Here is a 111012-nt window from a genome sequence, read left to right as displayed (position 1 = left end):
TCTCGCCGACGCGGAGTTGGCAGCGGGCGACATCGACGTGGTGTTCGCCGACGCGGCGGCGGTCCCGGAGCTGGACCGGGCGGAGGCGGAGGCGCTGAACGCCGTCTTCGGGAAGCGCGGAGTGCCGGTGACCGCGCCGAAGACGATGACCGGGCGGCTGTACTCGGGGGCCGCGCCGCTCGACGTGGCGACCGCCTTCCTCGCCATGCGCGAGGGCCTCGTCCCGGCCACGGTCAACGTCGACCCGGACCCCGCATACGAACTGGACCTCGTCACCGGCCGGCCCCGGGCCATCCCGGTCCGCCACGCCCTGGTCCTCGCCCGAGGCCACGGCGGCTTCAACTCGGCGGTCGTGGCGAGCGCGCTCTGAACCCCTGATCCCAGCAGCTGACAGAGAGACAAGGCGGAAGCAGACATGGACAACCAGACCTTCACCCTGGAGAGCCTCAAGCGCATCCTCCGCGAGGGCGCCGGTGCCGACGAGAGCATCGACTTCGACGGCGACATCCTGGACGCGGACTTCGAGGAGCTGGGGTACGAGTCCCTGGCGATCCTGGAGACCTGCGGCCGGATCGAGCGCGAGTACGGCATCACGCTCGACGACTCGGTGGTCAGCGACGTGCGGACGCCGCGCCGCATGGTCGAGGTCGTGAACGAGCACCTGGGCCAGACGGCCCCCGCGTGACCGTCCTCTGAGACCCGCACGGCACCCGCACCCGCACTCCCGCACCCGTACCCCCTGAACACCTTTCTCTCTCCCGAGGAGCAGTCATGCCCGGAAACGACCGTCCCGTCGCCCTCATCTCCGGCGCCACCAGCGGCATCGGCCTCGCCGTGGCCCGGCTGCTGGCCACGCAGGGGCACCGCGTCTTCATCGGCGCGCGTGACGCCGAGAACGTCGCCGCCACCGTCAAGACCCTGCGCGAGGAGGGTCTGGAGGCCGACGGTGCGGTGCTCGACGTCCGCTCGCCGGACTCCGTCGACACCTTCGTGACGACGGCGGTGGAAAGGTTCGGCACGGTCGACGTGCTCGTCAACAACGCGGGCCGCAGCGGTGGCGGCGTCACCGCCGACCTGGACGACGAGCTGTGGAACGACGTCATGGAGACCAACCTCACCAGCGTCTTCCGTCTCACCCGTGCCGTACTCAACACCGGCGGTATGCGCCACAAGGACCGCGGCCGGATCATCAACATCGCCTCCACCGCCGGGAAGCAGGGCGTGGTGCTCGGCGCGCCCTACTCCGCCTCCAAGCACGGCGTCGTCGGCTTCACCAAGGCGCTCGGCAACGAACTCGCGCCCACCGGCATCACCGTGAACGCGGTCTGCCCCGGGTACGTAGAGACGCCGATGGCCCAGCGCGTACGGGCCGGTTACGCGGCCGCGTACGACACGTCCGAGGACGCGATCATGCAGAAGTTCACCGCCAAGATCCCGCTCGGCCGCTACTCCACGCCCGAGGAGGTGGCCGGCCTGGTGGGCTACCTCGCCTCCGACACGGCGGCCTCGATCACCGCGCAGGCGCTGAACGTCTGCGGCGGTCTCGGCAACTTCTGAGCCGCGCCTGCCCCGAGAGCTTCAGGACCTGGCTTCCAGACTTCCCGACTTCCCGTGTTCGACGACCCGAGGAGATGAACAGCATGACCGACCCCCGACCGCGCGAGGTGGAGCACGAGATCACGGTCTCGGCTCCCGCCGCGGAGGTGTACCGGCTGATCGCCGAGGTCGAGAACTGGCCGCGGATCTTCCCGCCCACCATCTACGTCGACCACATCGAGCGCTCCGCCGACGAGGAGCTCATCCGGATCTGGGCGACCGCCAACGGCGAGGCGAAGAACTGGACTTCGCGCCGCCACCTGGACCGCGAGGCGATGCGCATCACCTTCCGCCAGCAGGTGTCCACGCCGCCGGTCGCCACGATGGGCGGTACGTGGATCATCGAGCCGCTCTCCGCCACCGAGTCGCGGATCCGGCTCCAGCACGACTACACCGCCGTCGACGACGACCCGGCCGGGCTCGCCTGGATCGAGGAGGCCGTCGACCGCAACTCACGCTCGGAACTGGCCGCACTGAAGACGAACGTCGAACTGGCGACCGCGAGCGAGGAGTTGACCTTCTCCTTCGAGGACACCGTCGAGATCGCCGGCTCCGCCAAGGACGCGTACGACTTCATCAACGAGGCCGGTCTCTGGTCGGAGCGGCTGCCGCACGTGGCGGTCGTCCGGCTCACCGAGGACAGCCCGGGCCTGCAGACCCTGGAGATGGACACCCGGGCCAAGGACGGCTCGGTGCACACGACGAAGTCGTACCGGGTCTGCCTGAACGGCGAGAAGATCGCGTACAAGCAGACCACCCTGCCGGCCCTGATGAACCTGCACACCGGCCTCTGGACCTTCCGGGAGACCGGTACGGGCGTGGCCGCCACCTCGCAGCACACCGTGGTGATCCGGGCCGAGAACATCGAGAAGATCCTCGGTCCCGAGTCGGACGTAGCGCAGGCCCGGGAGTACGTGCGGGCGGCGCTCAGCACCAACAGCCGCGCGACCCTCGGCCACGCCAAGGACTACGCCGAAGCCCGGCGCTGACGCCGTGCGGGCCCTCGTCACGGAAACGGAAGCCGGGGACACGGCCGTTCCCGACACGGATGTCGTCGTCGTGGGCGCGGGTCCCGTCGGGCTGATGCTCGCCGGTGAGCTGCGCCTCGGCGGCGCCGACGTGGTGGTGCTGGACCGGCTCGACGCGCCGACGACCGAGTCCCGCGCCTCCACCCTGCACGCCCGCACCATGGAGATCCTCGACCAGCGCGGCCTGCTGGACGAGATCGGGACTCCGCCGGACGAGCCCATGGGCCACTTCGGCGGGCTCCCGCTGGACCTGCGGCTGCCCGGTCCCTACCCGGGGCAGTGGAAGGTTCCGCAGACCCGCGCCGAGCAGGTCCTCGGCGCCTGGGCCGTCCGGCTCGGCGCCGAGGTGCGGCGCGGCCACCGGGTGACCGGTCTCGACCACCACCCGGACCGGGTGGTGGTCGAGGCGGTGCGGCCGGGAGGTGATGCGCCGGTGCGGATCACGGCTCCGTACGTCGTCGGATGCGACGGCGAGGAGTCCACCGTGCGCCGGCTCACCTCCATCGCCTTTCCCGGCACCGACGCCGAACGGGAGCTGATCCGCGCCGACATCGCCGGTATCGACATCCGGGGCCGGCGGTTCGAACGGCTGGAGCGCGGGCTCGCCATCGCGGCCCGCAGGCCGGACGGCGTGACGCGCGTGATGGTCCACGAGTCCGGCCGGACGCCGCGCGCCGCCGAGGCGTCCTTCGCCGACATCGTGGACGCCTGGCGCAACGTCACCGGTGAGGATCTGTCGGCCGGAACTCCCTTGTGGGTCAACGCGTTCGGCGATGTCTCCCGGCAGGCCGAGCGTTACCGGCACGGCCGGGTCCTGCTCGCCGGAGACGCGGCCCACGCGCAGATGCCGATCGGCGGCCAGGCCCTCAACCTGGGCCTCCAGGACGCGGTCAACCTCGGCTGGAAGCTGGCGGCGGCGGCCCGCGGCCGGGCACCGGCCCGCCTGCTGGACACGTACCACGCGGAGCGCCACGAGGTGGGCCGCCAGGTCCTCTCCAACATCCGCGCCCAGGCCCGGCTGCTGCTCGGCGGCCCCGAGGTGACGGGCCTGCGCGCGGTGCTCGGCGAGCTGCTCCCGTACGAGGAGGTACGGAGCCGGCTGGCGGGGATGGTCAGCGGCCTGGACATCCGGTACGGCGGTGCGCTCCCGGACGCGGGCCGGCCGGGCTCCCGGCCGCACCCGTCGGCGGGGAGCAGGCTGCCGCCGATGACCGTACGGCTCGCCGGGTCCGGCGGTTCGTCCGTGCGCACGGCGGACCTGCTACGGGGCGCGCGGGGCGTGCTGCTGGTGACGGCGGACGAGGAGGCGCGGCGGGAGCTGCTGACCGGGGTCGCCGGGCCGTTCGGCGGGAGCGTGGACGTCGTTCCGGTGCTCCGGCCGGAGCTGCCGGAAGGCGAGGACGGGCCACTGGACGGGGCCGATGCCGTTCTGGTCCGGCCGGACGGGTACGTCGCCTGGGCCGGTACGTCGGCGGCGGGCCTCGAAGCCGCGCTCACCACGTGGTTCGCGCGGAACGCACAGCACCTGCGGGCCTCCCGGCCGCCCTCGAAGACCGGGACCACCACCACCATCACCACCACACATCACGCACCACTCACCGTCAGGAGAGAGACCATGGGCAAGCTCACCGGAAAGACGGCGCTGGTCACCGGCGCGAGCCGGGGCATGGGCCGGGCCACCGCCGAGCGGCTGGCACGGGAGGGGGCGCTCGTCGCCGTCCACTACGCGACCGGCGCTGACGCGGCGGCCGAGGTCGTGGAGCGCATCGAGAAGGACGGCGGGCGCGCGTTCGCGGTCCAGGCCGAGCTGGGCGCGCCCGGCGGCGTCCACGAACTCTTCCTCGGGCTCGAAGAGGGCCTCAAGGAGCGCACCGGCGCCACGGAGCTGAACATCCTGGTCAACAACGCCGGCGTGATGGGCGGGGTCAAGGCCGAGGACACGACGCCCGAGCAGTTCGACCGGATCTTCGCCGTGAACGCGAAGGCACCGTTCTTCATCATCCAGCGGGCCCTCACCAACATCCCCGACGGCGGCCGGATCGTGAACATCTCCTCCGGCCTCACCCGGTTCGCCAACCCGGACGAGATCGCCTACGCGATGAGCAAGGGCGCCGTCGAGATGCTCGCGCTGCACTTCGCCAAGCTCCTCGGCCCGCGCAACATCACCATCAACTCCGTCGCCCCCGGCATCACCCGCAACAGCGACCCGGTCTTCGACATTCCGGAAGCCGTCACGGCCATGGCCGGGCTCTCCACCTTCAACCGGGTCGGCGAACCCGAGGACGTCGCCGACGTCATCGCGTTCCTGGTCTCCGACGACGCCCGCTGGGTCACCGGTTCGTTCGTCGACGCGAGCGGCGGCACGCTGCTCGGCTGACCGACCTCTCCCCGAGACCTCTCCCTACAGCCCTCTCCCTACAGTCCTCTTCCTGAAGCCCCCCTTCCGACCCGCTGGAGCGCGCCGGACCATGACCACGTACCCCTCCGTCCCTCCGTCCACCGCCCACGCTCCGGCGCACGCCCGGTGGAGCCCCCGGATGTGGGGGCTGCTGGTCGTGCTCGCCGGCAACATGCTCATCGACGCGCTCGAAGTGTCCGTGGCGCTCGTGGCGCTGCCCGCGATCGGCACGGACCTCGGCGCCTCGCTCACCACGGTGCAGTGGACCGTCACCGGCTTCGCCGCCGGCTTCGGCGGCCTGATGCTGTTCGGCGCCCGTGCGGTGGAGCTGCTGGGCCGGCGCCGCGTCTACCTCGCCGCCGTCCTCGGCTTCGCCGCCGCCTCGCTGATCGGCGCGTTCGCCGGGGACCCCGTGCTCCTCACCGCCACCCGGGTGGTGAAGGGTTTCTGCGCGGCGCTGACCGCGCCCACCGGCCTCGCGATCATCGCCACCGCCTTCCCCGAGGGCCCGCCCCGGAACCGGGCCCTCTCCGTCTACACCCTCTTCGGCGCCGGCGGCTTCACCGCAGGCCTCCTGCTCTCGGGCTGGCTGACCGCCTACAGCTGGCGGCTGACGTTCGCGTTCCCGGCACCGGTGGTGCTGGTGCTGTTCGTGCTGGGGCTGCGGCTGATCCCGGGAGCGGGGCCGGAGCCCATGGCGGAGGGCCGGCCACCGCGCACGGCCTGGGGCCGGGCGGGGCAGCCACCGCGCACGGCCAGGGATCGGGCGGGCCGGCCACCGCGCACGGCTCCTCGGCGTTACGGTTTCGCGAGCGCGGCCGCGTTTCTGCTCGCGCTCCTCGCCCTGGCCCACGGGATCACCTCCCTGCCCGCCCACGGCTGGACCGACCTCCGCTCCACCGGTTCGCTGACTCTCGCCGCAGCCCTGCTCGCCCTCTTCGCCACCCTCGAACGCGCCTCGGCGCAACCGCTCCTCCGCCCCGACGTCCTCCGCAGCGGCGCGATGGTCCGCTCGGCGCTCGGCGCGGCCTGCCTCAACGGCTCGTACCTGGGGCTGCTGTTCGTCCTCACGCACCAGCTCCAGACCCTGGCGGGCTGGTCCCCGCTGCGGACCGCGGCCGCCTTCCTGCCGGCCGCGGCACCGCTGGTGGTCACCGCGCTGTTCTCCGGCCGGATCGTCGCCCGCTTCGGTGCGCCGCGCCTGATCGCGGCCGGTGCGCTGCTGCCGTTCGCCGGATACCTGCTGCTTCTGCGAGCGCCGTGGCCACCGGCGTACGTCACCGGGATCCTGCCGACGATGCTGCTGGTGGGGGCCGGGTTCGTGCTGTCCTTCGCCGCGCTGAACAGCCAGGCGACCTCTCAACTGCCGCCTGAGGACAGGGGCGTGGGCAGTGGGATCTACCAGACCGCCGTCCAGGCGGGCGCCGTGCTCGCGGTGGCGCTGGTGGCCGCGCTGCTCACCGGGTTCGTACCGCCGGCGGGCGCGCCCCCGGCGGAGACCGCCGCCGCCTGCCGTCCGGCACTGACGCTGGTCGCGGCGGTCGGCGGCCTCGGCCTGCTCACGGCCCTCACAGGCCTGCGCTCCCGGCGCACGGGCCCGGCCTGACCCGCCGGTGCGGAGCGCGGTGCGCACCACCACCCGCACGCCTCCGACGTACGAGACGGGCCTGACCCGCCGGTGCGGAGCGCGGGTGCACCACCCACCCGTACGCCCTCGGCATACGGCCCCGAGCTGACCCGCCGGTGCGAAACGCGGGCGCGCCACCACCCGTACGCCCCCGGACCTCAGGAGCCCGCCCCTCATGGACACCGCACATGCCCCCGCTCCGGCGCACGCCCTCACCCGCCCCGCCTCCGGCCACGTGGACGTCTGGTTCGTCCGCCCGCCTCCGCCCGGAGGGCCGGTCCAGGCGCCCAGCGCCCCCGCCCTCAGCCCCGCCGAGCTCCGGCGCGCGGCTTCCTTCGTGCGCCCGGCGGACCGGGCCGCGTACGCGACCGCGCACACCGCGCTCCGGTGGCTGCTGGGCGGCTACCTCGACCGGCCGCCCGCCGCGCTCACCTTCGTACGGGAGCTCTGTCCCGGCTGCGCGGGCCCGCACGGCCGGCCCGCCGTGGTCCAGGCCGAGGGCGCGCCGCCGCTGCACTTCTCGCTGGCACACAGCCGTGGCCTGGTCGCCGTCGCGATCGCCGCGCGTCCGGTCGGCGTGGACGTGGAGCGGCTGCCGTCGCCGGAGACCGTCGGGGCGTGCGCCCGCGCACTGCACCCCGGGGAGCAGGCGGAGCTGGCGGCGGCGGCGCCCGACGAGCGCCGGGCGCACTTCGGCCGGTTGTGGACCCGTAAGGAGGCGTACCTCAAGGCGCTGGGCACCGGCCTGTCCCGCCACCCGCGCACCGACTACCTGGGATCCGACCTCCGCCGCAGACCCGCCCGCTGGGCGGTGCTCGACCTGCCCGCCGGGCCGGAGCACGCGGCGGCGATCGCGGTGCCCGGCGACCGCCCGGATCACGTCACCCTCCGCCGGCTGCCCGCCCGGTCCCTGTACGGCGACGGCACCCCGGCACCGGACCCCGGCAGCACGATCACCCGAAGCTCACGTTGAGGAGCGTGCACCCATGTCGACCGACGAGACGACCACCGCCCCGACCACGGCCACCCCGACCGCCACCGCTCAGACCGCCACCTCCCACACCGCAACCTCCCAGGCCACCGCCGCCCGTCCGGCAGCGCGCGGCCACTGGACGGCCATGGAACGCCTGGAGGAGCTCGGCCTGATCAAGGAGGAGGTCGAGAAGGGCCCCGACCCGCGGGCCACCGAACGCCAGCACGCCAAGGGCAAGCTCACCGCCCGAGAACGGATCGACCTGCTCCTCGACGAGGGCACGTTCACCGAGGTCGAGCCGTTGCGCAGACACCGCGCCACCGGCTTCGGCCTGGAGGCCAAGCGGCCCTACACGGACGGGGTCATCACCGGCTGGGGCACGGTCCACGGGCGGACCGTCTTCCTGTACGCCCATGACTTCCGGATCTTCGGAGGCGCGCTGGGCGAGGCGCACGCGGCCAAGATCCACAAGATCATGGACATGGCCCTGGCCGCCGGCGCGCCCCTGGTCTCCCTCAACGACGGCGCGGGCGCCCGGATCCAGGAAGGGGTTTCCGCGCTCGCCGGATACGGCGGCATCTTCCTCCGCAACACCAAGGCGTCCGGAGTGATCCCGCAGATATCGGTCATGCTCGGCCCGTGCGCCGGCGGCGCCGCCTACTCGCCGGCGCTGACCGACTTCGTCTTCATGGTCCGCGGGATCTCGCAGATGTTCATCACGGGACCGGACGTCGTCAAGGCGGTCACGGGCGAGGAGATCACGCAGAACGGGCTGGGCGGCGCCGATGTCCACGCGTCCGCGTCGGGCGTGGCGCACGTCGCGTACGACGATGTGCGCGCCTGCATGGAGGACGTCCGCCACCTGCTGTCGCTGCTGCCGTCCAACAACCGGGACCTGCCGCCGGGCGGGCCGGTCACCGATCCGGTGGACCGGTCCACGGACCGGCTGCTGGAGCTGGTGCCCGACGATCCGCAGCGGGTCTACGACATCCGGACCGTGATCGAGGAGATCGTCGACGACGGCGACTCCTTCGAGGTGCATCCGGCCTGGGCCACCAACATCGTCTGCGCGCTGGCCCGGATGGGCGGTGAGGTGGTGGGCATCGTCGCCAACCAGCCGGCCTCATCGGCCGGTGTGCTCGACATCGACGCCTCGGAGAAGGCGGCGCGGTTCGTGCAGTTCTGCGACGCGTTCAACATCCCGCTGGTCACGCTGATCGACGTGCCGGGCTTCCTGCCGGGCGTGGACCAGGAGCACAACGGGATCATCCGGCGGGGCGCGAAGCTGCTCTACGCGTACTGCAACGCCACCGTGCCCCGGATCTCGCTCGTGCTGCGCAAGGCGTACGGCGGCGCGTACATCGTCATGGACTCCCGCTCCATCGGCACCGACCTCGCGCTCGCCTGGCCCTCGAACGAGATCGCCGTCATGGGCGCGGAGGGCGCGGCCAACGTCATCTTCCGCCGCGAGATCAACGCCGCCGACGATCCGGACGCGGTGCGGCAGCAGAAGATCAAGGAGTACCAGGTCGAGCTGATGCACCCGTACTACGCGGCCGAACGCGGCCTCGTCGACGACGTGATCGACCCGCGCCGGACCCGGCGGATCATCATCCGGTCGCTGGCGATGCTGCGGAACAAACACGCCGACCTGCCGTCGCGCAAGCACGGCAACCCGCCGCAGTGAGCGCGGAGCGCGGCGAGTCGGCCGCCACCACGTTCCGGATCGTCCGGGGCCGGCCCACCGCGGCGGACCTCGCCGCGCTGACGGCCGTCCTGCTGAGCCGGCTCGCGACGACAAAACCGTACGGTGCCGAGGCCGCGGGCCCTCCGCGCACGGCCGGCTGGCGCCGCCTGGAACGAGCGGCCCCGCACCGGGACCCGCGCGGCTGGCGGTCGTCGGGAAGCGGACCGGGCTGAGCGGTGGCGTGGCCCGCTCTCCCCTCTCCCTTACCCCCAACAACCTTGCGTGCGAGAGGAGTTCCGATGCTTCAGCCGACGTCCGGCACCGCTGTCCCGGCACCGCGGATCCGGCCGGTCATCCTGCACGCCGGCGGCCTCACCCTGTCCGCCCTGCTCGCCGAGCCGGTGGACGCGGCGCCCCGGGCGGTCATCGTCGCCCTGCACGGCGGCGGCATGCGCGCCGGCTACTTCGACAGCCGGGCCCGCCCCGGCCTCTCGCTCCTCACGCTGGGCGCACAGCTCGGCTACACCGTGCTCGCCGTCGACCGCCCGGGTTACGGACTCTCCGCCGCACGGCTGCCCCGGGGCCTGGCCCTGGAGGACGCGGCCCCGGTGCTGCGGGCGGCGCTGGCGGACTTCTCGACGCGGTACGCGACCGGGGCCGGGCTGTTTCTCGTGGCCCACAGCTACGGAGGCAAGCTGGCCCTGGCGGCCGCCGGCGGAGTGCCAGGAGCCGACGTGTTCGGCTCCGACGCTCCCGGTGCTGACGCGTTCGGTGCTGATGCGTTCGGTTCCGACGCTCTCGGTGCTGACGCGTTCGGTGCGGACGCGTTCGGTGCGGACGCTTTCGGGGGTGTGCTCATCGGCCTGGACATCTCCGGGCTCGGCAGCCGCCTGGCCGTCGCGCCGCACCAACTCCCGGGCCCCGGCGGGCAGGGCGACTGGCGCAAGCACTGGGGCGCTCTGCGCCTCTACCCGCCGGACGCCTTCCGGCTGGGGCAGGCGCTGATCTCGCCGGTCCCGGAGACCGAGGCGGCACAAGGGCCGTCGTGGCCGGAGCGGTATCCGGAGCTGGCGGCACGGGTACGGGTCCCCGTCCGTTTCACGTTCGCCGAGCAGGAGCAGTGGTGGCGGTACGACGAGGAGGCGGTGGCGGACCTGACCCGGCCGCTCCTGTCCGCCCCGGTACGCGTCGACCACCAGCCCGACGCGGGCCACAACATCAGCCTCGGCTGGGCAGCCCGCACGTACCACCTGCGGGTCTGCGGATTCCTGGAGGAGTGCCTCCTCGCGCGCGACGCGGCGGTGCCGCGGCGTCGGCCTGTGGGGGCGGCCGTATGAACACGGGAGGAACCATGCAGCACGCCCTGCTCGACCGAGACCGCGAACTCCTTGTGCTAAGGCCCCCGTTGCCGCCGAACCGGCCGCAGGCGTCCGGCGCCACGGCCCCCGAACCCCCTCCCGCCCGCGCCATCCGCCCCGCCCTCCTGGCCGGCGAGGACCTGGACGCGCCCGACCAGCACATATTCCGGGGAACGGACTGACGGCCACCCCCTCACACCGCCGAGGCGATCCGCACCCGCCGGCTCTCCCCGTCCGACAGGAATCCGGCCAACTCCCCTCCCTCCTGCTCGACTTCCGACCGCTCACTCCGGGAGAGCGGCCGCAGCGGTGCGACGGTCACCGTGCCGTCCTCCGCCGCCACGTCCCAGGTCGCCGAGACCCGGCCGTCGACCAGGACGACCCGGGAACCGGCGACCGACAGGCCCCGGTCGGCGTCGTCGATGATCCGGGTGCGGTCGTCGTAGCCGAGGATTGCGTTGTCGAAGGCGGGCAGGAACCGTACGGGCGCCGGGGTTTCGGGGTCCGGACGCGGCGCGTCGGGAAGGTCCAGCAACTCCCGTCCGCGCTCGTCGCGGAAGGTGACCAGTTCCGGCCGGAGGGCGGCCACCGCGCGCGGCAGCCCGGCCAGGCCGGACCAGGCGCGTACGTCGGCGGTGGCGGCGGGCCCGTACGCGGCGAGGTAACGCCGTACGAGTTCCTGTCCCACCGGATCCGAACCGTCGTCCTCCGCGGGCAGCGGATCGACCTCGCGCCCCAGCCAGGACGAGACCAGCGCGTTGCGCACGCCCGCCTTCGTCCGCCACACCCCGCGCGGTGGCAGCTGCACCATCGGCAGCACGCCGGCGACGAGCATCTCGCCGAGCGGCCGCGTGCCCGGCTCCGGCCACCGGTCGGCGACCGCGCGGGCCAGCTCGGCCATGGAGCGCGGTTCGCCGTCGGCCAGCACCGCCCGCCCGGCCGCCGCGAGTTCGCCGAGGTCGACCCCGGCGAGCTCGCGGCGGTAGACGCCGAGCACGCGCTGCCGCAGCATGGCGTTGTGGCGGGACCGCCAGGCGAGGACGTCCTCGGCGGTGACGAGGTGCACGGTGCGGCGCATGAGGTGTGTGCGTACGACCTGTCGATCGATCAACAACTGTGAAAGATCGCCCGGTTGGAACGAACGCAGCCGCGACCAGAGTCCGGTGAACGGCTCCTGCGGTTCCTGTGCCTGCAACCCGCAGAGATGAGCGACGGCGTCGCGGGCCGGCAGGTCCGTCCGGTCGAGCAGCAACTGCCGTGCCAGCGTTGCCCGGTTGAGCGCACGGGTGCCGAGCACCGGTGCCTGCGCACGGCTCACGTCGCCGTGTGCCCGTCGATCGCCTCACGCAGGATGTCCGCGTGCCCGGCGTGCTGGGTGGTCTCGGCGATGACGTGGATCAGGACGCGGCGGGCGCTGCGTACGGCTCCGGGTTCGTTCCACGGCACGTCGGGCAGCGGGTGCGTGACGGAGAGGTCGGGGAGGCCGGCGACGAGCTTCTCGGTGCGGGCGGCGACCTCCTCGTACCGCGCGAGAATGCCGGCCAGCGTCTCGCCGGGCAGCACCTGGAAGTCGGCCTGACGATCGATGGCCCACTGCGGATAGGTGTGGGCGGTCCCGGCGGCGAAGTCCTCCCAGGTCACGCCCTCGGGCAGGTCGAAGGACATGGCGGAGGGGCCGTCGACCACGAAGTTCAGCCAGCCCTCCTCGGTCGAGGTGACGTGCTTGATCAGCCCGCCGAGGCAGAGTGCGCTGACGGTCGGCCGCTCGGCGACCTGCTCGTCGCTGAGCCCGTCCACGGTACGGATCAGAGCGCCGCGCGCCTCGGCCAGCTCGGCGATGAGGTCGGCGCGCTCGCCGTCGAGTGCGGGGGAGGAGGTCATGGTCATCGGACCTTTCGCTTCGTATCGCTTCGTGCGCGTGATCCCGTTCTCGGGCACGGATTCACCATCCCAGGAGAAGAGGACAGGTTGTGTCCGCTACTCCGGACATCATGGATCTCATGCAGAAAACCTCAGCGCGGCTGCTGTCGCTGCTCTCCCTGCTCCAGACGCGCCGGGACTGGCCGGGAGCGCTGCTGGCCGAGCGGCTGGACGTCACTCCGCGTACCGTACGCCGCGATGTGGACCGGCTCCGGGAGCTCGGCTACCCGGTCGCGGCGATGAAGGGCCCGGACGGCGGCTACCGCCTCGACGCCGGTACGGAGCTGCCGCCGCTCCTCTTCGACGACGAGCAGGCCGTGGCCTTGGCGGTGGCCCTCCAGATCGCGACCGCGTCCGGCGCGGGCATCGAGGAGGCGGCGGCCCGCGCGCTGAACACGGTCCGCCAGGTCCTGCCCGCCCGGCTCCGCCACCGCGTCGACACCCTTCAGGTCACCGCCGTGGACCGCCCGACGGCCCACCCGGAACCGCAGGTGGACGGCGGTGTGCTGATGGCGCTGGGGGCGGCGGTGCACGCGCGGGAGGTGCTGCGCTTCGACTACAGCCCGGTGTCGAGGCCTAGCCCGGTGCCGGGGCCGGGGCCGGTGTCGGTGTCGGGGCTGAGCGTCGCGACCGGGCCGCTGCCGAGCCCGGGTCCGGGTCCGGCGGCCGGACCTCCGCCGAGCCCCGGTCCGGGTCCGACGGCCGGACCTCCGCCGAGCTCGGGTCCGGCGACGGATCCGCCCCCTCTGCCTCCGCCCCGCCGTGTGGAGCCGCACCACCTCGTCACCTGGGGCCGGCGCTGGTACCTCGTGGCCTGGGACCTCGAACGCGCCGACTGGCGGACGTTCCGCGCCGACCGGATCGTCCCGCGCACGCCCACCGGCCCGCGCTTCACACCGCGTGAGCTGCCCGGCGGGAGCGTGGCGGCCTTCATCACCGCCCGGTTCCGCGGCTCGGCCGCCGCCACCGAGGACGGCGTCGGCGGATGGCCCTGCCGAGGCGAGGTGATCCTCGCCCTCCCCGCCGCCGAAGTCGTCCGCCACGCCCGTGAGGGGATCGTCGAGGAACTCGGCCCGGACCGCTGCCGCCTCGTCCTCGGCTCCTGGTCGTGGCCCGGCCTGGCCACCGCGATCGGCAGGTTCGACGCCGATATCGAGGTGATCGGCCCACCCGAACTCCGCTCAGCCTTCGCTCAGTTGGCGACCCGGTACGCGTCGGCGGCAGGGCTGCCGACCCGTGACGGGTGACGTCTCAGCCGGCCGGCTCCCCGGCCAACTCCCCGAGCAGCGCCCAGGTACGGCGCCGATCCGCCTCCCCGGCGACCTCCGTCCCGGCGAAGACCACCTCGGTGGCTCCGGCGTCCCGGTAGCGCCGGACCTCCGCGGCGACCGTCTTCTCGTCGCCGATGACCGCGACATCGGACGCCTGCCTGCCGCCGGAGAGCTCGATGACCCGTGCGTAGGACGGGATCTTCTCGTAGAACGCCAGCTGCTCGGTGACCTGTTCGCGTACGGAGTCGACGTCGTCGGTCACGACGCCGTTCACCAGCGCGACGATCCGCGGTGCGGGCCGCCCGGCCGCCTCGGCCGCCGCGGTGACGGCCGGGACGATGTGTTCGGCCAGGGCGCGGGGCCCGGCGAGGTAGGGCAGGATCCCGTCGGCCAGCTCGCCGCTGACCCGGAGCGCCTGGGGCCCCATCGCGGCGACGAGCAGCGGCACTCCGGCCTCGGCGCCCGGGACGCGCGCGGGGATCGGGGTGGTGGCGGTGAGCAGCTCGCCGTGGAAGTCGGCGGTGCCGGTCTCGGTCAACTGCCTTAGGGCGGTGAGGAATTCCCGCAGCCGGGCGATGGGCCGCTCGAAGGGGATCCCGAAGCCGCCCTCGACGAGGTGCCGGGCACCGAGGGCGAGCCCGAGGTGGTAGCGGCCGTGGGTGGCGGCCTGCGCGGTCTGGGCCTGGCTGGACACGAGGAGGGGGTGGCGGCCGAAGATGGGGATGGCGGAGGTCCCCACCTGGAGTCCGGGCACCTCCCGCCCGACGATCCCGGCGAGCGCGGGCGAGTCCACGCCGAACCGCTGCCCGAACCACGCCGACCGCAGCCCGGCGGCCGCCGCCTCGCGGGCGAGCGCCACGGTGGCGTCGATCTCGTTGTCGGCGTCGAGCGCGTTGAGTGCTACTCCGATACTCATAGGAATGCCAACGGGCCACACACGTAAGGGAATTCCGTACGCGTGTGAAGGCTGTTTGTCATTCGTATGAACGGAACGACGGCACCACCGCAGTCACGCCCCCTACGGGTGCAAGCTCACCGGCCCCGCACCACCCCTTACGGGTACGGATCCACCGCCCCCCGCCCCGACGGGTACGAGTTCAGCCGCGTCGCCCCAGCAGCTCGACGACCCGGTGGCCCCCCTCCGTCCCATGGTCGAGCCCGATGGCCTGCTGGGCGAGGTTACGGCGGCGCGCATGACGCCGGCGTCGATGCCGTCGATGCCGTGGGGCTCGGAGGTGTGGATGGCGTGGGCCATGGTGGACGCCGTGGAGGTGAGCGGGTCCGAGGGATGTGGTCCAGGAACAGCGCGAGGCTCGTGGAGGACCGCTGGAGTGCCTCGATCCGACGCCGCACCTCCGGGCCGCCTCCCCTCCTGCGGGCCACGACCCGCTCCACGTCCGTCAGCGGCACCCCCGCACCCGTGGCGCGCGACACTTTTGCAAGCACGCGCTTGCAATAGTTAGCGCGGGTGTTGCAGTATCGAGTCATGGCATCACTCAACGTCGGCAATCTCGGTGAGTACCTCCGGGAGCAGCGCAATGCCGCGCAGCTCTCGTTGCGGCAGCTCGCCGATGCCGCCGGGGTGTCGAACCCCTACCTCAGCCAGATCGAGCGCGGCCTGCGCAAGCCCAGTGCGGACGTGCTGCAGCAGGTCGCCAAGGCGCTGCGGATCTCGGCCGAGACCCTCTACGTACGGGCGGGAATCCTCGACGAGCGGGAGCGGGAGGAGCTGGAGACGCGAGCGGTGATTCTGGCCGACCCGTCGATCAACGAGCGGCAGAAGAACGTCCTGCTGCAGATCTACGACTCCTTCCGCCGCGAGAACGGGTTCGTACCCGAAGAGGAAGGGACGCCCGGGCCGGACGAGGCGCTCAAGGCCGATGCCAGAAAAGACGACAACCCTCACAGCTAGTAGCAGCTGGTTCTGATGATCCGGGAGGACCACAGTCATGGCCATCACCGATGACCTGCGCAAGACCCTCACCGACCGCACCCCCCTCTACTTCGCCGCCGGTACGGCCGACCTCGCCGTGCAGCAGGCGCTCAAGGTTCCGGCGCTGATCGAGCAGCTGCGGGCCGAGGCGCCCGAGCGGTTCGAGGCGGTACGCAACACCGACCCCAAGGTCGTGCAGGAGAAGGTGACCGCGCAGGCCAAGGAGGCCCAGGCCACCGTGCAGGCGAAGGTCACCGAGGTGTTCGGGGCGCTCGACGCCGCCGACCTGAAGAAGCTGGGCGAGAACGCTCAGGATCTGGCCCTGCGCAGTGTCGGCATCGCCGCCGAGTACGCGGTGCGCGCTCGTGAGACGTACGAGAAGGTCGCCGTCCACGGTGAGCAGGCCGTGCGGACCTGGCGGGGCGAGACGGCCGACGAGATCGTCGAGATCGCCGCCATCGTGGAGGCCGAGCCGAAGCCCGCGGCCAAGAGCGCGCCCAAGCCCGCCGCCACGACCAAGAGCACGCCCAAGCCGGCCCCGGTGAAGCCCGCCGTCGTGAAGCCCGCGCCCGGCGCCGAGGCCAAGGCCGCGCCCGCCAAGAAGGCGCCCGCTCCGCGCAAGCCCGCCGCCAAGAAGACCACGCCGCCCGCCGGCAAGTGACCCGGCGGCTCCGTCCCGTACGGAGGAAGCGTGACCGGGGTCTCGACGGCGGGTACGTACGAAGAGTGACCGGGGCGCCGGGCGGGCACCTTTACCGGTGGCCGGTTCGTTGTCCCGGTACCTTGGCCTTCTCGGCCGCAGGGCGCTCATCCACTCACTAGGCGGTTCACACCATGTTGCTCTCAGGATTCGGCACCCTCCTCCAGCTGCTCTACCTGGGCATGCTGGTGCTGGCCGTGGTCGCCTTCGTCTTCGCGGCGACCGCCCGGGAGGACGCCTACCGGGCCGCCGACAAGAAGAAGAAGTCCTTCTGGCTGATCATCCTCGGCGTCGCCGTCGCCGTGAACCTGCTCATCCCGTTCCTCTTCCTCCAGCTCGCGGGCGTGGTCGCGTCGATCGTGTTCATGGTCGACGTACGGCCCGCGCTCAAGGAGGTCTCGGGCGGTGGCGGCGGTGGCCGGCGGGGCGGTTCCAGCAGTGACGGTCCCTACGGGCCGTACAACGGCGGGCGCTGAGCGCCCGCCGCAGCGGCGGAAGAAGCAGCGGCAGGAGGTACGGGGCCGGAGCGCGAGGCGCTCGGGCCCCGTCGCCGTATCCGCTCCGGGTCGCGGCCCAGCAGCAGCACCGCCACGTCGTCCGTCAGCTCGCCGCCGTTCAGCGCGCGCACCTCGGCGACCGCGGCCTCCAGCAGGTCCTCGCCCGTCAGCCCCTGCTCCAGCCGGCTGTTGACCATCGCGACCATGCCGTCCTGGCCGAGCCGCTGCCGGGAGCCCGCTCCGACGCGGCCCTCGATCAGCCCGTCCGTGTACATCATCAGGCTCCACTCCCCGCCCAGCTCCACCTGGCGGCGCGGCCACCGGGCGCGCGGCAGCAGCCCGAGCGCCGGGCCGCCGTCCTCGTACGGGAGCAGCCGCGCCGGCCGGCCGTGGCGGGCCAGCAGCGGTGCCGGGTGGCCGGCCAGACAGAGCCCGGCGCGGCGGCCGTCGGGCGCGATGTCGACGGTGCAGAGCGTCGCGAAGATCTCCTCGCTCTGCCGCTCGTGTTCCAGCACCTGCTGGAGCGTGGAGAGCAGCTGGTCCCCGCAGAGCCCGGCCAGCGTCAGCGCGCGCCAGGCGATCCGCAGCTCGACGCCGAGCGCCGCCTCGTCCGGGCCGTGGCCGCAGACGTCGCCGATCATCGCGTGGACCGTGCCGTCCGGCGTGCGCACGGTGTCGTAGAAGTCGCCGCCGAGGAGTGCGCGGCTGCGGCCGGGCCGGTAGCGGGCGGCGAAGCTCAGGTCGGAGCCCTCCAGGAGCGGGGTCGGCAGGAGGCCGCGTTCCAGGCGGGCGTTCTCCTGGGCGCGCAGCCCGGACTCCGTCAGCTGGTGCTGCGCGATGTCGGCGCGCTTCCGCTCGACGGCGTACCGGATGGCGCGGCTCAGCACCCGCGCGTCCAGTTCGCCGCGGAAGAGGTAGTCCTGCGCCCCGACCCGTACCGCCTCGGCCGCCAGCTCCGTGTCGTCCTGCGCGGTCAGCACGAGGACCGCGTGGAGCGGGGCGATCCGCAGGACATGGGTGAGGACCGCCAGCTCGTCGGCCCGGCCGGGCGCGGGTTCGGGCCGGTGATCGGGGGCGGCGGTGGTCGCTGTGGTCGTTGTGGTGGTGGCCGGTACGGGCAGTGCGAGGTCCAGCAGGATGCAGTCGACGTCGTCGGTCAGCAGCCGGCCGGCCTCGGTGAGGTTGCGGGCGGTACGGATACGGACCCGGGTGCCGGCCGCCGCCGAGAGCTCCGGTCCCGTGATGCCGCCCGCCGGGTCGTCCTCGATCACCAGGACGGTGAGGGCGGCTCCGTGGTCGGCGCCATGGCTGGTCTCCGCAGCGGGAACGTGACGTTGCTGCGGTACGGGTACGGGCATCGGTTCGGGTCCTCCCCTCCCCCCGAGGGCGCGGCGGGACGCCGATCGACGAACCGCCAGTCGGGGACGATAGCGGTCCCCGGCGGGGGAACGGAATGGCGCACGGGGACCGGCCCCTGTCATATGCGCCGTCATAAGCCGCTTCCCGGCACGGATCCGGCGGGATGGGGCGCGAGAGGGGCGCGGGAGAGGCCATGACAAACATCACCCGCGCACGCCCGCGCCGGTGTCCGTGACGTGGCGCCGCTCACGTAGGCCCTGGGGGGCCTGTCGTCCTAACGGTCCGGCCGGACCACGCCCAGGATCTTCATCGAGCCCGCACCCGCCAGCGTGACGTGGCGGCCGGGGCGCGGGGAGTGGACGATCGCGCCGTCGCCGACGTACATCCCGACGTGGCTGGCGTCGGCGTGGTAGATGATCAGGTCGCCGGGGCGCATGTCCTGGATGTCGATGCGCGGCAGCAGCCGCCACTGCTCCTGCGAGGTGCGCGGGATCGGCCGGCCCGCCGCGGCCCAGGCCTGCGAGGTCAGCCCCGAGCAGTCGTACGAGCCCGGGCCCGTGGCCCCCCATACGTACGGCTTGCCTATCTGCGCGGTCGCGAAGGCCACCGCCGCCTCGCCGGCCGCGGTCGTCGCGCCGCTGACCGCGACGTTCGGCGCGGGACGGGTGGCGAGCCAGGCCGACTGGGCCCTGTTCGCGGCGTCCTGCTCCAGCTGGCGGAGCCGGGCCCGCTCCTCCTTCTCCAGTTGCGATTCGAGCTTCTCCGCCGCGGCTATCTGCGCGTTGATCTTCTTCTTGGCCTTGGCCTGCCGGACCCGGTTCGTCTCCAGCTTCTGCCAGTTGGTGCTGGCGTCCTGGGTGTACGTCTCCAGATCCTCCTGGGTCCGGTTCAGCTCGGCCAGGACCGTCTTGGCCGCCTGCTGGCTGGTGCGGACCTTGTTGACGCCGTCCAGGAAGAGCTGCGGGTCGTCGCTGAGGACCAGCTGCGCGCCGGGCGGCAGGCCGCCCGTGCGGTACTGCTCGCGCGCCTGGGCGCCGGCACGGTCCTTCAGCTCGGCTATCCGGGCCTGGCCGTCGACGATGGCCTTGGCCAGCTTCACGATCTCGCCGGACTGCTTCTCGGCCTGCTCCTCGGCCAGGTTGTACGCGTCCGTCGCCGCTCCGGCCTTCCGGTAGAGCGTCTCGATCTGCTCGCGGATCTTCTCCAGATCCTGCTCGGAGGAGCCGGGCGCGGTGGGCGTCGCGGGCGCCGAGGCGGAAGGAGACGGCGACGAGTCCGGCGTCGGTGCGGCCATCGCCTGGACCGGAACGGTCAGCAGGCCCAGCGCGCAGACCAGCGTGATGGCCGCGGCGGCGCAGTGGCGTCGGTTCACAAGCTCCCCCAGCAAGAAACACAAGCAAGAAATACCAAGCACGAACACAAAGGCAAGACGACAAAGCAAGGCGGAAGCGACAGAAGCCGGATAGCTTGCATCTGACTTACCATCAGTAACATCCAGGCGACGTCGCGATCGTGCCATGTCGTCCCGTAAAGCAACAGAGGCAGTCGCCGTCCGGCGACAGCTGCGGCCGGTGTCCCGCGCCTCTTGATCCCCACCTTCAGGACGAACAACAAGCAGACGCCGTTCCCGTCGTTCCCCGGAAGAGCATACTTTCGCCCGATCGGGTGACCTTTCAGTGGTCGGTCCCGGGCCGCAACGCGTCCCATCCGACCGTCACCTCGCCCTGTCGCCAGCGCCGTACGCCGTCCGTCACCGGCCAGTCCGCCGACAGCGCCCGCACCGCCGCGATCCAGCGCTGCCGGGCGCCGAGCGACGCGTACGGCGAGGCCGCAGCCCAGGCCCGGTCGAAGTCGCGCAGGAACGCGTGGACCGGCTCGCCCGGCACGTTCCGGTGGATCAGCGCCTTCGGCAGCCGCTCGGCGAGGTCGGACGGGCGCTCCAGCGAACCGAGCCGGGTCGCGAAGGTCACCGTCCGCGGCCCCTCCGGTCCCAGCGCCACCCACACGTGCCGGCGCCCGATCTCGTCGCAGGTCCCCTCCACCAGCAGCCCGTCCGGTGTGAGCCGGGAGCGGAGCCGCGCCCAGACCTCGGCGACCTGGTCCTCCTCGTACTGGCGCAGCACGTTCGCCGCCCGGATGAGCGTGGGCCGCACCGCCAGCGGGACCTCGAAGCCGCCGTGGACGAAGGTGAGCCCGTCCCGTTCGTACGGCTTCGCCGCCGCGACCCGCTCCGGGTCGATCTCGACGCCCGCCACGGCGGTGCGGGGCTCGGCGGTACGCAGCCGGGCCAGCAGCTCGACGGCGGTCCAGGGCGCGGCCCCGTACCCGAGATCGACGGCCACCGGGGTCTCCGCGCGGCGCAGGGCCGGACCGTGCGCGGCGGCGATCCAACGGTCCATCCGGCGCAGCCGGTTCGGGTTGGTGGTCCCGCGGGTGGCGGTGCCGATGGGGCGCTGGCGCATGCGGCGAGGGTATGCGACGGGGTGGCGGCGGGTACCCGCAGGCTGAAGCGGCCGGTGCCGACCCGGCGGAGGCGGCCGGTGTCGACCGGGGGCGGACGCGGCCTGGGGCTGGGGCGGACGCGGCCCGCCCCAGCCCCAGCCCCAGCCCCGCCCCCGCCTCCGTAATGATTTGGCAAAGCGGGAAATGAAAGGCGGCATTCCGCTGTTCTCGCCCTTCGGAGGGCCCCGCGCCCCTCCGTGGCATGCCCTGAGACCCTGAGAAGGGCCGGAGTAGTGAGGAGGACCGACGACGTGAGCCAGTACGTTTCCCGGCTCGGGTCCACCCGGACCGGCTCCCGCATCAGGTTTCCCGGCAGCTTCCCCGGCTCCTCCCGCAAGCCGCGCCGCATCGCGATGCTCTCCGTCCACACCTCACCGCTGCACCAGCCCGGCACGGGCGACGCGGGCGGGATGAACGTGTACATCGTCGAGCTGGCCAAGCGCCTGGCCGCGATCGACATCGAGGTCGAGATCTTCACCCGGGCCACCACCGGCTCGCTGCCGCCCGAGGTCGAGCTGGCGCCGGGCGTCCTGGTCCGGCACGTCGACGCCGGGCCGTACGAGGGGCTCGCCAAGGAGGACCTGCCCGCCCAGCTCTGCGCCTTCACGCACGGCGTGATGCAGGCGTGGGCCGGCCAGCGCCCCGGCTACTACGACTTGGTCCACTCGCACTACTGGCTCTCCGGCCAGGTCGGCTGGCTCGCCGCCCAGCGCTGGGGCGTCCCGCTCGTGCACGCCATGCACACCATGGCCAAGGTCAAGAACGCCGCGCTCGCCCACGGCGACACCCCCGAACCGGCCGCCCGCGTCATCGGCGAGACCCAGATCGTCCACGCCTCCGACCGGCTGATCGCCAACACCGCCGAGGAGGCCGACGACCTGGTCCGCTTCTACGACGCCGACCCGTCCGCCGTCGCCGTCGTGCACCCGGGCGTCAACCTGGACCGCTTCCGCACGGCCGACGGACGCGCCGCCGCCCGGGCCCGGCTCGGTCTGCCGCAGGACGCGCTGATCCCGCTCTTCGCCGGCCGCATCCAGCCGCTGAAGGCCCCGGACGTGCTGCTGCGCGCGGTCGCCGTGCTGCTGGACCGGGACCCGTCCCTGCGCTCGCGGATCGTGGTGCCGGTGGTCGGCGGGCCGAGCGGCAGCGGTCTCGCCAAGCCGGAGGGGCTGCAGAAGCTGGCCGCGCGGCTCGGCATCGCCGATGTCGTACGGTTCCATCCGCCGGTGGGCCAGGACCGTCTCGCGGACTGGTTCCGGGCCGCGTCGGTGCTGGTCATGCCGTCGTACAGCGAGTCCTTCGGCCTGGTCGCCATCGAGGCCCAGGCGGCCGGTACGCCGGTGGTCGCGGCGGCGGTGGGCGGGCTGCCGGTGGCGGTACGGGACGGGGTCAGCGGCTTTCTGATACCGGGCCACGACCCGGAGGCGTACGCCCGCGCACTGACGCGGTTCGCGGACGCGCCGGATCTCGTGGAGCGGATGGGAGCGGCGGCCGCGGCGCACGCGCAGTCCTTCGGCTGGGACACGGCGGCCTCGGCCACGGCCGACGTGTACACAGCGGCGGTGGCCGACCACCGCCGCCGGGCGCGTACCCACCACGGCTGAGCCGCTCCTGCCCGCCACCCCGGGCTGACGTACGCTCGCGGCATGGCTGACGTACCCGAGGAAACAGCAGCGGCCCAGGTCATCGAGGCGACGCTGAACGACGCCGAGCTGGTCTGGGAGAGCCCCTCACCGGGCACGTACGTGGTGACCCTGCCCGGCACCCGCAAGCTCTCGACGACCTGTTCGCTCATCGTCGGCAAGCACTCCCTCTCCCTCAACGCCTTCGTCATCCGCCACCCGGACGAGAACGAGGCCGGAGTGCACCGCTGGCTCCTGGAGCGCAACCTCCGCCTCTTCGGAGTGGGTTACGCGATCGATCCGCTCGGCGACATCTACCTGGCCGGCCGGCTGCCGCTCTCCGTGGTCACGCCGGAGGAGCTGGACCGGCTGCTCGGCGTGGTCCTGGACGCGGCCGACGACTCGTTCAACACCCTTCTCGAACTCGGCTTCGCCAGCTCGATCCGCAAGGAGCACGCATGGCGCGTCTCACGAGGGGAGTCGACGCGCAACCTCGACGCGTTCAGCCACCTGATCGAGCGTTCGCCGCGCGACTGACGGCGTCCAGCGCGGCGACGAGGTGCGGCGCCACCAACCGCCTTGTCTCCTCCGCCGCTTCGGGTCCGACGTCTCGCGGCACGGTCTCGACGAGCATGATGAGGTTGAGGTAACTCCGGTACAGGGCAAGCCGAAGCCGCACGGAATCGCTGAACTCCACGGCCAGCCCGCTCCCTTCGGCGTACCCGGCGAGGAACTCCCGGTCCTCCTCCAGCTCTCCGAAGAGCGCGAGCGAGACGAAGTCGGCCACCGGATCACCCCAGAACATCCGCTCCCCGTCGATGATCCCGCCGACCGCCCGCGCCCCCGGCTCCCCGGTGACCAGCAGGTTTCCCTGCCACAGGTCGAAGTGGACGAGCGCGGGCCGGGTGACGTCGCCCAGGACCGGGGCGGCCTGCGCCAGCACCGTACGGATGTGGTCGACGGGGTACGGGAGCGGGGCCCGGTACGTCACGGCGTCGGCGAGCACGGCCTCGGTCATCGCGGTGAAGGCGGTACGCCAGGCGGCGGCGGGCGGCCCGAACGGCGCGGCGGGATAGCCGAAGCCGCCGGATCCGGTGATGGCGTGCAACCGCCCTACCAGGCAGCCGAGTTCGGTACGCAGCCGGGCCTCGTCGCCCGCGTCCTCGCTCGCGTCCAGCTCGTGCCAGGGGCGGCCGGGGCAGGCGGTCATGACGAGGTACGCGCCGGTCGGAGCCGTCGGATCCGGCTCGCTGCGGACGACGCGGGGGATCACGGGGCCGCGGATGCCGGCCTGCGCGGCGGCGGTGTAGAAGGTGGCCTCGTTGACGAGGAGGTTCCGCTCGTACCGCAGGCCGCCGGAGTGCGGCGGAGGCGTCTTCACCACCCAGTCACGGCCGTCGGTGAGCGTGACGCGGGTGACGGTGTTGTACGTGCCGCCGGTGAGGGGCGTGGCGGAGGCGAGGTCGCGGTCGCCGACGCCGAGGGACCGGAGTATGCGGGGGAGCGGCTGGTCGGACATGAGGGTGACGCCCTTTCCGGCTGCGGTGCGGCGGGTGGGTTGTGCGGCGGTGCCGCACAGTGCGTTCACAGGATGATCACAGCCGAATCACGATCACGGGAGAGGCCCGTCGGCCGGATCATCGCTCACAGGTTCGATCGTAAAGTGTGGATCACCGCGACGGTCCGTCCCGGGCGGCGTCGAAGTGCCGTACGGACGAAGGGCGGTTGCTCCCCGACCCCCGACCCGGAGATGAAGAACCATGCGCGCCACCGCCGTACGCCGTACCGCCCTCGCCGCCTGTGCGGTCTCGCTGACCCTGCTGGCCACGGCCTGCGGCGACTCGTCCGACGCCGACACCGGCACGGGCGGCGGGAAGAACGACAAGGGCGCCGCCACGAGCGGGAGCGGCTCGGCCCCGAAGGACTCCGGGACCCAGGCGCTCAGCGCCGCCGAGCTGGAGGCCGCGTCGCTGAAGCAGGGCGACGTCCAGGGCCACAGGATCGCCGAGGCGGGCCCGGACGACGAGGTCCCGGCGGACCGGCTGAAGGCCGACAAGGCGGCCTGCCTGCCGGTCGTCCACGCCATGTACGGCGCGGCGGAGGCCGGTTCGCAGGCCACCAGCAAGCGCAAGGTGATCACGGACCCGAAGCCGGGCGCCAAGAAGTCGCTGGAGGACATGACGGGCGGCGAGGCCGAGGGCGCCCTGAAGGCGGCCTTCGACCTGACGTCCACCCTGGTCGCGTTGAACGCGTACGACGGTACGGCGGGTCAGGACACGTTCGCCGCGCTGAAGGAGGCCGCGGCGGAGTGCGCGGGCGGCTTCACCGCGACGGTCGCGGGCGCCCCGCAGAAGATCGTCTCGATCACCGAGGAGAAGGTCACCGGCGGCGACGAGGCGGCGGCCTGGACGCTCATCCAGGACGACGATGGCGCGAAGGCGCCGTTCAAGCTGGTGGCGCTCCGCAAGGAGGGCACCGTGGCGACGCTCCTCTCCTTCAACCTGGCGGCGGGCAGCGACGGCGGCGCGAAGTTCACCGTGCCGACGGAGGTCGTGGCGGCGCAGGCGAAGAAGCTCGGCTGATCCCCCCTCTGCGCCTCCTCTGCCCCGGCGCCCTGGTGTCAGGGCAGAGGAACGAGCCGTACGACGGTGACGGTCAGCACGGACCGGGAGACGTAGTAGAGGACGATGGCCCCGGAGACGGTCGCCTCGCGCCGGTCGCGCTCGCTCTTGACGGCGGAGGAGGCGTGCCCGTACGGCTCCCTGCCCAGGGTGCGGGCCATCTCGTCCCGGAAGGACTGCCCGTCGCGCATCTTGGCCAGGGTGTCATCGGCGGGCGGGGCGTAGGAGATGCGGAAGCTCAAGCGACGCTCCGCCTCTCGGCCTCGTCCTGCGCCAGCCGGTCCAGGATCTTCTCGGCCTCGGGATCGGGAACGGCCTCCAGCATCCAGTGCCGCATGACGGCCGAGATCTCGTGGACGCCTGCCTCGTTGATGGCGAGGTCGAACTCCTCGCGTCTCTCCTCGGGCAGGGCCGCCCGGATGTCCGGGATGCTGTTGGGCACCTCGACCTCGGTACCCCCGACGAAGGTCTTCAGAGACTCGCCCATGATCGCTCTCCCCGATCTCCTTGCCGTTGACCGCTACCTGTTGGAGTCACCGTAGTGCGTGCGGCCGGGAGTTCGGCCTCCGGGCGCACGACCGGTCCTGTCCGGCGCGCACCGGGTTCGACGCGATGGGTACGCCCACCGGCGGCGGGCCCGCCCACTAGGGTGAGCCCACCGACGGGCAGAGGGGGGCAGATGGGTCCGGAGCGCAAGGGGCCGGCCAGCGTCGTATCCGAACGCGGCTGGCGGGGGCGGCTGGTACCCGTCCCGCCACAGGGCGGGGAACCGGCCTTCCTCACGATCAGGGCCGGGGGGCCGTTCAGCTGGTTCAGCGTCACCGGAGTGATCGACACCCCCGAACTCAGCTCCCAGGACGCCGCGATCGGGCTCTCCACCCACGGGTCGAAGAGCCTGCCGTTCATCGTCCCCGCCGAGTTCACCCATGTCCTGGTGAAGCGGAGCGGCTCAGGCTCCTCGGGCCTGGCCCGCTGGTATCTGGACACGCTGCCGCAGAACCGGATCGGCACCCTCGCCTCCACCGGGGAGACCCGGGGCACGGGGCCCGCGCTCCTGCGCTGGGAGGGACCGCGCCGCGCTTTCGCCTTCACCCTGAACGGGCCCGAGAACTGGTCCTGGATCCATGTCACGGACCGGCGGGGGAGGCCCGCGGCGGCGGAGCGGGAGGGCGATCTGCGCGGGCGCATCACCCTGTCGGCCCCCGGCCACGTCATGGTCCGCTCGGACGGACCCTGGAGCCTGCGTTCGCTCTGACACCGGGAGGGGCCGGGAGGCGCCGGTCGCCGGCTCCCCCTCCCGAGCGGAGGGGCGGACGTCGACGCCCCGGCCGGCCGCCGGGGTGGCCAGGACGTCGCGGCCGGCTCCGGCCGACGGCGAACGGCCGGGGACGACGAAGAGCCCCTGCCCGCCGGGTGGACCGGCGGGCAGGGGCTCGGAACGCGCTTCGGCTACTTCTTCTTGCCCTGGTTCTTCACGGCCTCGATGGCCGCCTTCGCCGCGTCCGGGTCCAGGTACGTGCCGCCCGGCTTCAACGGCTTGAAGTCGGCGTCCAGTTCGTACGAGAGCGGGATGCCCGTCGGGATGTTGAGGCCCGAGATGTCCTCGTCCGAGATGCCGTCCAGGTGCTTCACCAGACCGCGGAGGCTGTTGCCGTGCGCGGCGACCAGGACCGTGCGGCCGGTCAGGAGGTCGGGGACGATGCTGTCGAACCAGTACGGGAGCATCCGGACCACGACGTCCTTCAGGCACTCCGTGTCCGGGCGCAGCTCCGGCGGGAGGTCCGCGTAGCGCGCGTCGTCGAACTGGCTGTACTCGTCGTCGCGGGCCAGCGGCGGCGGCGGGGTGTCGTACGAGCGGCGCCAGAGCATGAACTGCTCCTCGCCGAACTCCGCCAGCGTCTGGGCCTTGTCCTTGCCCTGGAGTGCGCCGTAGTGGCGCTCGTTCAGGCGCCAGGAGCGGCGGACCGGGATCCAGAGGCGGTCGGCGGACTCCAGGGCCAGCTGCGCGGTGCGGATCGCGCGGCGCTGGAGGGAGGTGTGCAGGACGTCGGGGAGCAGACCGGCGTCCTTGAGCAGCTCACCGCCGCGGACTGCTTCCTTCTCACCCTTCTCGGTGAGGTTGACGTCCACCCAACCGGTGAACAGGTTCTTCGCGTTCCATTCGCTCTCGCCGTGGCGGAGGAGGATCAGCTTGTACGGTGCGTCGGCCATGAGCCCGAGCGTAATCGAACCCGCGCGCCCTCCGCGCGCCCGCCCGCGTGGCGGACAGGCCGCCCGCGCGGGTGACGGGCGCCGTTGACGATTGACGGCGGGCGTCAATCCGGTGGCGGGTGAGCCGCCGGAGTTCGTAACGTTCGGATGGCCGTCGGGAGCCTTACCCGAGGCGACCGTTCCGTACGTCCCGTGGGGGGAACCGCATGTCCGTCGCCGGTCTCAGAACAGCCGCCCGCGAGACCGTCTCCGGCCTGCCCCGCGCGTTCTGGTGGCTCTGGCTCAGCACGCTCGTCAACCGGCTCGGCGGCTTCGTCGCCACCTTCATGGCCCTGTACCTGACCCTGGACCGGGGCTACTCCGCCTCGTACGCCGGTCTCGTCGCCGCGCTCCACGGCCTCGGCGGGGTCATCTCCTCGCTCGGCGCCGGCGTGATGACCGACCGGCTCGGGCGGCGGCCCACCATGCTGATCGCGCAGCTGTCGATGGCCGGGTCCGTGGCGCTGCTCGGGTTCATGGAGCACCCGGTCGCCATCGCCGCCGTCGCGTTCCTCGTCGGCATGGCGAGCAGCGCCTCGCGCCCCGCCGTCCAGGCGATGATGGCCGACATCGTGCCGCCGAAGGACCGTGTACGGGCCTTTTCGCTCAACTACTGGGCCATCAACCTCGGGTTCGCCATCTCCTCCGCCGGGGCCGGGTTCATCGCCGAGTACAGCTATCTCGCCGGCTTCCTCGGCGAAGCCCTGATGATGCTCGCCTGCGCCGTCGTCGTCTTCCTGAAGGTGCCGGAGTCGCGGCCGGCGCAGGCCGCCCCGGTGAAGACGGCCGGCGGCAAGCGGGCCAAGGACGAGGTGCGGATCATCACCGTCCTGCGTGACGGGCGCTTCATGGGGACCGTGGGGCTGTCGTTCCTGGTGTCACTGATCTTCCAGCAGGGGTACGTGGGGCTGCCGGTGGCGATGGGGGCCGACGGGCTCTCCAGCTCCGACTTCGGCACCGCGATCGCCGTCAACGGCGTGCTGATCGTGGCCCTCCAGATCCCCGTCACCCGCTTCATCCAGCACCGCGACCCGCGCCGGCTGCTGATCCTCTCCTCGCTGCTCGCCGGGTACGGCTTCGGGCTGACCGCCTTCGCCGGGTCCGTCGCCGTGTACGCGCTGACGGTCTGCGTCTGGACCCTCGCCGAGATCGTCAACGCGCCCACCCAGACGGGCCTCGTCGTCCAGCTGTCGCCGGCGCAGGGCCGGGGCCGCTACCAGGGCATGTACACGATGTCCTGGTCGGTGGCGGCCCTCGTCGCGCCCCTGATGTCCGGCTTCGTGATCGACCACTACGGCGCCGCCTGGCTCTGGGGCGCCTGCGCGGTGATCGGTACGGTCGCCGGCCTCGGCTACTGGCTGCTGATGCGCAACCTGCCCCGCGAGGAGCCCCTCGCCGGTGAGCCGGAGATCGAGCCCGCCCCCGTACCCGCCCAGGCCCGGCCGGACCAGGCCGAGCCCGACCCGGCGGCCGCGGTGGAGCGCGCGGGCTGACCTCCGTACGGAGAGGGAGACGGGAGGCGGCGCCGGCGCCCGCCCGGCGCGATCCACCGGGCGGGCGCCGGGCGCGAGGACGCGCGGGCGCGCCGCGTCAGCCCGAGCAGCCGCCGCACTGGCACGGAGCACCGGACTGGCAGCCGCACCCGCAGCCCGAGCCGCAGCCGCAGGCGCCGAGCACGGTCAGGTGCACCACTTCGGTCGGGGTCTCCAGCTGGGGTTCGGTCGTGGGGGATTCGGCCATGGTCCCTCCTCAGGGCGTACGGCTGGGCGGCCGACGCCGCTGCGCCGCCGCCGGGGACGAGACGGCATGGCCCGTACGTACCGTGCACGGCCATGGCGCCGTCCCCGCCCCATTGCATGCCCATCCCGCCCGGCGCATCAACGGCGCACACATGCAAGAACGCATGTGCGACTCGCGTGCGCCGGGAGCGCGCGAACCTCTGGACCGTGTCCGGAGAGGCCGTGTCCGGCGCGGCGGCGTCCGGCGCGCGGCGTCCGGAGAGGTTACGAGCCCTCCACCGGCGTCGCCGCCTGGATCTCGTCCGCGTGCTCACCCGTCACCAGGTAGACGACGCGCTTGGCCACCGACACCGCGTGGTCGGCGAACCGCTCGTAGTAGCGGCCCAGCAGCGTCACGTCGACGGCCGTCTCGATGCCGTGCTTCCAGCGGTCGTCCATCAGGTGCTGGAAGAGCGTGCGGTGCAGCAGGTCCATCTCGTCGTCGTCCTGCTCCAGCTGGAGCGCCAGATCGACGTCCTTGGTGATGATGACCTCGGCCGCCTTGGCCATCAGCCGCTGGGCGAGCTGGCCCATCTCCAGGATCGTGGCGTGCAGGTCGTGCGGGACCGCCGACTGCGGGAAGCGCAGCCGCGCCAGCTTCGCCACGTGCTGGGCGAGGTCGCCGGAGCGCTCCAGGTCGGCGCTCATCCGCAGCGAGGTCACCACGATCCGCAGATCGGTCGCCACCGGCTGCTGACGGGCGAGGAGGGCGATCGCACGCGCCTCCAGGTCGTGCTGGAGGTCGTCGACCTTCTGGTCGCCGGCGATCACGCTCTCCGCGAGCTTCAGGTCGGCGTCGAGCATGGACGTGGTCGCCCGGCCGATCGCCGAACCGACCAGCCGGGCCATCTCGACCAGGCCTTCTCCGATCGAGTCGAGTTCCTCGTGGTAAGCGTCGCGCATGGGAAGTCCCTCTCCAGTTCCAACTGAGGCCGGGGTCTCGGACCGACCCCCACGGTGCCACGGTGGGGCCGCAACGCGTCCGGATCCGGCCCCCTAAGTGAACCGGCTCCTACCCCTCGGTGAACTCTGGGCGACGAGTGTTCGAGATGGCACTCGGACGGCTGGGAGAGTGTCGGCGCACCCGCATAACCTTGAAGCATGGACGTGAACGCGGCGGTCGCCGCAGCTGCAGCGATCGCCGGGCTGTTGACCGGCGTGATCGCCATGCTGGCGTTCCGCTGGAGCGAGCGCGACCTGAAACGGCCCACGCGTACGTCGCTGCGGCCGGACGGCAACGCCGCCCTGCCGCCCGGGGTGGACACCGTCCTCTCCGTGCTCAGCTCCTCCGCCGTCGTGCTCGACGAGAGCGACAGCGTGGTCAAGGCCAGCTCCGCCGCGTATGCGCTGGGCCTGGTCAGAGGCGGCCGGCTGGCCGTCGAGCCGATGCTCAACATGGCCAGGGACACCCGCCGGGACGGCGAGATACGGCAGGGCGAGCTGGACCTGCCCCGGCGCGGCACCGGCCGCGGGGACACCCTCGCGGTCTCCGCCCGGGTCGCCCCGCTGGGCTCGCGGCTGGTGCTGCTGCTGGTCGAGGACCTCACAGAGGCCCGCCGGATCGAAGCGGTCCGGCGCGACTTCGTCGCCAACGTCAGCCATGAGCTCAAGACCCCCACGGGAGCGCTCTCGCTGCTCTCCGAGGCGGTCATGGACGCCTCCGACGACCCGGAGGCGGTCGAGCGGTTCGCCGGACGGATGCAGATCGAGGCGACCCGGCTCACCAACCTCGTACAGGAGCTCATCGACCTCTCCCGGGTGCAGAACGACGATCCTCTGGAGGACGCCGAGCCGGTCAAGGTGGAGGTGCTCGTCGCCGAGGCGATCGACCGCTGCCGCCAGCAGGCCGGCTCCAAGCAGATCACCATGGCCTCCGGCGGCACCGAAGGCCTCACGGTCTGGGGCAACCGGGGCCAGCTCGTCGGCGCCCTCGGCAACCTCGTCGAGAACGCCGTCAACTACAGTCCCGCCCGCACCCGGGTCGGAATCGCGGCCCGCCGCACCGCCGGACCGGGTGGGGAGCTGATCGAGATCGCCGTGACCGACCAGGGCATCGGCATCTCCGAGAAGGACCGCGAACGGGTCTTCGAACGGTTCTACCGCGTCGACCCCGCCCGCTCACGGGCCACCGGTGGCACCGGTCTCGGCCTCGCCATCGTCAAACACGTGGCCGCCTCGCACGGCGGGGAGGTCACCGTCTGGAGCTCCGAGGGACAGGGCTCCACCTTCACCCTCCGGCTGCCCGAATCGGGCGCCGTGAGGGAGCGCACCACCGGCGGACTCCTTATCGTCAACGACGTCAACGGCGTCGGCGACGCCGACGAGAAGGACAAGCCCCCGTTCGAGACCGACTCCTTTGACCCCTTCCCTGCCCCGGAGGCTCTTCCGTGACCCGAGTGCTTGTCGTCGAGGATGAGGAATCCTTCAGCGACGCCCTGTCCTACATGCTGCGCAAGGAGGGTTTCGAGGTCGCGATCGCCGCGACCGGCCCCGACGGCCTGGACGAGTTCGAGCGCAACGGCGCCGATCTGGTCCTGCTCGACCTGATGCTGCCCGGCCTGCCCGGCACCGAGGTGTGCCGCCAGCTCCGCAGCCGCTCCAACGTTCCGGTGATCATGGTCACCGCCAAGGACAGCGAGATCGACAAGGTCGTCGGCCTCGAAATAGGAGCCGACGACTACGTCACCAAGCCGTTCTCCTCGCGCGAGCTCGTCGCCCGCATCCGCGCCGTCCTGCGCCGCCGCGGCGAGCCGGAGGAGGTCACTCCGGCCGCCCTGGAGGCCGGCCCGGTCCGGATGGACGTGGACCGGCACGTGGTCACCGTCTCCGGCGGCAAGGTCGACCTCCCGCTCAAGGAGTTCGACCTCCTGGAGATGCTCCTGCGCAACGCGGGCCGCGTGCTGACCCGGATGCAGCTCATCGACCGGGTCTGGGGCGCGGACTACGTCGGCGACACCAAGACCCTCGACGTCCACGTCAAGCGCCTGCGCGCCAAGATCGAGCCCGACCCAGGCGCGCCGCGCTACCTCGTCACGGTGCGCGGCCTGGGGTACAAGTTCGAGCCGTAGACCGCGCGGCGACTGACACGTGAAGGGGCGCTTCCCGGCCGGGAAGCGCCCCTTCACGTGTCTCCGTACACCAGCCGTACGTAGGCGGGTGGCGTCAGCCGGTCGTCCCGGCCGTCGCGGTCTCCGGCGTGTCCTACTGCTCCGTACCGGCCGCGGGGGACTCCCCGGTGCCCGGCGTCTGCGAGGTCTCGCCGGCCGGGGCCTCCGGGGTCTCGGAGCCGGCCGCGTCCGGGGTGGCGCTCGGCGTGGCGGCCGGGGCCTCGGGCTGCGCGCTGGGGCCGAAGCCCTCGTAGTAGCCGGTCGCCGGGACGACGCCGGCGCCGAGGCCGACGTCGCCGGTGCGGCTCAGCTTGAAGACGATCTGCTGGACGTTGCCGTCCTGGGCGGCCTCGCGGCCCTTGTCGATCACGGCGGAGGCGTTGCCCTCGCCGCCGAGGACGACCCGGCCGCCGGCCGGGATCTCGACGGGTCCGCTGCCCTTCGCGGCCTGGAGCTTCACCTGGACGTCGGTGCCGGGCAGCGTGATGCTCTCCAGGACCTCGTCCTCGGTGCCGTCGTTGAACAGCGTCGCGGCGACCACGGCGGGGCCCTCGGCCTCCGGCTCGGCCTGCGTGATCACGTTCACGTTCTGGACCTTGATGGTGCCCACGGAGGTGGCCGCGTTGTCCGGCCTGACCTTGAGCGTCTCGGCGTTGTTGCCCGCCGCGCACGCGGACAGGGAGACGATCGAGAACGCGATGGCAGTGGCGGCGAGGGCGCCGTGTCGAAGGCTGCGGCTCACGGCGGCGGCAACTCCTTGAACGATCGGACTGCGGACTTCGGACGTCGGGCGTGGGGCTGAGGCCCCGTGGACGGCCGGGAAGGGGTGACGTAAAGCCGTCCTAAGGGCGTGTCAGCGGCCTTAGGCTACCGAGCCACCACTCCCGCCCCGCACCCGACCCGCCTCTAGAGACCGTGGCTCTTCCGGGGGAGCGCTTCCCGGCGGCCGGTGCGAGCGGGAGGGGCCGGCGCGGACCGTGGGTAGGGGCGGATGTGTCACGTGCCGTTCACATAATCGCGGTGATCAATTCTTCCGGCCGCGGCGCATTCTCCGTGAAAGGCCTAGTGAGAGGCGTCGCGAGAGGTCTCTTGAGGCGCGGGCCTTGATCAATTTCATGGGGCACGCGCACTTACCTCCGTACGGGTGATCGACGGCCGAACGGAGTACGTAAAGTTCACCATCCGGAACCCGACAAAACGGGACTTTCGCCCTCTTCTGTGAGGCTTCCGGGCCGTGTGACGCGAACGTTTCGTCCCGGTCGCACAGCCGCTCCGACCTGCGAATACCGTCTTCCGGAAGCCTTCCGCAGCACGTCCGTGTCGCTGTTGTCAAGCCCTGAGATATGCCCTGACCTGCGAAAACGCCATTCAGGAGAGGCGATTCTCGTGTTACTCTGGATAGCCACGGAAGGGGTACCTGTCACATGACGTTCAAGGTTGGCGACACCGTGGTCTATCCCCATCACGGGGCCGCGCTGATCGAGGCTATCGAAACTCGCCAGATCAAAGGCGTGGACAAGACCTACTTGGTGCTCAAGGTCGCCCAGGGCGACTTGACGGTTCGTGTGCCGGCGGACAATGCGGAGTTCGTAGGCGTGCGCGACGTGGTCGGGCAGGAGGGGCTGGACCGGGTCTTCGAGGTGCTTCGCGCACCGTATGCCGAAGAGCCGACCAACTGGTCCCGGCGTTACAAGGCAAATCTGGAAAAGCTCGCCTCGGGCGATGTCATCAAGGTCGCTGAAGTCGTGCGTGACCTGTGGCGTCGTGAGCGCGAGCGCGGTCTCTCCGCCGGAGAGAAGCGCATGCTCGCCAAGGCCCGCCAGATCCTGGTGAGCGAGCTCGCTCTCGCGGAGAACACGAACGAGGACAAGGCCGAAGCCCTCCTCGACGAGGTCCTCGCGTCCTGAACCGGATCGCACCGGTTGTGAGAATGTGCCGCGGTGCCCGCTGACCAGCCGTTTGTACGGTGTGTCGTCGGGCGCTGCGGCATGTCCGGACCCGGAACGAGATCCTGACGTCGCTGGAGCTGGACGAGAACCTGACGTCACGAGAGCCGGACGTCACTCGTGACACCCGACACCCGCTGATCGCCGCCGCGACCCCGCTCCACGCTCCACCGGGTGTCACGGAAGGGGCCCGGTCAAGCTTGAGGGCGTCGCGCCCGGCTTGCTGGGCCCCTACCCACGTCGCCCGTGGAAACAAACCTGCCGAACCTTCGGACCTTCGGAGCGCAATCGATGACATCGACGCCACCCCCGCCCGGTCGGCCGCGCCCGCCGCGCACCGCAGCGGTCATCCCGGCGGCCGGGCGGGGCATACGGCTCGGACCGGGCGCCCCCAAGGCCCTCCGGTCGCTCGGCGGCACGCCCATGCTCATCCACGCCGTACGCGCCTTGGCGGCCTCCCGGACCGTCTCCCTCGTCGTGGTCGTCGCCCCGCCGGACGGCGCGGCCGAGGTCAAGCACCTCCTCGACGAGCACGCCCTGCCCGAGCGCACCGACTACCTGGTCGTGCCCGGCGGCGACACCCGCCAGGAGTCCGTGGGCCTCGGACTCGACGCGCTGCCCGAGGACATCTCCGTCGTCCTGGTCCACGACGCCGCCCGCCCGCTGGTGCCGGTCGACACGGTGGACGCGGTCGTCGAGGCCGTACGGAACGGGGCGCCGGCCGTCGTTCCCGCGCTGCCGCTCACCGACACCGTCAAGGAGGTCGGGCCCGCCGAGGTGGCCGGCGAGCCGGAACCGGTGCTCTCCACCCCCGTACGGGCCAGGCTGCGCGCGGTCCAGACCCCGCAGGGCTTCGACCGGGACACGCTCGTACGGGCCCACGCCGAGGTCGCACTCGACGGCGAGGGCGCCACCGACGACGCGGGCATGGTCGAACGCCTCGGCAAGCCGGTCGTCGTCGTACCCGGCCACGAGGAGGCGTTCAAGGTGACCCGGCCGCTCGACCTGGTGCTGGCCGAAGCGGTACTCGCCCGCAGGAGGGCCAACGATGGCTTCTGAGACCCCCGGCGCACCCCCCGCCGCGGCCCCCGGCGCCCCCGTCATCCCGCTCGTCGGGATCGGCACCGACATCCACGCCTTCGAGGAGGGCCGCGAGCTCTGGTGCGCGGGCCTGAAGTGGGAGGGCGAGGGCCCCGGCCTGGCCGGCCACTCCGACGCCGACGTCGTCGCGCACGCCGCCTGCAACGCGCTCTTCTCCGCCGCCGGCCTCGGCGACCTCGGGCAGCACTTCGGCACCGGCCGCCCCGAGTGGTCCGGCGCCGCCGGCGTGACCCTGCTCACCGAGGCCGCCCGGATCGTCCGCGCCGAGGGGTACGAGATCGGGAACGTCGCCGTCCAGGTCGTCGGCGTACGCCCGAAGATCGGCAAGCGGCGCGACGAGGCGCAGAAGGTGCTGTCCGCCGCGGTGGGCGCCCCGGTCTCGCTCTCCGCCGCCACCTCGGACGGCCTCGGCTTCACCGGCCGCGGCGAGGGGCTCGCGGGGATCGCGACAGCGCTGGTGTACCGGGCGCGCTGACGCACGCCGGCGCCGCCACACCGCCGCCGTCAGGCCGTACGGGACGCTTTGTCACCCGTACGGCCCAACGGCGTCGACAAGTAGGGCGACGCGGGAAGGAAACAGAGAGTCCGCGAGGTTGGGGGGTAGGAGAACTTGAACCACGCCGGCCACCAGGAGGACGTACGTCATGACCGCCGCACTCTCCACCGAGCTCAAGAACCTTCTCGACACCCCGGTCTTCGTCAACATCGCCACCATCCAGCCGGACGGCAGTCCGCAGGTCTCCCCGGTCTGGGTGAAGCGCGACGGCGACGACGTCCTGATCTCCACCACGGTCGGCCGCCGCAAGGAGAAGAACCTCCGCCGCGACCCGCGCGTCACCGTCGTCGTCCAGCCGGCCGACAACCCCTACTCCTACGCCGAGATCCGGGGGCAGGCGGAGCTGACCACGGAGGGCGGCCAGGAGCTGATCGACGAGCTGTCGGTGAAGTACACCGGCAAGCCGTACGGGGAGTTCAACCCGAACTCCGGCCAGGACGACCCCCGGGTCGTGGTCCGGATCACGCCGCGCAAGGTCGTCGGCAGCATCTGAGCGCATCCGCCGGCCCGAAAGGGCCGGCGAAAGCCCCGGGCGCGCCCCGGAACAAGCTCCCAACGCCCCCGGAGCGCCCCGAAAGAGCCGCCCCGCGCCCCTTGCCGAGCCGCTCGGACCAGCCGGTATCAGAAAGTTGTCCCCGCGATCGTCCAAGGGTCGCGGGGCACTGGTGTCGGCCTACTACCCTTGAGTCGTGACTATTCGCCTGCACGACACCAGCGCCCGGCAGATCCGTGACTTCGTCCCGCTCACGCCGGGCTGCGTCTCGATCTACCTCTGCGGCGCTACCGTCCAGGCGGCACCGCACATCGGGCACATCCGTTCCGGGCTGAACTTCGACATCATGCGCCGCTGGTTCGCCTACCGCGGCTACGACGTGACGTTCATCCGGAACGTCACCGACATCGACGACAAGATCATCAGGAAGTCGGCCGAGCAGGGCCGCCCCTGGTGGTCGATCGGGTACGAGAACGAGCGCGCGTTCAACGACGGCTACGACGCGCTGGGCTGCCTGCCGCCCACCTACGAGCCCCGTGCCACCGGCCACATCACCGAGATGATCGAGATGATGCGCGGCCTCATCGAGCGCGGCCACGCCTACGAGGCCGACGGCAACGTCTACTTCGACGTCCGGTCCCTCCCCGGCTACCTCTCCCTCTCCAACCAGGAGCTGGACGATCTGCGCCAGCCCTCCGGCGAGGGCGAGACCGGCAAGCGCGACCAGCGGGACTTCGCCATGTGGAAGGCGGCCAAGGAGGGCGAGCCCAGTTGGGAGACCCCCTGGGGCCGCGGCCGCCCCGGCTGGCACCTGGAGTGCTCGGCCATGGCCCACAAGTACCTGGGCTCGGCCTTCGACATCCACGGCGGCGGCATCGACCTGATCTTCCCGCACCACGAGAACGAGATCGCCCAGGCCAAGGCGTACGGCGACGAGTTCGCCGACTACTGGGTGCACAACGCCTGGGTCACCATGGCCGGCGAGAAGATGTCCAAGTCGCTCGGCAACTCCGTCCTCGTCAGCGAGATGGTCAAGCACTGGCGCCCCATCGTCCTGCGCTACTACCTGGGCACTCCGCACTACCGCTCGATGATCGAGTACAGCGAGGAGTCCCTGCGCGAGGCCGAGTCCGCGTTCGCGCGGATCGAGGGCTTCGTCCAGCGCGTCACCGAGAAGGCCGGGGAGACCGTCGCCCCCGCCGCCGAGGTGCCGCCCGCCTTCGCCGAGGCGATGGACGAGGACCTGGGCGTGCCGCAGGCCCTCGCGATCGTCCACACCACGGTCCGCCAGGGCAACAGCGCGCTCGCCGCCGACGACAAGGAAGCCGCCGTCGCCCGTCTCGCCGAGGTCCGGGCCATGCTCGGCGTCCTCGGACTCGACCCGCTGGACGAGCACTGGGCGGGCGAGGGCGACCGGGGCGAGGATCTGCACGGCGTCGTCGACACCCTCGTACGCCTGGTCCTCGACCAGCGGCAGTCGGCCCGCGCCCGCAAGGACTGGGCCGCCGCCGACGCCATCCGCGACCAGCTCAACCAGTCCGGACTCGTCATCGAGGACAGCGCCAGCGGTCCCCGGTGGACACTGGGACCGCGCTGAGCCGCACCCTTGTGAACAGCACAGTTGTGCCGCCCGGCGATCCGGGCGGCACACTTGTCCTCATACGTACGCACGTCTGAAAGCAACGAAACAGGTAGGTCATGGCCGGGAACAGCCAGCGCAGGAACCGCCGCACGTCCAACAAGAAGGGCATGCAGGTCGGCAGCGGTGGTCAGCGACGCCGTGGTCTCGAAGGCAAGGGACCGACGCCGCCCGCCTCCGCCCGCAAGGGACACAAGAAGAACCGGGTCGCCAACGCCCAGGCCAAGCAGGCAGCCGCCCGCCGCCCCGCGCCCCGGCGCGGCGGTGTGAAGGGCACCTCGGAGATGGTCGTCGGCCGCAACCCGGTCTACGAGGCCCTGCGCGACGGTGTGCCCGCCGTCACCCTGTACGTCCAGCAGTACATCGACAACGACGAGCGCGTCCGCGACGTGCTCAAGCTCGCGGGCGACCGCGGCACCATCAACCTGATGGAGGCCCCGCGCCCCGAGCTGGACCGGATGACGAACGGCCTGAACCACCAGGGCCTCGTCCTCCAGGTCCCGCCGTACGAGTACGCGCACCCGGACGACCTGCTCGTCGCCGCGCAGGACAACCACGAGGACCCGCTGATCGTCGCCCTCGACGGCGTCACCGACCCGCGCAACCTCGGCGCGATCGTCCGCTCGGTCTCCGCGTTCGGCGGCCACGGCGTCGTCGTCCCCGAGCGCCGCGCGGCCGGCATGACCGCCGGCGCGTGGAAGTCCTCGGCCGGCACCGCGGCCCGCACCCCGGTCTCCCGGGTCACCAACCTGACCCGCGCCCTGGAGGGCTACCAGAAGGCGGGCCTCACGGTCGTCGGCCTCGCCGCCGACGGCGAGCACACGGTCGAGGACCTTCAGGAGCTGGCCGGCCCGGTCGTCATCGTCATCGGCAGCGAGGGCAAGGGCCTCGGCCGCCTCGTCGGCGAGACCTGCGACTACCGCGTCCGGATCTCCATGCCGGGCGGCGCCGAATCGCTCAACGCCGGTGTCGCGGCGGGCATCGTGCTGTACGAGGTGGCGCGCCGCCGCGGCTAGCGGAACCGGACGTCCGTACGGCGTTCGCGCGAAGACCACCTCGGCAACGGGCCCGCCCGCTCACCGAGTTGACGCGCGAACGCCGAACAGATTTCCAGGATGCCCGAGTTTGGCCGGATCTTGACGGGTCTCGGACACATCGGGCCTGTCAAGGCAGTGTCCTAACCACCCGTCACTCGGTTAGATGAGTGTGGACACCAGAACGCCTCGGTTCGACGAGCAACCCGCCCTGAGCATGACCAAGGTGGACAGCGACCCCGCGCAGGTCATCGTCAACCACGCCAGCTTCCGGGTGCAGCTCGCCCCGGGTCAGCGCGCACGGCTGCGCGGTCTCGCGGACACCGCCCGCATCCCCGCCATGAGCGGTGCCGGAGCCGGCGGCGGCCGCAGGCGGGCACCGGTCGTCTGGAGCGGCAGATCGGCCCCGGGCGACCCCGGCGCCACCGGCCTCCTCCAGGCCGTACGCAACTCCACCGCGGGCCACCTCGACACCGCGCTCACCGCCGGAGCCGCGGACGGCCTCGCGGCGGGCGCGACCCAGGTCATCCCGCTCCTGGAGGAGACCCAGCCCAACCCCGTACTGACCGCCCCGCAGCAGCCCGGACGCACCGGCCCGCTCCTGCCGCCCATGCGCCAGGCCGTCGGCGCGTACGACTCCTTCGACGACGCGCCGGCCCCCACCGTCACCGGAGCCGGCCCCGACGGTGACGACGACGGCTACGAGGAGAGCACCGAGGCCCGCGCCCGCCGCCACGGCAACGACCCCGTCCGCCACGCCTACTACCCCGGCCACCGGATGAACCTCGGCGTCGTCCTGCTCCCCATGCGGGTCCTCCTCGGCTTCATCTCCATCTACGCCGGCATGGGCAAGCTCTGCGACCCCGTCTACTTCGACGGCGGCGAGCGCGGCTCCATGGTCAAGTGGCTCACCTCGCTGCACCCCTGGGCGCTCGCCGAACCGCTCCGCGACTTCGCGCTCTCCCACCCGGTCGGCGCCGGACTGACCGTCGCCTTCCTCCAGGTCGTCGTCGGCGTCCTGACCGTCCTCGGCCTCTGGCAGCGCGTCGCCGCCTCCGTCGGCGCCCTGCTCTCCGCCGCCCTCCTGGTGACCGTCAGCTGGCGCACGGTCGCCGTGTACGACGCGCCCGACATCATCCTGCTGGCCGCCTGGAGCCCGCTGATCATCGCGGGCGCCCCCGTCTACTCCGTCGACGGACGGCTCGCCGGAGAGGCCTGGCGCACGCTCGGACCGCGCTCCGAGATCTGGGACCTGCGCCGCCGCGTCCTGCGCCGCGGAGGCGTCGTCGCCTCCGTCGTCATCGGCCTCACCCTCCTCATCGGCTCCATCCTCGGCGGCGCCGTCCGCTCGGCCGAGGTCGTCACCGTCCCCGGCCGCAATGACTACCCCACCAACCAGCTCCCCGGCCAGCCGCTCCCCCAGGAGTCCACCGGCGAACGCCAGGCCTCCCGTACGCCCGAGGGCCAGGAGCGCACCCCCGAGCCCACCAGCTCCGGCGCCCCCACCACCCCCGCCACCGGCGGCCAGGCCACCACCCCCGACGCCACCCGCGAATCCGGCGGCGGCCAGAGCGCCGGCACCGGCAACGACACCCAGCCCAGCCAGACCCAGGGCACCGGCCAGGAACCCCCGCCCCAGACCACCCCCCAGCAGCCCCCCGCGGCCACCAGCGCCGGACCCACCTCCTCCGGCTCCACCGGCGGTGACGGCTCCACCGGCGGCGGCGCCGAACCCGAGGCCCCGCCCGCCACCGGCGGCGAAGGCGCCGACCCGGGCGGCTCCACCGGCGGCGGTCGCAACCCCATCGGCGGCCTCCTCGGCTGACCGCAGCGGCACACGGCGAAAGGGGCGGCCCCCACCCGGGCATCGGGTGGGGGCTGCCCCTCTTCGACGTGCGCAGGCGTCAGCCGCCGCCCTGCGCGCCCAGCTCGCGCGCCGCCTCTGTCAGGTCCTTCGCCGTGTCGATCGCCCGCCAGTACGCCCCATGAGGCAGCGGATACCCCGCCAGCCGCCGCTCCCGGGCCAGCCGCGGGAAGGTCGTCCGCTCATGGTCACCCTGGTCCGGCAGCATCCCCGTGAAGGCCGGCGAGAACACGTACACACCCGCGTTGATCAGATACGGCGAAGGCGGCGACTCGATGAAGTCCGTGATGTGCCCGAACGCGTCCGTCTCCACCGCACCCCACGGAATCCGGGGCCGGGCGAGAGCCAGCGTGGCGGTGGCGTCGCGCTCCGCGTGGAACGCGGCCATCTCGCGCAACGAGAAGCGCGTCCAGATGTCGCCGTTCGTCGCGTACCAGGGCTGCTCCGGATAGGGCAGCCGCTGCGCCGCGTACTTCAGCCCACCGCCACGGCCCAGCGGCTCCTTCTCCACCACCGTCGTGACCCGCAGCGGCAGCACGGCGGACTCCAGCCACTGCTGGAGCACCTCGGCGAGGTGGCCGCAGGAGACCACGGCATCGGTCACGCCCTCGGCGGCCAGCCAGGACAGCTGATGGCCGATGATCGGAGTCCCGGTCCCCGGGATCTCCACCATCGGCTTGGGACGGTCATCGGTGTACGGCCGCAGCCGCGATCCCTGGCCACCGGCGAGGATCACGGCCTGCGTCGGATACGTATGCATGGCACGCACGATATGCGGTGCGGGCGCGCAGAAGCCGCCGTTGCCCGACTACGGCCGGGCGACGGCAGCTCCTGTACGGGGGAGTGGCTCAGCTGAACTGAGCGACCCCGGAGGCGAACGAGGTGTCGCAGACGGGACGGGAGAAGCGCTGCGCGCGCGACGGGCCGTACTGCTCGACCGCGGCCTTGCCGAGTGCCTTCGCGATCGACATGCAGTGGCGTGCGAGCGAGGGGCGCTGCTCGACGGCGCGCTGGAGGCCCGTCAGCGCGGTGCCCGGGTCCTTCTCCTGGAGCTCGACGAGCAGCTTGTCGCGCAGGATGTCCTGGGCGGCGCGGGGCTTCGCGGGCTTGGACACGGTCTCCGAGGAGGCGGCCAGCAGCGTGGAGTCTTTGTCCGATCCCGCCCACGGAACACTGCTGACCGCGAGGGTCCCGGAGAGCACCATGACGACGGGCAGGACGAGGGCGAAGGATCGGCCGATGCGCCGAGCGGTGTGGGTCACGCAGCGAGCGTAGCGGTCGGTGGTGGTGTGATGACATTTCGTCACCCCTCCGGGGGATGGTTCGACGCGTCCTTTCGAATGCCAAGTTGACGAAGCAGGGGGAAATGCCCTGTGTGCCGGGGTATTTGATGCGGCTCGGCACTGAAACCTCAACACGCTCCCGAGCACGCAAACGGCCCCGCGCCCCCGGGAAGGGGAGGCGGGGCCGACAAGCCTGACGGGGTCAGTTGGTGAGGCGTTCACCGGTCGAGGTGGCGAAGACGTGCAGCTCGTCCGGGCGCGGCACGACGTGCAGCTCGGTGCCCTTCTCCGGCACGGCACGGCCGCCGACACGGACGACCAGGTCCTTGTGCTCGCCGCCGACCTGCGCGGCACCGTAGACGAACCCGTCGGCGCCGAGCTCCTCGACGACGTTCACGGAGACCGCGAGACCGGCCGGCGCGTCCGAGGAGTCCTTGGTCAGGGCCTTCGCGGCGGCGCCGCCGTGCTCGACGATGTCGAAGTGCTCGGGGCGGATGCCGACCGTGACGGTCGTGTCACCGCGGTCCGCGGCGGCGGACAGCGCCTCACGGGAGACCGGGACGACGCTGTTGCCGAACTTCACGCCACCGTCGGTGATCGGGACCTCGACCAGGTTCATCGCGGGGGAGCCGATGAAGCCGGCGACGAAGAGGTTGGCCGGCCGGTCGTACATGTTGCGCGGCGAGTCGACCTGCTGGAGCAGCCCGTCCTTCAGCACCGCGACCCGGTCGCCCATGGTGAGGGCCTCGACCTGGTCGTGGGTGACGTACACGGTGGTGATGCCGAGGCGGCGCTGGAGCGAGGCGATCTGCGTACGGGTGGAGACACGGAGCTTGGCGTCGAGGTTCGACAGCGGCTCGTCCATGAGGAAGACCTGCGGCTCCCGCACGATGGCCCGGCCCATCGCCACACGCTGCCGCTGACCACCGGAGAGCGCCTTCGGCTTGCGGTCCAGGTAGTCGGTGAGGTCCAGCATCTTGGCGGCCTCTTCGACCTTCGCCCGGATGTCGGTCTTGTTCACACCGGCGATCTTCAGCGCAAAGCCCATGTTGTCCGCGACGGACATGTGCGGGTAGAGCGCGTAGTTCTGGAACACCATGGCGATGTCCCGGTCCTTCGGCGGCAGGTGCGTGACATCGCGGTCACCGATGCGGATGGCACCGCCGTTGACGTCCTCAAGACCCGCGAGCATGCGAAGGGAGGTCGACTTGCCACAACCGGAAGGACCGACGAGGACGAGGAACTCACCGTCCGCGATGTCGATCTCGAGCTGGTCCACAGCCGGCTTCGTGGAGCCGGGGTAGACGCGGGACGCCTTGTCGAACGTGACACTGGCCATGCTGAATCTTCTCCTCCACCGGCAGGAACGTGCCGGACGATCCGAGTAGGGAGTGGTCTGGTCCACTTGAGTGGACCTGCCGTGACGCTACCTGGCGTTTCCCGATCTGTCAGTAGCTCACGGCACAGGGAAATCACGGACGGGCCGGGTGCGCGGTTGGATACACTGCTCCGGCACGCCTCCTTAGCTCAGCTGGCCAGAGCAACGCACTTGTAATGCGTAGGTCGTCGGTTCGAATCCGACAGGGGGCCCGGTGGGAAGCCCAGGTCAGATCCATTCTGACCTGGGCTTTCTTGCTTCTTCCCGACGGTGCTCGATGGTTCTAGGCCGAGCTCTTGGCGCCGATCGTCAGCTCGACCTCGCCTGATGCCGTTGCCGTGAACTCGCGGACGGTCCAGGTGTGGGCCGCGATGGCTGTGCCCGCGCCTGTTGTGTACGCCGGGACGTTGAGCACAGGGGGTTCCGTGTGCAGTTCCGCGTCCGTGGCCGCTCCGTCGGGGAAGCGGAGGTAGAGATCGAGCCGGTGCGGGGCCGTGGCGAAGGCGGTGGGGTCGGGGAGGTCCTGGAGGTGGCAGCGGGCGCCTGGGAAGAGGTGGGTGTGGCTGCAGATCGCCAGGAATGTGGTGGCGTCGTTCGGGTCCATGCGGGGGCTCCCGGAGTGGGTGGTGGGGTGGCGGTACGGCAGTGTCCGGTTCTGCCTACAGGGTCCGGTCAGCCGGGGCCGGCCGCACGCCGTGTCGTGCGGCCGCTCTCCGTGGACTCCGCGACCTCCCACAGGGTCAGGCAGTGGCCGGGCGTTCGTCGGCCGGGCGGCAGAGGTCCTCCACCACCCGGCGCGGTGGCAGCGTCGTACCCGTGAGGCAGCGGTACCAGGAGGGCCTGCTGTAGGTGGTCCGCTCCGCCAGGCCGGCCAGGCTCAGGCCGGTGCGGTCCTGCGGTTCGCGCGGGGCCGCCGCGAGGCAGGTGCGTTCCGGGGGCGGTGTTCCGGGTGCGGGTGCGGGTGCGGATGCGCGTGTGCATGTGCGACGCCGTTGCCGGACCGCGGCGGCGATCTCGTGCGGTGCGGGCAGCCGCGCCGGATCCTCTCCGGCGATCGGGGCCATGGCGTCCACGGCGTCGTGCGGCGGCAGGGTCCTGCCGCCGAGATACCGCTCCCGCGACGTCGTGCTGTACCCCGTCTTCGCGTCCGGGGTCCCGGTCGGGGGCCCCGGGCATCTGCCGGAGCGAACACGTTCTTCGGGAGGAGGCGGTTCCCGTTCGTGAACTCTTTTGCTCAAGCCCCCTGATGGGCCCGTGTCGGTGCGGTGGCGGGCGCGGGCGGTTCGAGCGGCGGCCTCGCCGTTCGTACGGGGATGAGCGCGGCCACCGCCGCCGCTGCCAGGCCCACACCGCAGCCGATCAGCATCGCCGCGCGGAAGCCGTTCTCCGAGGCGAGCGGGAAGCCGCCGAAGTCGGTCGTCATGCGGGCCAGGACCACGCCGATGACGGCCGCGGCGAACGATGTGCCGATGGAGCGCATCAGGGCGTTGAAGCTGTTGGCGGAGGCGGTCTCTGACGGGGGGACCGCGCTCATGATGAGGGCCGGCATGGCTCCGTACGCGAAGCCGACGCCCGAGTTGCAGACGAGGGTGACCAGCAGCAGGCTCCACGGGGAGCCGGAGCCGATCAGGGGGACGGAGAGGCCGTAGCCGGCGGCGATGAGGAGGCTGCCGACGGTCAGGGTGACCTTGGGGCCCTTGGCGGCGGAGAGCTTCGCGCCGAGCGGGGACATCGCCATCATCATCAGTCCGGCCGGGGCCATCCACAGGCCCATCGCCAGCATCGACCGGCCCAGGCCGTAGCCCGTCGCCTCGGGGAGCTGGAGCAGCTGGGGGACGACGAGGGACTGCGCGTACATCGCGAAGCCGACCAGGACCGAGGCCGTGTTCGTCATCAGGACCTGCGGGCGGGCGGTCACGCGGAGGTCGACGAGCGGGTCGCGCAGACGGAGTTCCCACCAGCCCCAGGCGGGCAGGAGGACGAGCGCGGTGGCGAAGAGGGTGAGCGTCGTGGCGCTGCCCCAGCCCCAGTCGGCGCCCTTGGAGACGGCGAGGAGGAGGGCGATCAGTGCGGCGCCGAGGCCGATGGCGCCGGGCAGGTCGAAGCCGCCGCGCCCGGCGGCGGGGCGGTCCGCCGGGACCAGGGCGGCGATCAGTGCGCCGACCGCGAGGGCCAGTACGGCGACGACCCAGAACAGCACCCGCCAGCTGGTGTTCTCCGCGATCGCGGCGGCGAACGGCAGGCCCAGCGCGCCGCCCACGCCCATCGACGCGCTCATGACCGCGATGGACGGGCCGAGCTTCTCCGCCGGGACGACGTCCCGCAGCAGGCTGATGCCGAGCGGCACCACGCCCATGCCGAGGCCCTGGAGGCCGCGTCCGGCGATCATCGGGATGACGGAGGAGGACAGTGCGCAGACCGCCGAGCCGAGGACCAGCGGTACGAGGGAGACGAGCAGCATCCGCCGCTTGCCGTACATGTCGCCGAGCCGTCCGGCGACGGGCGTGGAGACGGCCGCGGCCAGCAGGGTGGCGGTGATGACCCAGGAGGCGTTGGACGCGGAGGTGTCGAGCAGGGTCGGCAGCTGCGCGATCAGCGGCACCACCAGCGTCTGTGTGAGCGCCGCCACGATGCCGGCGAAGGCCAGGATGCCGACGATGGAGCCGGGGTGGGCGGTGGGTGCCCCCGGGGAGGCTGGTGCGTGCGGTGGACTCTCCACGGGGTGTCTCCGTTCTCGGCCCTCGCGCGTTTCGGTCGGGCTGTTCGGTTATGCAAGATACATGGAATGTGCATCATGCACAGCTTGTGTAGCGTGCATATTCATCGTGATATACCTGTACGCGTGGACATGCACCTCGACCGGATCGAACGCGAGACCATGCTGCTCGGCCGGTACATGCACCTGCTCACCCCGCGTGTGGAGTGGCGGCTCGACCGCAGCGCCTACATCCTGCTCAGCCGGATCGAGGTGGAAGGCCCCATGTCCATCAGCCAGCTCGGCGAGGCCTTCGGTCTGGACGCCTCCACCCTCAACCGGCAGACCGCCGCGATGCTCCGCGCCGGTGTCGTCGAGCGCATCCCGGATCCCGACGGGGGCATCGCCCGTAAGTTCGCCATCACCGACGAGGGTGCGCGCCGGCTCGACAGCGACCGTGAGCGGAACGTGGCGGGGCTGGCGAAGGTCATGGCCGACTGGACGCCCGAGGAGGCCGAGCAGCTCGCCGCCTCGCTCAGCCGGCTGAACCTCTCCATCGAGCGTCTCGACGGGCGGCCCTGGCCGCGCGACTGAGCCTGCGCTGGTGTACTGGACGTACCGGACCCGGACAGGGATGGGGATGGATGCCCATGAGCCGCCGCCACCGTCGTCTTCGTACGCTGCCCAGGGTGCTGACCTGTGCCGGGGCCGCCGCCTTGCTGACCACCGGCTTCGTCGCCGCCGCGCCCGCCGACCGCACCGGACCCCGTACCGAAACCGCCGTCCTCGCGATTCCCGCCATCGGTGTCGCGGACCTGGACGTCGTGCCGTACGAGGGGACCACCGACGACGTGCCCGGCAGCCGGATCCAGGACCGGGGCGTGGCCTCCAGTCCGTACGGGGAGGAGGGCGGGGTCGGGCCGGGAGATGTCGGCAACTACCTCGTCACCGCGCACCGGCTGAGCGCCGGGGGTGTGCTGCGGGAGCTGCCGGATCTCGGCAAGGGCGATCCCGTGTACGTGGTGGAGGACGGCACCCGGTACACGTACGAGATCACCGCGACCCGGCAGACCTCCTTCCGCAGTGAGCGTTCGCTGGCCGAGCAGCGGGCCGAGGTGCCGGGGCGGACCGGTGCCGAGCCGTCCCGGGCCATGATCACGATCTCGACCTGTGCGACGCCCGAGGACGACGCGGCCGGGAACTTCTGGCGGGACGGTCTCGGCAATCCGGAGCACCGGATCGACAAGGTGGGGGTGCTGGTGGCCGAGAGCCCTGAGCCGTAGGCCGGTCTCAGTGGCGGCCCGAGATGCGGTCCGCCGCCTTCGCGACCGGGTCGGTGCCGGGGCGCGGTGAGGTGCTCTCGCGGCGGTCGGCGCCTCGGTAGGCCGCGTACAGGCCGTGGACGCCGAGCCAGCGGAAGGGTTCCGGTTCCCAGCGGCGGACCTTGTGGTTGACCCAGGGGAGCGTGGTCAGGTCGGTGGGGCCGGCCTGGCCGGAGTCCTGCTGGATGAGGTCGCGCAGGGTGCGGGCGGCGAGGTTGGCGGTGGCGACGCCGGAGCCGACGTACCCGCCCGCCCAGCCGAGCCCGGTGGAGCGGTCCAGGGTGACGGTGGCGCACCAGTCGCGGGGGACGCCGAGGACGCCGGACCAGGCGTGGTCGATGCGGACGCCCGCCGTGGTCGGGAAGAGGCGGACCAGCAGGTCGCGCAGGGCGGCGATGGTGGCGGGCTGGGTGCGGCCGTCGTTGTCGGTGGCGGAGCCGTAGCGGTAGGGGTAGCCGCGGCCGCCGATGGCGATGCGGTCGTCGGCGGTGCGCTGGGCGTAGAGGTAGGCGTGGGCCATGTCGCCGAGGGTCTCGCGGCCTTCCCAGCCGATGGTGTCCCAGATGCGGGCGGGGAGCGGTTCGGTGGCGATCATGGAGGAGTTCATCGGCAGCCAGGTCCGCTTGAGCCCCTTGAGGCCGGCCGTGAAGCCCTCGGTGCAGCGCAGGATGTAGGGGGCGCGGACCGTGCCGTACGGGGTGAGCGCGTGCTTGGGCTTGATCTCGGTGACCGGGGTCGACTCGTGGATCGTGACGCCGAGCGCCTCGACGGCGTCCGCGAGCCCCTTGACCAGCTTGGCCGGGTGCAGCCGGGCGCCGTGCGGGGTCCAGGTGGAGCCGACGGCTCCGGTGACGTGGACGCGTTCGGCGGTCTCGCGGGCGCCGCGCAGGACCCGGTCGGTCTCCCCGAAGGCGATCTCGACGCTGTGGAAGTCCTTGAGGCGGGCCAGCTGCGCCGGGGTGTGGGCCACCTCCAGGACGCCGCCCTGGTGGATGTCGGCCTCGATCTTCTCCTCTGCGGCGGTCCGGACGACCTCGCCGACGGTCTCGTTCATCGCCTTCTGGAGCCGTACGGCGGCGTCGTGGCCGTGGAGTTTCGCGTACCGCTCCCGGCCCGCGATCCCGTTGTACAGCCAGCCGCCGTTGCGGCCGGAGGCCCCGTAACCGCAGAACTTGGCCTCCAGCACGGTGATGTTGAGGAAGGGGACGGCCTTCTTCAGGTAGTACGCCGTCCAGAGCCCCGTGTAGCCGCCGCCGACGATGCAGACGTCGGCGCTCGTGTCGCCGGGCAGGGGTTCACGGGGGGCGGGTGTGCCCTCCTGCGCGTACCAGAACGATATGCCGCCGTTGACGGTACTGACGGTGCTCATGATGCCCCTGGGTCCCTGTCGGGTGTGACGGTGGTGCTCGGTGTGCCGCCGCGCCGGTTCTCCGTTGACGCCGAGCGTATGTGTGGCGGGACGTTACTGCGCGGCGGGGTGTTTCGTCTTCCGCGTCTTCCGGCGGGTGCGGGTGAGGGGGTAGCAGGCCAGGCCGGTCAGTACGGCGGTGAAGTGGCCCACGTCGGTGAAGGTGCGGCCGTCGGCGACCAGCGGGACGCCGTAGAAGACGAGGACGGCGAAGACGTAGACGTACGGCCAGGGGCGCGGGACGCGGTAGGTGAGGACGGCGATCACCCCGGCGAGGGCGTAGCTCACGCCGACGTCGAGGGTGGTGGTGGCCGACTGCGGGGCGTGCCCGTACCGGATGGCCCAGGCGAGGACGCCCTCGCTGACCAGCGTGGCCACGACGTGCGCGGCGACGGCGACCGCGAGCCAGCGCAGGGTGCCGAGCCAGTGTTCGGCGGTGGCGTGGAAGACGGTGAACAGGAGGGCGTACGGGAGCCAGCGGCCGCCGTCGATCCAGAAGGCGCTGGAGATCAGGACGCGGACGGGGTTCTGCGCGAGCTCGTGGAGGTTGGTGGAGCGGTCCCGCAGGAACTCGTCCTCGAAGGCGGGGGACATCCGGTGCAGGACGACGGTGGTGACGAAGAGGACCGCCAGCCAGATGTAGGTGCCGGGTGCGGTGGCGATCCAGCGGCGTACGGCGGTGGCGCGGAGGCCGGCGGGTTTCCCGTTGCCCTGGGTGGTGGGGGCCGGCCGTTTTCGGGGCATGGTCCGATTGACGCACGCCCCTAGGATCCTTGGCGTGATTGACATCCCGGACGAGCTGATCGCCTCTCAGTACGCATTCAACGGCCCGGCCGGACGGGCCTTCGTCGCCGCGTTGCCGGGCCTCGCCGGACGGTTCCTGGAGGAGTGGGGGCTGCGGCGGGACGGGGCCGTGATGTACGGCATGTGTGCGCTGGTCCTGCCGGTGGTGCGGGAGGCGGACGGGGTGCCGGCCGCGCTGAAGCTCCAGTTGGTGGACGAGGAGACGGCGGGCGAGCCGGTCGCGCTGCGGGCGTGGGGTGCGGCGGGAGCCGGGGCGGTGGAGGTGCTCGGCCATGATCCGGAGACCGGGGCGCTGTTGCTGGAGCGGCTGGACGAGGGGCGGCCGTTGTCGGGGGTGGCTGCCGGTGCCGGTGCCGGTGCCGGTGCTGGTGTGAGTGGTGTGGTTGACGTGGCCGGGGTGCGTGCGGCGGTGACGGTGCTCGGTGCGGTGCTGGCCCGGCTGGCGGCGGTGCCCGCGCCGGCGGGGCTGCGGACGCTGGGCGATGCGGTGGAGCGGATGCTGGCGGCGGCTCCGGGGGTGGTGGAGCGGCTGGCGGACGAGGAGGAGCGGCGGCTGCTCGCGGACTGCGTGGCGGCGGTGCGGGAGGTGGCGGGTGAGCCGGGGGACCGGCTGCTCCACTGGGACCTGCACTACGACAACATCCTGGCCGGGCGCGCGGACTCGGGGCGGGCGGGGGAGTGGGTGGCGCTGGACCCGAAGCCGCTGGCGGGGGACCCGGGGTTCGAGCTGTTCCCGGCGCTGGACAACCTGTTCGACCCCGGTGAGGTGGTGTGGCGGTTCGACGCGTTGACGGAGGCGCTGGGCCTGGAGCGGGACCGGGAGCGCGCGCGGGCCTGGACGCTGGGGCGGGTGCTCCAGAACGCGGTGTGGGCGGTCGGGGGCGGGGAGCGGCGGATCGCGCCGGATCATGCGGAGATCGCGCGTAGATTGCTGCGGATGCGGTGACGGGTGTTGCGGGTGCGCCACCCGGAGGACCTGTACGTCCGTCCGGACCGGCGCGGCGGCGGCCACGGCAAGGCGCTGCTGACCGAGCTGGCGCGGATCTGCGTGGAGCGCGGGTACGAGCGGCTGGAGTGGTCGGTGCTGAACTGGAACGCCCCGTCCATCGCGTTCTACGAGTCCCCGGGCGCGCGGCCGCAGGACGAGTGGACGGTGTACCGGCTGACGGACGGGGCGCTGGCGCGGCTGGGAGCCTGAGAAGGCTGATTCCTGATGGCTTACGGCTCCGGCACCACCTTGCCGATCGTGCCGCGCGTCTCCAGGGTGCGGAGGCCGCCACCGCGTCCGGTCAGCTGAGGGCCGAGGACGGAGGCGGAGGTGATGGCGCGTTCGGCCAGTTCCTCCGCGGTGAAATCGACGGTTCCGGCGACCTCGCGGCCGGGGGTGGTGGGAGCGTGGCGGGGCGGCGGGCTGGGCCTGGTGGGGCCCGGCGGGCTTGTGCCCTCGCCCTCGTGCCTCAGGTTTGGTTGAGGTCAACCCCGGATCCGGAGCGGCGGCCGGATGACCCTCCGGCGTCCTTCACGGCGAGCAGCGCGGCTTCGAGGCCGCTGGTGAAGGAGACCTCGCTGAGGAGTCCCGGGGCGGCGACCTGGTCGCCCGCCAGGAAGATCCCGTCGCCGCGGACGATCGCGGGCCGGTCCCGCCAGGTGGTGCCGGGGCGGTCGACGGCGCCGGTGCGGCCGTCGGCGAGGGCCTCGGAGCGCCAGGTGGTGCGTTCGCGCCAGCCGGGGAAGCCGAGGTCGAGGAGGTGCTCGGCGCGGGCGGTGCCTTCGGCCCTGGCCACGCCCGGGCCGACCGGGAACTGGCCCTGGATCAGCTGCTCCCCGGCCGGAGCGAGTCCGGGGTCCTGGGCGGTGAACCGTTCCAGCCAGCCCGGCGCGTCCAGGTCCGACACGATGAACGGGTCGCCGCGCCGGGTCCGTACGGCCAGGTCCACCAGGACGGTGCGGCCGCTCTCCCAGGTCAGCGACGCGTCGTCGAGGAGCACGCGGGCGGCGTCGAGGGAGGTGGCGACGGTGACCGGTCCGGTGCGGGCCAGCTCGCCGAGCGTACGGGTGTCGATGCGGGCGCCCGTCTCGACGGCCACGCCGAGGCTGCGGGCGTGGCCGGCCATCCGCTCGACGAGCCGCCCCCAGCCGCCGACCGGGTAGCGGGCCTCGGGCGGCAGCGAGGTGAGGCGGCTGAAGCGCTCCTGGACGAACCGGGCGGAGAGCGCGCCGGGGTCGTGGTGGAAGAGCGCGGCGGCGACGAAGCGGGCGGCGGCCCGGGCCCCCTCGTCCCCGGCCTGGCCGGCGGCCCACTCCTGGAAGGTGGCGTCCACCGGGGCCGTACGCGGGTCGCGGCGGGAGAGCCGCAGCAGGGCGGCGGGCGGCAGCGCGCGCAGCGCTCCGGCCCGCCGGAAGCGGAAGCGGAACCCTTCGAGGAGCGATACGGAGGCGACCGGGCCGAGCAGGCCGCGCCGGGCCAGCCAGGTGCAGAGCGGCCCGCGGTGGTAGAGGGCGTGCGGTCCCTCGTTCGTGCGGTACGGCCCGTCGGCGGTCCTGGCCCGCCCGCCGAGCGTCCGGTGGCTCTCGTACAGGGTGACCCGCGCGCCGGATTCGGCCGCGGTGATCGCGGCGGCGAGCCCGGCGAGGCCGCCGCCGATGACGTGGACGGGGGTGCGGGTGCTGCTCTGGGTGTGCTCCATGGCTGGAACTCCTTCGCCTCTTTGATGATGCGACGGATCGGAGGCGGCGGCGCGTGACATGTGGCCCGAGGCGTTGTCAGTGGTGTGCGTCACGATGGGGGCATGGCGACGAGTGCGGGCAGGACGACCAGGACGGCCAAGGCCAAGGGGGACACCATCGCGGCGGCGCGGCGCCCGGAGGTGCGGCTGCCGCCGCTCGTTCCGTACGACGGCGAGGGCCTGGAGCCGGACGGCGACTACGACGGGGTGCGGTTCGACGGCGTGGACCTGGCGGACGCGTCGGGGCGGGGCGCGCGGTTCATGGACTGCGCGCTGGAGGGCTGCGCCCTGGACCGTACGGAGCTGGCGCGGGCCCGCTTCATGGACTCGGTGCTGACCGGCGTACGGGGCGTGGGCACGGACCTCGCGGAGGCGTCGCTGCGGGATGTGGAGGTGGTGGACGCACGGCTGGGCGGGGTGCAGCTGCACGGGGCGGTGCTGGAGCGGGTGGTGGTGCGCGGCGGGAAGATCGACTACCTGAACCTGCGCAAGGCCCGGCTGAAGGACGTGGTCTTCGAGGGCTGTGTGCTCTCGGAGCCCGATTTCGGGGACGCGCACCTGGTGCGGGTGGAGTTCCGGGACTGCGTGCTGAAGCGGGCGGACTTCAGCGCGGTGCGGATGGAGTCGGTGGACCTGCGGTCGGTGGCGGAGCTGGACATCGCCCGGGGCGTGGACCGGCTGGCGGGCGCGGTGATCAGCCCGGCGCAGCTGATGGAGCTGGCCCCGGCGTTCGCGGCGCAGATCGGGGTGCGGGTGGAGGGGTGAGGGGCGGCGGGTCCGGGGTGAGGCGGTGCGCCCGGGTGCGCGGGTGAAGAGCGGGCCGCGCGGTCAGAGGCGGGGGAAGCGGGCCTGGAGGTCCCAGATCACGGGGTTGTCGGCGAGGCCGTCGTGCAGGTCGGCCAGGTCGGCGATCAGGTCGTGCAGGAAGTCACGGGCCTCGCGGCGCAGGAGCGAGTGGCCGAAGGTCAGCGGCGGCTCGTCGCCGGGCATCCAGTCCGCCTCGACGTCGACCCAGCCGAACCGCCGCTCGAAGATCATGACGTCCGACGACTCGGTGAAGTCCAGTTCCGCGTACTGCCGCCGGTGCGAGCGGTTGCCACGCGGGTCCTGGTCGATCTGCTCGACGATGTCGCACAGCGCCCACGCGAAGTCGAGCACCGGCACCCATCCCCAGGCTGTGGACACTTCGCGGTCCGCCTTGGTGTCCGCGAGGTAGACGTCACCGGAGAACAGATCGTGCCGCAGCGCGCGGACGTCCGCGCGGCGGTAGTCGGTCTGCGGGGGATCGGGGAAGCGGCGGGAGAGGGAGTAGCCGATGTCGAGCACGGATCGATGGTGTCATGCCGGGTCGGGCCGGGCTGACACGATCGATCCGTGCTCGAAGAGAGCTGACCGCGAGGTCTTGCCTTCGTGCGCGCTCCAACTTCTAGCGTGCCTCGGCATGGAGACCAACACACACCACAGGACACTGGGCCGCAGCGGTATCACCGTGAGCGCCCTCGGATTCGGCTGCTGGGCCGTCGGCGGGGAGTGGCACACCGCCGACGGTGAGCCGCTCGGCTGGGGCGCGGTGGACGACGACGAGTCGGTGCGGGCCGTGCGGCGCGCCGTCGATCTCGGGGTCACCTTCTTCGACACCGCCGACGCGTACGGCGCCGGTCACAGCGAACGGCTGCTCGGGAGGGCCCTCGGCAAGCGCCGCGACGACGTCGTCGTGGCCACGAAGTGGGGCAACACCTTCGACGAGAGCAGCCGCACCGCCCTCGGGCCGGACGACTCCCTCGCGTACGCCCGCCGGGCCCTCACCGCTTCCCTGCGCCGGCTGGACACCGACCACATCGACCTCTACCAGCTGCACATCTCCGAGGCCGACCCCGAGCAGGCCGCCCACCTCCGTGACCTGTGCGAGGAGTTCGTACGTGAAGGGCTCGTCCGCGCGTACGCCTGGAGCACCGACGACCCCGGCCGCGCCGCCGTCTTCGCGGACGGCCCGCACTGCGCGGCCGTCCAGCACCGGCTGAACGTGCTCCAGGACGCCCCCGAACTCCTCGCCCTCTGCGAGGCCGCGGACCTGGCGAGCATCAACCGCAGCCCGTTGGCGATGGGTCTGCTGACCGGCAAGCACCGCGCCGGGCGCGTTCTGGAGGCCGGGGACATCCGCAGCACGCCGCCCGCGTGGCTGCCGGGCTTCACCGCCGGCGGCGGGCCCGACCCGGAGTGGCTGCGGCGCGTCGAGGCCCTGCGGGACGTGCTGACGAGCGACGGCCGCACGCTCACGCAGGGCGCGCTCGGCTGGCTCTGGGCCCGCAGTCCGCGCACGATCCCCATCCCCGGGTTCCGTATGGTCGCGCAGGCCGAGGAGAACGCGGGGGCGATCGCGAAGGGGCCGCTCACCGCCGGGCAGCTGGCGGAGATCGACACGATCCTCGGACGCTGACCCCGGGGGGTGTCTCACGGCAGCAGCCGCTGCTCCTTCGCCACCGACACCGCGCCCGCCCGCGTGTCGACGCCGAGCTTGTCGTAGATCCTGCCCAGGTGGGTCTTGACCGTGGCCTCGCTGATGAACAGCGCGCGGGCGATGTCGCGGTTGCCGAGGCCCTGGGAGAGCTGGGCCAGGATGTCGCGTTCGCGGTCGGTGAGGGTGGGGCGGGGGCTGCGCATGCGGGCCATGACGCGGCTGGCGACCGGGGCCGAGAGCGTGGTGCGGCCTTCGGCGGCGGAGCGGATGGCGGCGAAGAGCTCCTCCGGGCGCTCCGCCTTCAGCAGATAGCCGGTGGCGCCCGCCTCGATGGCCCGGGTGATGTCGGCGTCGGTGTCGTACGTGGTCAGCACCAGGACGTGGACCGGGCCGGCGGCGGCGATGCGGCGGGTCGCCTCCACGCCGTCGATGCCGTCGCCGAGCTGGAGGTCCATGAGGACGACGTCCGGGGTGAGGCGGGCGGCGAGGACCACGGCCTCCTCGCCGCTGCCCGCCTCGCCGACGACCTCGATGTCCGGCTCGCTGCCGAGGAGGGCCAGCAGGCCGGCGCGGACGACCGCGTGGTCGTCGCAGAGGAGGATGCGTACGGGGGGCGTCTGCTGGCCTTGGCCGGTCATGCGAGGTCCTCCGTGGGGTGGCGCGGGGGGTTCTCCGTCGGGGTGAGCGGGATCTCGGCCGAGAGCACCGTGCCCTCGCCCGGCGCCGACTCGATCGTGAGCGTGCCGCCGAGCTGCCGCACGCGGGCCCGGATCGCCGGGAGGCCGTGGCCGCGTACGGTGCTCGCGGTGCCGCCCGTGCCGCCCGTGCCGCCCGTGGCGGTCGCGCGCGGGGCGCCGGGCTCCGGTGTGAAGCCGCGGCCGTTGTCGCCGATGTCCAGGACCACCCGGTCGTCCAGGTGGGTCAGGGTCAGCCCGGCGGCGGTGGCGCCGGAGTGCTCCGTTACGTTGGCCAGTGCCCCTTGCGCGATCCGCAGCAGCGCGGACTGCACCCGGTCCGGGAGCGGAGCGTGCGGGGCGCCCTCCACATGGCAGCGCACGGTGAGCGTTCCCTGTGCCTGGGCCGATTCGCGGGCCGCCAGTGCGTGCAGGGCCGCCTCCAGGCCGCCGCCCTCCGCCAGGTCGGCCGGGGCCAGGTCGTGGACGAAGCGGCGGGCCTCGGCGAGGTTGCGTTCCGCGATGCCCGTGGCCGTACGGACATGGCGGCGGGCCGCGTCCGGGTCGGCGGCCCACGTGCGGTCGGCTGCCTGGAGCAGCATCTGCTGGCTGGACAGGCCCTGTGCCAGCGTGTCGTGGATCTCCATGGAGAGCCGCTGGCGCTCGGCGAGGGTCCCTTCGCGCCGCTCGGTGGCGGCCAGTTCGCGCCGGGTGCGCAGCAGGTCGTCGATCAGCTCGCGCTGACGGGCCGCCAGTTCCCGTTGGCGTACGGCCTGCCGTTGCATATGCACGAACACGGCGGTGGCGACGGCCGCCACGGCCGGTGGGGCCAGCACCAGGTTCGGGTCGAAGCCGGTGGCCAGGCGCAGTTGCGCGGCCACCACGAAGGCGGTGAGCAGCGCCACCAGCGCGAGCGCCGCGCGCGGCGGCAGGATGCGCAGCCCGGTGTAGAACAACGGCACCGCGCACCAGGCGAAGCTCGGCGCGAGCACGACCAGCACCATCCAGACGGCGACCAGGACCCCGAGCCAGGTGAGCCGGCGCGGAGTGGGGCGCGAGCCGAGGACGGGGCCGAGCAGGTACAGCACCGCCAGCGTGATCGACAGGGCGATGATCCACGGCGTACGGGCCTCGCCCGGGTGCCGCATCAGGAACCGGGTCAGCGAGGCCCCGAGCAGCAGGAAGAACGCCGCGTGCATGAGGAGCGCGAGCCAGCGGGCGTCGGGGTCGGGGCCGGAGGCCGTACCGTCCGCCTCCGCTTCCCGTACACCCCTCCGGCGCTCCACCCTGTACCTCACGTCCCTACGTTCCCTCGTTGACCTGCACGGATCCCTCCATGGTGGCCCCATCCGACCACCCGCGCATCAACCGATCGGCCGACAGGGGCGTCAGCCGTCCCGCGCGCCGCTCGCAGCCGGTACGCCGACCGTACGGGGCCGGATCCGGCCGGAGGATCGATGGCAGAGAGCGAAACGCCGGGACCGTCATCGGGACGGGCCCGAAACCACCAAGGAGCCACCATGAAGAAGCTGTCGCTGCGGGCCCGCGTCCTCACCGGTACCGTCGCCGTCGCCGCCCTCGGGGCCGGGACCTTCGGCGCCGTCTCCGCGAACGCCTCCGCCCCGGCCGCCGCTCCCGCCGCCGCGGTCAAGGCCGACACGGGCAACCGGAACCTCCAGCAGAGCACGCACCTCACCGTGGCCGCCGCCACCAAGGCCGCCCAGGCCACGCTCGACGCCGCGAAGAAGGAGAACCAGCGCGTCTCGGTCGCCGTCGTCGACCGCAACGGCAACACCATCGTGACGCTCCGCGGCGACGGCGCCGGTCCGCAGTCGCCGGAGTCGGCGGTCAAGAAGGCGTTCACCGCCGTCTCCTGGAACGCCCCGACCTCCGAGCTGGTCAAGCGCCTGGAGCAGGCTCCCAACCTGAAGGACATCCCCGGCACCCTGTTCCTGGGCGGCGGCGCACCGGTCCAGGTCAAGGGCGCCCCGGTCGCGGGCATCGGCGTGGCGGGCGCGCCCAGCGGCGACCTGGACGAGAAGTTCGCCAAGGCGGGCGTCGCCGCCCTCGCCCGGTAATCACCTCAGCACCACGTACGGAACGGAGAGGCCCATGAACGCCCTCGATCACGCCCTGCTCACCGCCGCACGCACCGGCGACACCGACGGTGTGCGCACCGCGATCGAGGGCGGCGCGCGCGTCGACGTCCGCGACGAGGAGCTGCGCACCCCGCTCCTCCTCGCCGCGCTCGGCGACCATGTGGAGGCGGCCCGGCTGCTCGTGGCCGCCGGGGCCGACCCGGACGCGCAGGACCGGCGCGAGGACAGCCCGTGGCTGGTCACCGGGGTCACCGGCAGCGTCGCGATGCTGGACGTGCTGCTGCCGGCCGGGCCGGATCTGACCCTGCGCAACCGGTTCGGCGGCATCTCACTGATCCCCGCAGCCGAGCGCGGCCATGTCGCGTACGTACGGGAGGTCCTGCGCCGCACCGAAACCGACGTGGACCACGTCAACCGGCTCGGCTGGACGGCCTTGCTGGAGGCGGTGATCCTCGGTGACGGCGGCCGGGCGCACCAGGAGATCGTGGAGCTGCTGCTCGCGGCCGGCGCGTCTCCCGGGCTGCCGGACGGGGACGGCGTCACGGCGCTGAGCCACGCGGAGCGGCGCGGGTTCGCGGAGATCGCCGCGCTGCTGCGGGCCGCCGCGTGACCGGGCCCGTGACCGGCGCACGCGGGGCGCGGGCTGTCTCCGCCGCGGCCCCTTCCCGTACGCCGAGTACGCCGAGTACGCCCGGTACATCCCGCGGCTCCCGCGCGCGCCGGTTCACGCTGGCGCTCATCGCCGCCGCCGCGCTCGCCGGGTGCACGTCCGGCACGACGGAGGCCGCCCCCGATCCGACGGGAACGACCGCACCCACAACCACCGCTACCGCCACCCCGGCCTCCCCCGGCGCCACCGGCCGCACCCCCCGAGGCACCCTGCTCGTAGCCGACTTCGGCAGCGACACCGTCACCTTCGTCGACCCCGGCCGGGACGGGTCCGGGAAGGGCGGCGCCCCCATCGCCTCCCTCAAGGTCGGCACCGCCCCCTACGGCCTCGTCGTCGGTGCGGACGGGCGCGCCTGGGTCGCCACCGCCGAAGGCGTCGCCGTCGTGGACACGCAGCGGCGGATCCTGATCGGGACCGTCCCGTACGAGACGGAGAGCGGGCCCGTCACCACCGGCGAGTACCGGGGCGGCGGCATGGGCATCGCCCTGGCCCCCGACGGCCGGCACGTCTACGTCGGCGTCAACGTGCCGGACGGCAACGGCACGCTGGAGGTCATCGACACAGCGACCCGCGAGGTCACCGGCACCGCCCCGGTCGGCCGCCGGCCCTTCGACGTGGACGTCTCACCGGACGGCCGCGAGGTGTACGCCACCAACCACGACTCCTTCGACGTCACGGCGGTCGACGCCCGCACGCTCAAGACCCGGCGCATGGAGGTCGCCCCCTACGGCACCGAAGGCGGGCTCGGCTCCTGGCTGAAGCCGCACTACGCCGTCGTACGCCCCCAGGACGGCACCCTGCTGCTGCCGTTCGAAGGCGAGCGGCTCGCCGTTCTCGACCCGCGCACCGGCGAGGTGGCGATCGAGCGCATGACCGCCGACACCCACCAGCACGGCGCCGCCCTCGCTCCCGACGGCACCCTCCTCGTCGTCGGCACCGGCCCGATCGGCTCGGACGACGAGGACCCCTCGCTCACCGTCCGCGCACCCGACGGCACGGAGCGGATCGTTCCGCTGGAGGGGCCGCACGAGGACGTGGCGGTGTCGGCGGACGGCCGTACGGCGTACGTCACCGGCGGCTTCACCCGCGACGGCTACTGGAACGGGATCACCGTCGTCGACCTCGACAACGAGAAGAACGAGCCAGTACGGCTGGAAGCAGGCAACCGACCCCTCGGTATCGCCATCCTCTGAGGCAGAGCCGTCCGCCCGTCCCCCGGGGCGGGCGGCTCCTTGCCGTCCACAGCCGCACCGCTTCCGACGCCTGGAGGCGCCTAGGATCGACCGGTGAACCACCGCCTCCCGGCCGCCGCCACCCCCGCCTTCCTCCTCGCCCTCGTCCTCCTCGCCGCGGGCTGCTCCGGCGGCGTCGAGGGCACTCCGGGGGCCGCCGGACTGCGCGACCCGTACTTCCCGGGGCTCGGCAACGGCGGCTACGACGTCACCCACTACGGCCTGGAGCTCGACGTCGACCCGGCCGCGAACCGGCTGCGCGGCACGGCCACGATCACGGCCCGCGCCACGCAGGACCTGAGCGCCTTCCACCTCGACCTGGCCGGGCTCGACGTGGAGAGCGCCACCGTGGAGGGGCGTCCGGCGGCCGTGAACCGGGCGGGCCGTGAGCTGACGATCCGGCCGGGCGCCGCGGTGGAGGAACGGCTGCGCAAGGGGCGCACGTTCACCACTGTCGTGCGCTACTCCGGCTCTCCGCAGGCCATCACGGACGCCGACGGCGGCGAGGAGGGCTGGCTGCGGACGGCGGACGGCGCGGTCGCCCTCGGAGAGCCGGCCGGCTCCATGGCCTGGTTCCCCGGCAACCACCACCCGAGCGACAAGGCCGCCTACGACATCGAGGTCACCGTCCCCGATCCGCTGAAGGCCGTCTCCAACGGAGAGCTGGTCGCCCGCCGTACGGAGAACGGCCGTACCGCCTACCGCTGGCGCACCACCGAACCGATGGCGAGCTATCTCGCGACCGTCGCCGTCGGCAGGTTCACCACCGAGCAGTCGCGCACGCCCGACGGGATCCGGCTGTTCACCGCCGTGGACCCGGAGTCGGCGGCCGCGAGCCGGGACGTGCTGGACGAGATCCCGGCCGTACTGGCTTGGTCGGCCGAGAAGTTCGGCCCGTACCCGTTCACCTCCGCCGGCGCGATCGTGGAGCGCGAAGGCGACTCGGCGTACGCGCTGGAGACGCAGAACCGGCCCGTCTTCCCCGGCCCGCCCGACACCGCGCTCCTCGTCCACGAGCTGGCCCACCAGTGGTTCGGCAACTCCGTCACCCCGGCGACCTGGCGCGACCTCTGGCTCAACGAGGGCTTCGCCACGTACGCGGAGTGGCTCTGGGCCGCCGACCACGACGGCGTACCGGTCCGGGAGAGTTTCGACGAGGCGTACGCGGACGACGCCAACTGGGCCTTCCCGCCCGCCGATCCGCCGGGCGCCGCCGATCTGTTCGAGCCGCCGGTGTACGGGCGCGGCGCGATGGTCGTCCACCGGATCCGGCTCGCCATCGACGACGACGCGGCGTTCTTCGCGCTGGTCAAAGGGTGGACGCAGGCGCACCGGCACGGCAACGCCGCGACCGGCGACTTCACCGCGTACGTGGAGAAGGGGACCGGCCAGGACCTCACCGCGCTGTGGGACGCCTGGCTGCACGGCGAAAGCCGGCCGCCCGTGGAGGACTGACCGGCTTCCGTGTGCCGTACGGCCGGGGTTACTTGACGTTGACGCCGGTCCAGGTGGCCGAGACCGCCTTCAGCTCCTCGCTGTCCGCGCCGAACAGGTCGGTCGCCGCCTTCTCGGTCGCGACGCGTGCGCCCGCGTAGTCGGTGGTGGAGGTCATGTAGACGGAGAGCGCCTTGTACCAGATCTGGTACGCCTTCTCCCGGCCGATGCCCGTCAGCGTCGAGCCGTCGGAGGTCGGCGAGTCGTACTCGACGCCGTTGACCGTCTTCTTCCCGCTGCCCTCGGCGAGCAGGTAGAAGAAGTGGTTGGCGACGCCGGAGGAGTGGTGGACGTCCAGGTTGCCGAGGTTCTCGTCCCAGTAGTCGGCCGAGCTGCCGTCCTTGGACGGCTTGTCCATGTAGCGCAGCGGGGTGCCGTCGCCGTTGATGTCGATCTTCTCGCCGATGAGGTAGTCGCCGGCGTCCGAGGCGTTGTCGGCGAAGAACTCCACCGAGGTGCCGAGGATGTCGCTGGTCGCCTCGTTGAGGCCGCCGGACTCGCCCGCGTACTCCAGGTTCGCGGTGGCGGAGGTGAGGCCGTGGGTCATCTCGTGGCCCGCGACGTCGATGGCGGTGAGCGCGTTCTTGTTGCCCTCGCCGTCGCCGTACGTCATGCAGAAGCAGCTGTCGTCCCAGAAGGCGTTGACGTAGTTCTCGCCGTAGTGGACGCGGGAGTACGCGGCCTTGCCGTCGCCCGCGATGCCGTCGCGGCCGAGGGCGCTCTTGTAGAAGTCCCAGGTCTTCGCGGCGCCGTAGTGGGCGTCGACGGCGGCGGTCTGCCGGTCGCCGCCGGTGCCGTCGCCCCAGGTGTCGTCGTCGTCCGTGACGAGTGCGCCGGTGCCGGAGGAGCCCTGGTTCAGGTCGTACGTCTTGTGGCCGCCGCGCTCGGCGTCGGTGAGCTCGAAGCCCGCGTCGGTCTTCGTGGTGGTGATCTCGACCTCGCCGCTGTACTGGCTGTTGCCGGTTCCGGTCTCGATCGCCTCGTAGCTGTGCAGCTTCTCGCCGGTCGTGGCGTCGGTGATGGTGTGGACGCGGCTCGGCGTGCCGTCCTTCTGCACGCCCTTCTTGACGGTCTCCCAGGCGAGTACGGGCGTTCCGCCGTGGCTCGCGTAGATCACCTTGCGGGCGCTCGCCGCGGCCTTCAGCTTCGGCGTGGTCGACGCCACGGCTATCTTCGCGTCCGTCGCCTTGTCGACGCTTCGGAGCTTGCCGGTGGCGGCGGTGTGGGTGACGAGGTCGCCGCCGAGGACGGGCAGGCCGTCGTAGGTGCGCTCGTAGCGGGTGTGGACGGTGCCGTTGGCGTCGGTGATGACGTCCCGGACGATCAGCTTCTCGCCGGCGCCGAGGTTGAGGGCCTTGGCCGCCGCGGCGGTCCCGGTCTGCGCCGACTTGATGGCGGTGGCGCGGTCGGCCGAGGAGTTGACGCCGAGCGCGGCGGCCGAGGAGGGGGCCGGTGCGTCACCGCCGTTGTCGCCGGGGGTGGCGACCGCGGAACCGGTCTGGACTCCGGCGACCACCATCGCGGCGACCGCCGCGAGTGCTGCGAGCCGACGGGTGGTGCGGGAGGTGTGGGGGGTGGTGTGGAGGTTCATGTGTGTTCTCCGTTGGTCGTCCTGTGGGGGGACTACGAGCGGAGAGCGTGCCACCGAATGAGCGAAGTTGACGGTGTGCCGACAATTACCTCACAAGATTTTGACCAGTCCTTGTCCGACTGGGGTGCGCAGGTGTCCGGTATTCGGTGGAGTGGCGTGATTTCGCTGTGCTGTACATGGTGCCGTACACGTGAGTTGACGAAGGGTCACGCGCACGCGCGGGAGCCCCCGGCCGCGTACGCACGCGGCCGGGGGCTCCCGGTGAGAGCGGGGTGCGGCTCGGGTCAGAGGTTGACGCCGAAGTCGCGGGCGATACCGCTGAGGCCGGAGGCGTAACCCTGGCCGACCGCGCGGAACTTCCACTCGGCACCGTTGCGGTAGAGCTCGCCGAAGACCATGGCGGTCTCGGTGGCGGCGTCCTCGCTCAGGTCGTAGCGGGCGATCTCGGCGCCGCCGGCCTGGTTGAGGATGCGGATGAACGCGTTGCGGACCTGGCCGAAGTTCTGGCTGCGGGCCTCGGCGTCGTAGATGGAGACCGGGAAGACGATCTTGTCCACGTCGGCCGGCAGGCCCGCCAGGTTGACGTTGATCTGCTCGTCGTCGCCCTCGCCCTCACCCGTGACGTTGTCACCGGTGTGCACGATGGTCTGGTCCGGCGTCGACTTGTTGTTGAAGAAGACGAAGTGGCCGTCGGAGACGACCTTGCCCGCAGCGTTGACCGCGATCGCCGAGGCGTCGAGGTCGAAGTCGGTGCCGGTGGTGGTGCGGACGTCCCAGCCGAGGCCGACCGTGACGGCGGTCAGGCCCGGGGCCTCCTTGGTGAGCGAGACGTTGCCGCCCTTGGACAGGCTTACAGCCATGGGAAGTCCCTTTCCTCGTCGTGTGCGGGCATTCGTGCCATCACGAAAGCTACCGTCACCCGTCATAACGCAGTCAGCAGACCATGAGGTTCCTGCTCTCTTTACTTTCTTTGCCGAACTTCCTCCTGAAGAGGTGCCGGGCGCGGGTCTCCGGCGCAAAAGAAGGTGACGAACCCGGTGCGGGGCGGGGAACATGGATGACATGTCCGGGCCCTATGTCATCCGCGGCTCGGTCTCCCTGCCGGAGGCCGAGCTCATGTGGCGTTTCTCGCGCTCCTCCGGGCCCGGCGGCCAGCACGTCAACACCAGCGACTCACGGGTGGAGCTGCGCTTCGACCTCGCGGCGACCGACGCGCTCCCGGAGGTCTGGAAGGCGCGGGCGCTGGAGCGGCTGGCGAGCAGGCTGGCCGGCGGCGTCATCTCCGTACGGGCGTCCGAGCACCGCTCCCAGTGGCGCAACCGCGAGACGGCCGCCGTCCGGCTCGCCGCGCTCCTGGCCGAGGCCACGGCGCCGCCGCCCAAGCCGCGGATCAAGCGGAAGATCCCACGCGGGATCAACGAACGCAGGCTGCGCGAGAAGAAGCAGCGCGGCGACACCAAGCGCGGCCGCTCGGGCCGGGACTGGTGACCGCGGGGCCCACGCCCCGGTCACCCCGTCACCTCGGCCGCCGGTAGCGCCTCGACGTCACCCCGGCAACCGGCAACCGGGGTCAGCGTCACCCCAGCTGCCGGTAGCGCCCCTTGAAGTACGCCAGCGGCTCACCGTCCGCGCTCGGCACCTCCGCCGTCAGCACGCGCCCGATCACCAGGGTGTGGTCACCGGCCACCACGCGCTGCTCCGTACGGCACTCCAGCGTCGCCAGCGCGCCGCCGATCAGCGGCGCCGCCGTCACCTCGCCGCGTACGTATGGCAGGTCCTGGAAGAGCAGCCGGTCGCTGATCCGGCCCTTCATGGCGAACCGGCCCGCGATCTGCCGCTGACCCGCCGCCAGGACGGAGACGGCCCACAGCGGTTGCTCGTCGAGCAGGTCGTCCATCCGGGAGCCGTTGCGCAGGCTCACCATCACCAGAGGCGGGTCCAGGGACACGGACATGAAGGCGGTGGCCGTCATCCCGACGTCCTCGCCGCGGCCGTCCTCGTCGAGCGGCGGCTCCTGGGCGGTGACCAGCACCACTCCGGCGGCCAGCCGCGCGAGTGCTGCGCGGAACTCGTCGTTGCTCACCCCCTCAGCATGGGGGATGGGCTCGGGGCTCGGGGTGGTGGGAGTCTTCTGCAGCACACCGGAACGCTAACCGCGTACGACGGCCCTCGGCATCGGGCCAGGGGACCAGACGGGTCCTAGGACCTGAGCCCCACCGGACCACGCGCCGTCCGGACCGCGGACTGTGGCCGGATCCGCACGGCCGGATGTGCGCCAGGAAAACGACGGAACGCCCCAAGAGTCACCCTCGATCACCGGGCCATCTGTTGTGACTTGGGTCACAGAGTCCATTTTCTGCTGACCCTGTGTACCGGGTGCACAGCTCACTGTGATTCAGTGGCCGTGACACTGCAACAAGTACGTCGATATGAAATCTGGAGTTGCTGTCGAGGTCTCGGGGAGTGCGAGCGATGGAGGCCGAGTCGGAACCCTATGTCCGCCTTGCGACCATGCGGCAGCTGCACCAGGCCGTCGCTGACCTCAACACGGCCCGGAGTCTGGCGGACACGCTGCAGACCGTGGCGGACGGCATCGTCACCGGTCTCGGCTACGAGCTGGGCTGCGTCAACCTGGTCCGGCCCGACGGCGACCTCGTCATCGCCGCCTTCGCGGGCAACGCCGCCGCCGAGGCGCTGATCACCGGCCGCGTCGGCTCCCGCGCCTCCTGGGACCGCCGGCTGACCATGGGCGAGGCCTGGGACCAGCTGCGGTTCATCCCGCACACCGAAGGCTGGGTCCTGCTCGACGACGACGTACCGCAGTGGCACACCGAGGGGCCCGAGCCGCGCTTCGAGGACGAGTGGCACCCGCTGGACCGGCTCTACGCGCCGATGTACGCCTCCGGGGGCGGACGGGACCTCCTCGGGGTCATATCCGTCGACCGGCCGCGCAACGGGCGCCGCCCCGGCGCATGGGGGCGCGAAGCGCTCCAGATGTACGCCTCCCAGGCCGCCATCGCGATCAGCAACGCCCGCCTGCGAGCGAACATGCAGCGCGCTCTGGTCAGGCTGGAGCGCGAGCAGCAGGCGCTGCGGGCCAGCGAGGAGTCCTTCCGTCAGGCCTTCGAGTACGCGCCCAGCGGCATGGCGATCGCCGAGATGGGCGGCGACCAGCACGGCCGGCTGCTCCGCACCAACGACGCCCTCTGCCGGCTGCTCGGCCGCCCCGCCTCCGTCCTGCGCCGCTACTCCTTCGCCGACCTGGTCCACCCCGAGGACATCGGCACCCTGCTGCGGACCTCCGCCGAGGGCGGCCGGGCCGAGCTGCGGCTCGGGCGGCGGGACGGGACGTACCTGTGGGTCTCCCTGCGCAACTCCGTCGTCGCCGACACCGCCGACGGGCCGCGCTTCCTCCTCACCCACGTCGAGGACATAGAGGAGCGCAAGCGCCACGAGCTGAACCTGGCCCACCGCGCCTCGCACGACGCGCTCACCGGCCTGCCCAACAGCGCCGAGCTGAAGTCCCGCCTCAGCGCCCGGATCTGCGAGCGGCCGAACTCTCCGGCCGCGACGGCGATCGAGGCGCTGGACGCGGCGTACGGAGACGTCGAGTCGTCCCTCACCCACGGCTACCAGGCCGACGGGTACGAAGGTGACGCGGCGCCCGGCGGGCTCTACGACCACCATGTGCACACGATCGCGCCGGACGCGGAGCACGACGACGGCACGAAGGGGCTCGCGGTCCTCTTCTGCGACCTCGACGGCTTCAAGTCCATCAACGACCGCTTCGGCCACCACACGGGTGACGCGGTTCTCATAGAGGTCGCGCGGCGGCTCTCCACCTGTGTCCGGGACGGCGACACGGTCGCGCGGCTCGGAGGTGACGAATTCGTCGTTCTCGCGGACGGCCTCGGTGCGGCGGACGCCGCTGACCTGGCCGTACGTCTGCGCAATGCCATCATTCCGCCCATAAGGGTCGATGGGCGCGCGGTCCGGGTCGGGGCGAGCTTCGGCATCGGCTGGGCCGAGTGCGGGATGAGCGTGGAAGAGGTCCTGCGCTCCGCCGACCAGCGGATGTACGTCGAGAAGCGGTCGCGGTCCAAGGTCCACCGCAGGGCCGGATGATGTTCACGACCGACGTCCACCCCTACCCCGGACACGTCCCTCCGAACCGGCCCGGTCCATGATCGTCATTCGGACTGTGCTCCGTACGAGGTAGGCTCGGCCGGTCGGCGACGGCTGGCGAGATGGTGAGGAGTGACCCAGGGATGACGGCCGGAAACAACGGCGCGAGCAAGCCCGAGGACGACGATCCGTTCGGCTATCTGTACGCGGACGGACAAGCGGCAGGCGCCCAGCCGCCCGGCCAGGGCGGCTACGGCTACCCGGGGCCGGCCGCGCAGCCGGGCGTGCCCAGGACGTCGTACAACCAGGTACGGACGGTCGGCGAGCGCCAGTACGGGCAGCAGCAGGTCCCGTCGCAGCCCGGGCAGGGCGGCGGCTACGGCTACCCGCCCCAGCAGGGCTACGGCCAGCCACCCGCACCCCAGTACCACCAGCCGAACCCGCAGTACGCGGCGCCCGAGACCTACCCCGGCGGTGCGCCCGCCGCGCACCACGGCTCGGTGTCCGGCGGCGGTTCCGGCGGCCGTGGCGGCGGCCCGAACACCAAGGCGCTGCTGATCGCGGCGGTCGCCGTGGTCGCGGTCGTCCTCATCGGCATCGGCGCCGCGCTGCTCTCGGGCAGCGACGGCGACAAGGACGAGAAGAACAACGAGGCCGTCTCCTCGGAGGGCCCCGCCGACAAGGCCGAGGAGAGCGGTCAGCCGGAGAAGAAGCCGGATGAGGAGCCGAAGCCGCCGGTCGAGCTTCCGAAGCAGGACGCGGCGACGCTGACGCTCGGCGGCTCGACCATCACGGACAAGTCCGTGAAGGGCGCAGAAGGCGTCGGCGGCAGCTATGTCTCGGGCTTCAACCAGGTCGGTTCCTCGGTGACCTGGAAGGCGAAGATGCCGACCGAGGGCTCGTACCGCCTCACCGTGCGCTACGCCATCCCGGCCGTCGACGCCAACGCGACCCTGACGGTCAACGGGAAGCCGAACTCGCAGCCGATCGGCCTGAAGAACTTCATCAGTTCGTCGGACTCGAACCTGGAGAAGAACTGGCAGACCACCTGGGCGCCGGTCGACCTCCAGAAGGGCGAGAACGAGATCAAGATCTCCTGCGAGGAGGGCAACCAGTGCGACGTGTTGCTCGACTGGCTGGAAGTCACGCAGAAGTAGACAGGTTGCTCACACAACGGCCCGCCGGCTCATCGCCGGCGGGCCGTTCCGCGTTCCGGGCGGCTCAGGCCGGATCGCCGACCCGCTCCACGCGCACGCGCGGCAGCAGCTCCGCGTAGGCCGCCGCGTCGAACTCGCCGGCCGCCGGGGCCAGGACCGTCGCCGTCGACAGCGCCACCGCGCGGGCCAGCCGGCCGGGCCAGTCGAGCCCCTCGGCCAGCGCGGAGAGCAGACCGGCGACCGCGGAGTCGCCCGCTCCGGTCGGGTTGCCGCGGACGGGTGCGGGCGGAGCGGCGCGCCAGGTGCCGTCCGGGGTGTCGGCGAGGACGCCGTCGGGGCCCAGCGAGGCGATCACCGTGTGGGCGCCGCGGCGGCGGGCGTCCCGGGCGGCGCGGAGCGGCTCGCGGAAGCCGGTGAGCCGGGCCAGCTCGTCCGCGTTCGGCTTGACCAGGTCGGGGCGGGCGGCGATGCCCCGGCGCAGCGGTTCGCCGCTGGTGTCCAGGAGCACGGGTACGGCGGCGGCGCGGGCGATCCGGACCAGCTCCGCGTAGGCGCCGACGTGGACGCCGGGCGGCAGCGAGCCGCAGAGCGCGACCGCGTCGGCGTCCGCGACGAGCTCTCCGTACGTCCGCAGGAACGTGGCCCATTCGCCGCCGCTCACCTGCGGTCCCGGCTCGTTGAGCTGCGTGGTGTCGCCGGTCGAGCGGTCGGTGATCGCGAGCGTGCGGCGGGTGTTCCCGGTGACCGGGACGAGGGCGTCGCGGGGCGGGAGCGGGGCGAGGAGGGCGCGCAGGACGTCTCCGGTGGAGCCGCCGGCGAAGCCGGTCACCACGGTGTCGTGGCCCAGCTCGCCGAGCACGCGGGCGACGTTCAGGCCCTTGCCGCCGGGGCGTTCGGTGACCTCGCCGACGCGGTGGCTGGCGTGCGGGACGAGGGCGTCGACCGTGTACGTCACGTCGAGCGCGCTGTTCAGAGTGACGGTCAGGATCACCTGGTCCGGCACCTCCCTCGATCCGTCGGTCCGTCCGCGCAGGGCCCGTGCCGGTGCTTGCGGGCTTGGTGATCATGCCAAAGGGAGGGCGGCCGGGCCCAGTCCCCGGGCTCGACCGCCATCTCTTCGTTACGTGCCCACCGGGGCGGCGCCCACGGACGGATCCTTCGAGGCGAACAGAGGCCCTCAGGCCGTCTTCGGCTCGATGACCCACTCGCCCTTGCGCATGACGCCCGCCAGGACGAAGTCCTCGTCGAGCACCACCAGGTCCGCGTCCTTGCCCGGCTCCAGCGAACCGACCCGGTCGTCCACGCCGAGCAGGCGGGCGGGGTTGGCGGAGATGGACCGTACGACGTCCTCCACCGGGATCCGGTCGATGGTGACGGCCCGGCGGAACGCGGTGTCCAGGGTGAGGGTCGAGCCCGCGATGGAGCCGCCCTCCACCAGCCGGGCCACGCCGTCGCGGACCTCGACGGCGAGCGGGCCCAGGTCGTACAGCCCGTCGCCGAAGCCGGCCGCGTCCATCGCGTCGGTGATCAGCGCGACCCGGCCGGCGCCCTTGTGGCGGTAGGCCAGCTCCAGGACCGCCGGGTGCAGATGCGTACCGTCGTTGATCAGCTCGACGGTGATCCGGTCGTCCTCCAGGAGGGCGGCGATCGGACCGGGCTCGCGGTGGGCCAGCGGGGGCATCGCGTTGAACAGGTGCGTGGCGACGGTGGCGCCCGCGTCGATCGCCTCGACGGTCTGCTCGTACGTCGCGTCGGTGTGGCCGATCGCGGCGATGACCCCGAGGTCGGCGAGCAGCCGTACGGAGTCGAGTCCGCCGGGCAGCTCGGTGGCGAGGGTCACCATCCGGGCGGCACCGCGCCCGGCGTCGACCAGCTTGCGGACCTCGGCCGGGTCCGGGTAGCGCAGCAGCTGCTCGCTGTGGGCGCCCTTGCGGCAGGGCGAGATGAAGGGGCCCTCGAAGTGGATCCCGGCCAGGTCGCCCTGCTCCACCAGCTCGGAGAGGACGCCGGCCCGCTGGGCGAGGAAGTCCATCCCGTCGGTGACGGTGGAGGCGACCAGCGTGGTGGTGCCGTGCTCGCGGTGCGTACGGATGCCGTGCAGGACCTCGTCGACGGTGCCGGAGGTGAAGGAGGCCCCGCCGCCGCCGTGGTTGTGCATGTCCACGAAGCCGGGGACCACCCAGTGGCCGGTGAGGTCGATGACCCGGGCGTCCTCGGGGGCGGAGTCCGAGATCCGGGTGGACTCGACGGTCACCCGGCCGTCCTCCACGGTCCCGGTGGGAAGGACCACCCGGGCGCCCGCGAGGACCGTGCTGTCTGCTGCGCGTCCGGCCATCAGGCGGAAACCTCCGTGGAGAGTAGATCCCAGGCGAGCAGCCCCGCGCCCAGGCATCCGGCGGTGTCCCCGAGGGCCGCCGGGACGATGTGGGGCAGCTTCTGGAACGTGACGCGTTCCTCGACGGCCGCACGCAGTGGTGTGAACAAGGTTTCCCCGGCCTCGGCGAGACCGCCACCGATGATGAGCGTGCTGGGGTCCAGCAGGGTGAGCGCGGTGACGAGCCCGGCGGCGAGCGCGTCGACCGCGTCCCGCCAGACCGCGATCGCCGCCGGATCGCCCGACTCGACGGCCTTGGCGCAGTCGGCGGCGTCGGCCTCCGGGTCGCCGGAGGCGGCGGCCCAGGCCCGGCTCACCGCGGAGGCGGAGGCCAGGGTCTCCAGACAGCCGCGCTGGCCGCAGCCGCAGTCCGGTCCTTCGGGGCGGACCACGATGTGGCCGATCTCGCCCGCGTACCCGTGGGCGCCCGCCTCGATGGTCCCGCCGATGCCGATGGCTCCGGCGATCCCGGTGCCCAGCGGCACGAACAGGAAGCGGTCGGCGCCCCGGCCCGCACCGATCCGGCCCTCGGCGAGCCCGCCGGTGCGCACGTCGTGGCCGAGCGCGACCGGAATCCCGCCGAGCCGCTCGCCCAGCAGGGTGCGCATCGGTACGTCGCGCCAGCCCAGGTTGGCGGAGTAGACCGCGATCCCGTGCTCGGCGTCGACGATGCCGGGCACGGCGACGCCCGCGGCGAGCGCGCTCTCGCCGAAGTGCTCCTCGCCGTGGGCGCGCAGTTCCGCGGCGAACGCGAGGATGGTCTCGACGACCGCGTCGGCGCCGCGCTTCCGGCCGGTGGCCCGCCGCGCCTCATGGAGCAGCGTGCCGTCGGTCCCGACCAGCGCGGCCTTCATTCCGGTGCCGCCCACATCGAGGGCGATGACATGTCTCACGAGAGACAGTTTCGCCCGCCGACCCCTAAAAGGTCTAGTCCACTAGCGCGGTTTGTTGCGCACCCATACAAAATGATGAACGAGTGAAGGCGGACCGGTTTCTGCTGGAAAGCCACGAAATGGGCACGCCCGGCGCGGGTCCGTCCGAATCAATGGTCTGGACCAACATACGGGTTCGGAGCCCCGACTGCCAGAGCACGTAAGCCAGTTGTGGCCCCTGAGGTCCGCATACGTTGCCGAAGCGATACGCCGGTGGTGTAGACCTCCCCTCCGGCGTGGGGGAAAATCGCAGTTCATCCGGACGGTGGCAGGACGGGTGGCGGCGCCGTGGCCGATCTGTTCAGAGGTTCGTACGGTGACGTCGCGCCACCGCCCGAGACCAGATGGATCAACGAGGATGGGCGAGGCTGTGCAGCGGCGCTTTACGGTTCTGACCGCGGTGGTGGCCGCGCTGGGTATGACGGCAACGTTGTCGGCCTGCGGAGGTGACAGCGGCACGGGCGACGTCACCCTCACGCTGGTCGCCGCCGACTACGGCAACAGCTCGGCCAACAGCTCCGAGAAGTACTGGAGCGGTGTCGCGGCGGGCTTCGAGAAGCAGAACCCCGGCATCAAGATCGACGTCAACGTCTACTCCTGGAAGGACGTCGACCGCAAGGTCGCCGAGATGGTGAAGGCGGGCAAGGCCCCCGACATCGCGCAGATCGGCGCGTACGCGGACTACGCCAAGGACGACAAGCTCTACAGCGCCGACCAGATGCTCTCCATCCGCACCCAGGCCAACTTCCTGCCCACCCTCACCGACGCGGGCAAGGTCGACGGCACGCTGTACGGACTCCCGTTCGTCGCCAGCACCCGGCTGCTCTTCTACAACGAGAAGCTCTTCGGCCAGGCGGGCCTGGACGCCCCCGAGACCTGGGACGACATCCAGAAGGACGCCACCGCGCTCAAGGCCAAGGGTGTGAAGTACCCCTTCGCCCTGCCGCTCGGCCAGGAGGAGTCGCAGGCGGAGACGCTGATGTGGCTGCTCAGCAACAGCGGTGGTTACGTCGACGACGTCGGCCTCTACGACATCGACTCGGCGCAGAACATCGCCACGTTCAGCTGGCTGCGGGACAACCTGGTCGGCAAGGGCCTCACCGGCCCCGTCGCGCCGGGCAAGCTGGACCGCGCGAAGGCCTTCGAGGCTTTCACCAAGGGCGAGGTCGGCATGCTCAACGGCCACCCCACGCTGATGGAGGAGGCCGAGGCCAAGGGCGTCAAGGTCGGCATGGTGCCGCTGCCCGGCGCCGAGGGGCCCACCAAGGGTTCGATGGGCGTCGCCGACTGGATGATGGGCTTCAAGCAGAACGGCAACCGCAAGGCGATCGGCGACTTCTTCGACTACGTCTACTCCGACGAGAACGTGCTCGCCTTCGCCGACGAGTACGACCTGCTCCCGGTGACCGGCAGCGCCTCCGCCGAGATGGAGACCGACTCCAAGCACGCGAAGCTCCGCGAGTTCCTGGCGGCGCTGCCCAACTCCCAGCTGCCCCCCTTCGGCAAGACGTCCTGGGCGACGGTGAGCGAGTCGATCAAGACGAACATCGGCGAGGCGGTGGCTCCCGGCGGGTCCCCGGAGCGGGTGCTCGGGGAGATAGCGGCGGAGGCGGCGAAGGCGGAGAGCGCGGAGTAGCGGCGGGCGCGGAGGGGGCGGTTGCCCGGTTAGGTTGGTTGTATGACCGCATCCGACGCCGAGCCCGCGCCTACCCCTCCGGGGCTGCCCGATCCGGGGCTGTCCGACCGTGACCGCGCGCTGCTCGCGCTGGAGCGGAGGCCGTGGGCGGGGCCCGGGGCGAAGGAGCGGGCGATCCGGGAGGAGCTGGGCATCTCGCCGGTGCGCTACTTCCAGCTCCTCAACGCGCTGATCGAGGACGAGCGGGCGCTGCGGGAGGACCCGGTCACGGTGAACCGGCTGCGCCGGCTGCGGGCGGCGCGGCGGGAGCGCCGCTGAGCCTTTCCGGGGGCGCTGCCCCCGGAGCCCCGGGTGGGCCCGGGCCCCGTGCTCGGCCGGACCCCGCTACGCTCACCCCATGGGCAGCCACTCCGCACAGCCGCCGATCCCGACCCCGACCACCCCGGCCGGCCGCGAGGGCCTGGAGGCCGTCCTCGCCCGCCCCGGCCGCGCGGTCATCGCTCTCGACTTCGACGGCACGCTCGCCGACATCGTCCCCGACCCCGAGCGCGCCCGCGCCCACCCCGGTGCCGTGGAGGCGCTCGCCGCGCTCGCGCCGAAGGTCGCCTCCATCGCCGTGATCACCGGCCGCCCCGCCGGCGTCGCCGTACGGTACGGCGGCTTCGCGGGCGTCCCCGGCCTCGACCGCCTCGTCGTCCTCGGCCACTACGGCGCCGAGCGCTGGGACGCCGCCACCGGCACCGTGACCGCCCCCGCACCCCACCCCGGCGTCGCCGAGGCGCGGGCCGAACTCCCCGGCGTACTGCACGCGTTCGACTCCTGGCGCGGCACCTGGACCGAGGAGAAGGGGCAGGCCGTCGCCGTCCACACCCGCCGCGCCGACGACCCGCAGGCGGCCTTCGAGACCCTGCGCGGCCCGCTCGGCGAGCTGGCCGCCCGCCACGGGCTGATCCTCGAACCGGGCCGCCAGGTCCTGGAGTTGCGCCCGCCGGGCATGGACAAGGGCGTGGCGCTCGCGGAGTACGTACGCGAGGTCGACGCCGCGTCCGTCGTGTACGCCGGAGACGACCTCGGCGACCTCGCCGCCTTCGCCGCCGTGGAGAAGCTGCGCGGCGGCGGCCCGGACGGCATCCCGGGCCTCCTGGTCTGCAGCGGCAGCGCCGAAGTACCCGAACTGGCCGAGCGCGCGGATCTGTTGGTCCCGGGCCCGGCCGCCGTGGTCGACTTCCTGGCGGCCCTGGCCCAGCGGTTGTAGGCGCCCCTCACTCCTGCCGCAGCGCCTCCAGCTGGTCCAGGAACCACTGCTGCGGCGGGAGCGCGGTCGCCGCCTCCGCCAGCCGCTTCGTGCGGCCGGTCCGCTCCTCGGCGCCCATCGACAGCGCCTCGTGCAGCGCCTGTGCCGTGGCCACCACGTCGTACGGGTTCACCGCGATCGCGTCCTCGCCCAGCTCCTCGTACGCCCCCGCCTCCCGCGACAGCACCAGCGCGCAGCCGTGGTCGGAGACGACCGGGACCTCCTTGGCGACCAGGTTCATGCCGTCGCGGATGGGGTTGACCAGCGCCACGTCCGCCAGCCGGTACGCGGCGAGCGAGCGCGCGAAGTCGTCGTTCACATGCAGCAGGACCGGCGTCCAACTCTCCGTGCCGTAAGCCCCGTTGATCTCCGTGGCCAGGGTCTGCACCGCCGCCGTGTAGTCCCGGTAGACCGACAGGTCCTGGCGCGAGGGGTAGGCGAAGGCCACGTGGACCACGCGCTCGCGCCACTCGGGGCGGGTCTCCAGCAGGGTCCGGTAGGCGTGCAGGCCGCGCACGATGTTCTTGGACAGCTCGGTGCGGTCCACCCGCACGATCGTCTTCCTGCCCTCGCCCACCTGCTCCCGCAGCGTCTCCACCCGCTCGTCCACGTCCGCCTCGCGCGAGCGCCGCCGCAGGAAGTCCGCGTCGGCCCCGAGCCCGTGCACGCCGACCCTGGTCCGGCCCGTCCCGCCGAGGATCTCCGTACAGCAGTCGATGAACGCGTCCGCCCACCGCCGGGTCAGGAACGCGGCCCGGTCCGCGCCCAGGATGCCGCGCAGCAGCTGCTCGCCGATGTCGTCCGGCAGCAGCCGGAAGTAGTCCACCGGAGCCCACGGCGTGTGCGAGAAGTGGCCGATCCGCAGGTCCGGGCGCAGCTCGCGGAGCATGCCGGGGACCAGGGCCAGGTGGTAGTCCTGGACCAGGACCGACGCCTCCGGGCCCGCCTCCTCGGCGAGCGCCTGGGCGAAGGCCCGGTTGTACGCCTCGTACGAGGCCCACTGCCGGCGGAACTCCGCGTCGAAGACCGGCTCCACGGGCGTCTGGTACAGCATGTGGTGGACGAACCACAGCACCGAGTTCGCGATGCCGTTGTACGCGTCGGCGTGCACCTCGGCGTCGATGTCCAGCATCCGTACGCCCGGCTCACCGACCCCGCGCCGCACCGCCTCCCGGTCGCCGTCGCCGAGGGCCGCGCAGACCCACAGCTTGTCGTCGACGGCGCTCAGCCCGGAGACGAGACCGCCGCCGCCGCGCTTGGCGTCGAGCGTTCCGTCCTCGCCGAGCGTGTACGTGATCGGGCCGCGGTTGGACGCGACGAGGACCTGGGCGGTGGAGGCGGGTGCGTGCTCGGTGACCATGTAGCGGAACCTAGCCCGTAAGGGAAGCCGCCAAACGCCTCAGAGCCTCACGCCCGCCACGGTGCCGGAGTCCTCCGCGCCTCACGCCGCCCACCGCTCCGCGTACTCGGCGATCTCCCGCATCGGCGGCCGCTCCTCCGTGTCCACCGCATGCGTGCGCGGCACGAACCCCTCCGCACCCCGCTCGAACTGCGTCAGCGCCGGCCGCACCAGATGGCCCCGGGAGAGCCGCAGCTGCGCCGTGCGGTAGATCGCCGCCGCCATCCGGCCCAGCGCCTGCCCGTCCTGGTGGCGGTGGCGCCGCACGCCCACATCCACCTGGCCCAGCGCGTCCAGACCCACGGTGTGCAGCGCGTCGACCAGGAGCCCCAGCTCCACCCCGTAACCGACGGGGAACGGCAGCCGCTCCAGCAGCGAGCGCCGCACCGCGTACTCGCCGCCCAGCGGCTGCACGAAACCGGCCAGCTGGGGCCAGTGCAGATTGAGCAGCGGGCGTGCCACCAACTCGGTGACGCGGCCGCCCTGACCTGCGGTGTCGCCGAGCGGACGGTCGTACATCGCCTTGACGAACTGCACGGTGGGGTCGGTGAGCAGCGGGCCGACCGTCCCCGAGACGAAGTCCGCCGAGAAGTCCCGCAGGTCGGCGTCGACGAAGCAGACGATCTCGCCGCTGGTCACCAGGAGCGACCGCCAGAGCACCTCGCCCTTGCCGGGCAGGGCCGGGATCCGCGGCAGGATCGCGTCCCGGTGCACCACCCGGGCGCCCGCCGCGCGCGCGACGGCGGCGGTGGCGTCGGTGGAACCGGAGTCGATCACCACCAGCTCGTCGACCAGCCGGACCTTCTCCATCAGCTCGCGCCGGATCGTCGCCACGATCGCGCCGACCGTGGCCTCCTCGTTCAGCGCGGGCAGCACCACGCTCACCGACGTGCGGTGCGGGTCGGCGGCCCGGGCGTCGGTGAGCCGGTTCAGCGGGCGGTCGGCGGACGACCAGGAACGCCTGGTCAGCCAGCGTTCCACCTCTTCGAGCACGGTCTGAACTCCTCGCATGTGAGCTGTGTGTGATCCATCTCGCCGTTCGGACGACTATCTCAACAGTCCGGTCCTTCGGTTACAGTCTTGAACAACGCGGATGACCGTCGCATGTCGGGGTCCGTCGTCACACAAACGCCTGGATCGAAGATCCAGTGCCACAGAGCTCATCCAGAGGGACTGAGGGAACGGCCCGTTGAAGTCCCGGCAACCCTCCTACCGACCGCGAGGTCACGGTGGGGAAGGTGCCAATTCCGTCTTGTGGCGAAATGCGCCGCAAGGAAGATGAGGAGAAAGGGCCTCCGCCATCATGGCTGTTCAGACCGTTGCAGGTAATGCCACCACCGCCTCCGTGGACCTCGGTCCCGCCGCGGCGCTTTCCTGCCGCGAGTGCGGCGAGCGTTTCGAGCTCGGCCCCCTTTTCGCCTGTGCGTCCTGTTTCGGGCCACTGGAAGTGGCGTACGACCTGCCCACCGGTTCCGCCGAGGAGCTGCGCAAGCGCATCGAGGCCGGCCCGGACAACATCTGGCGCTACGCCCCGCTGCTGCCGGTTCCCGCCGATGTCGCGGAGAAGCCCAACCTCAACCCCGGCTTCACCAAGCTGGTCAAGGCCGACAACCTCGCCCGTGAGCTGGGCGTGACCGGCGGTCTGTACGTCAAGGACGACTCCGGCAACCCGACGCACTCCTTCAAGGACCGCGTCGTCGCGATCGCCGTCGAGGCCGCCCGCGCCTTCGGCTTCACCACCCTCTCCTGCTCCTCCACGGGCAACCTGGCCGGTGCCGTCGGCGCCGCCGCCGCCCGCGCCGGACTGCGCTCCTGCGTGTTCATCCCGCACGACCTGGAGCAGGGCAAGGTCGTCATGGCCGCGGTGTACGGCGGTGAGCTGGTCGGCATCGAGGGCAACTACGACGACGTCAACCGCTTCTGCTCCGAGCTCATCGGCGACCCGCTCGGCGAGGGCTGGGGCTTCGTCAACGTCAACCTGCGCCCGTACTACGGCGAGGGCTCCAAGACCCTGGCGTACGAGATCTGCGAGCAGCTCGGCTGGCGGCTCCCCGACCAGATCGTCATCCCGATCGCGTCCGGCTCCCAGCTGACGAAGATCGACAAGGGGTTCCAGGAGCTGATCAAGCTCGGCCTGGTCGAGGACAAGCCGTACAAGATCTTCGGCGCCCAGGCCGAGGGCTGCTCGCCGGTCTCCGCCGCCTTCAAGGCCGGACACGACGTCGTACGGCCCCAGAAGCCGAACACCATCGCCAAGTCGCTGGCCATCGGCAACCCGGCGGACGGCCCGTACGTCCTGGACATCGCCCGCCGCACGGGCGGCGCGGTGGAGGACGTGAACGACGAGCAGGTCGTCGACGCGATCAAGCTGCTGGCGCGCACCGAGGGCATCTTCGGCGAGACGGCGGGCGGCGTGACGGTCGGCGTGACGAAGAAGCTGATCGAGGCCGGCGTGATCGACCCGGCGCTCACCACCGTCGTCCTGAACACCGGTGACGGGCTCAAGACGCTCGACGCGGTCTCCGCGACCTCGCAGGCGACGGCGACCATCAAGCCGAGCCTGGACGCGTTCCGTGCCGCGGGCCTCGCCTCCGCCTGACCATCCCGATCGCCCCGATCGTCCCGACCGCAGCCGTCAGAAAGGCGTCCGCCATGAGCGTCAAGGTCCGCATCCCCACCATCCTCCGCACCTACACGGGCGGCCAGGCCGAGGTCACGGCGGAGGGCGCGAAGCTCTCCGAGGTCATCGACTCCCTGGAGAGGGACCACCCGGGCATCGCCGCCCGCGTCCTGGACGACCAGGGCAAGCTGCGCCGCTTCGTCAACGTGTACGTCAACGACGACGACGTGCGCTTCGAGGGCGGGCTCGACGCGGCCACGCCCGACGGCGCCGGCATCTCGATCATCCCGGCCGTGGCCGGCGGCTGCTGATCCGACCGGCATCGCCCGAACCACGGTTGCCCCCTCCGCGAGAGAAAGCGGAGGGGGCAATTCTGCATGGTTGAGCGCGGTAGAGTTGGGGAAGGCCCCTTCGCCGCGCGTGCCGCCCGCATATGAGAATGCGCCCGGCCCCGATAAGAAGCAGCCAAAGTACGTGAACCCCTTGAGGCATAAGTGGCCTTTGCCTGGCCCGACTTGCCCGTAAATTTCAGCAATCCCGCATATTCGGGCGTTCGCCCGTGCCCGGAATTCTCGTCCGATTGACCTGTTGCAGAGGGCAGTTGGGCGGATACATTCGGCCGCGGTCGACGCGCTGCGGCGCCGCGCACCCTCTCCTGTCGGAGGGTGAGTTCCGACCCGGGCCCGCGAAGTGCGGTCCCGTGCAAGGGCCAGTTATAGGGGAGTTAGGCATGGCTCAGGGCACCGTCAAGTGGTTCAACGCGGAGAAGGGGTACGGCTTCATCGCGGTCGACGGTGGTGCGGATGTTTTCGTCCACTACAGCGCGATCCAGATGGACGGGTACCGCACCCTCGAAGAGGGTCAGCGAGTTGAATTCGAGATCTCGCAGGGCCAGAAGGGGCCCCAGGCCGACATGGTCAAGCTCGCCGTCGGCTGAGCCCGGCGCGGCCGTCCGACGTCACTACTCACGCACGCAGGGCCCGGCCCCGGAGTGATCCGGGGGACCGGGCCCTTCGTGCGCGCCGGGACCGGGCGGACGGACGGCCGGGCGGAGGGCCGACCACATGGCGGGCCCTGGCCTGAGGCGCTTGCACTCTCAGGGGTCGAGTGCTAATCATTGGCGTTAGCACTCTCCAGGTGAGAGTGACAGAACTTGGACCGGGCCGGTGAGGCCCGCAGGCGCGGTGGGGCAAGGAACCACCACGCACGCAGGCCGTCCGTCGCGGGCGCCTCTCGGTCCGGAGCAATCCACCCCTGTCCGGGAGGACCACTTCACATGGCCAAGATCATCGCGTTCGACGAGGAGGCACGGCGCGGTCTCGAGCGCGGGATGAACCAGCTCGCCGACGCCGTCAAGGTCACCCTCGGCCCCAAGGGCCGTAACGTCGTCCTCGAGAAGAAGTGGGGCGCGCCCACGATCACCAACGATGGTGTTTCCATCGCCAAGGAGATCGAGCTCGAGGACCCGTACGAGAAGATCGGTGCGGAGCTGGTCAAGGAGGTCGCCAAGAAGACGGACGACGTCGCCGGCGACGGTACGACCACCGCCACCGTTCTGGCCCAGGCTCTCGTCCGCGAGGGTCTGCGCAACGTCGCCGCAGGCGCCAACCCGATGGCCCTCAAGCGCGGCATCGAGAAGGCCGTCGAGGCCGTCTCCGCCGCTCTGCTGGAGCAGGCCAAGGACGTGGAGACCAAGGAGCAGATCGCTTCGACCGCCTCCATCTCCGCCGCCGACACCGAGATCGGCGCCAAGATCGCCGAGGCGATGGACAAGGTCGGCAAGGAAGGCGTCATCACCGTCGAGGAGTCCCAGACCTTCGGTCTGGAGCTCGAGCTGACGGAGGGCATGCGCTTCGACAAGGGCTACATCTCGGCCTACTTCGCGACCGACATGGAGCGTATGGAGGCGTCGCTCGACGACCCGTACATCCTGATCGTCAACTCGAAGATCGGCAGCGTCAAGGACCTCATCCCGCTGCTGGAGAAGGTCATGCAGTCGGGCAAGCCGCTGCTGATCATCGCCGAGGACGTCGAGGGCGAGGCGCTCTCCACCCTGGTCGTCAACAAGATCAAGGGCACGTTCAAGTCCGTCGCCGTCAAGGCCCCGGGCTTCGGCGACCGCCGCAAGGCCATGCTCGCGGACATCGCCATCCTCACCGGTGGCACCGTGATCTCCGAGGAGGTCGGTCTCAAGCTGGAGAACGCCGGCCTGGACCTGCTCGGCCGCGCCCGCAAGGTCGTCATCACCAAGGACGAGACCACGATCGTCGACGGTGCCGGTGACAGCGACCAGGTCCAGGGCCGCGTCAACCAGATCCGTGCCGAGATCGAGAACTCCGACTCGGACTACGACCGCGAGAAGCTCCAGGAGCGCCTCGCGAAGCTGGCCGGCGGCGTGGCCGTCATCAAGGCCGGCGCCGCCACCGAGGTGGAGCTCAAGGAGCGCAAGCACCGCATCGAGGACGCGGTGCGCAACGCCAAGGCCGCCGTCGAGGAGGGCATCGTCGCCGGTGGTGGCGTGGCGCTGCTCCAGGCCTCTGCCGTCTTCGACAAGCTCGACCTCACGGGCGACGAGGCGACCGGCGCCAACGCCGTGAAGCTCGCGCTGGAGGCCCCGCTCAAGCAGATCGCCGTCAACGGTGGTCTTGAGGGTGGCGTCGTCGTGGAGAAGGTCCGCAACCTGCCGATCGGTCACGGCCTCAACGCCGCGACGGGTGAGTACGTCGACATGATCGCCGAGGGCATTCTCGACCCGGCGAAGGTCACGCGCTCCGCTCTGCAGAACGCCGCCTCCATCGCCGCGCTCTTCCTCACCACCGAGGCCGTCATCGCCGACAAGCCCGAGAAGGCCGGCGCGGCCGCCCCGGGTGGTATGCCGGGCGGTGACATGGACTTCTGATCGGTTCCGGTTCGCGCCGGTCGGTCGAAGCTCCACGCACGTCCCGCAGGGGCGGCATCTCCTTCACGGGAGGCGCCGCCCCTGTGGCGTGTCCGAGGTCGCTGGGACACTGCGGGGGACGGTCGGTGAGTCCGTACGCGTGCGAGGGCGAGTGCCACCGCCGTACGAGTGCGGGGGATGGGGGCGGGTATGACGGCTACGCGGGCGGGGTACGGCGGACCGGGGCGCGGGGGCTCCAGGTACAGGGCGCGTCTCAAGGGGGCCGGGTCGCTCCTCGCCGGGGTCGCGTTGTCGGCGGCGGGACTGTTCGGCGTGGCGACGGGCACGGGCCTCGCCGGCCTCCTCGGCATGCGGGTGGAGACCTTCGGCGCCGTCGAGTGCCGTGACACCCGCACCAGCAAGGGCCAGACGGTCTGGCACTGTTTCGGCGAGGCGGAAGGCGTCGGCCGCACCCGGATCAGCTTCGCGGACCATGACGGCAGGAACGACCCGGAGACGATCACCGCGACCCAGGTGTCCGACGGGGGGCGGTGGTTCGCGCACTCGGGGACGATCGTCGGCTACGGCATGATCCCGCTCCTGCTGGGCGCAGGGCTGGCGGCCTGGGGCGGTTACGTCGTGCGACAAAGGTCACTGTCCCGGAGGTGAGCGGACGGCGCTCGGAGCCGCGCGGCGCGCCCGGCGACGCTCCGGCGCCGGTCCACTGACCAGGACAGCGGTGGGGCGGCAGGGGCATCGCGGCGGCGAGGGCCCTCGGAGGCCGGAGCGCACGGAACGGGAACTGCCTGTCGGTCGTTAAACTGCCGTTCGGTAAAAGGACGGCTTCGGGCTATCCTTCGGCGTGCTGAAGCACGCCGGCCAGGCGAGTGGGCGGTGGGTGGGAAGCGGCGGATGTTCGTGACCGGGCAGAGGTATCGCACTCAGGTCACGACTGGCTCCCCGGCTTCCCGACGGTAGAGAGGAAAGAATGTGACTGTTCGTTCATTCGCACGCAGAATGGGCCCGCGAGTTCAGCGGAAGGCCGCGGAACAGTCATGGCGGATGCTTTCGGCCCGCAACCGGCGCAGGGCCGTCAGCGACCAGCCCGACGTCAGCCGGGTCCTGGTGAACGGCCAAGAGCTCTACGGGCGCGTCGTGCAGGGATTCTCGGCCGCCGACGCCGCTGCGCAGAACCTGGCGATCGCCACCCGCGCGCTGGAGCGGGCGGGCGTCTCCTACTTCCTCGTCCCCGGTATCTCCAAGGTCCGCTACACCATCGGCGTCAACGAAGCGGACCGCGCTCGCTTCCACGACGCGATGGAGGAGGAGTACGCCGGGAAGGCGGTCTTCATCGGGCAGCCGACGGTGGGACGCGTCCTGAAGCGCCCCGCTATGTATCTCGACGGCAAGCTCCCGTCGGCCCTCCTGACGGCCTCGGTGCTGCGCGTGGGCGAGATCCACCTCGGGCCCGCGGGCCAGGTCCTCGGCGGGCCCGAGATCGGGTGCGACGTCGAGTTCTGGAAGAGCGGCGCCGAACTCATCGCCGGTCCGAACGCGGTGCAGGAGCTGGCCAAGATCCAGCCGCAGGCCTCCGCGGACATCTTCAGCCAGTCGCTGATCGCGCCGCGACGCAACCGGGTCGCGGAGGTGCTTCCCAACTCCGAGCAGCAGCTGGCGAGTCGCCGGGTCGGCGACCGGGACGTACCGACGTTCGCGCCGTTCGCCGTCCCCACGATCGGCGACGTGACGTTCCCCGTCGACGTCGTCTACACCTGGGTCGACGGTGAAGAGCCGGCCATGCGCGAGAAGCGGGCGCGGTACAAGGGCCAGGGCACCGCCGAAATCCTGGACAAGGAAGTCAACGCTTCCCGCTACACCAGCCACGACGAGCTCAAGTACTCCCTGCGCTCGCTGCAGATGTACGCGCCCTTCGTGCGCAACGTCTACATCGTCACCGACGGGCAGACGCCGAGCTGGCTCGACCCGGACGCGGACGGCATCACCGTCGTCGATCACCGGGACATCTTCCCCGAAGGCGTCCTCCCGGTCTTCAACTCGCACGCCATCGAGACCCGGCTGCACCACATTCCGGGCATTTCCGACCACTATCTCTACTTCAACGACGACGTGTTCGTGGGCCGTCCCGTCACGCCCGAGGCCTTCTTCCACCCCAGCGGTGTCATGAGGGTTCCGGTGTCGCCGCTGAAGATCGGTGTCGGCAAGCCGCACGCCGAGGAGACGGCGACGAACTCCGCGAGCAAGAACGTGCGCCGGCTGCTGATGGAGAAGTTCGGGGCGCTCACCACGAACAACTTCATGCACACGCCTCTTCCCCAGCAGCGGAAGACGCTGCTGGAGCTGGAGGGGATGTTCTCCGAGGACATCGCCCGGACGACCGCGTCGCGCTTCCGCTCGCCGCAGGACGTGGCGCTCACCGCGCCCCTCCTGTACCAGTACGCGCTGATCACCGGGAAGGGCATTCCCGGCAAGTTCAGCTTCCGGTACGTGAACATCAGCCGCGAGGACGCCGACAAGAGGCTGGACAACCTTCTCGCGACGCGCCGGTTCAGCTTCTTCTGCCTCAACGACGTCGATGTCGCCCCGGAGCAGCGCGAAGAAGTCAGCATGCGCATGGACGGTTTCCTTGAGCAGTACTTCCCGTTCCCCAGTTCGTTCGAAAGGCGACCTGATGGAACGCGGGAATGAGCCTCATACGCCGGAGGGCCTCACGCGTCTGGCGCGTCGGCACACGGGCCGCCCGCAAGGTTGAGAGAGGGGCGGCCGCGCCGATCTGGCGCCTGCGGGTCTCCCGGCGACGAGCCGCGCTGCGGCGGGTCCGTCCCGACGTGGTCCCCGTCAGCGTGGGGGGGCTGCGTGTTCTCGGCGCGCCGGCGAAGAGCTATGTCTCCACCGAGGCCGCGGCTCAGTCGCTGAAACTCGTCTCGGACGTGCTGGAGGCAGCCGGCATCCCGTACTTCCTGGTGCCTGGCCGCGACTGGCTGCGGCACGTGGTCGGCGTGGAGAGGATGCACCGGGCTGCCTTCCTGGAGGCGGCGACCCGGGAGCTGTCCGTGACGCCTGTCTACCTGGGAGCCGTGGATCAGGGCGACAGCCTGTCCGTTGCCGGGCACTGCGCGGACGGCCGGCTGCCGCAGACCGTCCGGGAGGCCGAGGTGCTGCGTATGGGCGTGGTCCACCTCGGCCCGCAGGGCCAGGTGCTGGGCGGGTTCGCGGACGGCTGCGACATCGAGTTCTGGCAGCAGGGCGAGGAGGCCGACGGCTCCGCCGGCGACGACGGGAGGCTGTGGTTCAGCGTCCCGGGCAGCGAGCTCACGGACACGTTTCCGGAGTCGCTGGTCGCGCCCCGCCTCAACCGGATATCGGAGGTCATCCCGTCGGAGGCCCAGAAGCCGGCGACGGCCACCGTGAGCGGCCTGCAGATACCGACGTTCCAGCCGTTCGCCCAGCGGACCGTGGAAGAGGTCTCCTTCGCCGTCGACGCGGTCTACACCTGGGTCGACGGCAACGAGCCGGAGCTGGCGGCCAAGCGGGAGGCCTACCGGGAAGGCCCCTCCGCCATCGCCGGGCGCGAGGTCGGGATGTCCCGCTACACCGACAGCGACGAGTTGCGGTACTCCCTGCGGTCGCTGGAGATGCACGCCAGCTTCATCCGGCACGTGTATCTGGTGACCGACGGTCAGACGCCGTCCTGGCTCGATGTGAACGCGCCCGGTCTCACGGTCGTCGACCACCGGGACATCCTCCCGGCGTCGGCGCTCCCGGTCTTCAACTCGCATGCCATCGAGACCTGCCTGTACCGGATAGACGGGCTCTCCGAGGACTACCTGTACCTCAACGACGACGTGTTCTTCGGCCGGCCCGTGCGAGCCGAGCACTTCTTCCACGGCAACGGCATCGCCCGCATCCCGTTCTCCCCGTACAAGCTGGGTCTGGGCCTCCCGCACAGTACGGAGCCGGCCCCGAACTCCGCGGGCAAGAACGTGCGCCGGGTCATCCAGAAGCACCACGACCGGTACATCACGAACAAGTTCCTGCACACTCCCCACCCCCAGTCGCGCGCGGTCATGCGGGAGATAGCGGAAGCGGGCTTCCCGGAGCTCGAACGCACGACGCACTCGCGCTTCCGCTCGACGGCGGACGTGGCGGTGGCCGCGACCTTCCACCACCACTGGGCGATCCTCACCGGACGGGCCGTTCCCGGCGACTACTCCTTCCGGTACGTCGACGTCGGCAGGCCGGACCTCCACGAGAGGCTCGCGCGGCTGAGGAAGCACAACGACGTCGACTTCTTCTGCCTCAACGACGTGGACACCGCCGTCGCGGCCCGGGACTCGATCCGGCGGGCCGTGGATGGCTTCCTGGAGTGGAAGTTCCCCTTCCCGAGCCGCTTCGAGCGATCGTGACGCCGCCGCCGACTGTGCCGACGCCGTAGGGCGCCTGACGCCTCGGTAGGCCCGGCGCTTCAGGGCGTTCGACGTCCAGGGCGTTCGACGTCTTAGGGGGTCCCGGCCGCCCACGGCCGGAAGTCGGCTTGGCCGAATGGTTACTTGTAGCGCTCATTCCTGTACGGCAGTGCGGTTTCGCGTGAATGCCGGTTTCCGGTGGCGCGCACGGGCGTGGGTGGGATAGGGCCGCTGCGGGGGCGGTGGGCGAGCGTGCGGCGGCGGTTCCTCCGTACCGTCGCCGCCGGTTCGATCTTCCGGCAGCTCACTGCCGTGTACGAGGGCCACGTACAGCCATTGGTCCAGTCCACTGAGCCGGGACAAGGCGTCGGTGTGCGACTGCACATGCTGACCGGTCGGTTCCTCCGCAGGCCGTCCGGCGGTCGCCCACGCGCCCTTCCCGCTCGCGCTATCCGGCCAACTTCGCACGGTAAGTCGGAATCACGCGTACCGGTTCGACAGCGGGACATGATGGCTCTGGTGTTCACCAGGTGAACACCAGTCGCAGTAATAACTCCAGTTATGCAGACGTCAGTTGGGCATAACGGTCGTCAACCGCACAGAAGGGAAGGTGTCATGAAGCAGCAGAAGAAGGCTTACGTGAAGCCGTCGCTGTTCAAGCAGGGCGACTTTTCGAAGAAGACCGCCGGGTACTTCTACGGCTCGTACAAGGAGTACTGGGTCCGGCGCATCATCTGATCCGCCGACCGGTTCCCTGTGCACGGTGTGAGAACTTCCGAAAGGTGAAGATGCCCGGCCTGCTGCGTGACTACTTCGTCGTCCTGCCGGACAGCGTGGCGGCCCACGCGGTGGCCGGGCAGCTTCCCGCACCGGAGGCACCGGAGGCACCGGAATCACCGGAGGCACCGGGGACATCGGAATCACCGGAGGCGGTGGGTGGTGTCCTGACCGTCGTCGCCCATCCCTCCGGCCGTCCCTGGGTCGTCGCCCGCCCGCTGGTCCGCCAGGTCAGCCATCTCCGCCGCGGCAGTGACGCGCTCGTGCTCATCGGACCGGACCGCGTCCCCGAGGCCGTGCTCGCCGGCCTCCTGGAGGGCGCCCGCGACCGGACCGGCCTGGAGCGCCGCCTCGCCCGGCTGCCCGGTCTCCACCACGTCATCGCCCACCTCTCCGGCGAGACCTGGATCCGGGGCACGGCCTCCGGACTGCGCCGGATCTACCACGCGCGGCACGCCGAGGCCGGAACCATCGCCTCCGACCGCCCGGCCGTCCTCGCCCACCTGACCGGCGCACCCCTGGACGACGGCGCGCTGGCGCTGCGCATGCTCGACTTCCTGCCGCACCCCCTGAGCCGGCGCGTCCTGTGGCGGGGCGTGCACGAGACCGGGGCCGGGTGCGGACTGGCCCTGCCCGCCGCAGCACCGGGCACGGCAGCCGCCTCCGGCCCTCGTGAGTACCGCTGGTGGGAGCCTCCGCCGCCGGAACTGCCGCTGGCCGAGGGCGCCCGGAGACTCGGAGAGGCCGTCGCCGCCTCCGTACGGGCGCATATCGGCGGCCTGGACCGGATCAGCTGCGAGCTCTCCGGCGGCCTGGACTCCACGGCCCTCACCTTCGCCGCCCGAGCGACCGGCCCGGCGGAGCTGTCCCTGCTCACCGTGGCGGCCCGGGACCGCTACAGCGAGGACGAGACGTGGGCGCGGCGAGCGGTGGCGGAGGCGCGGAGCCGCAACGGCGCACCCGCCCCGGCCCACCACATCATCCCCGCCGACCAAGCTCCCTACTTCTACGCCGACTTGGCCGCCACCTCCGCCGAGCTCAACGACGAACCGCTCCCCGTGGCCCCCGGCCGCGCCCGCGCGCACCTGCTCCTTGGCCGTGCGTACGCCACCGGCTCCCGCTACCACCTCACCGGCTACGGCGGCGACGAACTCTTCCTCGGCCTGCCGCACGCCTACCAGGACCTCTTCCACGGCAACCCGCTCACCGCCTGGAACCACCTCGGCGGCCTGCGCCACCAGCTCGGCTGGCCCCTGTTCCCCACCCTGAAGGCCCTGCTGAACCGCTCCACCTTCCCCCGCTACCTCGCGGGCGCGGTCACCACCGAACCCCAGCCGGTCACCCGCACCCCGCTCCTCTCCTGGGGCGTACGCCAGTCGCTGCGCCCATGGTTCACGGACCACGCGAACGCGCTGATCACCGAGGAGTTCAAGGCGGCCGCCGCCGGACAGGCCGAGCCGATCGACCGGTGGCGGGGGCGGCATGTGGACATCGACGCGGTACGGATGGGGGCGCGGCACTTCCAGGCGATGGAGGACATCGGCATGACGATCGGGCTGCCGGTCGCCGCACCCTTCTACGACGACCGGATCCTGGAGGCGACCCTCGCGGTACGCCTGGCGGACCGGATCAGCCCGTGGCGCTACAAGCCGCTGCTCGTCGAAGCGATGCGCGGGGTGGTGCCGGACACGCTGCTGGCCCGTACGACGAAGGACCACATGTCCTCCGACGAACACCAGGGCCTGCGCCAACACGCACCGGAAATTGCCGACTTGTGGACCGGCTCACGCCTCGCAGAACGCGGCCTGGTCGACTCCCGCCACCTGCTCCGACTGGCGGCCGAACCCTTCTCGCCCGTCCTGGTGGAGCACTCCATCAGCTCGACGGTGGCCGGGGAGACCTGGCTGCGCACGGCCGAGAACGCATGGACCCCACCCGACCGGACCCCCACGACCCTCTCCACGAGCGAGGCAGCGCGATGAAGCTCAGAAAAGGCATAGCCGTCACGACGACCGAGTACGGAGGCGTCCTGCTCGACGAAAAGGACGGCAGCTACTGGCAGTTGAACGACACCAGCGTGATCGTGGTCGAGACCCTGGCTGCGGGGGAGGCTCCCGAGGCGGCCGTCGAACGCATCGTCGCCGAGTTCGACGTGGAGCGCGCGGAGGCCGAGTCGGACGTGGCCGAGCTGACCCGCCAGCTCGTCGAGGCGAAGATCCTGCGCCCATGACCACCGAGATGACGATGCCGCGCCGGGGTGCCGGGCCGGGAGGTGTGCGGCTGCGCGCCGCGATCGCCGCCGCCTTCGTCCTGGCCCGCTTCAAACCCGGCCGCCTGCGCCGGGTGCTGACCCGCTGCGCCAAGGGCGCGCGCCCGGCGACGTACGAAGAGACGCTGGAGATGTACGAGGCGGTCACCGCCACCAGCCGCCGCTGCGCGGGCCGTTACGGCTGCCTGCCCCGTTCGGTGGCCATCGCGCTGGTGTGCCGGATGTCCGGGAGCTGGCCGGACTGGTGCGCGGGGGTCCGGACGGCACCGCCGTTCTCGCCGCATGCTTGGGTGGAGGCGGAGGGCCGCACGGTCGGCGAGCAGGCGGAGTCGGCCGATCTGCGTCCTTTGATGGTGGTGACGGTACGCGAGGGGGTTCCGGGTGAGCGCGGTGGCGGGGACGACGACGGGGGCGGGGCCGGACGGGCTGCCTGAAGAGGCGCGGCAGGCACGGCGTGAGGGGGCGCCGGTCCGAGACGGCACGGGCCCCACCCCTCTCCGCCTCCTCCTGACCCGGGTCCGCCCCCACCGAGGCGTACTCGTCCGCGCGGGCCTCCTCTCCCTCACCGGTTCCGCGGCCGGCCTGGCGATGCCGCTGATGGCGAAGTACGCGGTGGACGCGTTCGCCGCCGACCGCTCGCCGGTCACCCCGCTCATCGCGCTCACCGCACTGGTCCTCGCGGGCGCCTGCCTCTCCGCGTACGGGCGTTACCTCATGGCCCGTACGGGAGAGGGCGTCGTCCTCCGGGCCCGCGACCAACTGGTGGGCCGCATCATGCGGTTGAAGGTCCCGGCGGTGGACCGCCTGACCCCCGGCGACCTCCAGTCCCGCGTCACCAGCGACACGACCCTCCTGCGAACCGTCCTCTCCAGCGGCCTGGTCGAGTCGTTCAACAGCGTGCTGATGCTGCTGGGGACGATCGCGTTCATGGCGTACATGGACCTGACGCTGCTGGGCGTGACGCTCGTGGTGATCGTCGGTATCGGAGCCGTAACCGCCGTGCTCATGCCCCGAATACAGCGCGCTCAGCTCCGCGCGCAGGAGTCGGTCGGCGCGATGGGCGCGGCGCTGGACCGGGTGCTCCAGGCGTTCCGTACGGTCAAGGCGAGCGGCGCGGAGGAGCGCGAGACGGCGGCGGTCGCGGAAGCGGCACGGCGTGCGCACGACCGGGGCGTCTCGGTGGCGAAGTGGTCCTCGGTCTCCGACGTCACGATGATGATGTCGATCCAACTCGCCTTCCTGGCCGTGCTGGGAGTGGGCGGCGCGAGGGTCGCGTCAGGCTCGCTCGACATCTCCTCCCTGATCGCGTTCCTGCTCTACCTCTTCTACCTGATGGGCCCGATCGGAGGCCTGGTCGAGGGCTGGACGGGCTTGCAGAGCGGCCTCGCCGCCGTACGCAGGATCGACGAGGTGGAGTCGCTGCCGGGCGAACCTGTCGGCCGGCCCGGCGGCGTACCGGGCGAGGGGACTCCGCTGCGGGTCACCTTCCAGGACGTGGCCTTCGGGTACGGGGACGAGCGCGCCCCCGCCCACAAGGGCGTCACGTTCGAGGTCCCGGCCGGCGGGATGGTGGCGCTGGTGGGCCCGTCGGGGGCGGGGAAGTCGACGGTGTTCAGCCTGCTGGAGCGGTTCTACGACCACGATGCGGGGGCCATCGCGCTGGACGGCCGGGACATCAGGGACTGGCCGCTGGCCGAGCTGCGGGCCTCGCTCGCGTACGTGGAACAGGACGCCCCGGTGCTGGCCGGGACGCTGCGGGAGAACCTGCTCTTCGCGGCCCCGGACGCCCCGGAGGACCGGCTGACCGAGGCGGTGGCCCGGACCCGCCTGGACGCCCTGGTCGCCCGCCTGCCCGACGGCCTGGACACGGCGGTGGGCCACCGGGGCGTCACCCTCTCCGGCGGTGAACGCCAGCGCATCGCCATCGCCCGCGCCCTGCTGCGCCGCCCCCGCCTGCTCCTGCTGGACGAGGTGACGTCACAGCTGGACGCGGTCAACGAGCAGGCGCTGCGTGACGTCATCGTCGAACTGGCTCAGCAGGCAACGGTGTTGGTCATCGCTCACCGCCTCTCCACCGTCCGGCACGCCGACCGCATCGTGGTCCTGGAGGAGGGCCGGGTCCGCACGGCGGGCACGCACGAGGAGCTGATGGCGTCGGACGACCTGTACCGGGAGCTGGCGACGACGCAGCTGGCGGCGGCGGTGGAGGAGAAGGTGCGGTGAGAGGTCAGCGGGCGTAGTTCTTGAGCTCCTCGCTCTCCAGGGTGATGTCGACCGGGTCGGGAAGAGGCACCGTATCGCCGTACCCGTATGTCGTCCGCCGCCGGTAGCGGCCCTTCTCCGGCTCGCTGTACACGAGGAGAGTGTCGTGGTCGCGGTCGATGAGGAGACAGACCGGGATGCTTGCGGCGGCGTACGCGTCGCGTTTCTCCGTACGGTCGCGCCTGTCGGTGTCGTGATCGTGTGAGGTGACTTCGACGGTCATGAGGATGTGGTCCGGACTCGACCACTCGCCGTCGCCGGCGAACCGGCCCGCGCGGCCGGACCTCGCCGCGGTCCGTGCGAGGCCACGTGACGACGATCACTCCGATGGAGCGCCGGGGCTGTAGACCGGACGCCCGGCGGCAGGCGTATACCCGGTGAAGCGAAAGATCCGGGAGCAGCTTTTGACCGTCGAGGAGTTCGAAGAGTTCTACGCCCAGGCGGTCACGCGTCTCACAGGTCAGCTGTACGTGATGACGGGGGATCTCCAGGAGGCGCAGGACGTCGTGCAGGAGGCCTTCGTCAAGGCGTGGGTCCGGCGCGGCCGGCTGGAGCGGGAGGGGCAGCCCGAGGCGTGGATCCGTACGGTCGCGTGGCGGCTGGCGGTGAGCCGCTGGCGCTTCCGGCGGCGTTCGGCGGACGCGTGGGGCCGGGGGAGCGGGGCGGCGGAACACGTCGCGCCGCCGGACCCGGACCACGTGGTGCTGGTCGACGCGCTCCGGGAGCTGCCCGCGCAGCAGCGGCGGACGTTGACCCTGCACTACCTGTGCGACCTCACGGTGGAGCAGATCGCCGGGGAGACCGGGCTTTCCGCCAGCACGATCAAGACGCATCTGGTCCGCGGACGGGCGGCGCTCGCCCACCGTCTGCAGGACCCCCGTATGGAGGAGGCTCCTGATGTCTGAACCACGGGGCCGGTCGGGCCCGGAGGAGTTCCAGGGCACGCAGGATCCCTTGCGGTCCCTGTTCCGGCAGGCTGGAGACTTCGGCCAGGGCCACGTGGTCCCGGAGCCGGCCACATACATCACCGAACGCGGCATGCGGGCCCAGCGGCGCCGGATGGCCGCGGTCGCGGTAGGGGTCTGCCTGGTCATCGGCGGGGGCGGCGCGGCGGCGGTCGGCCTGCTCCCGGTCACACCGAAGCCCGCACCTCCGGCGACGACCCCATCACCCAGCTACCCGTCCCCGGCGCCCTCGCCTCCGACCGGGACACCTACGGAGCCGCCGACGCCGAGCCATACGGTGCCGGGGACGGCGGGGTCGTACCCGCCTGGTTCCGATCCGGGGACGACCGCGCCCGGGGGCATGCCGACGACGGGGGCGCCGACGGCTCCGTCGTCGACATCCACGGGGGCGCCCGGCTCGACGGCGACTTCGGCACCGACTTCGACGGCGGCTTCGACGCTCGGGGCGACGTCGATGCTGTGATCGCGGGCGGCGGCCCCGACTCGCGTACGCCCTCCACCTCGCCCGCTTCACCCCGTGCCCCGGCGGTCCACCGGGCGATCCCGCACGCCTTGACGCCTCCGAAAGGTGCCAGAGTTGTCCCTATCGCCCCCCGGCCTGCGACGGGCCGAGCCCGGGTCCGATGCCGCCTCCGGGCTGTGGGCGGGCCGGCCGGTCAGGCCCGTTCCGTACGGGTCCAAGGCGACCGGACGTGGCAGCTGGTCGTCCTGGCTCACCCCCGCCGACCGCCGAGTGCTCCAGCTCTACCTCCTGACCCGCATATCCCTGTGGATCACGGCCCACGGCGCCCGATGGCTCTTCCCCCGGGGCTCGGACGTACGGGAGGCGGCGCCGGTCCTCGCGCCGTTCCAGCAGTGGGACGCGAACCACTACCTCCACATAGCGCGCGACGGTTACTTCCCGGCCGACACAGGCCCATGGATGGATGGTTGGGACAACAGGGAGGCGTTCTTCCCCGGGTTCCCGATGCTCCTGCGGGCCGTGCACCTCATCGTCCCGGACTGGACGGCGGCGGGCCTGCTGATCTCGCTGGTCGCGGGAGCGGTCGCCGTACTGGCACTGTCCCGCATAGCGCGCGCGTACGTCCCCGAGGATGCCGACGGCCACCGTACGGTCCTGTTCTTCCTGCTCTCCCCGTGCGCGGTCTTCCTGGCGGCCGGCTACACGGAGGCGCTGTTCCTGGCGTTCGCGCTCCCGGCCTGGCGGGCGGCCCAGTGCCAACGGTGGCTGTGGGCCTGCACGTTGACCGCTCTGGCGACGACCGTACGGGTCAGCGGCCTGTTCCTGGCGGCGGCGATAACGGTGCTGTTCGTGCTCTCGGTCTCGTCGGGCAAAGGCTGGCGCGGGGCGCCCTGGCTGGCACTGCCCGCGCTGCCGCCGCTGGCGTACAGCTGGTACCTGCACGCTCACACGGGCGACTGGATGGCGTGGAAGCGCGCCCAGGAGCGGGGCTGGTACCGGGAGTTCCACACCCCGTGGGAGGGGTGGAGCAACACGTGGAACGCGGCGTTCGAAGGAGTACACACGACCGGCTACGCGGCCATGTTCCAGGTGGAGTTGGCGGCGATGGTGGTGGGCCTGGCTCTCGTCGCCCTGCTGGCACGTCGCCGCCGCTGGCCGGAGGCGGTGTACGTCGCGCTGAGCCTGTGGGCCCTGGGAACGTCGTACTGGTACGTGTCCATCCCCCGCGCCACGTTGCTGTGGTGGCCGCTGTGGATGGGGCTCGCGGCGGTGAGCCTGCGCCGCCCGTGGTTCCGGACGGTGTATCTGTGCGTGACGGTGCCGGTGACTGCGCTGGTGGCCCTGGCGTTTCTTACGGGGCGGTGGGCGGGGTGAGTCGTTGGGCGTCAACAGGCCCGGGAGCCCGCTCACGCGGGGACCACGGGAGCTCACGTCCTCCGCGGGGGCTTGCAGAGGGCGCCGGAAGTCTCAGCGGATGGTGTCGACGAACGCCGACCATGCGGAGGAGCCGAAGATGACGGCCGGTCCTTCCGGCTGCTTCGAGTCGCGGACCGGGACGACGCCCGGACAGTCGTCGGACACCTCGACGCACTGACCGTCGTCGGAGTTGCCGTACGAGGATTTCCGCCAGGTCGCGGAAGTCAGATCGGCTTGGCGGGAAGGCATGATCGGATCTCCTTGACCAACTGCTGGATGAACTTGGTTGTCTGCTCCGGAGAGAGCGCCTTGCCTCGCTCTGAATCGTGGGACAACCGCAGCTCCTGGACCCGTCCTGAGTCCTCAACCAGTTCACCGGACTTGCTGCCCTCCAGATAGGCCACAGCCTTACCGTTGGCCAGCCGCAGGACCGTCAGTGAACCACCCATCAGATCGTGTAGCCCCGCCGAGAACGGCAGCAACTGAAGCGTCACGTTCGGCTGCTTCCGCCACTCCAGCAGAGCCTCCAGCTGTTCCAGCCAGACGGCGGGCTGCGAGGCCGCTCGGTGGAACACCGCTTCGTCGAGCATCGGCCCGGAAGTACGGGGCGTCAATGGTGCTGCTCGCGTACTGGTACTGGACCGTCGCTTCCCGCTCCAGCCTCATGAACCGCTGATACCGGCTGCCGGAGGCGTCGTCCCGGGCCTGCGACGCATGACCTGCGCGCTGCTCGAACTTGTGGGACTTGCGGCCGTGCGTCGACGTCGCCGCGCTCGTCCTCACGGAGCTGGTCACCAACGCCTTCCAGCACGGCGGCGGAGAGGACGTCACGATCACCTGGTGCGCCGACGGAACGCACCTGACCCTTCAGGTGGAGGGCAGCTCTCCCGTACGCCCTGTGCTCCGGACTGTGGACGAGAGCTCGGAGGGCGGTCGCTGACTGAGCATCGTGGAGGCGCCGGCCGACCGCTGGGGAGTCAGCGAGGACGGCCACATCGTCCACTGCGCTCGCTCTTCCCTAAGGCCGCCAGAACTTGGACCGCAGAGTCTTCCGCTCGCTGCTCTTGACGTCTTCCTGGGTGCCGTTCTCCCAGGTGCTCGACGGGCCGCCGTCCTGGCTCAGTTCGACGCGGCCCGCCTGGTGGGTGAACAGGGCACCGCCGGCGCTCATGGTGACCTGGGCGGTGTAGGTGCCCGCCGGGACGGCGGAGAGGTCGACGCCCTTGCCGTCCGGCGAGGTGAAGAACCCGTATCCGTACGAGCCGAAGTCGCCCGGCCTCACATGCGGACGGACCTTCTCGGTCATCCGCAGGGGCTTGAGGTCGAAGGTGTGGGCGGTGTCCGGGCCTTGCAACGTCAGGTAGTACGTGGCGTGGTTCTTGTGGTCCGCGTTGCGGCCGGGGAGGTAGAAGACGCCGTACGCGCGCAGTTTCCGGCCGTCCATCTGGAACCGTTCCAGCGAGAACACCGTTCCGCCGGGAACGCCGTTCGCGAGGCTGCGCCTGATCAGCCGGACGCCGTTCTGGTCGGCCTTGAGGACAACCTCGAAGCCGCTGGAAGCACTTCGGCGGTCGATCGGGTCGTACGCGACCAAGGGGACCCTTCGGTCGATGGCCTCGCTCTCGCTCGTCACCCGGACGGACACGTCGTATGTCCCCTCGGGCAGGGACTCGAACAGCTGCCGCGCATCGCACGCGAACCCGCCGTCCTTGTACGCGGTGAAGTAGGTGTCGAAGTACTTGAGGTAGAGCTGGTCCACCGGCACGGTGTCCGCGTCCGCCAGCCAGGCGTTCCCGTCCCGCTCAAGAACGAGCTGCTTCGTCTCCCGCGACTCCGCGTTCCCGGAGTCCTCCGTCCCGGCGGCCGCGCCGGGTATGAAGGCGTGCCCCGTCAACCTGGCCTCCTGGTGCGTGAGGGAGGCGCCGGTCAGGACGGCCAGCGCGGTGTCCCGCCCCCGGAGATTCGCCAGGTGCGTGGCCGCGGCGGGCCCATCAACGTCATTGGAGCCGATCTGGACCTCACCCCACCGCGGAGCGGCGCCCTCGGTCAGCGCGTAGATGATGCTCAGAATCGCGGAAAGGCCCTGCCGCGTCACCTCCGCATGCTTGACCAGAGTGGAGGATTCCACCATGACCAGGTTGAAATTGGAGTATTTCCGCAAGGCCGGAAGGAAATGGACGACTTCCTCCTCGTACTGGTAGTCCCGCGTGGACGAGACGAGGTAGATGTTGCGGTCGCGGTCCTCGTCCTCGGCCAGCAGCGTCGGCAGCACGGCGTCGAGCGTGTCCACATTCTCCTGAGGCTCCCCCTCGCCGAGAACGGACGCGCCGAGGTTTCCGTGCCCCTGCGAGTAGCTGCCGATGAAGTACTGCGGGGTGGAGGCGACGATGTTGCGGTAGCCGTACTTCAGGCCGTAGATGAGTGCGGCGCTGCCTCCCTTGGAGGACCCGGCGAGGACTACCGCGTCGCGCGACAGGCCCAGCTTCTCCGAGTAGGAGGTGATCAGTTCCTCGACCGCGTCGGAAACAGAGAAGTCCATGTCCCGGCATACGTAATAGGACGTTCCTCCGGCAAACCGGTCACGAATCCGCAGGACGTTGCACTGGACACCCGAGAGGGATTTTCCGAAGCCGTACGTCGAGCCCACGGAGGAGAAGACCACGAGAAGGTTGCCATGGTCGCCTGCGGCGGGCGTGAACTCGTACTCGATCTCCCATTCGCCCCACTTCTCGATACGTATCTCGGAGCGCCGGATCGCCTCATTTATGTAGTTCTGTGATGTGTGGGGGAGGGTACTCAAAGCCTGCGGGTCGTCCGGGTGCATGTGGCTGGATTCCATGAATGACTGGCCCCTTGTCCTCAAAGTTTCTTCCATTTGAGCTGCGGCCGCTCCGCAGAAACTCCTCCGACGTGGGGCCGGGCGTTTTCAGGAGAACAGCAGCCGGAGTGAGGCTACTGCAATCCAAGCGCCGTTTCGAGAGACAGTCGGCGGGATCACATCGAGTTCTACTGCTCGTCAGTCACACGCGCTGACGACCGGCCTGTATGGCCTGCGGCCCGCGCCCTTCGCCGTGCAACCGGCTGCCCTTCGCCACCGTGTACGACGTACCGTCCTGGCCGGGCGCCGCCGGTGTTCGTCCTGACGTGGACGGGGCGGCCTGCCCGCCGAGGGAGCGTAGAAGTCGACGCTCCTCCCGCCCGGAGGGTGAAGCGGAAGGAGTTTCTAACGCCTACTCGGATTTTCGGAGAAATGAGGAATCCGGAATTCGGGGTGCTCCTCGCCGGCGATGACGCTGACGACCGCCGAGACCACCAGCAATTGCACGGTCACGGGAAAATAGAATGGTGAGGCATCTCGCCTCGTAGTAAACGTTTGGTGTCTACAGAACAGGGTCGAAGTCCGGTCACCCGAACCGCCTGCCCTCGCGCCCGGAGCGCGGCTCCTCACGGTCACCTCCCTCTGCCCGTCCAGCCGCCCCTCCCTGCCCCCGGGTTCCTGGCCCCGTGCGCGATCACCGCGTATCCAGGAGGAATCGATCATGATGTCTACGCAGGGAAGGCCCGCTGTGCACGCCCAGGAGAACGACCGAACCGTCCGGGCTGACTCTTCCCGTACGGCCCCCTCCCGCACCCCAGCGGTGGAGGCCGGGGCATCGGCGCCGTACGGACTCATGGAGCTGCAGGCCAGTGCCGGCAACGCGGCCGTCGTCCAGGTGCTGCGGCAGGCCGAGGGCCGGCAGGAGCATCGGCACGGCGCCGGGTGCGGGCACGGTGGCGGGGAAGGGGCGGTCGTGCGGCGGTCCGCCGTGCACGACGTGCTGCGTACGCCTGGACGGCCGCTCGACGACACCACCCGCGCCGACATGGAGGCCCGGCTCGGCGCCGACTTCTCCGATGTGCGGATCCACAGCGACAGCGCTGCCAAGGCCTCCGCGGCCGAGGTCGGCGCCCGCGCCTACACCAGGGGCAGCCACGTCGTCATCGGCGACGGCGGGGCGGACCAGCACACGCTGGCCCATGAGCTGACCCACGTCATCCAGCAGCGTTCGGGCCCCGTCGCCGGGACCGTCAATGGAGCCGGTCTCAAGGTCTCCGACCCCTCCGACCGGTTCGAGCGCGAGGCCGAGGCCAACGCGACCCGGGTCATGCGGAGCGCCGTACCCGGGGCGGCGGCACCCGTCCAGGGGGCCCGGCCGGCCGCACCGGCCTCCGGCGTCGCGGCCGTGCAGCGGGCCGCCGAGCTCAGCGGGCTGACCGGAGGCGGCACCACCGGCGCCTTCGGGCAGGCCGTCGCCGGTGCCGAGCCCGAGGGCGTGGGGACCGTCGCGATCGTTCCGGTCGTCCTCACCCCGACCCTGAACCTCATGGACGTCGCGCAGAAGTACGAGGAGGGCTTCGCCGGTGGTACGGCACCGGCCGACCGCTTCGCGCTGGTCATCGGCGTCAACATCCGGATCCGGAACCAGCAGGAGGCGACCGACGCGGAGGCCCTGCTCGGCCAGAAGACCACCGTCTTCCTCGGTGCCTGGGGCGCCAACCGGTTCAGGGTCGCGGTCATCGGGTTCACCTGGGCCAACCACGCCACCGACGCCCAGGAGACGAACCAGCGGACCGTCCCGTACGGCGAGATCAGGGACCGGATCATGCGCTCGACCGAGACCACCGCCATGATCGCCGGGCTGCGCGGGGCCGGGAGGCAGCACGTCTACCCGCACACCAGCGACTCCGACACCACCTCCTTCGACACGGAGGCGGGACCGCTGTTCTCGACCGCCGCCGAGCGCCTGGAATCAGGCGAGTTGGACGTCTTCAGCGGCGGTTACACCTCACCGGCCGGCAGCAGGACCGGCGACAACGACATCCTGATCTGGCACGCCAGCCAGGTGGACCTCGCCGTCCGCAAGGCCATGGCCCAGGTGGACCCCAGCCTGGTCCACTACCCGGAGCCCAGCACCTTCGTGAAGGTGCACGAGGACTACGACGCGCTGGAGCCCGGCGTCACCTTCGGCAGCGGTGCGGAGGAGGGCCAGCACCTCGTGGACTCGCTGTCCCGGAAGCGGTTCGGCGGTGTGGAGGGCGACTTCGACCCGCGGTTCGCCATCGGCACCGACATGAGCCGCGTCGGCCAGAACGTCGGATCGCACCCCGTCGGCACGCCGGTCACCGACGACACCGTCCAGCGGCTGTTCGCACTCGCCCAGACCCACGCCAGGCCGCAGGAGTGGACGAAGCGCGTAGAGCGGGCGTACGGCATCAGCGATGCCGTCGTCTCCAGGACCCTGGCGACGCTCGTCTTCGCCGGGCTCACCGTGGACAACCTGTCCAAGGTGTCCCTGTCCGCGAACCTCATCGGAGCCAAGGCCATCGACAGCGCGGCCAGAAAGGATCCGCTCAAGAACGTGGACGCCGGAGTGGTGGAGACGGCGAAGGCCAGCAGGGACATCCTGGTCCGCGCCCTCATCGGCGCCATCCGGGCTCTCCGGGCGCGCAACAACTAGGGGGCGTCTGGCCGATCAGGGAGCGGGGTCTGGTGCCGTGCATCGCGAGGCGGAGCGGGACCGAGCCCGCCGGAGCGCGGCCGTGCGCTCCGGCGACCCGGCCCGCTCACCCTGCCGTACGCCGTGGCCGGGATCGCCGTCCCCATTCGTTCGCGGCCACCACCAGGCACACCGCGACGAGGACCACGTTCTTGACGACGTACTGCCCCTCCATGGTCGGGGCGGGGGAGTGCGGCTGCCACATCGCGTCGGGGAGGAGGACGAGGGTCGAGAACACACCGCCCATGTGGAGGAAGAACACGACGAGCGCGGGGCGCAGCAGGCGGCGGCCGACGATCAGGCCGATCCCGATGGCCGTCTCCAGGGCCGCGAGGGACAGCAACAGCACCGTCTCCGGCACCAGGCCCAGGGTCATCTTCGTCGCCGCGTCGACCGCCAGCTGCTCCGCCGGGCTTGCCGAGGGGAACAGTTTCAGCACGCCGAAGCCGACGAAGACGATGCCGACCGTCGCCCTCAGCAGGACCAGGGCGTGCGCGTCGATCAGGCGGGCCAGGCCGTCGGCCGGTCGGCTCCAAGGCCGTCGGCCGGCCGCGGGGTCGAGGCGGGCGCGGGCGAAGTGGGCCTCGCGGGGCGGGGGTTCGGTGTCGCGGTCGTGCGGGGGCAGGACGGGCTCTACGGTGCTGCTGCTCATGTGCGATCTCCCGGTGTGTCCGTGGGGGTGGGAAAACGTGCACGGGTGGCCCGCGCGGCTCGGCGGGCGACCTGGGCCATCTCGCGGATCGGTGGGGGCCTGGGGCGGGTGGGGAGGGGACAGGCCCCCTCGGTGCTTGGTCTAGACCATACGGACGAGGGTCGGGAGGCCGTCAAGGGTCATGTTCCTCGGCGCCTTCGGGGGCCGGCACATTCGCGCCATCTTGCATCGGGCCGCGGGCGGAGGCGCCGGACGTGTGTTTCGTGCGGCGGCCGGGGTCTTCGTACGGGGGAGGCGCGGGGCCCGATCTCCTGCCCGCGGGTCTGGCAGAGCTCCCGGCCGGTCCGCCGCTGAGCAGGCCTGTTGCGCCGAGGCCGGACCGGCCGGGACCTCTGGGCCGTGCGCCGGCGCCAACTGTTGATCGCTTTCCGGCCGTTCGGGGCGCGCGGTCGCCCGTAGAGGTCGCCATCCGGCGGTCCGGCGGGTGACTCCGGTGGTTCAGATGGCCGAAAGTGCACTGGTCTATTACGGGATGTATCGGGCATCGGCCGCTGGTGCCTCCGTCGCCGCGCCCGCCCCCGGTACCCGTCCCCAGGCACGCCGAAGGGCCCGGAGCGTGTGCCCCGAGCCCTCAGCCCCTACTCCCCGCTCAAGCCGTCACCGCTCAAGCCGTCACCGCTCAAGCCCGCCTCTTGCGATCACCCCCGCGTACCACCGCGCACTGTCCTTCACCGTCCGCCGCTGCGACGCGAAGTCCACGTGGACGATGCCGAACCGCTTGCTGTAGCCGTACGCCCACTCGAAGTTGTCCAGCAGCGACCACAGGAAGTACCCGCGTACGTCGACGCCTTCCCCGATCGCCCGGTGTACGGCGCCCAGATGCGCGTCCAGGTACGCCACCCGCTCCGGGTCGTGCACCTGGCCCTCCGGGTCCGCGTAGTCGTCGTACGCCGCTCCGTTCTCGGTCACCAGCAGCGGCAGACCCGGGAGTTCGTCGCGCAGGCGGGTCAGCAGCTCGTACAGGCCGTTCGCGTCCACCGGCCAGTCCATCGCCGTGCGCGGGCCCTCCGCCGGGGTGAACGCCACATGCTGCTCGGCGCCCGCCCAAGGGGACGGCGACTCGGACGAGCCGGCCGAAACCACGCTCGGCGAGTAGTAGTTGATACCCAGCGAGTCGATCGGGGCCGAGGTGACCTCCAGGTCGCCGTCCTTCACGAACGACCAGTCCGTCACCGCAGCCGTGTCCGCCACCAGGTCCTCCGGCAGCCGCCCGTGGAAGACCGGGTCCAGGAAGATCCGGTTCGCCACCGCGTCGATCCGGCGCACCGCGTCCCGGTCCGCGTCGGTGTCCGTCAGCGGGCGCAGGGCGTGCAGGTTGAGGGTGAGGGAGACCTCCGCCGTGGACGGGAGGCGGTCCCGCAGGACCCGGGTCGCGCCGCCGTGCGCCAGGTTGAAGTGGTGCGCGGCGCGCAGTGCGGCGAGGTCGCTCGTCCGGCCAGGAGCGTGGACCCCGTTCCCGTACCCGAGGAACGCCCCGCACCAGGGCTCGTTGAGCGTGGTCCACGTCGACACCCGGTCACCCAGCGCGCCGGCCACCAGACCCGCGTACTCCGCGAACCGGTGTGCCGTGTCCCGCTCCGGCCAGCCGCCCGCGTCCTCCAACTCCTGCGGCAGGTCCCAGTGGTAGAGCGTCGCGACCGGTCTGATGCCGGCCCCCAGCAGCTCGTCCACCAGGCGGCGGTAGAAGTCCAGGCCGCGCTCGACCGCCGGGCCCCGGCCGGTCGGCTGGACCCGGGACCAGGAGACGGAGAACCGGTAGTCGGTGACGCCGAGGTCCCGCATCAGCTTCACGTCGTCCGGCATCCGGTGCAGGTGGTCGGCGGCGATGTCACCGGTGTCGCCGTTGCGGACCTTGCCGGGGGTACGGCTGAACGTGTCCCAGATGGACGGCGTACGGCCGTCCTCCGTGGCCCCGCCCTCGATCTGGTACGCGGCGGTCGCCGTGCCCCACCGGAATCCGGTGGGGAAGCGGAGCCCCGTACCGCTCTCGGGGAGGGCGCCTGTGGAGGTCGCCGGGCGGGCATCGACAGCTGTCATGAGACGGACACTCCAGAAGTGAGGGGAGGAGGGAGGAGGAGATGAAGGGAGGGGCGAGGGCGCTGGCCAGGGCTTCACCGCGCTCGGGGCGCTGGTGCGGTCAAGCCCTCACCGCGCTCCGCGCGCTGGTGCGGTCAGCCCTTCACCGCGCCCTGCATGATGCCGCCGACGATCTGCCGGCCGAGCAGACCGAAGACGATCAGCACCGGCAGCGTGCCGAGCAGCGTGCCGGCCATGATCACCGACTGGTCGTTCACATAGCCGCCGCCGAGCTGCCGCAGCGCGACCTGCACGGTCGGCTCCTGCGAGGAGAGCGCGATGATCGGCCAGAAGAAGTCGTTCCACGCCGTCATGAACGTCAGCATCCCGAGCACCGCCATGCCGGGCCGCGCGATCGGGATCACGATCGACCAGAAGATGCGGGCCGTCGACGCGCCGTCCACGCGGGCCGCCTCGATCAGCTCGTCCGGCAGCGACTGCACCAGGTACTGGCGCATGAAGAAGACACCGAACGCCGACACCAGGCCCGGCAGGATCACCGCCTGGAGCTGGTTCACCCACTGGAGCTCGGCGATCAGCATGAAGAGCGGGATCACGCCGAGCTGCGGCGGGATCATCATCGTCCCGATCGTCAGCGTCAGCAGCGCGTTCCGGCCCTTGAACTTCAGCTTGGCGAAGGCGAAGCCGGCCAGCGTGCAGCAGAGCACCGTGCCGAGGGTGATCGACGACGACACGATCAGCGAGTTGAGCAGCGCCTTGCCGATGTCGGCCTCTTCGAGGACCTGCTCGAAGTTCTTGATCAGGTTCGGGCCCGGCAGCAGGCTCGGCGGCACCTGCGCCATGTCCGCGTTGGACCGGCTGGCCGCCACGATCGTCCAGTAGAAGGGGAACGCCGAGATCAGCAGCGCGAAGCCGAGGATGAGGTACGAGAGCCAGCCGCCCTTCATCGTCCGGCCCGCGCCTCCCATGCGTACGCGCTTCGCCGGCGGGTCCTGCGGCGGACGGCCCGCCTCCGGGGCGGTCGGCGGTGCGACGAGCGCGGTCATCGGCCGGCCTCCTTGCGTGCGCGGCGGCGCGCGATCAGGGCGTTGACCCCGACGAGCACCACGATCAGGACGAACATCACCCAGGCGATGGCCGCGGCCCGGCCCAGGTGGAAGAAGCCCCAGCCCTGCTCGTACATGTACAGGCCGAGGGTCTGGTACTGGTGCGAGATGCCGCCGGAGATCGAACCCTCGAACAGCAGCGGCTCACCGAAGAGCTGGGTCGCCCCGATGGTCGAGATGATGACCGTGAAGATGATGGTGGGACGCAGGCCGGGCAGCGTGACGTGGATGAACTGCCGCCAGCGCGACGCCCCGTCCATCTCCGCCGCCTCGTACAGCTCGTGCGGGATCGACTGCATGCCCGCCAGGTAGATCAGCGCGTTGTACCCCGTCCACCGCCAGATGACGATGGTCGACACCGCGATCTGCGAGGCGACCGTGCCGGTCTGCCAGTCCACCGGGTCGAAACCGACCAGCCCGAGCACGTAGTTGATCAGTCCGAAGTCGCGGCCGAAGAGCTGCGCGAAGACGAGCGTGGCGGCGGCGACGGAGGTCGCGTACGGGAGCAGGATCGCCGTCCGGATGAACGTCCGGCCGCGGAGCTTGTAGTTGAGCAGGTGCGCGAGGCCGAGCGCCATCGCCAGCTGCGGGACCGTGGACAGCACGCCGATCGTGAACGTGTTGCGCAGCGAGATCCAGAAGTACTCGTCGGTGAAGAGCGCCGTGTAGTTGGCGATGCCCCGCCACTCCATCTCGCCGCTCGTCTGGAGCTCGACCCGGTAGAGCGAGACGAACGCCGTGTAGAGGAGCGGGAAGAGGCCGAAGGCGAGGAAGAGCGTGAAGAACGGGGCGATGTAGGCGTACGGGGACGCCTTGCGCCAGGTACGCCGGAGGCCGGCTGCCCGACCGTCGTCGGGCCCGGGTCCGGTTCCGGCAGGGCTGCGGGGCCCGGCCTTCGCGGTGGCGGTGAGGGACACGATGCGGCCCTTCGGGATCGGGAGCGGGAAAGCGGGGAGCAGGGGTACGGGGGTGGGGCCGGGCCACCGTGGTGTGCACCGGTGGACCGGCCCCAGAGGTCCCAGGGAGGAGGGGGAGGAGAGGGGCAGGCCGTGACCGGCCCCAGATGCCCCGGGCAGGGAGGGGAGGAGAGGCAGGCGCAGCGTGCCGGCGTCAGCCGATCACGTTCGCCACGCCCTTCTTCGCCGTCGCCCACGCCTTCTCCGACGCGACGCCCTTGCGCTCGACCTCGCTCAGCGCGTTCGTGATCTGCTGCATCACGTTCTGGTCGTGCACGCCCAGAACCTGGACCGGGGACTCCTTGGCCGCGTCACCGAAGATCTGGCCGATCGGCGCGCCGGAGAAGTAGTCGTCCTTGGCATCCGCGATCTTCTCGATGGCGCCCGTCGAGGACGGGAAGTTGCCCTGCTTCTGGAAGACCTTCGCCTGCTGCTCGGGGGCGGTCAGCCACTCGATCAGCTCGTACGCCTCCTTCTTGTGCTTGGCCGCACGCGGGATGGAGAGGTATGAGCCGCCCCAGTTGCCGGCGCCGCCGGGCAGCTTGGCGATGTCCCACTTGCCCTGGCCGCCGTCACCGGCCTGGCCCTTGATGTAGCCGAGCATCCAGGCCGGGCACGGGATCGTGGCGAAGGAACCGGCGGCGAACGCCTGGTTCCACTGCGGGGACCACTGGTCGAGCTTGGCGCTCAGGTCCGCCTCGGCCGCCTTCACGGAGGTGTCCCAGGCCGTCTTCACCGCCGGGTTCTTCTCGTAGATCAGCTCACCGGAGGCGTCGTAGTACCGCTCCTCCTCCTGGCCGATCATGATCCCGTAGAGCGAGCCGATGCTGTCCAGCCAGGCGCTCTTGGCGGGGGCCTTCTTCTTGTACTCCTTGCCGAGCTCCAGGTAGCCGTCCCACGTGGACCACTTCTCCGCGAGCTCCTCGCGGTCGGTGGGGAGGCCGGCCTGCTTGAAGAGGTCGGTGCGGTAGCACATCGCCTCGGGGCCCACGTCCGTGCCGAGGCCGAGGATCTTGCCGTCCTTCGTGGTCGCCGCCGACCACTTGGCCTCGGCGAACTCGCCCTTGAGCTTGTCGGCGCCGAACTCCTTCAGGTCCTGGAACTTGTCGGACTGCTGCTGGGTGACCGACGCGATGCGGCCCACCTCCACGCCCTGCACGTCCGCGAGACCGCCGCCGCCCGCCAGGCGGGTCTGGAGCGACTTCCAGTAGTCCGCCTCGTCCTGGGTGTCGCTCTGCTTGATCGTCACGTTCGGGTGGAGCTTCTGGTACTCGTCGTAGAGCCCGGCCTCCTTGAAGCCGAATGAGCCGAACAGGTCGACGTTGAGCGTGACCTTCCCACCCGCGCTGTCGGAGGTGTCCGACGAGTCGCCGGATCCGGATCCACAGGCGGCGAGGAGGGCCCCGGCGAGGACGACCGCGCCGAGGCGGACGGTGGCTCTCTTGGCGGCTCGGGCGATGGGCATGGGAAGCCTCCCTTGGCTTCGGGATGAACCGAGCGCTTTGAGAGCGCTCTCAAAACCTGCGTCTGGAGCGTCTCCCACCACCCCCGCCCCGTCAAGACTCGAACACATAACAGCTTGGCGTTACGCCCGGCCGCCGCCCAACTGCCTTCTGTGTGCGTTCTCTTGACACCCAGGTTTCAGGAGTTTTACGTTCCTTGACACTTGAGAGCGCTCTCGAAGGCGCTCCCGCCCCCCATGATGACCATGATCGAGGTGCTGCTCGTGCAAGCCTCCCTCTCCAGACTCGCCTCCCGTACCGGGGCCAGACCCGCCGCGGCCACGCTCCTGGCCGTGGCGCTCGCCGCCGTCACGCTGGGGCCCGCCGCCTCCCCCGCGGCCGCCGCCACCATCCCCGCCGGCGCCGGCAGCTACACCGACTCCCGCCCCGCCGGCACCCAGGGCCCGACCACCAACACCGGCGCCCCCGTCACGCCGAAGCTGACGACCGCCGCCCGGAACAACCCGGTCCCGACCAACGACTGGTGGTCCTCGCTCGCCTTCCAGCGCTACGGCGACAACCCGTACTCCACTCCCATGTACGGGCACCCGCTCACCTACCAGGCCAAGGCCTCCGGCCTGGAGGTCGGCTACCCGACCACGCCCGCGATCGTCGGCGACGGACGGCAGTACGAGTACGCCCACAAGGCCGACCTCACCGTCGGCCTGACCGGCCTGAACTCGCCGGACACCAAGGCCGACGCCTGGTCCGACTGGACGGTCACCCCGTACTGGGCGGACGGCTCCCGCACCTTCCGGGCCACCATCGGCCACGGCATGCCGTTCGTGTACGCCAAGGGGTCCGGCGGCGACGCCCGGATCACGACCGCCTCCACGCCCACGGTCTTCTCCAACCAGGGCAACGTCGTCGGCATCACGGTCGCCGGGCACCACTACGCCCTCTTCGCCCCGACCGGTTCCAACTGGAACATCTCCGGCACCACGATCACCGCCGGGCTCGGCTCGAAGGACTACTTCTCGCTCGCCGTGCTGCCGTCCACGGACGCGCTCGCGACCTACCGCAAGTACGCCTACAGCTTCGTCACCGGCTCCAAGGTCGCCTGGCAGACCACCGGCGGCAACGTGCGGGCGACCTACACGCTGACCACCGAGGCCCGCGAGGGCACCGAGCGCGGCACGCTCCAGGCGCTCTACCGCCACCAGTGGCTGCACACGAGCGACGCGCTGACCCCGTACACGTACGTCTCACCGCGCGGCACGATGAAGGTGCGCGAGTCCGCCTCCTTCACCACCAGTCAGAAGAGCCAGGGCGTGGTGCCCGCGCTGCCCGTCTCAGGCGGGGTCGACCGGGCCCGGCTGACCGGCTACCTCAACGAGGTCGCCAACGCCTCCGACCCGTTCTCCGGGGCCCGGGACACCTACTGGACCGGCAAGGCGCTCGGCAAGCTCGCCCAGTTGGTGCCCATCGCCGACCAGATCGGCCAGACCGCCGTCCGCGACAAGCTCCTCGGCCTGATGAAGGGCCGGATGCAGGAGTGGTTCACGGCGGGTGGCGCCAGTGAGTTCAGCTACGACAAGGACTGGAAGACCCTCACCGGCTACCCGGCCTCGTACGGCAGCGACACCGAGCTCAACGACCACCACTTCCACTACAGCTACTACGTGTACGCGGCGGCGATCATCGCCCAGTACGACCAGGCCTGGGCGGCCGACTCGGCCTGGGGCACGATGGTCAAGCACCTGATCCGCGACACCGCCAACCCGAGCCGCACCGACGCGGCCTACCCCTTCCTGCGCGGCTTCGACGTCTACGCGGGCCACAGCTGGGCGTCGGGCCACCAGGGCTTCGCGGCCGGCAACAACCAGGAGTCCTCGTCGGAGTCCATCAACCTCAGCGCCGGCCTGGTGCTCTGGGGCTCGGCCATGGGTGACAACTCGCTCCGGGACCTCGGCAGTTACCTGCTGACGACCGAGTCCGAGGCGATCACGCAGTACTGGTTCGACGCCAACGACACCGTCTTCCCGGCCTCGTACAAGTACGGCACGGTCGGCATGGTCTGGGGCAGCGGCGCCTCGTACTCCACCTGGTGGACGGCCAACCCGGAGGAGATCCACGGCATCAACGTCCTCCCGGTGACCGGCGGTTCACTGCACCTGGCCCGTGAGAAGGCGGCCATCAAGCGGAACATCGCCGAGATGGAGCGCGAGAACGGCGGCCCGGCCCAGGAGTGGCGCGACCTGCTCTGGGAGTTCGAGGCCCTCTCCGACCCGACGTCGGCGAAGGCCAAGTGGGATGGTGTGAACGGGAACTACACCCCGGAGGAGGGTGAGTCCAAGGCGCACACCTACCACTGGATCAACACCCTCAACACGGTCGGCGCCCCGGACATGACGGTCACCGGTGACATCCCGACCTCCGCCGTCTTCTCCAAGAACGGCACCCGCACCTACACCGCCCACAACCACGGCACCGCCACCCGTACGGTGACCTTCTCCGACGGCAAGACCCTTTCCGTACCGGCCCGTTCGCAGGCCGTCAGCACGGGCCCCGGCGGCGGAAACCCGGACCCCGACCCGGACCCGGATCCCGACCCGGGCAACCCGTCCACCGGCAACACCTTCCGCCTGAAGACCGGCGGCGTCCTCACCACCGCCACCACCGACCCGGCGGGCGCGGACACCATCGCCTCGGCCGACGGCGTGAACCGGGACGGCACGCCGTACCGTCCGACCGTCTACGAGGTGAAGCGCGTCAACGGCAAGGTCTCCGCCGGAGCCGCCACCGCGTTCCGCCTCCGGGTGGACGCGGGCACCAGGGTCGGGCTCGCCCCGCAGGTCCGGGTCAGCTACGACCTGACCGGCGACGGCACCTTCGACCGCACCGAGACCTTCCGCTACTTCGCCACCGACCCGGTCAACGGGTGGGAGGAGTACACGCAGGCGGTCGGCGCGAAGGCGACCACCGGCAGCCTGGGCGAACTGAAGAACGGCACGGTCCGCCTGGAGATCTGGAACGCGCTCGGCAACGGCACGTCCCAGGTCCAGACGGGCACGGACGCGGCGGTGCTGCGGATCCCGTACCAGTAGGCCAGGCAGGACAGCAGGACGCATGACCCCGTACGTGCGGACCTGCGGGTGAACATCCCGTACGTGTAGGACGCCGATGTACGGGCACGATCGGTGCGGCGGGTCTCCGGCTCCTCAGGGCGGAGGCCCGCCGTACTCATGCGCTGAGTGCTAAGCGGAGGCGCGGCGGACCAGCGTCGTCGGAGTGATCACCGAGTCGGGCGCCGAGCCGTTCCCCGTGCGGTCGCGGTCCAGGCCGCGCAGCAGCAGCCGGGCCATCAGCCGGCCCTGGCCCTCGATGTCCTGGTTGACCGTGGTCAGCGGCGGGTCGGTCTCCTCGGCCACGCCGGCCATGTCGTCGAACCCGACGATCGCCACCTGCTCCGGCACCGCGATCCCGCGCTCCCGCAGGACCCGCAGCGCGCCCGAGGCCATCAGGTCGTTGGCGACGAACACCGCGTCCAGGTCGGGCCGCCGCTCCAGCAGCTCCGCCATCGCCCGCGCCCCGCTCTCCACGGTGAATCCGCCCTCGGCCACGAGCGTCGGGTCCACGTCGATGAGGACGTCCCGGTAGCCGTCGAGACGGTCCACCGCGGAGGTCTGGTCGGGCGGCCCGGCGATGTGCGCGATCCGCTCACGCCCGAGGTCCCGCAGATACTGCACGGCGACCCGCGCCCCGCCCCGGTTGTCGGCGTCCACGTACGGAACGGCCTGGTCGCCCGGGTCGGCGGTCCAGCTCGGGCGGCCCCCGTACACCGTCGGGATCGCCGCCCGCCGGGTGATCGCCGGCAGCGGGTCGTCGGTGTGGAGCGAGAAGGCGAGCGCACCGTCCACATGGCCGCCGGAGAGGTAGCGCGCGATCCGGTCGAAGTCGCCGGGCCCCTCCACCAGCAGCAGGACGAGCTGGGTGTCGTGGGCGGTCAGCTCCTTGCTGATGCCGCGGATCTGCTGCGAGAAGAAGGGGTCCGAGAAGATCCGTATCTCCGGCTCTGCGATGACGACGGCCACCGCGCCGGTCCGCCGGGTGACCAGCGTCCGGGCCGCGTGGTTGGGGATGTAGCCGAGTTCGTCGACCGCCTGGAGCACCTTGTCGACCAGCGGTTTGCGGACACCGTCACCGCCGTTGACGACCCGCGAGGCGGTGGCCCGGGAGACCCCCGCACGCGCCGCGACGGCTTCCAGGGTGGGCCGGGACCCGGGGGACTGCTCGGGCAAGGCGGTCGCTCCTCGTCGACGGGGGCGGCGGCACGCGGGGCGGTTCGGGTGGCGGACCTGTGCCGTCGCCGGATCGTCTACAGCCTAGCGCCGGGCCCGGACGGGCGGATGAGAGCGCTTCCAGACGGCGGGACGGACATCGGATCGCTCTCCGGGCGCCTCCTTCGGGCCCGCTGCGCGTTGAACACTCCGGGTAGGCGTTGAACTACTCCGAGTAGGAAGGTGTACGGGATGGAAGCGACGGAGCGGCGCGAGGAAACGATCGAGCGGCGTACGGAGGCGCTGGAGCGTCAGAAGGCGGCGGCGGAGAGGGTGCGGACGGCGGAGGAGACGGTGGCCCGGCTGAAGGAGGACCTCGCCGCGCTGGGCGTGACGCTGCCGTCGCTGCGGGTCGACCCGGTCTCGTGTGCGGGCAACGAGCCGACGCCCTTGGTCGACCTGGGCCGCTGCAACATCGACACCGCGTTGCGGCTGTGCGAGGTGCTGGCGGAGAGGTCGCCGACGGATTGACCTCCGCAACCCTCAGGGCGCCCACGAGGAGGCGGCGGGGCCGACCCCTCCTCGGGGTCGGGCCCGCCGCCGTTCTGGGGCGTACGCCCGCGTCGACAGGGCGCGGTCGCACGCGGATCCGGATCACATGACGCGGAAAGCCATGTAGTACGCGGAGAGCTGGGCGTGGTAGCCCGGGTCCTCGGCCTGGCTGTGGCGGTCGAACTCCGGAGAGTCCTTGACCTGCTCCTTGGTGAGGTCCACGTAGACCTTGCGGTCCTCCGTGTCGATCCGCCGGACCGTGCCCGCCGGGAGCAGGACGTCCTTGCCGAAGATCCAGACCCCGGTGTCGACGAGCAGGTAGGCGGAGCCGACCTCGTCGGAGTGCTTGTCGACCTTTCCGATACCGCCGTCGGTCGCCTCCACCGCGTATCCGGAGAGATCGGCGCCCGCGGTGTGACCGCTCGACGGCTGATAGCCCCACAGGGAGTCGTTCATTGTGGCCCCTTTCGCGAAGGTCAATTCAGCTCATCATCGATGAATTCATTGATTAGGTCCGCAGATATGCGTGTGCCCGGCGGAAGCGGGTGTACACCTGGCGGGTTCCGGAGGTCGCGCAACGGGGCGGGGGGGCGGCCCCCCCCCGGCCCCCCCCCCCGGGGGGGGGGGGGGGGGGGGTTTACACCCGGTACCCCGGCCCGCGCGGGCACCGCCGCCCGCCCGGGCGCCCACTACCCCCACCACCCC

At 71.6% G+C, this 111012-nt stretch carries 106 protein-coding genes, 1 tRNA gene, 3 pseudogenes and 1 riboswitch (1 of these 111 cut by a window edge); of the genes and pseudogenes, 64 read left to right on the top strand and 46 right to left on the bottom strand.

Going from position 1 to position 111012, the window contains the following annotated elements; translation table 11 throughout:
- The 11 genes from ACIRR8_RS30725 to ACIRR8_RS30675 form a co-directional block, all read left to right on the top strand.
- Window positions 1–370, top strand: the 3' portion of a protein-coding gene (locus tag ACIRR8_RS30725) for a ketosynthase chain-length factor (protein WP_404070972.1). Its footprint begins 884 nt before the window's first position; 370 of the gene's 1254 nt are visible here — the last part of the coding sequence; the start codon falls outside the window, past its left edge; it ends in the stop codon at window positions 368–370.
- Window positions 371–415: 45 nt separating this feature from the next.
- The gene (locus ACIRR8_RS30720; protein WP_404070970.1) at window positions 416–685 is read left to right on the top strand and encodes an acyl carrier protein; all 270 of its coding nucleotides are present in this window, start codon (window positions 416–418) and stop codon (window positions 683–685) included.
- Between the two features lie 86 nt (window positions 686–771).
- Window positions 772–1557: a 3-oxoacyl-ACP reductase FabG gene (fabG, locus tag ACIRR8_RS30715; RefSeq protein WP_404070968.1), complete on the top strand. Its 786-nt coding sequence runs from the start codon at window positions 772–774 to the stop codon at window positions 1555–1557.
- 83 nt (window positions 1558–1640) lie between these two features.
- Complete coding sequence (locus tag ACIRR8_RS30710) at window positions 1641–2585, top strand: aromatase/cyclase (RefSeq protein WP_404070966.1); 945 nt, start codon at window positions 1641–1643, stop codon at window positions 2583–2585.
- 4 nt (window positions 2586–2589) lie between these two features.
- Entirely contained in the window at window positions 2590–5001 is a 2412-nt protein-coding gene (locus ACIRR8_RS30705) for an SDR family oxidoreductase (protein ID WP_404070964.1), read from the top strand.
- Between the two features lie 91 nt (window positions 5002–5092).
- Window positions 5093–6628: an MFS transporter gene (locus tag ACIRR8_RS30700; protein ID WP_404070962.1), complete on the top strand. Its 1536-nt coding sequence runs from the start codon at window positions 5093–5095 to the stop codon at window positions 6626–6628.
- A gap of 196 nt (window positions 6629–6824) precedes the next feature.
- Window positions 6825–7622 carry a 4'-phosphopantetheinyl transferase family protein gene (locus ACIRR8_RS30695; protein WP_404070960.1) on the top strand — a complete coding sequence of 266 codons (798 nt, stop codon included), beginning with the start codon at window positions 6825–6827 and terminating at the stop codon, window positions 7620–7622.
- 145 nt (window positions 7623–7767) lie between these two features.
- Window positions 7768–9309: an acyl-CoA carboxylase subunit beta gene (locus ACIRR8_RS30690; RefSeq protein WP_404071000.1), complete on the top strand. Its 1542-nt coding sequence runs from the start codon at window positions 7768–7770 to the stop codon at window positions 9307–9309.
- Window positions 9306–9542: an acyl-CoA carboxylase epsilon subunit gene (locus ACIRR8_RS30685; protein WP_404070958.1), complete on the top strand. Its 237-nt coding sequence runs from the start codon at window positions 9306–9308 to the stop codon at window positions 9540–9542. Before ACIRR8_RS30690 ends, ACIRR8_RS30685 begins: the two co-directional genes overlap by 4 nt.
- 66 nt (window positions 9543–9608) lie before the next feature.
- A complete protein-coding gene (locus ACIRR8_RS30680) occupies window positions 9609–10646 on the top strand; it encodes an alpha/beta hydrolase (protein ID WP_404070956.1) in 1038 nt (345 codons plus the stop codon).
- The gene (locus tag ACIRR8_RS30675) at window positions 10643–10849 is read left to right on the top strand and encodes a hypothetical protein (RefSeq protein ID WP_404070954.1); all 207 of its coding nucleotides are present in this window, start codon (window positions 10643–10645) and stop codon (window positions 10847–10849) included. Before ACIRR8_RS30680 ends, ACIRR8_RS30675 begins: the two co-directional genes overlap by 4 nt.
- Before the next feature lie 11 nt (window positions 10850–10860).
- Here the strand turns inward: ACIRR8_RS30675 and ACIRR8_RS30670 are convergent, their stop codons facing one another.
- Together ACIRR8_RS30670 and ACIRR8_RS30665 are read right to left on the bottom strand one after the other, a co-directional pair.
- The gene (locus tag ACIRR8_RS30670) at window positions 10861–11985 is read right to left on the bottom strand and encodes a winged helix DNA-binding domain-containing protein (protein ID WP_404070952.1); all 1125 of its coding nucleotides are present in this window, start codon (window positions 11983–11985) and stop codon (window positions 10861–10863) included.
- Window positions 11982–12554, bottom strand: coding sequence for a DinB family protein (locus tag ACIRR8_RS30665; protein ID WP_404070950.1), 573 nt, complete (start codon window positions 12552–12554; stop codon window positions 11982–11984). The genes ACIRR8_RS30670 and ACIRR8_RS30665 overlap by 4 nt, the downstream gene beginning before the upstream one ends.
- Window positions 12555–12667: 113 nt before the next feature.
- On the opposite strand from ACIRR8_RS30665, the gene ACIRR8_RS30660 reads away from it, so the two are divergent.
- Window positions 12668–13834: a helix-turn-helix transcriptional regulator gene (locus tag ACIRR8_RS30660; RefSeq protein WP_404070948.1), complete on the top strand. Its 1167-nt coding sequence runs from the start codon at window positions 12668–12670 to the stop codon at window positions 13832–13834.
- 4 nt (window positions 13835–13838) lie between these two features.
- Here ACIRR8_RS30660 and ACIRR8_RS30655 read toward each other — a convergent pair whose 3' ends face one another.
- Complete coding sequence (locus ACIRR8_RS30655; protein WP_404070946.1) at window positions 13839–14774, bottom strand: LLM class F420-dependent oxidoreductase; 936 nt, start codon at window positions 14772–14774, stop codon at window positions 13839–13841.
- A 570-nt stretch (window positions 14775–15344) separates the two neighbouring features.
- On the opposite strand from ACIRR8_RS30655, the gene ACIRR8_RS30650 reads away from it, so the two are divergent.
- The 3 genes from ACIRR8_RS30650 to ACIRR8_RS30640 all read left to right on the top strand — a co-directional run bounded on the left by ACIRR8_RS30650 (window position 15345) and on the right by ACIRR8_RS30640 (window position 16967).
- On the top strand, window positions 15345–15770 hold the full coding sequence (locus ACIRR8_RS30650; RefSeq protein WP_404070944.1) for a helix-turn-helix domain-containing protein: 426 nt from the start codon (window positions 15345–15347) through the stop codon (window positions 15768–15770).
- A gap of 37 nt (window positions 15771–15807) precedes the next feature.
- Entirely contained in the window at window positions 15808–16452 is a 645-nt protein-coding gene (locus ACIRR8_RS30645) for a hypothetical protein (protein ID WP_404070943.1), read from the top strand.
- 173 nt (window positions 16453–16625) lie between these two features.
- On the top strand, window positions 16626–16967 hold the full coding sequence (locus tag ACIRR8_RS30640) for a DUF2516 family protein (protein WP_356831154.1): 342 nt from the start codon (window positions 16626–16628) through the stop codon (window positions 16965–16967).
- Here ACIRR8_RS30640 and ACIRR8_RS30635 read toward each other — a convergent pair.
- From ACIRR8_RS30635 to ACIRR8_RS30625, 3 genes are all read right to left on the bottom strand, one after another.
- Window positions 16940–18346, bottom strand: a complete 1407-nt coding sequence (locus ACIRR8_RS30635; protein WP_404070941.1) for a PP2C family protein-serine/threonine phosphatase — start codon at window positions 18344–18346, stop codon at window positions 16940–16942. The two genes, ACIRR8_RS30640 and ACIRR8_RS30635, sit on opposite strands and share 28 nt — an antisense overlap.
- Before the next feature lie 275 nt (window positions 18347–18621).
- Window positions 18622–19719, bottom strand: coding sequence for an NlpC/P60 family protein (locus ACIRR8_RS30630; RefSeq protein ID WP_404070939.1), 1098 nt, complete (start codon window positions 19717–19719; stop codon window positions 18622–18624).
- A gap of 301 nt (window positions 19720–20020) precedes the next feature.
- Window positions 20021–20809 carry a class I SAM-dependent methyltransferase gene (locus ACIRR8_RS30625; RefSeq protein ID WP_404070937.1) on the bottom strand — a complete coding sequence of 263 codons (789 nt, stop codon included), beginning with the start codon at window positions 20807–20809 and terminating at the stop codon, window positions 20021–20023.
- Between the two features lie 291 nt (window positions 20810–21100).
- On the opposite strand from ACIRR8_RS30625, the gene mshA reads away from it, so the two are divergent.
- Both mshA and ACIRR8_RS30615 read left to right on the top strand, forming a co-directional pair.
- Complete coding sequence (gene mshA / locus ACIRR8_RS30620) at window positions 21101–22453, top strand: D-inositol-3-phosphate glycosyltransferase (RefSeq protein ID WP_404070935.1); 1353 nt, start codon at window positions 21101–21103, stop codon at window positions 22451–22453.
- A 42-nt stretch (window positions 22454–22495) separates the two neighbouring features.
- A complete protein-coding gene (locus ACIRR8_RS30615; RefSeq protein WP_404070933.1) occupies window positions 22496–23008 on the top strand; it encodes a YbjN domain-containing protein in 513 nt (170 codons plus the stop codon).
- Here ACIRR8_RS30615 and ACIRR8_RS30610 read toward each other — a convergent pair.
- Window positions 22974–23990 (bottom strand): phosphotransferase family protein, encoded by a 1017-nt coding sequence (locus ACIRR8_RS30610; protein WP_404070998.1) that lies wholly within the window; start codon window positions 23988–23990, stop codon window positions 22974–22976. The two genes, ACIRR8_RS30615 and ACIRR8_RS30610, sit on opposite strands and share 35 nt — an antisense overlap.
- A 241-nt stretch (window positions 23991–24231) precedes the next feature.
- Here ACIRR8_RS30610 and ACIRR8_RS30605 point away from each other — a divergent pair, with 241 nt between their 5' ends.
- Window positions 24232–25053, top strand: a complete 822-nt coding sequence (locus ACIRR8_RS30605; protein ID WP_404070931.1) for a hypothetical protein — start codon at window positions 24232–24234, stop codon at window positions 25051–25053.
- A 38-nt stretch (window positions 25054–25091) separates the two neighbouring features.
- Here the strand turns inward: ACIRR8_RS30605 and ACIRR8_RS30600 are convergent, their stop codons facing one another.
- Both ACIRR8_RS30600 and ACIRR8_RS30595 read right to left on the bottom strand, forming a co-directional pair.
- Window positions 25092–25334 carry a hypothetical protein gene (locus ACIRR8_RS30600; protein ID WP_018511077.1) on the bottom strand — a complete coding sequence of 81 codons (243 nt, stop codon included), beginning with the start codon at window positions 25332–25334 and terminating at the stop codon, window positions 25092–25094.
- A complete protein-coding gene (locus ACIRR8_RS30595; protein WP_356755694.1) occupies window positions 25331–25579 on the bottom strand; it encodes a hypothetical protein in 249 nt (82 codons plus the stop codon). Before ACIRR8_RS30595 ends, ACIRR8_RS30600 begins: the two co-directional genes overlap by 4 nt.
- A gap of 339 nt (window positions 25580–25918) precedes the next feature.
- On the opposite strand from ACIRR8_RS30595, the gene ACIRR8_RS30590 reads away from it, so the two are divergent.
- The gene (locus ACIRR8_RS30590; RefSeq protein ID WP_404070929.1) at window positions 25919–26347 is read left to right on the top strand and encodes a hypothetical protein; all 429 of its coding nucleotides are present in this window, start codon (window positions 25919–25921) and stop codon (window positions 26345–26347) included.
- A gap of 194 nt (window positions 26348–26541) precedes the next feature.
- Here the strand turns inward: ACIRR8_RS30590 and ACIRR8_RS30585 are convergent, their stop codons facing one another.
- Entirely contained in the window at window positions 26542–27303 is a 762-nt protein-coding gene (locus tag ACIRR8_RS30585; protein ID WP_030566751.1) for a phosphoglyceromutase, read from the bottom strand.
- A gap of 206 nt (window positions 27304–27509) precedes the next feature.
- Between ACIRR8_RS30585 and ACIRR8_RS30580 the strand changes: the two genes are divergently transcribed.
- Window positions 27510–28835 (top strand): MDR family MFS transporter, encoded by a 1326-nt coding sequence (locus ACIRR8_RS30580; RefSeq protein ID WP_404070926.1) that lies wholly within the window; start codon window positions 27510–27512, stop codon window positions 28833–28835.
- Between the two features lie 97 nt (window positions 28836–28932).
- Here the strand turns inward: ACIRR8_RS30580 and ACIRR8_RS30575 are convergent, their stop codons facing one another.
- Both ACIRR8_RS30575 and phoU read right to left on the bottom strand, forming a co-directional pair.
- Entirely contained in the window at window positions 28933–29082 is a 150-nt protein-coding gene (locus ACIRR8_RS30575) for a hypothetical protein (RefSeq protein WP_176727548.1), read from the bottom strand.
- 263 nt (window positions 29083–29345) lie between these two features.
- Entirely contained in the window at window positions 29346–30023 is a 678-nt protein-coding gene (phoU, locus tag ACIRR8_RS30570; RefSeq protein WP_404070924.1) for a phosphate signaling complex protein PhoU, read from the bottom strand.
- Between the two features lie 198 nt (window positions 30024–30221).
- On the opposite strand from phoU, the gene ACIRR8_RS30565 reads away from it, so the two are divergent.
- Together ACIRR8_RS30565 and ACIRR8_RS30560 are read left to right on the top strand one after the other, a co-directional pair.
- Complete coding sequence (locus ACIRR8_RS30565) at window positions 30222–31511, top strand: sensor histidine kinase (RefSeq protein WP_404070922.1); 1290 nt, start codon at window positions 30222–30224, stop codon at window positions 31509–31511.
- The gene (locus ACIRR8_RS30560) at window positions 31508–32188 is read left to right on the top strand and encodes a response regulator transcription factor (RefSeq protein WP_003968183.1); all 681 of its coding nucleotides are present in this window, start codon (window positions 31508–31510) and stop codon (window positions 32186–32188) included. Before ACIRR8_RS30565 ends, ACIRR8_RS30560 begins: the two co-directional genes overlap by 4 nt.
- 133 nt (window positions 32189–32321) lie before the next feature.
- Here ACIRR8_RS30560 and ACIRR8_RS30555 read toward each other — a convergent pair whose 3' ends face one another.
- A complete protein-coding gene (locus ACIRR8_RS30555) occupies window positions 32322–32969 on the bottom strand; it encodes a DUF461 domain-containing protein (RefSeq protein ID WP_404070920.1) in 648 nt (215 codons plus the stop codon).
- A 682-nt stretch (window positions 32970–33651) separates the two neighbouring features.
- Between ACIRR8_RS30555 and ACIRR8_RS30550 the strand changes: the two genes are divergently transcribed.
- The 7 genes from ACIRR8_RS30550 (at window position 33652) to ACIRR8_RS30520 (ending at window position 40821) form a co-directional block, all read left to right on the top strand.
- On the top strand, window positions 33652–34134 hold the full coding sequence (locus tag ACIRR8_RS30550) for a CarD family transcriptional regulator (protein WP_006380568.1): 483 nt from the start codon (window positions 33652–33654) through the stop codon (window positions 34132–34134).
- Between the two features lie 330 nt (window positions 34135–34464).
- Entirely contained in the window at window positions 34465–35232 is a 768-nt protein-coding gene (gene ispD / locus ACIRR8_RS30545) for a 2-C-methyl-D-erythritol 4-phosphate cytidylyltransferase (RefSeq protein ID WP_404070918.1), read from the top strand.
- Window positions 35222–35749 carry a 2-C-methyl-D-erythritol 2,4-cyclodiphosphate synthase gene (ispF, locus tag ACIRR8_RS30540; RefSeq protein ID WP_404070916.1) on the top strand — a complete coding sequence of 176 codons (528 nt, stop codon included), beginning with the start codon at window positions 35222–35224 and terminating at the stop codon, window positions 35747–35749. The genes ispD and ispF overlap by 11 nt, the downstream gene beginning before the upstream one ends.
- Window positions 35750–35918: 169 nt before the next feature.
- On the top strand, window positions 35919–36323 hold the full coding sequence (locus tag ACIRR8_RS30535) for a PPOX class F420-dependent oxidoreductase (RefSeq protein ID WP_161268705.1): 405 nt from the start codon (window positions 35919–35921) through the stop codon (window positions 36321–36323).
- A gap of 196 nt (window positions 36324–36519) precedes the next feature.
- Entirely contained in the window at window positions 36520–37920 is a 1401-nt protein-coding gene (gene cysS, locus ACIRR8_RS30530) for a cysteine--tRNA ligase (protein WP_404070914.1), read from the top strand.
- Window positions 37921–38021: 101 nt separating this feature from the next.
- The gene (gene rlmB / locus ACIRR8_RS30525; RefSeq protein ID WP_404070912.1) at window positions 38022–38978 is read left to right on the top strand and encodes a 23S rRNA (guanosine(2251)-2'-O)-methyltransferase RlmB; all 957 of its coding nucleotides are present in this window, start codon (window positions 38022–38024) and stop codon (window positions 38976–38978) included.
- A gap of 184 nt (window positions 38979–39162) precedes the next feature.
- On the top strand, window positions 39163–40821 hold the full coding sequence (locus ACIRR8_RS30520) for a DoxX family membrane protein (protein WP_404070910.1): 1659 nt from the start codon (window positions 39163–39165) through the stop codon (window positions 40819–40821).
- 79 nt (window positions 40822–40900) lie between these two features.
- On the opposite strand, the gene ACIRR8_RS30515 is transcribed toward ACIRR8_RS30520, so the two are convergent.
- From ACIRR8_RS30515 to ACIRR8_RS30505, 3 genes are all read right to left on the bottom strand, one after another.
- Complete coding sequence (locus tag ACIRR8_RS30515) at window positions 40901–41620, bottom strand: NDP-sugar synthase (RefSeq protein WP_404070908.1); 720 nt, start codon at window positions 41618–41620, stop codon at window positions 40901–40903.
- 88 nt (window positions 41621–41708) lie between these two features.
- Complete coding sequence (locus ACIRR8_RS30510; RefSeq protein WP_404070906.1) at window positions 41709–42122, bottom strand: hypothetical protein; 414 nt, start codon at window positions 42120–42122, stop codon at window positions 41709–41711.
- 223 nt (window positions 42123–42345) lie between these two features.
- Window positions 42346–43482 carry an ABC transporter ATP-binding protein gene (locus ACIRR8_RS30505; RefSeq protein ID WP_398725574.1) on the bottom strand — a complete coding sequence of 379 codons (1137 nt, stop codon included), beginning with the start codon at window positions 43480–43482 and terminating at the stop codon, window positions 42346–42348.
- 177 nt (window positions 43483–43659) lie between these two features.
- Between ACIRR8_RS30505 and ACIRR8_RS30500 the strand changes: the two genes are divergently transcribed.
- Window positions 43660–43733: transfer RNA gene (locus tag ACIRR8_RS30500), tRNA-Thr, on the top strand.
- Between the two features lie 71 nt (window positions 43734–43804).
- Here the strand turns inward: ACIRR8_RS30500 and ACIRR8_RS30495 are convergent.
- The 3 genes from ACIRR8_RS30495 to ACIRR8_RS30485 all read right to left on the bottom strand — a co-directional run bounded on the left by ACIRR8_RS30495 (window position 43805) and on the right by ACIRR8_RS30485 (window position 46240).
- A complete protein-coding gene (locus ACIRR8_RS30495; RefSeq protein ID WP_404070904.1) occupies window positions 43805–44125 on the bottom strand; it encodes a hypothetical protein in 321 nt (106 codons plus the stop codon).
- A 136-nt stretch (window positions 44126–44261) separates the two neighbouring features.
- Window positions 44262–44585 carry a helix-turn-helix domain-containing protein gene (locus tag ACIRR8_RS30490; protein ID WP_404070902.1) on the bottom strand — a complete coding sequence of 108 codons (324 nt, stop codon included), beginning with the start codon at window positions 44583–44585 and terminating at the stop codon, window positions 44262–44264.
- A gap of 170 nt (window positions 44586–44755) precedes the next feature.
- Entirely contained in the window at window positions 44756–46240 is a 1485-nt protein-coding gene (locus tag ACIRR8_RS30485) for an MFS transporter (protein ID WP_404070900.1), read from the bottom strand.
- A gap of 123 nt (window positions 46241–46363) precedes the next feature.
- Between ACIRR8_RS30485 and ACIRR8_RS30480 the strand changes: the two genes are divergently transcribed.
- Together ACIRR8_RS30480 and ACIRR8_RS30475 are read left to right on the top strand one after the other, a co-directional pair.
- Window positions 46364–46810 carry a MarR family winged helix-turn-helix transcriptional regulator gene (locus ACIRR8_RS30480; RefSeq protein ID WP_404070898.1) on the top strand — a complete coding sequence of 149 codons (447 nt, stop codon included), beginning with the start codon at window positions 46364–46366 and terminating at the stop codon, window positions 46808–46810.
- 56 nt (window positions 46811–46866) lie between these two features.
- Complete coding sequence (locus tag ACIRR8_RS30475; protein WP_404070896.1) at window positions 46867–47499, top strand: class E sortase; 633 nt, start codon at window positions 46867–46869, stop codon at window positions 47497–47499.
- A 7-nt stretch (window positions 47500–47506) separates the two neighbouring features.
- On the opposite strand, the gene ACIRR8_RS30470 is transcribed toward ACIRR8_RS30475, so the two are convergent.
- A complete protein-coding gene (locus ACIRR8_RS30470; protein WP_404070894.1) occupies window positions 47507–48907 on the bottom strand; it encodes an NAD(P)/FAD-dependent oxidoreductase in 1401 nt (466 codons plus the stop codon).
- A gap of 93 nt (window positions 48908–49000) precedes the next feature.
- Window positions 49001–49690, bottom strand: coding sequence for a rhomboid-like protein (locus ACIRR8_RS30465; RefSeq protein WP_404070892.1), 690 nt, complete (start codon window positions 49688–49690; stop codon window positions 49001–49003).
- Here ACIRR8_RS30465 and ACIRR8_RS30460 point away from each other — a divergent pair.
- Window positions 49689–50696 (top strand): aminoglycoside phosphotransferase family protein, encoded by a 1008-nt coding sequence (locus ACIRR8_RS30460; protein WP_404070890.1) that lies wholly within the window; start codon window positions 49689–49691, stop codon window positions 50694–50696. The two genes, ACIRR8_RS30465 and ACIRR8_RS30460, sit on opposite strands and share 2 nt — an antisense overlap.
- Window positions 50697–50720: 24 nt before the next feature.
- Window positions 50721–50948, top strand: a pseudogene (locus ACIRR8_RS30455) (GNAT family N-acetyltransferase); the annotation flags it as partial.
- Between the two features lie 20 nt (window positions 50949–50968).
- Here ACIRR8_RS30455 and ACIRR8_RS30450 read toward each other — a convergent pair.
- Together ACIRR8_RS30450 and ACIRR8_RS30445 are read right to left on the bottom strand one after the other, a co-directional pair.
- Window positions 50969–51103, bottom strand: a pseudogene (locus tag ACIRR8_RS30450) (oxidoreductase); the annotation flags it as partial.
- A 104-nt stretch (window positions 51104–51207) separates the two neighbouring features.
- Window positions 51208–52437 (bottom strand): NAD(P)-binding protein, encoded by a 1230-nt coding sequence (locus tag ACIRR8_RS30445; RefSeq protein ID WP_404070888.1) that lies wholly within the window; start codon window positions 52435–52437, stop codon window positions 51208–51210.
- 102 nt (window positions 52438–52539) lie between these two features.
- Between ACIRR8_RS30445 and ACIRR8_RS30440 the strand changes: the two genes are divergently transcribed.
- Window positions 52540–53241 (top strand): pentapeptide repeat-containing protein, encoded by a 702-nt coding sequence (locus ACIRR8_RS30440; RefSeq protein WP_404070886.1) that lies wholly within the window; start codon window positions 52540–52542, stop codon window positions 53239–53241.
- A gap of 63 nt (window positions 53242–53304) precedes the next feature.
- On the opposite strand, the gene ACIRR8_RS30435 is transcribed toward ACIRR8_RS30440, so the two are convergent.
- Window positions 53305–53802: a hypothetical protein gene (locus tag ACIRR8_RS30435; protein ID WP_404070884.1), complete on the bottom strand. Its 498-nt coding sequence runs from the start codon at window positions 53800–53802 to the stop codon at window positions 53305–53307.
- 115 nt (window positions 53803–53917) lie between these two features.
- Between ACIRR8_RS30435 and ACIRR8_RS30430 the strand changes: the two genes are divergently transcribed.
- Complete coding sequence (locus tag ACIRR8_RS30430; protein WP_404070882.1) at window positions 53918–54913, top strand: aldo/keto reductase; 996 nt, start codon at window positions 53918–53920, stop codon at window positions 54911–54913.
- Between the two features lie 14 nt (window positions 54914–54927).
- On the opposite strand, the gene ACIRR8_RS30425 is transcribed toward ACIRR8_RS30430, so the two are convergent.
- Both ACIRR8_RS30425 and ACIRR8_RS30420 read right to left on the bottom strand, forming a co-directional pair.
- Window positions 54928–55572 carry a response regulator gene (locus ACIRR8_RS30425; RefSeq protein WP_404070880.1) on the bottom strand — a complete coding sequence of 215 codons (645 nt, stop codon included), beginning with the start codon at window positions 55570–55572 and terminating at the stop codon, window positions 54928–54930.
- Window positions 55569–56906 carry a sensor histidine kinase gene (locus ACIRR8_RS30420; protein WP_404070878.1) on the bottom strand — a complete coding sequence of 446 codons (1338 nt, stop codon included), beginning with the start codon at window positions 56904–56906 and terminating at the stop codon, window positions 55569–55571. The genes ACIRR8_RS30425 and ACIRR8_RS30420 overlap by 4 nt, the downstream gene beginning before the upstream one ends.
- Before the next feature lie 222 nt (window positions 56907–57128).
- On the opposite strand from ACIRR8_RS30420, the gene ACIRR8_RS30415 reads away from it, so the two are divergent.
- From ACIRR8_RS30415 to ACIRR8_RS30400, 4 genes are all read left to right on the top strand, one after another.
- Window positions 57129–57686 carry a heme-binding protein gene (locus ACIRR8_RS30415; RefSeq protein ID WP_404070876.1) on the top strand — a complete coding sequence of 186 codons (558 nt, stop codon included), beginning with the start codon at window positions 57129–57131 and terminating at the stop codon, window positions 57684–57686.
- Between the two features lie 34 nt (window positions 57687–57720).
- A complete protein-coding gene (locus ACIRR8_RS30410) occupies window positions 57721–58317 on the top strand; it encodes an ankyrin repeat domain-containing protein (protein WP_404070875.1) in 597 nt (198 codons plus the stop codon).
- Between the two features lie 8 nt (window positions 58318–58325).
- The gene (locus ACIRR8_RS30405; RefSeq protein ID WP_404070873.1) at window positions 58326–59570 is read left to right on the top strand and encodes a hypothetical protein; all 1245 of its coding nucleotides are present in this window, start codon (window positions 58326–58328) and stop codon (window positions 59568–59570) included.
- A 93-nt stretch (window positions 59571–59663) separates the two neighbouring features.
- A complete protein-coding gene (locus ACIRR8_RS30400) occupies window positions 59664–61064 on the top strand; it encodes a M1 family metallopeptidase (RefSeq protein WP_404070871.1) in 1401 nt (466 codons plus the stop codon).
- Window positions 61065–61092: 28 nt separating this feature from the next.
- Here ACIRR8_RS30400 and ACIRR8_RS30395 read toward each other — a convergent pair whose 3' ends face one another.
- Window positions 61093–62694: a M4 family metallopeptidase gene (locus ACIRR8_RS30395; protein ID WP_404070869.1), complete on the bottom strand. Its 1602-nt coding sequence runs from the start codon at window positions 62692–62694 to the stop codon at window positions 61093–61095.
- A gap of 284 nt (window positions 62695–62978) precedes the next feature.
- Window positions 62979–63554 (bottom strand): TerD family protein, encoded by a 576-nt coding sequence (locus tag ACIRR8_RS30390; protein WP_161263697.1) that lies wholly within the window; start codon window positions 63552–63554, stop codon window positions 62979–62981.
- A 193-nt stretch (window positions 63555–63747) separates the two neighbouring features.
- Between ACIRR8_RS30390 and arfB the strand changes: the two genes are divergently transcribed.
- Window positions 63748–64182 (top strand): alternative ribosome rescue aminoacyl-tRNA hydrolase ArfB, encoded by a 435-nt coding sequence (gene arfB, locus ACIRR8_RS30385; RefSeq protein ID WP_404070867.1) that lies wholly within the window; start codon window positions 63748–63750, stop codon window positions 64180–64182.
- A gap of 88 nt (window positions 64183–64270) precedes the next feature.
- Here arfB and ACIRR8_RS30380 read toward each other — a convergent pair whose 3' ends face one another.
- Window positions 64271–64777: a flavin reductase family protein gene (locus ACIRR8_RS30380; protein WP_404070865.1), complete on the bottom strand. Its 507-nt coding sequence runs from the start codon at window positions 64775–64777 to the stop codon at window positions 64271–64273.
- A 389-nt stretch (window positions 64778–65166) separates the two neighbouring features.
- Between ACIRR8_RS30380 and cdgB the strand changes: the two genes are divergently transcribed.
- Window positions 65167–66819: a diguanylate cyclase CdgB gene (gene cdgB / locus ACIRR8_RS30375; RefSeq protein ID WP_404070863.1), complete on the top strand. Its 1653-nt coding sequence runs from the start codon at window positions 65167–65169 to the stop codon at window positions 66817–66819.
- 143 nt (window positions 66820–66962) lie between these two features.
- Window positions 66963–67976 carry a CBM35 domain-containing protein gene (locus ACIRR8_RS30370; RefSeq protein WP_404070861.1) on the top strand — a complete coding sequence of 338 codons (1014 nt, stop codon included), beginning with the start codon at window positions 66963–66965 and terminating at the stop codon, window positions 67974–67976.
- A 64-nt stretch (window positions 67977–68040) separates the two neighbouring features.
- On the opposite strand, the gene ACIRR8_RS30365 is transcribed toward ACIRR8_RS30370, so the two are convergent.
- From ACIRR8_RS30365 to ACIRR8_RS30355, 3 genes are all read right to left on the bottom strand, one after another.
- Complete coding sequence (locus ACIRR8_RS30365; protein ID WP_404070996.1) at window positions 68041–68967, bottom strand: 1-phosphofructokinase family hexose kinase; 927 nt, start codon at window positions 68965–68967, stop codon at window positions 68041–68043.
- Window positions 68968–69153: 186 nt separating this feature from the next.
- Window positions 69154–70311 (bottom strand): N-acetylglucosamine-6-phosphate deacetylase, encoded by a 1158-nt coding sequence (gene nagA, locus ACIRR8_RS30360; protein WP_404070859.1) that lies wholly within the window; start codon window positions 70309–70311, stop codon window positions 69154–69156.
- The gene (locus tag ACIRR8_RS30355; RefSeq protein WP_404070994.1) at window positions 70311–71204 is read right to left on the bottom strand and encodes an ROK family protein; all 894 of its coding nucleotides are present in this window, start codon (window positions 71202–71204) and stop codon (window positions 70311–70313) included. Before ACIRR8_RS30355 ends, nagA begins: the two co-directional genes overlap by 1 nt.
- A 436-nt stretch (window positions 71205–71640) precedes the next feature.
- Here ACIRR8_RS30355 and ACIRR8_RS30350 point away from each other — a divergent pair, with 436 nt between their 5' ends.
- The 3 genes from ACIRR8_RS30350 to otsB all read left to right on the top strand — a co-directional run bounded on the left by ACIRR8_RS30350 (window position 71641) and on the right by otsB (window position 74173).
- Window positions 71641–72918, top strand: coding sequence for an ABC transporter substrate-binding protein (locus ACIRR8_RS30350; RefSeq protein WP_404070857.1), 1278 nt, complete (start codon window positions 71641–71643; stop codon window positions 72916–72918).
- Window positions 72919–72960: 42 nt separating this feature from the next.
- Entirely contained in the window at window positions 72961–73236 is a 276-nt protein-coding gene (locus ACIRR8_RS30345) for a DUF3263 domain-containing protein (RefSeq protein WP_404070855.1), read from the top strand.
- Between the two features lie 79 nt (window positions 73237–73315).
- Window positions 73316–74173, top strand: a complete 858-nt coding sequence (otsB, locus tag ACIRR8_RS30340; protein ID WP_404070853.1) for a trehalose-phosphatase — start codon at window positions 73316–73318, stop codon at window positions 74171–74173.
- 7 nt (window positions 74174–74180) lie between these two features.
- On the opposite strand, the gene ACIRR8_RS30335 is transcribed toward otsB, so the two are convergent.
- A complete protein-coding gene (locus ACIRR8_RS30335) occupies window positions 74181–75572 on the bottom strand; it encodes a trehalose-6-phosphate synthase (RefSeq protein WP_404070851.1) in 1392 nt (463 codons plus the stop codon).
- Window positions 75573–75653: 81 nt separating this feature from the next.
- Window positions 75654–76604, bottom strand: coding sequence for a glucosyl-3-phosphoglycerate synthase (locus ACIRR8_RS30330; protein ID WP_404070992.1), 951 nt, complete (start codon window positions 76602–76604; stop codon window positions 75654–75656).
- Between the two features lie 164 nt (window positions 76605–76768).
- Window positions 76769–76896: riboswitch (SAM riboswitch) on the top strand.
- Between the two features lie 18 nt (window positions 76897–76914).
- Here ACIRR8_RS30330 and thrC point away from each other — a divergent pair.
- The 12 genes from thrC (at window position 76915) to ACIRR8_RS30270 (ending at window position 90802) form a co-directional block, all read left to right on the top strand.
- Window positions 76915–78210, top strand: coding sequence for a threonine synthase (gene thrC / locus ACIRR8_RS30325; RefSeq protein WP_404070849.1), 1296 nt, complete (start codon window positions 76915–76917; stop codon window positions 78208–78210).
- Between the two features lie 53 nt (window positions 78211–78263).
- The gene (locus tag ACIRR8_RS30320) at window positions 78264–78542 is read left to right on the top strand and encodes a MoaD/ThiS family protein (RefSeq protein WP_404070847.1); all 279 of its coding nucleotides are present in this window, start codon (window positions 78264–78266) and stop codon (window positions 78540–78542) included.
- 419 nt (window positions 78543–78961) lie between these two features.
- Complete coding sequence (locus ACIRR8_RS30315) at window positions 78962–79168, top strand: cold-shock protein (protein ID WP_003967346.1); 207 nt, start codon at window positions 78962–78964, stop codon at window positions 79166–79168.
- Window positions 79169–79507: 339 nt separating this feature from the next.
- On the top strand, window positions 79508–81130 hold the full coding sequence (gene groL / locus ACIRR8_RS30310) for a chaperonin GroEL (RefSeq protein WP_361333079.1): 1623 nt from the start codon (window positions 79508–79510) through the stop codon (window positions 81128–81130).
- Window positions 81131–81442: 312 nt separating this feature from the next.
- A complete protein-coding gene (locus tag ACIRR8_RS30305; RefSeq protein ID WP_404070845.1) occupies window positions 81443–81778 on the top strand; it encodes a hypothetical protein in 336 nt (111 codons plus the stop codon).
- A gap of 393 nt (window positions 81779–82171) precedes the next feature.
- The gene (locus ACIRR8_RS30300; RefSeq protein WP_404070843.1) at window positions 82172–83815 is read left to right on the top strand and encodes a stealth family protein; all 1644 of its coding nucleotides are present in this window, start codon (window positions 82172–82174) and stop codon (window positions 83813–83815) included.
- Window positions 83812–85533, top strand: coding sequence for a stealth family protein (locus ACIRR8_RS30295; RefSeq protein WP_404070841.1), 1722 nt, complete (start codon window positions 83812–83814; stop codon window positions 85531–85533). Before ACIRR8_RS30300 ends, ACIRR8_RS30295 begins: the two co-directional genes overlap by 4 nt.
- 615 nt (window positions 85534–86148) lie before the next feature.
- Window positions 86149–86271 (top strand): keywimysin-related RiPP, encoded by a 123-nt coding sequence (locus ACIRR8_RS30290; RefSeq protein ID WP_018511015.1) that lies wholly within the window; start codon window positions 86149–86151, stop codon window positions 86269–86271.
- 50 nt (window positions 86272–86321) lie between these two features.
- Window positions 86322–88292, top strand: coding sequence for an asparagine synthase-related protein (locus ACIRR8_RS30285; protein WP_404070990.1), 1971 nt, complete (start codon window positions 86322–86324; stop codon window positions 88290–88292).
- Window positions 88289–88540, top strand: a complete 252-nt coding sequence (locus tag ACIRR8_RS30280; protein WP_093694019.1) for a lasso peptide biosynthesis PqqD family chaperone — start codon at window positions 88289–88291, stop codon at window positions 88538–88540. The genes ACIRR8_RS30285 and ACIRR8_RS30280 overlap by 4 nt, the downstream gene beginning before the upstream one ends.
- Window positions 88537–89013 (top strand): lasso peptide biosynthesis B2 protein, encoded by a 477-nt coding sequence (locus tag ACIRR8_RS30275; protein WP_404070839.1) that lies wholly within the window; start codon window positions 88537–88539, stop codon window positions 89011–89013. Before ACIRR8_RS30280 ends, ACIRR8_RS30275 begins: the two co-directional genes overlap by 4 nt.
- Window positions 88961–90802: an ABC transporter ATP-binding protein gene (locus ACIRR8_RS30270; protein ID WP_404070837.1), complete on the top strand. Its 1842-nt coding sequence runs from the start codon at window positions 88961–88963 to the stop codon at window positions 90800–90802. Before ACIRR8_RS30275 ends, ACIRR8_RS30270 begins: the two co-directional genes overlap by 53 nt.
- Before the next feature lie 4 nt (window positions 90803–90806).
- Here ACIRR8_RS30270 and ACIRR8_RS30265 read toward each other — a convergent pair.
- Window positions 90807–91076 (bottom strand): annotated as a pseudogene (locus tag ACIRR8_RS30265) (Uma2 family endonuclease); the annotation flags it as partial.
- Window positions 91077–91245: 169 nt separating this feature from the next.
- On the opposite strand from ACIRR8_RS30265, the gene ACIRR8_RS30260 reads away from it, so the two are divergent.
- On the top strand, window positions 91246–91746 hold the full coding sequence (locus ACIRR8_RS30260) for a SigE family RNA polymerase sigma factor (RefSeq protein ID WP_404070988.1): 501 nt from the start codon (window positions 91246–91248) through the stop codon (window positions 91744–91746).
- A gap of 270 nt (window positions 91747–92016) precedes the next feature.
- Here ACIRR8_RS30260 and ACIRR8_RS30255 read toward each other — a convergent pair whose 3' ends face one another.
- Complete coding sequence (locus ACIRR8_RS30255; protein WP_404070835.1) at window positions 92017–92190, bottom strand: hypothetical protein; 174 nt, start codon at window positions 92188–92190, stop codon at window positions 92017–92019.
- Window positions 92191–92383: 193 nt separating this feature from the next.
- Between ACIRR8_RS30255 and ACIRR8_RS30250 the strand changes: the two genes are divergently transcribed.
- On the top strand, window positions 92384–93643 hold the full coding sequence (locus tag ACIRR8_RS30250) for a mannosyltransferase family protein (protein WP_404070833.1): 1260 nt from the start codon (window positions 92384–92386) through the stop codon (window positions 93641–93643).
- A gap of 93 nt (window positions 93644–93736) precedes the next feature.
- Here ACIRR8_RS30250 and ACIRR8_RS30245 read toward each other — a convergent pair whose 3' ends face one another.
- Window positions 93737–93934 carry a DUF397 domain-containing protein gene (locus ACIRR8_RS30245; protein ID WP_404070831.1) on the bottom strand — a complete coding sequence of 66 codons (198 nt, stop codon included), beginning with the start codon at window positions 93932–93934 and terminating at the stop codon, window positions 93737–93739.
- Entirely contained in the window at window positions 93910–94275 is a 366-nt protein-coding gene (locus tag ACIRR8_RS30240; RefSeq protein ID WP_404070829.1) for a DUF5753 domain-containing protein, read from the bottom strand. Before ACIRR8_RS30240 ends, ACIRR8_RS30245 begins: the two co-directional genes overlap by 25 nt.
- A 155-nt stretch (window positions 94276–94430) precedes the next feature.
- On the opposite strand from ACIRR8_RS30240, the gene ACIRR8_RS30235 reads away from it, so the two are divergent.
- Window positions 94431–94625 carry a hypothetical protein gene (locus ACIRR8_RS30235; protein ID WP_404070827.1) on the top strand — a complete coding sequence of 65 codons (195 nt, stop codon included), beginning with the start codon at window positions 94431–94433 and terminating at the stop codon, window positions 94623–94625.
- Window positions 94626–94703: 78 nt separating this feature from the next.
- Here the strand turns inward: ACIRR8_RS30235 and ACIRR8_RS30230 are convergent, their stop codons facing one another.
- Window positions 94704–96524, bottom strand: coding sequence for a hypothetical protein (locus ACIRR8_RS30230; RefSeq protein WP_404070825.1), 1821 nt, complete (start codon window positions 96522–96524; stop codon window positions 94704–94706).
- 727 nt (window positions 96525–97251) lie between these two features.
- Between ACIRR8_RS30230 and ACIRR8_RS30225 the strand changes: the two genes are divergently transcribed.
- Entirely contained in the window at window positions 97252–99183 is a 1932-nt protein-coding gene (locus tag ACIRR8_RS30225; RefSeq protein ID WP_404070987.1) for a DUF4157 domain-containing protein, read from the top strand.
- Between the two features lie 106 nt (window positions 99184–99289).
- Here ACIRR8_RS30225 and ACIRR8_RS30220 read toward each other — a convergent pair whose 3' ends face one another.
- The 5 genes from ACIRR8_RS30220 to ACIRR8_RS30200 form a co-directional block, all read right to left on the bottom strand.
- Complete coding sequence (locus tag ACIRR8_RS30220; RefSeq protein WP_404070823.1) at window positions 99290–99874, bottom strand: DUF417 family protein; 585 nt, start codon at window positions 99872–99874, stop codon at window positions 99290–99292.
- Between the two features lie 672 nt (window positions 99875–100546).
- Window positions 100547–101971 (bottom strand): GH1 family beta-glucosidase, encoded by a 1425-nt coding sequence (locus tag ACIRR8_RS30215; protein ID WP_404070821.1) that lies wholly within the window; start codon window positions 101969–101971, stop codon window positions 100547–100549.
- A 134-nt stretch (window positions 101972–102105) separates the two neighbouring features.
- Window positions 102106–103017, bottom strand: coding sequence for a carbohydrate ABC transporter permease (locus ACIRR8_RS30210; RefSeq protein WP_404070818.1), 912 nt, complete (start codon window positions 103015–103017; stop codon window positions 102106–102108).
- Window positions 103014–103994, bottom strand: a complete 981-nt coding sequence (locus ACIRR8_RS30205; protein ID WP_404070816.1) for a carbohydrate ABC transporter permease — start codon at window positions 103992–103994, stop codon at window positions 103014–103016. The genes ACIRR8_RS30210 and ACIRR8_RS30205 overlap by 4 nt, the downstream gene beginning before the upstream one ends.
- Before the next feature lie 193 nt (window positions 103995–104187).
- Entirely contained in the window at window positions 104188–105498 is a 1311-nt protein-coding gene (locus ACIRR8_RS30200) for an ABC transporter substrate-binding protein (RefSeq protein ID WP_404070812.1), read from the bottom strand.
- Window positions 105499–105741: 243 nt separating this feature from the next.
- Here ACIRR8_RS30200 and ACIRR8_RS30195 point away from each other — a divergent pair, with 243 nt between their 5' ends.
- Window positions 105742–108582, top strand: a complete 2841-nt coding sequence (locus tag ACIRR8_RS30195; protein ID WP_404070985.1) for a glycosyl hydrolase — start codon at window positions 105742–105744, stop codon at window positions 108580–108582.
- Window positions 108583–108732: 150 nt separating this feature from the next.
- On the opposite strand, the gene ACIRR8_RS30190 is transcribed toward ACIRR8_RS30195, so the two are convergent.
- Window positions 108733–109776, bottom strand: coding sequence for a LacI family DNA-binding transcriptional regulator (locus ACIRR8_RS30190; protein WP_404070809.1), 1044 nt, complete (start codon window positions 109774–109776; stop codon window positions 108733–108735).
- Window positions 109777–110007: 231 nt separating this feature from the next.
- On the opposite strand from ACIRR8_RS30190, the gene ACIRR8_RS30185 reads away from it, so the two are divergent.
- Window positions 110008–110286 (top strand): hypothetical protein, encoded by a 279-nt coding sequence (locus tag ACIRR8_RS30185; RefSeq protein WP_404070806.1) that lies wholly within the window; start codon window positions 110008–110010, stop codon window positions 110284–110286.
- 123 nt (window positions 110287–110409) lie between these two features.
- Here the strand turns inward: ACIRR8_RS30185 and ACIRR8_RS30180 are convergent, their stop codons facing one another.
- A complete protein-coding gene (locus tag ACIRR8_RS30180; protein WP_404070803.1) occupies window positions 110410–110763 on the bottom strand; it encodes a PRC-barrel domain-containing protein in 354 nt (117 codons plus the stop codon).
- Window positions 110764–111012: the final 249 nt, after the last annotated feature.

The organism is Streptomyces sp. NPDC101178 (assembly GCF_044767965.1).
Classification (GTDB): Bacteria; Actinomycetota; Actinomycetes; order Streptomycetales; family Streptomycetaceae; genus Streptomyces.
The sequence above is the reverse complement of the archived record's forward strand: the minus strand, read 5'-3'. Positions and strand labels throughout refer to the sequence as shown.

Bases quoted from the DNA above. Each gene is read 5' to 3' on its own strand.
- ACIRR8_RS30690 (WP_404071000.1), top strand. From the start codon at position 7,768: ATGGAACGCCTGGAGGAGCTCGGCCTGATCAAGGAGGAGGTCGAGAAG.
- ACIRR8_RS30230 (WP_404070825.1), bottom strand. From the start codon at position 96,524: ATGGAATCCAGCCACATGCACCCGGACGACCCGCAGGCTTTGAGTACC.
- ACIRR8_RS30395 (WP_404070869.1), bottom strand. From the start codon at position 62,694: ATGAACCTCCACACCACCCCCCACACCTCCCGCACCACCCGTCGGCTC.
- ACIRR8_RS30550 (WP_006380568.1), top strand. From the start codon at position 33,652: ATGACGTTCAAGGTTGGCGACACCGTGGTCTATCCCCATCACGGGGCC.
- ACIRR8_RS30220 (WP_404070823.1), bottom strand. From the start codon at position 99,874: ATGAGCAGCAGCACCGTAGAGCCCGTCCTGCCCCCGCACGACCGCGAC.
- ACIRR8_RS30195 (WP_404070985.1), top strand. From the start codon at position 105,742: ATGATCGAGGTGCTGCTCGTGCAAGCCTCCCTCTCCAGACTCGCCTCC.
- ACIRR8_RS30720 (WP_404070970.1), top strand. From the start codon at position 416: ATGGACAACCAGACCTTCACCCTGGAGAGCCTCAAGCGCATCCTCCGC.
- cdgB (WP_404070863.1), top strand. From the start codon at position 65,167: ATGGAGGCCGAGTCGGAACCCTATGTCCGCCTTGCGACCATGCGGCAG.
- ACIRR8_RS30350 (WP_404070857.1), top strand. From the start codon at position 71,641: ATGGGCGAGGCTGTGCAGCGGCGCTTTACGGTTCTGACCGCGGTGGTG.
- ACIRR8_RS30505 (WP_398725574.1), bottom strand. From the start codon at position 43,482: ATGGCCAGTGTCACGTTCGACAAGGCGTCCCGCGTCTACCCCGGCTCC.
- ACIRR8_RS30280 (WP_093694019.1), top strand. From the start codon at position 88,289: ATGAAGCTCAGAAAAGGCATAGCCGTCACGACGACCGAGTACGGAGGC.
- ACIRR8_RS30650 (WP_404070944.1), top strand. From the start codon at position 15,345: ATGGCATCACTCAACGTCGGCAATCTCGGTGAGTACCTCCGGGAGCAG.
- ACIRR8_RS30515 (WP_404070908.1), bottom strand. From the start codon at position 41,620: ATGCATACGTATCCGACGCAGGCCGTGATCCTCGCCGGTGGCCAGGGA.
- ACIRR8_RS30610 (WP_404070998.1), bottom strand. From the start codon at position 23,990: ATGTCCGACCAGCCGCTCCCCCGCATACTCCGGTCCCTCGGCGTCGGC.
- ACIRR8_RS30640 (WP_356831154.1), top strand. From the start codon at position 16,626: ATGTTGCTCTCAGGATTCGGCACCCTCCTCCAGCTGCTCTACCTGGGC.
- ACIRR8_RS30410 (WP_404070875.1), top strand. From the start codon at position 57,721: ATGAACGCCCTCGATCACGCCCTGCTCACCGCCGCACGCACCGGCGAC.
- ACIRR8_RS30625 (WP_404070937.1), bottom strand. From the start codon at position 20,809: ATGCGCCAGCGCCCCATCGGCACCGCCACCCGCGGGACCACCAACCCG.
- ACIRR8_RS30700 (WP_404070962.1), top strand. From the start codon at position 5,093: ATGACCACGTACCCCTCCGTCCCTCCGTCCACCGCCCACGCTCCGGCG.
- ACIRR8_RS30285 (WP_404070990.1), top strand. From the start codon at position 86,322: ATGCCCGGCCTGCTGCGTGACTACTTCGTCGTCCTGCCGGACAGCGTG.
- ACIRR8_RS30495 (WP_404070904.1), bottom strand. From the start codon at position 44,125: ATGGACCCGAACGACGCCACCACATTCCTGGCGATCTGCAGCCACACC.
- ACIRR8_RS30185 (WP_404070806.1), top strand. From the start codon at position 110,008: ATGGAAGCGACGGAGCGGCGCGAGGAAACGATCGAGCGGCGTACGGAG.
- otsB (WP_404070853.1), top strand. From the start codon at position 73,316: ATGGGCAGCCACTCCGCACAGCCGCCGATCCCGACCCCGACCACCCCG.
- ACIRR8_RS30430 (WP_404070882.1), top strand. From the start codon at position 53,918: ATGGAGACCAACACACACCACAGGACACTGGGCCGCAGCGGTATCACC.
- ACIRR8_RS30575 (WP_176727548.1), bottom strand. From the start codon at position 29,082: ATGGCCGAATCCCCCACGACCGAACCCCAGCTGGAGACCCCGACCGAA.
- ACIRR8_RS30180 (WP_404070803.1), bottom strand. From the start codon at position 110,763: ATGAACGACTCCCTGTGGGGCTATCAGCCGTCGAGCGGTCACACCGCG.
- ACIRR8_RS30470 (WP_404070894.1), bottom strand. From the start codon at position 48,907: ATGAGCACCGTCAGTACCGTCAACGGCGGCATATCGTTCTGGTACGCG.
- ACIRR8_RS30520 (WP_404070910.1), top strand. From the start codon at position 39,163: ATGAGTGTGGACACCAGAACGCCTCGGTTCGACGAGCAACCCGCCCTG.
- ACIRR8_RS30275 (WP_404070839.1), top strand. From the start codon at position 88,537: ATGACCACCGAGATGACGATGCCGCGCCGGGGTGCCGGGCCGGGAGGT.
- ispD (WP_404070918.1), top strand. From the start codon at position 34,465: ATGACATCGACGCCACCCCCGCCCGGTCGGCCGCGCCCGCCGCGCACC.
- groL (WP_361333079.1), top strand. From the start codon at position 79,508: ATGGCCAAGATCATCGCGTTCGACGAGGAGGCACGGCGCGGTCTCGAG.
- ACIRR8_RS30215 (WP_404070821.1), bottom strand. From the start codon at position 101,971: ATGACAGCTGTCGATGCCCGCCCGGCGACCTCCACAGGCGCCCTCCCC.
- ACIRR8_RS30580 (WP_404070926.1), top strand. From the start codon at position 27,510: ATGTCCGTCGCCGGTCTCAGAACAGCCGCCCGCGAGACCGTCTCCGGC.
- ACIRR8_RS30295 (WP_404070841.1), top strand. From the start codon at position 83,812: ATGAGCCTCATACGCCGGAGGGCCTCACGCGTCTGGCGCGTCGGCACA.
- ACIRR8_RS30675 (WP_404070954.1), top strand. From the start codon at position 10,643: ATGAACACGGGAGGAACCATGCAGCACGCCCTGCTCGACCGAGACCGC.
- ACIRR8_RS30660 (WP_404070948.1), top strand. From the start codon at position 12,668: ATGCAGAAAACCTCAGCGCGGCTGCTGTCGCTGCTCTCCCTGCTCCAG.
- ACIRR8_RS30605 (WP_404070931.1), top strand. From the start codon at position 24,232: ATGCGCGCCACCGCCGTACGCCGTACCGCCCTCGCCGCCTGTGCGGTC.
- ACIRR8_RS30465 (WP_404070892.1), bottom strand. From the start codon at position 49,690: ATGCCCCGAAAACGGCCGGCCCCCACCACCCAGGGCAACGGGAAACCC.
- ACIRR8_RS30390 (WP_161263697.1), bottom strand. From the start codon at position 63,554: ATGGCTGTAAGCCTGTCCAAGGGCGGCAACGTCTCGCTCACCAAGGAG.
- rlmB (WP_404070912.1), top strand. From the start codon at position 38,022: ATGGCCGGGAACAGCCAGCGCAGGAACCGCCGCACGTCCAACAAGAAG.
- ACIRR8_RS30595 (WP_356755694.1), bottom strand. From the start codon at position 25,579: ATGGGCGAGTCTCTGAAGACCTTCGTCGGGGGTACCGAGGTCGAGGTG.
- ACIRR8_RS30490 (WP_404070902.1), bottom strand. From the start codon at position 44,585: ATGGCCCCGATCGCCGGAGAGGATCCGGCGCGGCTGCCCGCACCGCAC.
- ACIRR8_RS30370 (WP_404070861.1), top strand. From the start codon at position 66,963: ATGACGGCCGGAAACAACGGCGCGAGCAAGCCCGAGGACGACGATCCG.
- ACIRR8_RS30355 (WP_404070994.1), bottom strand. From the start codon at position 71,204: ATGAAGGCCGCGCTGGTCGGGACCGACGGCACGCTGCTCCATGAGGCG.
- ACIRR8_RS30300 (WP_404070843.1), top strand. From the start codon at position 82,172: ATGCTTTCGGCCCGCAACCGGCGCAGGGCCGTCAGCGACCAGCCCGAC.
- ACIRR8_RS30645 (WP_404070943.1), top strand. From the start codon at position 15,808: ATGGCCATCACCGATGACCTGCGCAAGACCCTCACCGACCGCACCCCC.
- ACIRR8_RS30315 (WP_003967346.1), top strand. From the start codon at position 78,962: ATGGCTCAGGGCACCGTCAAGTGGTTCAACGCGGAGAAGGGGTACGGC.
- ACIRR8_RS30335 (WP_404070851.1), bottom strand. From the start codon at position 75,572: ATGGTCACCGAGCACGCACCCGCCTCCACCGCCCAGGTCCTCGTCGCG.
- ACIRR8_RS30695 (WP_404070960.1), top strand. From the start codon at position 6,825: ATGGACACCGCACATGCCCCCGCTCCGGCGCACGCCCTCACCCGCCCC.
- thrC (WP_404070849.1), top strand. From the start codon at position 76,915: ATGGCTGTTCAGACCGTTGCAGGTAATGCCACCACCGCCTCCGTGGAC.
- ACIRR8_RS30460 (WP_404070890.1), top strand. From the start codon at position 49,689: ATGGTCCGATTGACGCACGCCCCTAGGATCCTTGGCGTGATTGACATC.
- ACIRR8_RS30655 (WP_404070946.1), bottom strand. From the start codon at position 14,774: ATGAGTATCGGAGTAGCACTCAACGCGCTCGACGCCGACAACGAGATC.
- ACIRR8_RS30200 (WP_404070812.1), bottom strand. From the start codon at position 105,498: ATGCCCATCGCCCGAGCCGCCAAGAGAGCCACCGTCCGCCTCGGCGCG.
- ACIRR8_RS30475 (WP_404070896.1), top strand. From the start codon at position 46,867: ATGAGCCGCCGCCACCGTCGTCTTCGTACGCTGCCCAGGGTGCTGACC.
- nagA (WP_404070859.1), bottom strand. From the start codon at position 70,311: ATGGCCGGACGCGCAGCAGACAGCACGGTCCTCGCGGGCGCCCGGGTG.
- phoU (WP_404070924.1), bottom strand. From the start codon at position 30,023: ATGCGCGACGCTTACCACGAGGAACTCGACTCGATCGGAGAAGGCCTG.
- ACIRR8_RS30245 (WP_404070831.1), bottom strand. From the start codon at position 93,934: ATGCCTTCCCGCCAAGCCGATCTGACTTCCGCGACCTGGCGGAAATCC.
- ACIRR8_RS30440 (WP_404070886.1), top strand. From the start codon at position 52,540: ATGGCGACGAGTGCGGGCAGGACGACCAGGACGGCCAAGGCCAAGGGG.
- ACIRR8_RS30585 (WP_030566751.1), bottom strand. From the start codon at position 27,303: ATGGCCGACGCACCGTACAAGCTGATCCTCCTCCGCCACGGCGAGAGC.
- ACIRR8_RS30210 (WP_404070818.1), bottom strand. From the start codon at position 103,017: ATGACCGCGCTCGTCGCACCGCCGACCGCCCCGGAGGCGGGCCGTCCG.
- fabG (WP_404070968.1), top strand. From the start codon at position 772: ATGCCCGGAAACGACCGTCCCGTCGCCCTCATCTCCGGCGCCACCAGC.
- ACIRR8_RS30680 (WP_404070956.1), top strand. From the start codon at position 9,609: ATGCTTCAGCCGACGTCCGGCACCGCTGTCCCGGCACCGCGGATCCGG.
- ACIRR8_RS30240 (WP_404070829.1), bottom strand. From the start codon at position 94,275: ATGCTCGACGAAGCGGTGTTCCACCGAGCGGCCTCGCAGCCCGCCGTC.
- ACIRR8_RS30615 (WP_404070933.1), top strand. From the start codon at position 22,496: ATGGCTGACGTACCCGAGGAAACAGCAGCGGCCCAGGTCATCGAGGCG.
- ACIRR8_RS30290 (WP_018511015.1), top strand. From the start codon at position 86,149: ATGAAGCAGCAGAAGAAGGCTTACGTGAAGCCGTCGCTGTTCAAGCAG.
- ACIRR8_RS30415 (WP_404070876.1), top strand. From the start codon at position 57,129: ATGAAGAAGCTGTCGCTGCGGGCCCGCGTCCTCACCGGTACCGTCGCC.
- ACIRR8_RS30425 (WP_404070880.1), bottom strand. From the start codon at position 55,572: ATGACCGGCCAAGGCCAGCAGACGCCCCCCGTACGCATCCTCCTCTGC.
- ACIRR8_RS30710 (WP_404070966.1), top strand. From the start codon at position 1,641: ATGACCGACCCCCGACCGCGCGAGGTGGAGCACGAGATCACGGTCTCG.
- ACIRR8_RS30535 (WP_161268705.1), top strand. From the start codon at position 35,919: ATGACCGCCGCACTCTCCACCGAGCTCAAGAACCTTCTCGACACCCCG.
- ACIRR8_RS30445 (WP_404070888.1), bottom strand. From the start codon at position 52,437: ATGGAGCACACCCAGAGCAGCACCCGCACCCCCGTCCACGTCATCGGC.
- ACIRR8_RS30320 (WP_404070847.1), top strand. From the start codon at position 78,264: ATGAGCGTCAAGGTCCGCATCCCCACCATCCTCCGCACCTACACGGGC.
- ACIRR8_RS30635 (WP_404070941.1), bottom strand. From the start codon at position 18,346: ATGCCCGTACCCGTACCGCAGCAACGTCACGTTCCCGCTGCGGAGACC.
- ACIRR8_RS30345 (WP_404070855.1), top strand. From the start codon at position 72,961: ATGACCGCATCCGACGCCGAGCCCGCGCCTACCCCTCCGGGGCTGCCC.
- arfB (WP_404070867.1), top strand. From the start codon at position 63,748: ATGGATGACATGTCCGGGCCCTATGTCATCCGCGGCTCGGTCTCCCTG.
- ACIRR8_RS30565 (WP_404070922.1), top strand. From the start codon at position 30,222: ATGGACGTGAACGCGGCGGTCGCCGCAGCTGCAGCGATCGCCGGGCTG.
- ispF (WP_404070916.1), top strand. From the start codon at position 35,222: ATGGCTTCTGAGACCCCCGGCGCACCCCCCGCCGCGGCCCCCGGCGCC.
- ACIRR8_RS30665 (WP_404070950.1), bottom strand. From the start codon at position 12,554: ATGACCATGACCTCCTCCCCCGCACTCGACGGCGAGCGCGCCGACCTC.